Source organism: Pseudoxanthomonas japonensis, from assembly GCF_010093445.1.
Lineage (GTDB): Bacteria > Pseudomonadota > Gammaproteobacteria > Xanthomonadales > Xanthomonadaceae > Pseudoxanthomonas_A > Pseudoxanthomonas_A japonensis.
On record NZ_PDWW01000006.1, the window covers coordinates 1 to 115343 of the forward strand.

A 115343-nucleotide genomic window follows, 5' to 3' on the forward strand; every position below is an offset into this window, starting at 1 on the left:
CACCCCCACAAACCACAATCCCACCCCCGGCTCCGTCGCGATATACCTTGGCGCCGTCGCGTCATCGCCGAGCTTCTGTCGCAGCTTGCCGACGAGGATGCGCAGGTAGTGCGTGTCGTCCTGGTGGCTCGGGCCCCACAGTTCGCGCAGCAGTTGCGGTTGCGTGACCACACGTCCCGGGTGTTGCAGCAGCAGGGCGAGCAGGGCGAATTCCTTGCGGCTCAGCGCGACGGGTTCGCCGTCCAGCGTCACCTCGCGGCGGCCGAGGTCCACGTGCAGGTGGCCATCGTCGAACAGCGGCATGGCCGCGTCACTGGCGGCGATGCGCGTGCGCAGCAGGCCGCGGATGCGCGCCATCAGTTCCTGCACGCCGAACGGCTTGGTGACGTAGTCGTTGGCGCCGCCGTCCAGCGCGGCGACCTTCTCGGTCTCGCCATCGCGCACGGTCAGCATGATCACCGGCACCTGCGACCACTGCCGCAGCTCGCGCAGCACGCCGTGGCCATCCAGGTCCGGCAGGCCGATGTCCAGCACCACCACGTCGGCGCCGTGCGCGGCCAGTTCCGCCAGCCCGGCGCGGCCGCTGTCCGCCAACGCGACGATATAGCCCTGCGCGCGCAGGCTGATGTCGAGGAAGCGTCGGATCTGCGGCTCGTCGTCGATCACCAGGATGCGCGCCGGCGGAGCGGACGCAGTGGGCGGTGGCGCGGTGTAGGTCAAGCGGGAGCCTGCGGGGTGGGCGTGAGCAGCGGCAGGGTAATCCGGATCACCGTGCCGCGCCCGTCCGGCCCGGGCAGCGCCTGCACGCTGCCGCCGTGCGCGCCCACCATGCCCTGGCAGATCGCCAGTCCCAGGCCGGTGCCGTGGCGACCACGGTCGCCGCGCTCCACGCTGTAGAACATGTCGAAGATGCGGCTGCGTTCGTCTTCCGGAATGCCCGGCCCGCGGTCGCGCACGTCGATGCGCAGCGCGCCGTCGACGAGCTTCGCCTCGACCTGTACGGGTTCATCGGGCGGCGAGAACTTGCCCGCGTTCTCCAGCACGTTGAACACCGCCTGCTCGATCAGCGCCGGATGCACCCACACCGGCGGCACGTCGGCCGCCACCGTGGTCTGCACGCGCACCTCCGGCTGGTAGCGCTGCAGGCGGGAGACCGCCGAACCGAGCAGTTCATCCACGCCGATCCAGTCGCGGTTGAGCGTCAGCCCGCTGTGGCCCAGGCGCGTCATGTCGAGCAGGTTCTGGATGTAGCGGTCCAGCCGCTCGCCCTCCTGCTGGATGGTGTCCAGCAGGCTGCGGCGGTCGTCCTCGCCCATCGCGTTCCAGTAACTGGCCAGGCTGCTGGCCGAGCCGATCATCGAGGCCAGCGGCGAACGCAGGTCGTGCGATACCGACGACAGCAGCGCGGAGCGCAGGCGCTCGGTTTCGCCACTGACACGCGCGTCTTCCAGTTCGGCGACCAGGCGCGTGCGCACCACCGCCTGCGCGATGTCTTCGGCCATCGCTTCGGCCAGCCGCCGCTGCTCCGGCAGCAGCCGCGCGGACGCGTCGCCGAAGCGCAGTCCGATCACGCCCAGCGTGCCGCGGTCGCCCTGCAGCGGCAGGAACCAGCGCCCCGCGCCGGCCAGCGTGTCGGTATGGCGCCCGGTCGCCTGCCCGTGCTGTTGTGCCCAATCGGCGGCGGCACGATCGAGGTCGGCAAGCTCGGCATCGGCGGGTTCCTCACGCCCCTGCACGCGCAGCCACGCCTCGGCCGACAGCGCACGCGCCAGCGCCTTGCGGCCGGCGGCCAGCACCTGTCCCAGGTCGGCGGCCACGGCCAGTTCGCGACCCAATGCCTGCAACGCGGTCGCCTGCGTGTTGGCCGCACGCAGCGCCACCACCTGCATCCGCAGGCGCGAGGCCAGCCGTCCCGCCACCAGCGCCGCGATCAGGAACAGGAACACCGTGGTCACGCCCTGGCGCGCGCTGATGTTGAAGGTGAAGCGCGGCTCGATGAAGAAGAAGTTGTAGGCCAGGAAGCTCAACAGCGCGGCCACCACCGCGGCGGTCATGCGCGTGCGTGCGGCCACCAGCACCACCGCTACGATGAACACCATCGACACGTCTTCCAGCCCCATCCACCGCTCGGCCAGCCAGGCCACGCCGATCGACAGCAGCGAGGCGACGGCGGCGAAGGCGAGCTCGTGCCGCCGCAGCCAGGGCCCGATGCCCGCATCGCCACGGCGTGCACGCGCACGCGCCTCCGGCGTGCCGATGATGACCAGCTCGTAGTGCGCGCCGCGCTGCAGGATCTGCTGCGTCAGCGTGCGGTTGAACATGCGCGCCACCGGCCGCTCACGCGTGCGCCCCAGCACCAGCGTCGACGCACCGCTCTGGGTGGCGTGGTCGAGCAGCGCGTCGGCGATGCGTGTGCCGCGCAATACCTCCGTGTCTGCGCCCAGCCGCCGCGCCAGTGCGAAGGCCTGGTCGATCTCGCGCTGGCGCGCCTCGTCCACCGCGTCGGCCTGCACCGTCACCACGCTCCATGGCGCGTCGCGGCGCTCGGCGATGCGGCGCGCGGCGCGCACCAGATATTCGGAAGACCCCAACCCATCGACCGCCACCAGCACGCGCCGCCGCAGTGGCAGGCCGGGCAGGCCACGCGCGGCCTGGTCTTCGCGCAGGTCGCTGTCGACGCGGTCGGCGGCGGTCTGCATCGCCAGCTCGCGCAGCGCGATCAGGTTCGACGGCGAGAAGAACGCCTGCAGCGCCTGTGCCGCCTGCTCGGGCAGGTAGACCTTGCCCTGGTGCAGGCGCTCGATCAGCTCGCGCGGCGGCAGGTCGACCAGCACGATGTCGCGCAGGCGGTCGAACACGGCATCCGGCACGGTCTCGCTGACACGCACGCCGGTGATGCGGTGGACGACGTCGTTGAGGCTTTCCAGGTGCTGGATGTTGATGGTCGTGTGGACATCGATGCCGGCATCGAGCAGTTCGATCACGTCCTGCCAGCGCCGTTCGTGCCGGCTGCCCGGCGCGTTGCGATGGGCCAGTTCGTCGACCAGCGCGATCTGCGGGCGGCGCGCCAGCAGTGCGTCCAGGTCCATCTCGTCCAGCCAGCGGCCCTGGTAGGACACCCGGCGGCGCGGCAGGATCTCCAGCCCCTCGGTTTGCGCCGCGGTCTCGCCGCGGCCGTGCGTCTCGACGATGCCGACCACGACATCCCTGCCCTGCCGGCGCAGCTCGCGGGCGCGCGACAACATGGTGTAGGTCTTGCCCACGCCGGGCGCGGCGCCCAGGAAGATGGTCAGCCGCCCGCCCTGCTCGCGTTGCAGGTGGTCGATCAAGGCATCGGCCTGGCGGTCGCGGGGGTCGGTCATGGGGATATTCTGCCTGTTGTCATGTCACGTCGAGCGGGTGGGATGGCCCGCCATGACGTCGCTACCGCTGCGCAACGGGTGGGGCGCCAAGACGGGAACGGCGTCGGCGAGGAAAATTGCCTCGACGGCATGGCAAAAAGCCTCGTGCGCGAAGCAACCAGCATCGACGGCGACCCTTTCTGGTTCGACCGCAAGGCTTTTTGCCTTGTCGTCTCACCTGAACGCTTCGCTCGCGCACCTTTCTGGTTCGACGTCGAAGCAAAAAGCCTTGTCATCTCAGCTACAGCGTCACATTCGCGAGGCTTTTGGCTTTGTCGTCTCACCTGAAAGGTCTGCGCGCAAAGCTTTTTGCCTTGTCGCCTCACCTTTGAGCCTCGCTCGCGAGGAAATCTGCTTCGACAGCGCACCTTTCTGGTTCGGCATCGAGGCGTTCTGCTCCGCCATCGGTCGCGGTCGTGCCGTGACACTCGATCCACCACGCGATCTCCGAGTCCGCGGCGCCGTCTGCCCCTCACCCGCCTTCGGTACCCTCGCCCCGCACGCGGGGCGAGGGGAACCGCGCTTCGACACTGCATGTTTGATTCCTTCTCCCCGCCTGCGGGGAGAAGGTGCCCGGAGAGCCTGCCCCGTACTTGAGACGGGTGCGGATGAGTGGGCGAGCGGAGCGAGAGTGCTTTCTGGTCATGAGTCGCTTCCACGTATGGACTGATCGCTTGCCAACACTCGACGCATCACGCACTACCGAATCAACACGGCGCCGTCTGCCCCTCACCCGCCTTCGGCACCCTCTCCCCGCACGCGGGGCGAGGGGAACCGCGCTTCGACACTGCATGTTTGATTCCTTCTCCCCGCCTGCGGGGAGAAGGTGCCCGGAGGGCGGATGAGGGGCGAGCGGAGTGAGAGTGCTTTCTGGTCATGAGTCGCTTCCACGCATGGACTGATCGCTTGCCAACACTCGACGCATCACGCACTACCGAATCAACACGGCGCCGTCGCCCCTCACCCGCCTTCGGCACCCTCTCCCCGCACGCGGGGCGAGGGGACGCCACTCTTGCCATCCAGTGCCAGATTCAGTTCCAGCACGTTGACCCGCGGTTCGCCGAACAGGCCGAACTGCTTGCCTTCCGAGTGTTCCGCGACGAGGCGCTCGATCACCGCCGCATCAACGCCGCGCGCACGCGCCACGCGGGCGATCTGGATGCGGATCGCCTCCGGTGACAGATGCGGATCGATACCGCCGCCGGACTGGGTGACCAGATCGCCCGGCACGTCGGCCGGCGCCACGCCCTCGCGTGCGGCGACAGCAGCGCGTGCCTCATCGATGCGCGCACGCAGGTCGGGATTCGTACGCGCCTGGTTGCTGCCGGCCAGCGCCATCACGTCGTAGCCGGCGGCGGACGGTCGCGATTGGAAGTAGCGATCATCGGCAAACGGCTGCGCGACCAGCGATGAGCCGATCACCCGGCCGTCGCGTTCGATCAGGCTGCCTTTCGCCTGCGCGGGGAACAGCAGGCCGCCGATGCCGGTCGCGGCCAGCGAGTACAGCAGGCCGAATCCGAGCAGCGTGACCAGCGCGAGCATCAGCGACGCGCGCCAGACATTGGTGGATGAAGTCAAAACAGCATTCATGGGAACTCCTCAGGCGCCGGTGACGGCGGCCAGCAACAGGTCGATGAGCTTGATGGCGGCGAACGGCAGCAGCACGCCGCCGACGCCGTAGACCAGCATGTTCCGGCGCAGCAGCGCGGTGGCGGCGGCCGGGCGGAAGCGCACGCCGCGCAACGCCAGCGGGATCAGCAGCGGGATGATGACGGCGTTGAAGATCAGCGCCGCGATCACCGCGTTGGTCGGGCTGGACAGCTGCATCACGTTGAGCGCGGCCATGGAAGGAATCGCCGCGGCGAACAATGCCGGCAGGATGGCGAAGTACTTCGACACGTCGTTGGCCAGCGAGAACGTGGTCAGCGCGCCACGCGTGATCAGCTGCTGCTTGCCGATCTCGACCACGTCCAGCAGCTTGGCCGGGTCGGAATCGAGGTCGACCATGTTGCCGGCCTCCTTCGCCGCCTGCGTGCCGGAGTTCATCGCCAGGCCCACGTCGGCCTGCGCCAGTGCGGGCGCGTCGTTGGTGCCGTCGCCGACCATCGCTACGAGGCGACCACCGGCCTGTTCCTGGCGGATGCGCGCCAGCTTGTCCTCGGGACGCGCCTCGGCGATGTAGTCGTCCACGCCAGCTTCGGCGGCGATGGCGGCGGCCGTCAACGGGTTGTCGCCGGTGATCATCACCGTGCGGATGCCCATCGCTCGCATGTGCGCGAACTTCTCCTTGATGCCGTGCTTGACCACGTCGGACAGTTCGACCACGCCGAGCACATGGCTGCCATCGCTGACGACCAGCGGGGTGGCGCCGTTGCGGGCGACCTGTTCGACGCGCGCCGTGAGCTCGGCCGGCGCGCTGCCACCCAGCGTCCTGACGTGCTGCACGATGGCATCGGCCGCGCCCTTGCGGATGCCGCGCATGCTGCCGCGACTGTCGTCGGGCAGGTCGACGCCGGACATGCGCGTCTGCGCGGTGAAGGCGATGAACTGCGCATGCTGCGGTTCCACCAGCACGGCGCCCTGCTCGCGCGCCAGCTTCACGATCGACTTGCCTTCCGGCGTGGGATCGGCCAGCGAGGCGAGCATCGCCGCGTCGCGCAGTTGCTCGCGGTCGATGCCGGCCAGCGGATGGAACAGCGTGGCCTGGCGGTCGCCATGGGTAATCGTGCCGGTCTTGTCGAGCAGCAGCACGTCGACGTCGCCGGCCACTTCCACCGCCTTGCCCGACTTGGCCAGCACGTTGGCGGCCAGCGCGCGGTTCATGCCGGCGATGCCGATGGCCGGCAGCAGGCCGCCGATCGTGGTGGGGATGAGGCAGACCAGCAGCGCGATCAGCAGCAGCGGATCGAGCTTCGCGCCGACGAAGCCGGCGATGAAGGGCAGCGTGACGACCACGATCAGGAACGTCAGCGTCATCGTCAGCAGCAGCAGGCCCAGCGCGATCTCGTTCGGCGTCTTCTGCCGGTTGGCGCCTTCGACCAGCGCGATCATCCGGTCGAGGAAGCTGTGGCCGGGCTCGGCGGTGATCTTCACCACGATCTCGTCCGACAGCACCTGGGTGCCGCCGATCACGCCGCTGCGGTCGGTGCCGGCTTCGCGCAGCACCGGCGCGGATTCGCCGGTGACGGCGGATTCGTTGATCGTCGCCAGGCCCTTGACGATCTCGCCGTCGGCAGGCACCTGTTCGCCCGCCGACACGATGACGTAGTCGCCGGGCCTCAGCTCGGCCGCAGGCAGGCGCCGCTCGCTGCCACCGAGCGGCGTGTCGACGCGGCGCGCGACGAGATCCTTGCGGGCGCGCCGCAGCGACGCCGCCTGGCCACGGCCACGCGCTTCGGCGACGGCCTCGGCGAAGTTGGCGAACAGCACGGTGACGAACAGCAGCGCGGTCACCGACCAGCCGATGCCCGGCGTGGCGGTGCCGGCAAGGGTCAGGCCGGCGGTCAGCAGCGTGCCCAGCCAGACCACGGCCATCACGGGATTCCTGAAGGCGTGGTGCGGAGCGAGTTTGGTGAAGGACGCGAGCACGGCGGCACGGAAGCCGGCGCTGTCGAGCAGCGCGGCCGGGCGGCGGTGGGAAACAAGGGTGGAATCGGTCATGGCGACAGTCCTCAGGACGCGATCAGCGCGAGGTGGTCGGCGACGGGGCCGAGCACCAGCACGGGCATGAACTGCAGCAGGGTCAGGATGACGACCACGGCGATCAGCGTCAGTGCGAAGGTGGGGGTTTCGATCTGCAGCGTGCCGACGCCGTCGGGTGCGACGCGCTTGCGGGCCAGCGACGCGGCGATGGCGAGCGGGATGATCAGCGCGGGATAGCGGCCGAGCAGCAGCATCAGCGTGGCGCTGAGGTTCCACCAGGTCGTGGCGTCGCCGAGGCCTTCGAAGCCGGAGCCGTTGTTGGCGAACGCCGAGGTGTACTCGTAGAACACCTGGCTGATGCCGTGGAAGTCCGGATTCGAATTGCCGGTAATCGATGGAACGGCCAGGGTGATCGCGGTGAACCCCAACAGCGCCAGCGGTTGCAGCAGCACCAGCACGGCGAGCAGCTTCACCTCGTGCGCTTCGATCTTGCGGCCGAACAGTTCCGGTGTGCGGCCGGTCATCAGGCCGGCGAGGAACACGCTGAGCAGCAGGTAGACCAGGAACTGCTGCAGGCCGCAGCCGATGCCGCCCCAGATGCTGTTGACCAGCATGTTGCCGATCGTCACCAGGCCGGTCAGCGGCGCCAGCGAATCATGCATCGCGTTGACCGAGCCGTTCGAGGTCTGCGTGGTCAGTGCGCCCCACAACGCCGACGGCGCGGCACCGAAGCGGACTTCCTTGCCCTCCATCAGCGCGATGTCGTTCGATGTGGCCGAATAGCGCTCCGACCACACGGCCGCGCCAGTCGAGATCGCCGACATGGTCAGCATGGTGCCGAACACGAGCGCGGTGAACTTCCGGCGCCCGGTGAAGCTGCCGACCATGAAGGCGATGCTGACGGGGATCAGGATGATGGCCAGCGTTTCCAGCACGTTGGAGAATGGCGTGGGGTTTTCCAGCGGCACGCTGCTGTTGGGGCCGTACCAGCCGCCGCCGTTGGTGCCGAGCTGCTTGACGGCGACCATCGGCGCGACCGGGCCCAGCGGGATCTTCTGCTCGGCCATCTCTGTGGTCTTGTCGATCGGCGTGGCGACCGGACCACCGTCGAGGGTGGCGGGCACGCCCTGGCTGGTCAGTGCCAGCGACCACACCAGGCACAGCGGCAGCAGGAAGCGCACAGCGGGACGGATGACGTCGGCCCAATAGTTGCCGACATCGGCATCACCGTTGGCGGTTGTCGTTGCGGCGTTCTTCTCACGCCCGCCGAACAGGCCGCGCAAGGTGGCGGCGACCAGGGCCAGGCCCATCATCGGCGTGATCACCTGCAGGCCCACGATCGCACTGGCGTGCGCCAGGTACGACAGCTGCGCCTGGCCGGAGTAATGCTGCTGGTTGGTGTTGGTGAGGAACGACACCATCGTGTGCAGCGCCAGGTCCCAGCGCATGTTGGGGATGTCGTTCGGATTGAGCGGCAGCCAGGCCTGGGTCATCAGGACCACCCACACGATCACGCCCAGCACCAGGTTGCTGAGCAGGAAAGCCTTGGCGTAGCCCTTCCAGCCCATGCCCTGCGCCGGATCGACGCCGAGCAGGCGGTAGACGGGGCGTTCGACCAGGCCGAACAGGCGGTCGCCGCGCATCGGGGCACCACGCATCACCGCAGCCAGGTAGCGGCCCAGTGGCCAGCCAAGCGCGATGGCGAGCGCGAAAACGAACAGGAACTCAGTCATGGAAGTCGTCCATCGGCGCACGTGCGCGCCGCGTGATCAGCAGGAACATCAGGCCGGCGCCGGCGAGCACGCCGGCGAGCGACAACGACAGGTGCAGGAGGCCGGTGAACATGGCGGCGCTCAGAACGAGGCTTGCAGGGCGGCTTCGACGCGCGAACCCGCCAGGCCCGGGAACAGCGCCTTGGCGCTGCTGTCCGTCGCGTGCGCGGTCAAGCGCAGTTCGAACGGTGCCTTGAACGCCCACACGGCGCCCAGTTGCGCATGCGCGTAGCTGTCGTCGTAGGCATCGTCGAGCCAGTAGTAACCGGCGGCGGCTTCCAGACGGACCTGTTCGCTCAACGGCAGCTTCGCGCCGACCTGCGCGTAGGCACCGGCTTCATCGGTCGCCAGCGCATCGTTCGAGTAGCCGAGCTGGGCCCAGTAATTCTGCTTCCAGGTCAGCGTGCCGATGGCCTCGGTCCAGTTGAGGTCGACGGTGGTGGACGGATAGCGGTAGTGGGTCAGGTTGACGTCGAGCGCCCAGTCCTGGGCGAGGTTGCCGCTCCAGCCGACGGCGAAATCCAGCTCGCTGCTGGCCTTGGTCTCGGGCGCGAACTCGACGTTCGAACCCCAGATGGATCCGTACAGGCCGTTCTCAGCCGCGGCCCTGAAGCCGGCCTGCACGGCCGGATCGCCCTGCGTCTGCGTGGTGCCACGCCAGACGTAGTCGGTGGTGAGGGCACCGGACCCGCTGAGCGTCGCAGCGCTGGCGGACGATGCCACCGCCAGCAGCAGGCAGGCAGCCAGGGAGAAAACGACGAACGCAGGCCTGTGCCTGCGCGAAACGGAGGAGATGAAAGACATGAATGCGATCCGAGGCGGAGGAGTTCCGCCGACCGCGAAAGTCTGGTCCCGGGTCGCGTAAAGCCGCTATGCGCTGCGGCAGGCGCGCCGTAAATTCGGCGTAAAACGCGCGGCCGGGTTCAACCCGAGGCGCGCGTCTTCCCGCTGCGGCCGAGCACGTGGTCGGCGTCCTGGTCGAAGGTGGGCGCGGCGAACGGGGCCGGGCCCGGCGTGCGGCCGAAGGCGATCGGGCGCGTCACGCCGCGGTAGCTGCCGACGACGGGATGGGCGATCTCCGCCACCATGTCCTCCGCCAGCACCTGCGGATGTTCGAACATGTCCTCGACGCGACGCGCGGCCGCGCACGGGACTTCGTCACCGAAGTGCGCTTCCCATTCCGCCGCGGTGCGCGCCTGCAGCGCGTCGTGCAGCTGCGGGACGATCTCGGCCGCGTGCGCGGCACGTTTGCGCACGGTGTCGTAGCGCGGATCGTCGGCCAGCGCGTCCAGGCCGGTCAGGCGGCACAGCGCCTTCCAGAAGCGCGCGGTATTGGCGGACAGGTAGAGATAGCCGTCGCGCGCCGGATGGATGCCGGTGACGCCGCCCGAGCGCATGTCCCGACCGATGTCGAGCGCCTCGCCCTCGGCCCAGATCATGCGCGCCGACTGCATGGTCAGCGCACTGCGCAGCAGCGAGACGCCGACGAACTGGCCCAGCCCGCTGCGCTCGCGTTCGTACAGCGCCGACGACACGCCGCCGGCGAGCAGCGCCGCGGCGTAGTAGTCCACCACCGAGCCGTAGATGATTTCAGGCGCGCCACCGCGCTTGCCCTGCAGCGTGCACATGCCGGTCATGGTTTGCAGCACCTGGTCGTAGCCGGCCTTGTCCTTCATCGGCCCGCTCTCGCCGTAGCCGGTCACCGCGCAGTAGATCAGGCGCGGGTTGATCACCGACAGGCTGTCGAAATCGATGCCCAGCCGCTTCGGCACGCTGGGACGGAAGTTGTGCACCAGCACATCGGCCTCGCGCACCAGCCGCAGCAGCGCGGCGTGATCGGCCGCCTGCTTCAGGTCCAGCACGATGCCCTGCTTGCTGCGGTTCACACCGAGGAAGGCGCGGCTTTCCTGCTCCAACGTGGACGGGTACTGGCGCAGGTTGTCGCCATCCGGCGGTTCGACCTTGACCACGTCGGCGCCCTGGTCGGCCAGTAGCGTGCAGCCGTACGGACCGGCGATGTAGGCGCTCAGGTCGAGCACCTTGACGCCGCTGAGCGGCCCGGCCGGGCCATGGCGCCGGGGGGCGCGGAAGGGAGAGGCAGTGTCCATGGGAAGAGGCTCCTTCAACCGCCACCTGCTGGTCGGAAACCAGTCTGGTGCAGGCGGTGCAGCGGATACAGTCGGCCGCCGTAGTTTCTGCGGCCACAAATTCTTGCGAGCGCGCCGGTGGTCATGATGCCGGCGGCAGCGACAGCCAGGTCAGGCGCCAGGCGCCGTCCGCGCGACCGCCGGTGCGGTAGTAGGGCCAGAACAGCAGCGGCGGCCGGTAGCCGAGCTGCAGGGTGATGCCCGGCCCTTCGCCGTCGTCGGCCACCGGCAGCACCTGCAGCCAGTCGTCCTGCGGCCCGTCCGGCAGGCGGATGGTCTCCTCGGTCTTGAAGCCGTCGACCAGCTCGGTGGCGTAGACCAGCGGCCCGCGCGTCATGCCGACGTAGTGCAGGTCCAGTACCTGCTGATGCACGGCGGAGCCGTCCGGCGCGCGCGATTCCTGCACGTTGCGCAGCACCTGCCGGTGCAGCGCGGGCCGCAGCGGGAACAGCAGCTGCACCTGGTCGCCAGCGCGCCAGTGGCGGCGGATCGCCGCGAACGTGCCGGGTATTACCGGCACGCGCACCGCTTCGCCGTTGACCGCGACGGTGGCGCCCTCGGCCCAGGACGGGATGCGCAGGCGCAGGTCGAAGGTCGCTTCGCGTTCGGGCTGCACTTCCAGCGAGATGTCGCCTTCGAACGGGTAGCCGGTGTGCTGGCGCAGTACCAGCGTGCCGGCCGCCGGATGCGAAAGGCGGGCTTCACCCGGACCGTACAGCTGCACGCGGGCGGTGTCGCCATCCAGCGCGTAAGCCAGCGACGGCAGTTCCTCCAGCGCCATCGCGCCGCTGGACTTGCAGCAGCGCCAGTAGGTGGTGTGCACGCGACGCCCGTTCGGGAACGAGTAGTAGCACCAGTCCTCGCCGTCGGGCGCGAATGCGCCGAGCAGGTCGTTGTAGGCGGTGCGCTCGATCTCCTCGGCGTAGCGCGCTTCGCCGGTCAGCCGCAGCAGCTCGCGGTTGAACTGGATCCACGACAGCAGCGAACAGGTTTCGACATAGGCCAGCGGACTGAACGTGCCGCGCGCGTTGAACACCTCGCGCGAGCGGTGCGCCACCCCGCCCCATGGACCGCCGCCGAGCGTCAGGTGGTACTGATGGATGTTCTCCCACATCGCTTCAATCGCGCGGCGCAGCGTGGCGTCGCCGGTCGCGCGGCACAGCTTGACCACGCCGACCAGATTCCACAGCAGTTGGTAGGCCTTGCCGGTGGCGATCTCCGAGGCATCGGCACCGTCCTCGATGGCCGGCAGCAGGCGCAGCGCCGGATGCGCATTGGCCTGGGCGAATACCTGCTGCGCCAAAGCGAGGAAGCGCGGCTCGCCGGCTTCCTCGTACAACTCGAGTGCGGCATCCATCAGCACGGTGGCCGACATCCCGTGGTGGTTGCCGAGCGTGGTGATGTCGATGCCGTCGGCCAACGCGCGCGCGCACAGGTCGGCGATGCGGCCGGCGGCCTGCGTGTAGCGCTCATCGTCGAGCGCGCGTGCCGTCTCGACGAAACCGAGGATCAGGTAGGCATGCACCCACATGTCCCAGGTGCGCAGCGCCGGTGCGCCGTCCCAGCTGGGTGGTTTGGGTGGCTGCGGCTGGGTGAAGCGGCGTTCGGGCGCATAGGTGCCGAGGTAGCCGTCGTCTTCCTGCACGGAGAGCAGGTAGTCGGCGACCTCGCGCAGGTGCGCACCGAGTATCGCATCGCCGCTGCGGGCGTAGGCGCGGGCGGCGGCGGACAGCCACTTGCCGGCATGCTCGCCATACCAGTCGCCCTCGATGTTCTGCGCGCGGTGCGCGGGCGAGAACAGCGCAATGGCCGGGCTGTCGGCGCCGGTGATGAAGTGCGACAGGCGGCCGCGGCGATTCGCGTCCAGCGCGTCGCCGAGCAGGCCTCCCAGGGTGACCTTCATGTCGCTCACGCCGCATCCACCACGCAACGGAAGCCGATGCGGCCGGACCGGTCCTTGCCAGGCGCCATCAGCAGCAGCTTGCCGTGCTGGTCCAGGCGCTTGGCCTGCGGGAAGTACCAGTGCGAGGTGCGCGGCTCGTAATCGCTGCCACCGCGCACGATGGCGGCGCGCGTGTGCTCGTCATGGAATTCGTCCGTCCACTGCCAGACATGGCCGACCAGGTCCATCACGCCGAACGGACTGGCGCCGGCGGGATATGCGCCGACCTCGGCCGGCGGCGGCAGCACGCGGCCGCGGAACACCGGCGGTGCCGCATCGTCGCGCCAGGCATCGCCCCACGGATACAAACGCCCGTCGGTACCCTGCGCGGCGTACTGCCACTCCCACCCGTGCGGCAGGCGCTTGCCGGCCCACGCGGCATAGGCGCGCGCGTCCTCGATCGACACCCAGGTCACCGGACGGTTGTCCCAGCCTGGTTGCGGCGCGCCATTGCGCCAGTCGCGCAGGAAGTGCTGCGCATCCTGCGGGGCGTAGCCGGTGGCGTCGATGAAATCCTTGAACTGCGCGTTCGTCACCAGATGGCGATCGATGTGGAACGACGCGACCTGCATGCGGCGGCGGTGATGGCGACGTGCGGTGGGTTCCCACGGGAACTGCACGTCCACGCCTTCCCACACCTGCCCTTCGATCTCGATGCCCTGCACCGCGAACAGGAATTCGCTGGCGGGGATCGTGACCATGCCGTCCGGCGCATCGGCCTGCGGCGTGGTCGGCGCGATCGGCTGCAGGGTCTGCGGCAGCGCGGTCCACGTGGCAGACAGCGAGGCCAGCGGTGTCGCCGCTTCCTTCGCCATCTGCGCGAGGAAGTCATCCAGCCCCGCTTCCTGCGCACCGTCGCGCAGCGCCAGCAACGCACCGAAGCCGCGGCCTTCCAGCGTGGTCTCGAGGATTGCCTGGCCATCGATGATCCGCGGCTGCAGCGGCGTGCCGTTCCACAGGTCGAGATAGCGCGTGCCATCGACGTGCGGTACGGCGAGCTGCTCACCTTCGATCGGGTATTCGTGACGGTTGACCAGCGTCCACAGCGTGCGGTCGTCGGCCGGGAAGCGGCTGGCGAAGATGCCCGCCTGCAGCGTGCGCTCGTAGGGACGCCAGTCCAGGCTGACCGGCAGCGACGGAAAGCGGCGGTAGATCGCGGCGATGCGGCGCAGCGAGGCGGCGTCGCGCGGGGTCAGCTGGTTCCACAGGCCCCACACGTTCTCCCACGCGTTGTAACCCACGCCGTTGAAGAAGATGTACTGCAGGTCGTGGTTGCGGTCGCGGCCCCAGCGGTTCTCGTAGTTGATCATGTGGCGCGGTTCCAGCCACTTGAACTTGGCCACCGGCGGCACGACCTCGTTCGGCGCCTTCTTGCCCCAGCTCTGCACGTTCCAGATCAGGTGCTCTTCGGCGCTGATCGTGGACTCCGGCTGCACCACCACCGGATGGCCGAGCGCATCGCAGGCGTCGAAGAACGCGCGCGGCACGCCGTTGTAGGTGTCGCCGTTGATGCCGTCGGCGCCGACCGCGACGACGATCTTCGCGATGGCCTGCCAGTCGGGCTCGCCCTCGTCGCGGGTGCCGTTGTCCCAGGGCATGGTGGTGAGGAACACGCGCACGCCGCGGCGATGGAAATCGTCGACCGCGCCGCGCAGCGCGTCCAGCCCGCCCGGCAGGCTGCGGGCGAAGTCGAACTGGTTGCGGTCGTCCACGCCGATGTTGGGGTACACGCACCACAGCAGCACGCTGTCGAGACCGCCGAAACGCGCTTCCAGATCGTCGAGGTAACGGTCGACGGTGTAGCGGCCGGCGACGGGATCGTAGAGATAACGATCCTCCACCATCACCTGCGCATGCACGAAGTTGCGCTGCGCCCACTGCAGCTCCGGACGACGGTAGTTGGCGTCGTCGTAGCCGATGCGGGTGAGGTGTTCGCGGCGCCAGTCCTTCAGCTCCGCCACCCAATCGTCGGCCGAGGCGTTGGCGTCGATCTTCCACTGGCCGATGTCGGCGAACGGCCAGCCCGGCGCCTTGCCCGGCGTGGGCAGGTAACGCTGGGTGGTGACGTGGGAGAACTTGTACTCGGTCTTCACCGGCACGCGGTCGTCGTCGTGCGCGGGATCGGGGACAGTGTCGGGGGAAGTGGGGAGGATCATGGGGACTATCGGATCAGGAACCGGAGAGGCCGCGGTACGCGGCGAGCGCCGCGCGGCGCGGTGTTTCGTCGGCCTGCCCGGCGAGCCAGGCATCGACCTCCGCACGCGTCGGCACGCTGGTCTGCGCACCCAGGCGCGTGCAGGCCAGCGCCGACGCGGCACTGGCGAAGCGTAGCGCGTCCGCCAGCGGGGCATGCTGCGCCAGCCGCGCGGCCAGCGCGCCGCAGAAGGTGTCGCCGGCCGCCGTGGTGTCGACAGCGTCCACCGGAAAGGCCGGCTGCAGGAACAGTTCGCCGCCACGCCGTGCGATGCAGCCGCGCGCACCCAGCGTGACCACCACGCAGGGCACCGGCAGGCGCGCAAGCTGTTCGGCCAGCGTACCGGGGCCGGCGAGCGTGGCGAGTTCGCCTTCGTTGACGACCAGCAGGTCGACGTCGTCCAGCAGGCCGGCCGGCAATGCCGTCGCGGGGGCGGCATTGAGCATGACGCGGACACCGGCCGCGCGCGCGACGTGCGCGAAGCTGGCGACCGTGTCCAGCGGGGTTTCCAGTTGCAGCAGCAGGTGGCTGACGCCGCGCAGCGACGGCAGGTGGTGCGGCCGCAGCGCGGCGTTGGCGCCGGGGGCGACCGTGATGGCGTTCTCGGCGTCATCGGACAGGCAGATGAAGGCCGTACCGCTGGCGACGTCCGCTGCACGGATGACATGCCGCTCGACGCCGGCCTCGGCCAGCGCCTTGTCGAGCACGGCGGCATACGGGTCGTCGCCCAGCGCGAGCAGCATGCGTGTATAGGCGCCGCCCGCCCGCGCGCAGGCGACCGCCTGGTTGGCGCCCTTGCCGCCGGGAAACGTGGCGAAGTCGCGCCCCAGCACGGTTTCGCCGGGCGCAGGGACGTGCGACGCCCGCACGACGAAATCGAGGTTGGCCGAACCGGCCACCAGCACCGTGCCGGCCGCCTTCATGGCAATACCTCCGCATACACCTGGCGGTAGAACGGTCCGGCCAGCTTGGGCAGCGCGGGTGCGCCGTCCACGGGCAGGTGCTGCGACATCAGCACGATGACGAGGTGACGTGCGGGATCGATGGTGAAGTAGGTCGACGCCGCGCCGGACCAGCCGAACTGTCCGACCGAACCGGGGCGCGTGCTCTTCGCCGGATCGGTGACGACGTAGCCGCCCAGCCCGAAGCCTTCGCCCGGTTCCGGTGCGGGCACGGCAGGATCGAATGCCGCGAGCTGGTCGGTCATCATCAGGGCGACGGTGTCCTTCTTCAGAAGACGCGTGCCGTCCAGGTCGCCGCCATTGGCCAGCATGCGAGCGAAGCGCAGGTAATCGTCGGCGGTGGAGTACAGGCCGCCGGCACCGCTGGTGTAGGCGCGCAGTGCGATGCCGGGCGTACGCGCCGACGATGTATCGGCCAGGACGCGACGACCGTCCGCATCGCGCGAGGTCAGCGCGATCACGCGGCCACGCTGCGTGGCCGGCACCTCGAAGCCGGTGTCGCGCATGCCGAGCGGCGAGAAGACACGGGTCTGCAGGAAGTAGTCGAACGATTGGCCACTGGCGACTTCGATGACGCGCGCCAGCACTTCGGTATTGACGCCGTCGTAGCGGAAGCGCGTACCGGGTTCGTCGGCCAGCGGCGCACGGGCGACGCGGTCGGCATAACCGGCGAGATCGGAGGCGTCTTCCGGTGCCTGCCGTTGCAGCAAGGCGGAAGCGACACGGATGTCGTCGCCACCGGTGGCGAAGCCGGCGGTATGCGTGAGCAGGTGCCGGATCGTCAACGGGCGCGTCACGGATGCGAGCTGCGGGTCATCGACGTCGCCGCCGGTCACCCGTCGCAGCGACGCGAAGGCCGGCAGGTAGTGCGCGACCGGATCGTCCAGCCGCAGCCTGCCCTCTTCCACCAGCATCAGCGCCGCCACCGAGGTGATCGGCTTGGTCATGGAGTAGATGCGGAAGATGGCGTCTTCGCGCAGCGGTCGGCGGCCCTGCAGGTCTGCATGACCGGACACACCGCGATAGACCACGGCATCGTGGTCGGCGACCACGGCAACGGCACCGAGATAGCCGTCGGCACCGGTGGCCTGGCCCAGCCAGGCATCGAGCGGTGCAGGCGGCAGCGAAGGAGCGGCCGTCGCGCACGCAGCCAACGAGAGCATCAGGGCCATCCAGAGCCCGCGCCGCCCGGGAGAGGGGGCGACGCGGGCGGATGCAACGTGGGGGGGAGCCGGCATCCGTGGATCGTGGATCAGAACGTGTATTCGTAGGTGAACGAGTACATGCGGCCACGGCCGGCCCAGTAGTTCCGCCAGCCCGGTACCTGCGACCAGGTGAGGATGTACTGCTTGTTGGTCAGGTTCTCGATGCCCAGCGAGAAGCGGCCGACCTTCTCCACCCGGTAGTTCACGCCCAGGTCGAACAGCGTGTAGCCGGTGGTGTGTTCCTCATAGCTGAACTCGCGGTTGTCGTACGGCCGCACGTCGCTACCGGACAGGTCGCGCGACAGCAGCGTGGTCGAGCCCAGCGTGGCGTCGCCGGCTTCCGAGAACTTCCAGCGCACCGACAGCGCGATCTTGTCGGGATTCACGTCCAGCGCACCGATGGGCTTGTTGAGCGGGCCTGCATCCCAACGACCCTCGGGATCCTGGGTCCAGAACGACGTCTTACCGCGGATCCGCGAATAGACACCACTCAGCTTCCAGGCGTCGTTGATGGTCCAGTCGCCGGAGAACTCGAAGCCCTTGATGCGCGTCGGCGCGCGGAACAGCGTGTAGTCCTCGGTGATCGGATCGATCACATAGGAGGACCCGAGCTTGGAGCGCGAGTCGTAGTGCGACGCACTGAACGACGTGCGCTCACCGCGCCAGTTGACGCCGATCTCGCGGTTGTCGACGACGACGGCCTTCAGTTCCTGGAAGGTCGAATCGACGGTAGCCGGCGGATCGCCCGGGCAGCCATCGGGCTTGGTGTCGTTCGGATCGTTCGGGCAGGAGATGTTGCGCAACGGGATGCCGACATTCGGCAGCCCGAAGCCTTCGCCATAGGCACCGAATACCGACCACTGGTCGGTGATGCGCCAGATCGCGCCGAAGTTCACCAGGTTCTCCTGATAGCTCAGCTTGCCGCCCTGCACGAAGCGGCGGTCGCGGTACCAGGTTGTGGTGTAGTCGTTGACGGACAGTTCGCCGTCCTCACGCCGGAAACCACTGCTCAGGGTGACCGGCCCGATGTCGTAGCTGAGCTGCATGTAGGGCGCGACGCTTTCGTACTCCATCGGCGGCACCCACAGACGGTTGGTCAACGCAAGGCGCTGGTCGGCCTTGTCGCGTACCCAGTCGACGCCGGTCCGCAGTTCCAGCCCTTCCACGCCGAACAGCTCACCGCGCGTCCACGATGGACGGAAGCCCACCTTGTCGGAGTTGATTTCCGACTGGTCCCAGATCAGTCCATCGGGACCGTTCGGCGGAATCAACGGGTCCTGGCGATCGCTGCCGTTCTCCGCCGGATAGCGCATGGCCTGGTCCGCCCAGTAGGCATTCAGGCTCAGGGTGCCGCCGAAGAAATCGGCATCGGTATAGATGACGTTGACCTGGGTGAAGTCGTTGAACTCGGCCTTGGTGCCGAACAGGTGGCCACGCTCCGACGTGTTGGGGCTCGGGTTCTCGCACCAGCCTGGCTCGTACCTGCAGCCATCGACCTGGACGTAGTTGCCATTGCCCTCGATCTTGAAATCGCTGTAGCTGACCTGCAGGCGCTTCTCGAGATCCTCGCCGAAGTTGATGCCGCCCTTGACGAACAGGTTGCGCGCCTCCGAATCGCTGACCGAGCCGCTGGTGTTCATGCCCAGGCGCAGTCCGTTGGCGTCATAGCCCATGCCGCGATCGATACGCGACACGCCGACGATCATGTCGTAGTTGTCCTGCTTGCGGGCGAAATTCATGCCGACCTTCCAGCCCGCGCTGTCATCCTTGAACTGCGTCGAATAGCGGGTCAGCAGACGGAACTCGTTGCCTTCCTTGGTCGGAACCGCGGAGATGTAATTGATGATGCCGCCGGATGCGCCGATACCCTCGGATGCCGAAGGGCCGTTGATCACCTCGACGCGCCCGACGATACCCATGTCGGTGAAGGTCGCGTTGCGGCTGCCGTCGCGCAGCGGCGACCCCTGCGGAACGCCGTCGAACAGGCGCAAGGCCACGCGACCGCGCAGTGTTTCGCCACTGTTGCTCATCGCCTGCGATGCCTCGGCATAGCCGGGAACCGTGCGCGCGAGCACCGCGGTCGCGTCGTCCGTCAACAGCAGCGTGTGGGCGATCTCTTCCTTCGTTACCAGCGACACGGCACCCGGGATCTTGTCGACCGATTTCGCCGACCGGACACCGGTGACGATCACCTGGTCCAGATCGACAGCATCCTTCGCGCGCTCCTGTTCGGAGGCCGCATCCTGCGGCAACGGGGTGTTCTGTTGGGCTTGGACGCTGGCGCTGACGGCGGCGGCCAGCAGGAAAACGCCGAACGCGGCGGGTACCTGTTTCATGGTCTGTTCTCGGAATGCTTCGGTGGACGGCGAGCGCGCGTGCGCGTCGGCGCGTGGCTGGTAGGTGTACGAGAAAGGCCGCGATGGCGGCCGGCGTGCCCAGCGTTCCTCCCAGACGCTCGAACCCGACGATGGTCAAAGCGTAGGTCGACGTCCGTCACGGAAGAATCGTCCGCGGATATGTTCACAGGCTAGTTTTTGTAGCGTGCACTGCAACATGGCGACGCTCAGGCGTGGCCGGTGGCGGCACGGCTCTCCTGCAGCAGCACGGTGACCAGGCGGATGCGTACCGACGAACGCGACCACACCATGCCGATCCGGCGCGGTTCGCTGGGCAGCGGCAGCGGGATGCGCACCAGGTCCAGACCTTCCGGCCACGGCCGCGCCCAGTCCGGCACCAGCGACACGCCGAGCCCGCGGTCCACCATCACCGCGATGGCATTGAGGCCGTTCAGTTCGAACCGCTCGCGCGGCACGATGCCGGCGGCACGCAGGTACTCGTCCGCCACGCGCCCGCCCCACTGGTTGCGGTCGTAGCGGATCAGCGGCTCGGTGCGCAACAGGTCATGCGGATCGCGGCCCGCCATTCTCGCCGGCGCGATCATCACCAGCGGCTCCTCGCGCAGCAGCTGCCAGTCGCAGGTCTTGGGCAGGTTGTACGGCGCCTGCAGCACCAGCGCGGCGTCGAGTTCCCCGGCTTCCACCGCGCGATAGAGCTCGGCCGAGTACCCGGGCCGGATGAACACGTTGATCTGCGGGAACTTGTCGACCATCCGCGCCAGGATGTCCGGCAGCATGCCGGCCAGCGCGGTTGGACAGGCGCCGAGGCGGAGTTCGCCCGAGACTTCGCTGTCGTTGGCGATGCTGCGCATGTCGGCGACATCGCGCAGCAGGTCGCGTGCGCGCTGCAGGATGCGCGATCCTTCTTCGGTCAGGCTGACGGTGCGGCCCGCGCGCGCGATCAGCGGCGCACCGAGCTCGCGCTCCAGCGTGCGGATCTGCTGCGCCACCGCGGCCGGCGTGATGTTGAGCACGCGTGCGGCCGCGGCCATCGAGCCGCGGTCGGCCACCACCACGAAGGTATTCAGGAACTGGGTGTCCACGCGCCTCCCCCTTTCCGCGTCAGGCTACACGAGCCCGCACGCGGCAGCGATGGGACCTATGGCGCATGCGCGATCACTCGGCACCCGTCACCGCGTCCTGGCGATGGATGGTCAGGCCGCGCAACGAGCGCGCGGGCGGCGGGAACAGCCAGCTCGCCGCGTAGCCGACGACGATGCAGATCAGGATGGAGATGGCCAGGTAGAAGTACGGGTGCACCAGGTCCATCGACCAGATCAGCAGGGTCAGCACGATGCTGGCGCCGATGCCGATGGCCACGCCCTGCGAATTCGCCCGGCGGGTGAACATGCCCAGCGTGTAGGCACCGGCGAATCCGCCGCCCAGCAGGCCCGCCAGTTCGATGGAGACGTCGAACAGGGAGTGGATGTCGTAGCGCGACAGGACCAGCGCGATGCCGATGCCCACCAGCCCGACGACGACGCCCATCACTTCGGCGAAGAACACGCTCTTCTTCGGCGTGGGGTTCTTCGCCAGCTTCTCGTAGAAGTCGACCGACACCAGGGTCGACACGCTGTTGATGATGCTGGACAGGGTGGACATCGCCGCCGCGAAGATGCCGGCGATGATCAGGCCGGTGACGCCCATCGGCAGTTCGGCCGCGATGAACAGCGGGAACGTGGCATCGATGGGCAACAGCGGATTCATGCGCTCGGGGTGCGACTGGTAGTACACATACAGCGCAGTGCCGATGGCGTAGAAGAAGAAACCGCCGGGGATCATGATCGCAGCGAAGGTCCAGATGGAGCGGCCCGCCTCCTTGTCGGACTTGGTCGACAGGACGCGCTGCATCAGCACCTGGTCCTTGGGGAACGTCAGGACGACGTCGAATACCACCAGGAAGATGAAGCCCCACACCGTCGCCTTGGTCAGATCGAAGCTGAAGTCGAACAGCTGCGTCTTGTTCTCCGCCATGGCGACGTCGAGGAACTCCGGCACGCCGCCGTTGAGGTGGTAGACGATGAAGCCGATGGCGAAGATCGCACCGCCGAACATCACGAAGACCTGCACGAAATCGGTCCAGATGACCGCTTTCATGCCGCCGAGCGTAGTGTAGAGGATGGTGAACACGCCCATGATCAGGATGCTCCACACCACGTCCACGCCGGTGATGGTGGCGATGGCGAGCGCGGGCAGGAACAGGATCACGCTCATGCGGCTGCCGATCTGCATGGCGATGCACAGCGCGCTGGCGAGCATGCGGATGACCGGATGGAAGCGCGTTTCCAGGTACGAGAACACCGACATCAGGTCCAGGCGGCGCAGCAGCGGCACGATCCAGATGGCGACGAAGACGAGCCCCAGCACCGCGATCAGGTTGTTGGTCAGGTACTGCCAGTTGGTCTCGAACGCCTTGGCCGGAATGGCGATGAAGCTGATCGAACTGGTGTTGGTCGCATACAGGCTGACGCCTGCGGCCCAGAACGGAATGCTGCGCCCGCCGACGAAGAAGTCGGCCGTCGAGGCGCGCTTCTCCTGCATGTAGAAGTACAGACCGATGCCGACCATCGCGGCCAGGTAGACCACGATCACCAGCCAGTCGAGCCATTTCAGCAGATACGTGCGTGCGGTCAGCTCGACCGTGCCGAGCGAAGCCTCTTGCGCGTTCCAGCCGGCGAATCCGGTGCCCCAGGCGGTCAAGGTCGTCGGCACGCCCTGTTCGGGACCGGGCAGATCGGCCCACGCACGCGTGATGGTATGGAACGTCGCCAGGCGTGATGCGCCTCCGGCGGATTGCAGCACGTAGAGCACGTGGGCCTGGCCCGTGGCTCGCGCCGCTTCGGCCGCAAGCACCTTGCCCGGCACTGGATCAAGCGCCTGCCAGCCGGCATCCGCGGACCAGCGCCAGAGCGCATCACGCGACGGCGCCGGCGTGGTGACGATCAGTTCGCCGCGTTGCGCCACCAGCGTGCCCGCCGCGGCGGCGCCCGGCCAGGGCGCCATCGGTTCCCAGGCGGACGTGGCCTGCGCCACGGTGCGACGCAGGAGGTGCGGTTGCCCGGCCGCATCGAGGCCCGCCACGTACAGCGTGCCAGCGTGTTCGGCGAGACGGACGCCATGCAGGGTGGCCGGCAACGCCGGCAGCGCGCGCAGCGAAAGGCGTTCGCCGGCCAGGTCGGCGGCTTCCAGCACCTGCGCACCACCGTCCGTCGCGATCGGAAGTCGGTACAGGCGATCGATGGCCGCGTTCTGCCAGCCGTCGCGCGCCGTTGCGCCATCGGGCAACACCACGGTCTGCCAGCGCTTCGCGGTCGGCGACCAGGCCAGGACCGCCGTGTCCGAGAACGCCAGCAGCCGGCCGTTCGCCGTACGCAGCGCCGTCACGGACAACGGCGGCGCCGGCAAGGTCGCCTGCTGCAGGCCCGCCAGGCTCTCCGCCCGCGCCGATGCCGGCAACAGGACGAACAGCAGGGTCAGCAGCGATACGCAGCGAAGAAGCGACGACCATCCAGCGAATGCCGGCACCCTGGACCGCGTACGGGACGTCATGCCTGCTCCTGTCCCGCCACGGCGATCACCGCGCGGGCACGCGCCAGGAACGGGGCATCCACCATGCGGCCACCGACGGCGTAAACGCCGTCGCGGGCGGCGTCGACCACCTGTCGCGCCGCATCGATCTCTTCCCGCGTCGGCGCGAAGGCCGCGTTCGCCCACGCCACCTGGCGCGGATGCACGCAACTCTTGCCGACGAAGCCCAGTGCGCGGGCGGACGCGGCTTCGGCAAGGAAGCCCGCCTCGTCGTCCAGACCGGGGAACGCCCCATCGCAAGCGAACACGCCGGCTTCCGCGGCCGCCATGCGCAACGCGTACTGTGCGGCATGCACGTTGCGAAGATCGGCGCGCCGGATGCCGTGCGACTCGAACAGGTCGCCCAGTCCCAGTTGCAGGCCGCGCACGCGCCGGTGTGCGCCGGCGATCGACAGCGCGTTGCGCAGCGCACGCGGGGTTTCGATGTTGATCAGCAGGCCGGCGCCGCCGCGCACGCCGAGGCGGGCCTCGATGGCTTCGATCTCGGCCACGGCCTGTTTCAGCTGTTCGGCCGACTCGATCTTGGGCAGGTTGACCAGGTCGACATCGAGCGGAAGCACAGCGCGGAGGTCATCTTCCCATGCCGCGGAATGCCAGGCGTTGGTGCGCACGATCGCCTGCTTGCCGGCCTTGCGGTGCGGGGCATCGCGCAGGAAGCCCGCCACCTGTGCGCGCGCCTCCGGCTTCGCGGCGTCGGCGACCGCATCCTCCAGATCGAAGGACACCGCATCGGCCTCGCCCGCCATCGCCTTGGCGAACAGCGCGGGGCGGTCTCCGGGCACGAACAGCTTGCTACGCATGGACGGCGCTCATCATGGCGCGCAGTCTGCGGGATTCGCGTGCACGGCAAAGCCCCGGCCGGCATCTTCAAACGATAGTTTTTGCTGCGTTCCGGTATGTCGCAACGCAACAACCGCCTGTTTCCCGATGCGTGCTCAGCGCTTCACGTCCAGGCTGTTCTCGCCCAGGAATGCCTGCACGTCGGCCACGCCAACCAGATTGAAATCGCCCGGCAACGAATGCTTGAGGCAGGCCGCAGCGACGCCGAAGTGGAGCGCGTCCGCGCTCTCCATGCCGACGAGGCCGCCATGCAGCACGCCCGCCGCGAACGCATCGCCGGTGCCGATGCGGTCGACGATCGGCGAGACCTCATAAGCGGGCGTGGTGTGCACCGAGCCCTCACGGAGCGCGGTGATGCCCGACAGCGCGTGATGGTCGACGCTGCGCTGCACGCGCACCGTCGCCGCCATCTGCTGCAGATGCGGGAAGGCCTTGAACGCGGCCGCCGCACCGGCAGCGAAGCGCTCCTGCGGCGTCGCCTGCGGGAAGTCCAGGCCAAGCACCACCTGCAGGTCGCGGTGGCTGGCGAACAGGAGGTCGGCTTCGGACATCAGTCCCCGCAGGATCGTCGGCGCGTCGCCTCCCCAGGCTTCCCACAGCTTCGGCCGGAAGTTGCCGTCGAAGGACACCTTCACGCCCGCCGCCCGCGCCGCCTTCACCGCCAGCAGCACGCCATCCGCCGCCTGTTGGCCGAGCGCCGGCGTCACCCCGGAGACATGCAGCCAGTCGGCGCCGGCGAGCAGGGCCGGCCAGTCGTGCGTGCCACCCCCGGCGCGCGCGAACGCGGAGTCCGCACGGTCGTAGAGCACTTCGCTGGGTCGCTGGATGGCACCCGGCGTCAGGAAGTAGAGGCCCATGCGCCCCGGCGCCTGCTGCACCGCGCGCGTATCGACGCGATGCCGGCGCAGTTCGCCCATGGCGGCTTCGCCCAATGCGTTGTCCGCGACCAGTCCCACCATGCGCGCGTCATGGCCGAAGCGCGCCAGCGAAACGGCGACGTTGGCTTCCGCACCACCGACATGCACGTCGAGCAGCGGCGATTGCAACAGCATCTGGCGACCGGGCGCGCCGAGGCGCAGCAGCAGCTCACCGAAACAGACGATCTTTCCCATCTCCCCTCTCCTCCCGTGGCATGGATGCAGCGCGCCCCGCGCGTCGTTCCGGCTTGTCCATGGGACAAAGACTAACCGGCTCGACTGACAGTTGTTGTTGCAGCGCACACTCTGTTAGCGTTGTTTTTGACCAGCGGTGTCATTTTATCAGCTGGCAGGATTCGGAAGGGAATAAACAGCAGTTTTTGCCAACAAAACAGTCGCGGTACGCGGCCATGGTCCCTTGAGGAGGGGAGAACATGCCAGTTAGTCATCAGAACCGGAAGACACCGGTTACCTTGCTTGCCGTCTCGATCGGCCTGGCGCTGCAGATGGGGGCAGCGGCGCATGCCCAGGAGGCGACACCAGCCGGGGAAGGGGCCGCGCAGGAAGCCGTGGACACCACCCTCGACACGATCAGCGTGACGGGCTACCGCGCCAGCCTGGAGAAGGCACTGGACATCAAGCGCGGCGAAGCCGGCGTGGTGGACGCCATCGTCGCCGAAGACATCGCCGACTTTCCGGACATGAACCTGGCGGAGTCGCTGCAACGCATCCCCGGCGTGTCGATCACCCGGGACGGCGGCGAAGGCCGCAACATTTCCGTCCGCGGCCTGGGTCCGCAGTTCACGCGCGTGCGCATCAACGGCATCGAGGCGCTGGCGACCGGCGGCGGCACCGATACCGCTGGCGGCGTCAACCGCGGCCGCGGTTTCGACTTCAACACCTTCGCATCGGAACTCTTCAGCCAACTGGTGGTGCGCAAGACCTCGTCGGCGGACGTCGAGGAAGGCTCGCTGGGTGCGACGGTCGACCTGCGCACCGCGCGTCCGTTCGACTATGACGGCTTCACCATGGTGGTCGGTGGCCAGGCCAGCTACAACGACCTGCTGAAGGAAACCGATCCGCGCGGCACGTTCCTGATCAGCAACACCTTCGCGGACAACACCATCGGCGCCCTGCTGTCGGTGGCCTACACCGACCGCAAGGTGATCGAGGAAGGCTCGGACTCCGTCCGCTGGTGGACGGCGCAGAGCGGCACCAACTTCTTCAACCCCAGCTCGCCCTATACCGCGGCGCTCAGCCCCAACGTTTTCCATCCGCGCATTCCGCGCTACAACGTCTACCTGCACGACCAGCAGCGCGTCGGCGTCACCGGGTCGCTGCAGTTCAAGCCGAACGACGCTACCGAGCTCAGCTTCGACGCCCTGTATGCCCGCTTCGACGCCAACCGCTACCAGGACAACATCAACGCCGTGTCGTTCAGCCGCACCAACGCGGCAGGCAAGCAGAACACGATCGTCCGCGACGGCGAGATCGACGCCAACGGCAACCTGGTGTACGGCCTGTTCGACAACGTCGATATCCGCTCCGAGGGCCGTTACGACGAGCAGACCACCGAGTTCAAACAGTGGGGCGCCGAACTGAGGCACCGCTTCAGCGACTCGCTGTCGATGCACGCCCTGCTGGGCGGCGTGAAGTCGACCTACGAGAACCCCATCCAGACCACCGTCATCATGGACAAGTTCGATGTCGACGGTTACTCGTGGGATTACCGCGGCAACAGCCGCCTGCCGGTTTTCAACTACGGCAACATGGACCCGCTGGATCCGAACGGCTGGACGCTGGCGGAAATCCGCCTGCGCCCGCAATCGACCACCAACGAGTACGATGCGCAGCAGATCGACCTGACCTGGATCGCGTCCTCCTACTTCACGCTGAAGGGTGGCGTCCATCACAAGGACTACACCTTCGAATCCAGGGAGTGGCGCCGCAGCAGCGAAACCGTCGTCCCGCCGATGACCAGCGACACCCTGGCCGGCCTGCTACGCCAGTTCGGCACCTACGGCATCGGCGCAGGCGGCGTGAACCGCTGGTTGGTACCGGATGTCAACGCTTTCCAGCAAGCGCTGGGTATCCATGACGGCACCGGCATATACCAGGTCTACGACAACCTGTCCTCGCTGGCAGCCAACAACCGCACCGTCAACGAGAAGAGCCTGGGCTACTACGTGCAGGGCGACTTCAATTTCGACATCGGCGCGGTTCCGGTGCGCGGCAATGTCGGTGTGCGGCGCGTGGATACCGAGCTGACCAGCGATGGGTGGTCGTTCGTCGGGGGCGTGCCCGTTCCGACCCGGGTTGTCCACGAGTACAGCGACACGCTGCCGTCCTTCAACCTGGCAGCGGAGATTACACCCGACTTCGTGGTCCGCCTGTCCGGCGCCGAAGTCATGACGCGCCCGAATCTCGGCTTCCTCAACCCGGGCGCCACCGTCAGTGCATCGGGCGGCGCCTTCACGGTCACCACGGGCAATCCGAAACTCGAGCCCTTCCGCGCCAAGACGCTGGACCTGAACCTCGAATGGTATTTCACCAACGAGGCGCTGCTGTCGCTGGGCGTGTTCTACAAGGACATCGACAGCTACATCCAGAATTCGCGCGAGAGCCGCCCCTACAACACGTCGGGCCTGCCCAACGAACTGCTGAACGGCACGATCGCCACGCCGGAGGACATCTTCACCTTCAACCAGCCGCTGAACACACCCGGCGGAGAGCTGCGCGGCTACGAACTCAGCTACCAGCAGCCCTTCACCTTCCTGCCCGGCTTCTGGCAGGACTTCGGCGTGCAGCTGAACTACACGTACGTCGATTCCGACATCCAGTACCTGAGTTCTGCCGGCGTGCCCACGGTGAAGGGACCGATGGTAGGCCTGTCGAAGAACGCCTGGAACGCGACGCTGTACTACGACAACAGCAAGTTCGCCGCCCGCGTGTCGGCGGCTTACCGCGACGAGTTCGTCAATACCATCCCGGGTCGCGAGGGCAGCGACGTGGAGGCGACATCCGAGTTCACTACAGTCGACGCTTCCCTGTCGTACAACGTCACCGACAAGCTGACCATCTCGCTGGAGGGCCTGAACCTGACCGACGAGTGGACCGACATGTGGATGGATACGGCCGGCGACCGCTCGATCGCCTACACGCATACCGGTCGCCAGTACATGCTGGGTTTCCGTTACAAGTTCTGATCGTTTGACGTTGAGCACCTCCCTGCGAGGTGCACCCGAAGCCCGGCCGCCTCTCCCGGCCGGGCTTTTTTGTGTCCGCTGCGCGTCGCCACGCCGCCATGCGCCATGACGGATGCGGCGTATCCAGCGCGCTGGATGCCCTTCCGCGACGAACGCCTGCAACGCGTACCAGGACAGAACCACCACGACGGGGAAGGCAGACGCCGGGCACGATGTTTCGATGTCGTGCAAATGGGACAGGCACCCCACGCAGACGCTCGAAGGGCTGAACTCGGCGGATGAACTCAACGGGCCTTGCGTGGACTCTGCAGACGGCGACCGGGCGATGTATCACCGCACCGTTCGCCAATGCTGCCTGGGCATGCGGCCCAACTTCCGACCGCCGTGCTGCGTGATGGGCCGGGGACCGGTCGGTCGAACCACGTGCACGTGTTCCGATGAAGGTTCCCGCGGCAGCGGGCACACGGTGCATCCGCCGCGCACGATCGCGACCAACGAAAAGGCCCGCCTGATGGCGGGCCTTTTGCGACAAGCGTTCCGCGCGAACGTGCGCTTCGGTGATCCCTCAGCGCAACGGCTCTCCGCGGGGATAGCTGCCGGAAGCCGGCTCCATCGTATCGAGGTTCCAGTCGGCCTCGACAAACGGCTTGCGCGCCTCCTTGTACTGCGGGTATCCACCGACCTGCTCCTGGCTGTCGATGATCTCGCCGCGGCCTTCGATGACGTCGGCGACGATGCGGCGGTCGATCAGGTCGCGGTTCCAGGGCGTGGCACCCACGGTTTCGATCACCGCATCCTGCACCTTGGCCGACGGCAGCAGCGTCACGCCGAACGGCAGCGCCGGTGCTGTCCTGACGCGATTGAGCGTCACCGGCGCGGTGGTGTAGCTGCCGGTCTCCTGGATGCTCTTGGCGCCCGTACGGTCGACGATCAGGTTGTCCTGCGCGTACAGGTCGAGATCCCCGGAGCCGCCGATCATCATGAAGGCCAGCGGCTCGGTCGACCTGCCTGCGCGCATCACGTTGCCGCGCACCACCATCTCGCCCTTCGAGTACGGGTGGCCCAGCCATTCTTCCGCGATCAGGTTGTAGTGGATCGCACGCTGCCCCGGGTTGTAGATCAGGTTGTTGATCACCTGCCCGCGCGCGCCACCCTTGAACAGCGGGCTGCGCTCGTAGTTGTGCGCGTAGAGATTGCCGACGATCAGGACCTCGTTGACGTGGTCGTGGATCAGCGAGCCCTTGGAATGTTCGCCCTTGGGATGGGTGGAATGAGCCAGCCCTTCGCTGACGATGTTGTTGCTGTAGGTGATCCGGCGCGAGGCATTGGCCATCCACTCGGCTTCGTTCTCGCCATGGAAGCGGGTGCTGGACGCGCTGAGGTTCTCGTCCGTCGCCCAGGTGAGCGAGCAGTGGTCGACGATGACATCGTGCGCGCCGCGTACCGTCGTGATGGCGTCGATGTCGCCGGAGCGCTTCGGCATGCCGCCGTCGCCCGGCCGGATGCGGATATGCCGGATCACCACGTCATGCGTGGCGATGATCAGGCCGCCCTTGATGATCGTGACGCCGGGATGCGGGGCGGTCTGCCCGGCGATGGTCAGGAACGGCTCGGTGATACGCAGCTCCTTCATGCCCAGGTCGATCACACCGCCCACTTCGAATACGACGATGCGGGGACCCGTGCCGGACACAGCTTCCTTGAAGGAACCCGGGCCATCGGCCGCCAGGCTGGTGACGCGGACGATCTTGCCTCCCCGCCCGCCGGGCGTGTGCGCGGCGGCGCCCTGCGCACCGGGAAACGCCAGCGGACGCGTATCGGCGGCCAGCACCGTGGCCGTGGTGAGCGCGATCAGCAGGGCGGCGGTCGCACGGGCGATCCAACGGACCCGCGTCGACGCGGATGAACGGACATGAAGCATTGGCTCCTCCCAGGAGTAGTCGACGCATCGTGGCATCGGGATGGATTTTGCGGCAGTGCACATTGTCAATGACACCGGTTTACCATATACAGGCCATCCACCTGCACTGTCACTCGGCAGTGCAACAAATCGCAGCGGGAGAACCCACTTGAGCAACGACCGCAAAGCCGACGCCGACGCGCCCACGCTGGCCGCCATCGCGGACGGTTTCGTAGGCGCGCGCCGCCAAGGCCGCGCTTTGCCGGGGTTCCCCGGCGACATTCCCGACGACCTCGTTACCGCCTATCGCGTGCAGGACATGGCCATCGCCCGATGGCCGGACCGGGTAGTGGGCTGGAAGGTCGGTTTCATTGCGCCCGAGCGGCGCGATGTGTCCGGCGATGAGCGGCTGCTCGGCCCGATCTTCGCGCGGCAGCTGCAGATGACCACCGGTAGCCAATCCGTCTTCGAAGTCTTCGGTGGTGGCTTTGGCGCCGTGGAGGCCGAGTACGTCCTGCGCGTCGACGAGGACGTCCCGGGCGACAAGACGGAGTGGACGCCGGAAGAGGCGGCCGCCGTGCTGTCGACGCTGTTCGTGGGCATGGAGGTGGCCAGCAGTCCGTTGGCCACGATCAACCAGCTGGGCCCGCGGGTGGTCGTGTCGGACTTCGGCAACAACAACGGGTTGGTGATGGGAGCGGAGATCCCGGCCTGGACCGAACGCAGCGATGCCTCGCTCACGTGCACGACCTGGATCGACGGACGCCAGGTCGGCCAGGGCGGCGCAACGACGCTGCCGGGCGGACTGCGCGCGGCATTCGCGTTCGCGCTGGCGCGCTCGGCACGCCGCGGCAGGCCGCTCAAGGCCGGCGACCTGATCGCCACCGGCAATGCGACCGGCATCCACGACATCCTGCCCGGCCAGCAGGCACGCATCGATTTCGACGGACATGGCAGCATCGAATGCCTGGCCACCGCGGCGGCACCGAAGGACGAGGGAGATTGGCGCGCATGATGAACCGTCGTCGTTTCCTCGGCACCGGCCTGGGCGCCGCGGCCACGCTGCCGCTGCTGGGTAGCCGTGTGCTGGCCGACGAAGGCCGGCACGTGCTCACCGCGACCGACGTGCACGTGAAGGACTACCCGACCGTCGAAGCCGTGAAGTGGATCGGCGACACGCTGATGCGCGAGACCGGTGGCCGGGTAACGCTGCGCCAGTACCACTCCGGCCAGTTGGGACGCGAGTCCGAAGCCATCGACATGGCGCGCTTCGGCGCCATCGACATGACCCGCGTGTATGCCGGCGCACTGAACAATGCGTTTCCGCTGACCCAGGCGCTGTGCCTGCCCTACGTCTTCGATTCCGTGCCGCACATGCGGCGCGCGATGGACGAAGGTGTGGGCAAGACGGTGCTGGAAGGCTTCGCGCGGCGCGGCCTGGTCGGCCTGGCCATCTACGACTCCGGTGCCCGCTGCTTCTACAACACCAAGCACGCGATCCGGGCGCCGGCGGACCTGCATGGACTGAAGATCCGCGTGCCCGTCTCCGACATCTTCATCCGCATGCTGCGCCTGTTCGGCGCCAACGCCACGCCGCTGTCGCTGGGCGAAGTCTTCTCCGGGCTGGAGACGCGCATGATCGACGGCGCCGAGAACAACATCCGCAGCTTCCATTCCAGCCGGCACTTCGAAGCGGCCCATTACTGGTCGCAGACCAACCATTCGTATGCACCCGATGTCCTGCTGGTGTCGCAGCGCACGCTGGACGGGCTGCAGGCGCGCGACCGCGAACTGCTGATCGAAACGGCGCGGCAATCGGTCGGGGTGATGCGGACGCTGTGGGACGCCTCCGAAGCCAAGGCAAGGGAAGCCGTGTTCGACGCGGGGGTGAAACACAACGAGGCGGATCTCGCCGCATTCGCGCACGCCTCGCAGCCGCTGCTGTCCGAGTACCGCAAAGACCCCGCGATCGACGCGCTGTACCGCCGCATCCGCGACCTGGCCTGAGAACCGACGATGTCCGAAGAAACCACACCGTCCCCCGCCACGCCGCTGCAACGCGGCATGGACCTGTTGTCCAACGCCGCCATCGGGATCGCCGTCGTCGCGCTGCTGGGCCTGGTGGCCGTGCAGGGCTGGCAGGTGATCGCCCGCTACGTGATCAACGACTCGCCGAGCTGGACCGAGCCGGTGACCGTGCTGCTGCTGACCACCGCCATGAGCCTGGGCGCGGCGTCCGGCGTGCACACCCACCGGCACTTCGGCTTCTTCCTGCTGGCCGACGCCGCGGGTCCGCGCCTGAAGAGACTGCTGCATGCCCTGTCACCCCTGGTGATCGCCGCCATCGGCGCGGTGATGGCCTATTGGGGCGCGGTGCTGTTGCTGGACGGCCTGGACATCCGCATCGCCGGCGCGCCCATGCCGCAGAGCATCGGCTACCTGCCGCTGTCGATCGGCGGCGTGCTGATGGTGGTGTTCGCCGTGTACCGACTGCTCCTGGTGCTGCGCGCGCCGCTGACCGACGAGGCCCGCTGACCCATGGCGATCACCCTGCTCTTCTCCCTCTTCGCGATCCTGCTGCTGGTCGGCGTGCCCGTCGCGTATGCGCTGGCCGCCGCGTCGCTGGCGACCCTGCTCTACCTCGATCTGCCCAGCATCGTGCTGGTCCAGCAGATCTCGTCGGGTACCGGCTCGGCGTCGCTGATCGCCATCCCGCTCTTCATCTTCGCCGGCGAGATCATGCTGCGCGGCGGCATCTCCGAGCGGCTGATCAGTCTGGCGGCCTCTCTGGTAGGCCGGCTGCGTGGCGGCCTGGGCCAGGTCAGCATCCTGTCGTCGCTGTTTTTCGGCGGCGTGTCGGGCTCTGCCATCGCCGACGTCTCGGCCGTGGGCGGCACGATGATCCCGCAGATGGTCAAGCGGGGCTACGACCGCGATTTCGCCGTCAACGTCAGCATCACCGCGGCGCTGGTGGCGTTGCTGGTGCCGCCTTCCCATAACCTGATCCTGTTCTCGGCAGCGGCCGGCGGCGGCCTGTCCATCGCCGACCTGTTCGCCGCCGGCATCACGCCCGCGTTGTTGATGACGGCCGTCCTGATGGCCACGGGCTGGGCAGTGGCGCGAAAGCGCGGATACGGCACCGAACCATTCCCGGGCATGCGTGCGGTCATGCTGCGCCTGGTGGCCGCGCTGCCGGGGCTGGGCCTGGTCGGCCTGATCTTCTTCGGCATCCGGGCCGGCATCTTTACCGCCGTCGAGAGCGCCGCGATCGCCGTGGTGTACGCGCTGCTGGTGACCAGCGTGCTCTACCGGCAATTGTCGCTGAAGGAATTTTTCGCCACGGTGACGCACGCGGCACGCACGACGGGCGTGATCCTGTTCGTGATCGCCACCGCCGCGGTGTTCGGCTGGCTGCTGGCCTATCTGCAGGTGCCGGCGGCGGCGGTCGATGCGTTGCAGTCCATCGCGCACAGCAAATACACGGTGCTGCTGCTGATCGTGCTGGTGCTGCTGTTGCTGGGCACCTTCATGGACCTGGCACCGATGATCCTGATCTGCACGCCGATCTTCCTGCCGGTGGCGCGCGCCTACGGCATCGACCCGATCCATTTCGGCCTGGTGCTGGTACTGACCGGCGGCCTGGGACTGGTGACGCCGCCGGTGGGCTCGGTGCTGTTCATCGGCACGGCGATCGGCAAGATCACCATCGCCCAGAGCATGCGCACGATCTGGCCGTTCTGGCTGGCAGGCCTGGCGGTGTTGCTGGTGGTGACGCTGTTCCCCGAGTTGTCGCTGTGGCTGCCGAAGGCGCTGAAGGGATGAGGGGCGCCGTAATCGCCGCTACCGCACGCTGGACGCACCCCAGCCGCTAGAATCCCCCCGACAGACGAACGGACCCGCCCTGCCCCATGCCCGCGCGCAAGAAGCCCGAATCCCCCGCTGCCCTGCCCACCGGTGGCAAGGCGGCGACCATCAACGACATCGCACGGCTGTCCGGCGTTTCCAAGAAGACCGTCTCGCGCATCATCAACCACTCGCCGCTGGTCCGGAAGGACACCCGCGAGAAGGTCGAGGCGTTGATGCGCGAGGTCGGTTACTCGCCCGACCCGATGGCGCGCGGCCTGGCGTTCCGCCGCTCGTTCCTGATCGGCATGGTCTACGACAATCCGACCGCCCAGTACATCGTGAACATGCAGTACGGCGCGCTGGACGCGCTGCGCGATTCGGGCTTCGAACTGGTCGTGCATCCGTGCGACAGCCGCAGCCCCGGCTATATCGACGGCGTGCGTCGCTTCGTGCAGCAGCAGAAACTGCATGGCGTGATGCTGGTGCCGCGCGCCTCGGAAGACCAGGCGCTGGCCGACATGCTCGCCGAGATCGGCTGCCGCTACACCCGCATCGCCTCGGTGTCGATGGACACGCCCGCGCGCATGGTCGTCACGCACGACCGCGACGGCGCCGCGGAAGCCGCCGAATACCTGCTGTCGCTCGGCCACACCGATATCGCGCTGATCACCGGCCCGGCCGCGTACCGGTCGTCGATCGAGCGCACCGACGGCTTCGTGCAGGCGCTCGCCAAGCGTGGGCTGGAGCTGCCGAAGTCGCGCATCATCGAAGCCGGCTACACCTTCGAGTCCGGCGTGGTCGCCGCCGAGAAGCTGCTGTCCGGCAAGCACCGGCCCACCGCCATCTTCACCGGCAACGACGAAATGGCCGCCGGCGTCTACAAGGTCGCCATGCGCGCCGGCATCAGCATTCCGCGCCAGCTGTCGGTGGTCGGCTTCGACGACAGCCCGCTCGCCTCACGCCTGTGGCCCTCGCTGACCTCGGTCCGCCGGAATACCCGCGATACCGGCCGCACCGCCGCCGCGATGCTGATCCAGCCGGAAGGCACGCCGATGCTGGCCGCCGCCAGCATCCGTCCGCATCTGGTCATCCGCGACTCCTCGCAGCCCCCCGAGTAAGCCCGCTCCGTCATGTTGCATGGCCGCCCCGCTGCCGCACCGCAAAATGACACCGGTTACCAAAGCTTTTAGACTCCCTTCCCACGACCTTCCCGATGCCCTGTCCAAGGGCGTCCGCACCAAACGGAGCCACGCCCATGTTCTGCAAGACCTACCACGCCACCCATCCGGACATGATGGACGGCGCCAGCAACGACCAACTGCGCGACCGCTACCTGATCGGCAACCTGTTCGTCGACGACACGGTGCAGCTGAACTATTCGCACAACGAGCGCTTCGTGATCGGCGGTGCCGCACCGGTGTCGAAGAAGGTCGACCTGCCGCGCCAGACCGAGCCCGCGTCGGCCGCCGGCAAACCGTTCCTGGAGCGTCGCGAACTGGGCGTGATCAACGTCGGCGGCGGCGCGGGCAAGGTCACCGTCGACGGCACAACCTATGCGCTGGGTCCGAAGGATGGCCTGTACGTGGCGATGGGCAGCGCCGACGTGGTGTTCGAGTCCGACAATGCCGCGAATCCCGCCAAGTTCTACCTGACGTCGACGCCGGCGCATGCGCGCTTCGAGACCAAGCAGCTGTCGATCAAGGACGCCGTGGCCTTGGAGCGCGGCGCGCTGGAAACCAGCAACGAGCGCACGATCTACCAGTTCATCGTGCCGGCCACCTGCCAGTCCTCGCAGCTGCTGCTCGGCCTGACGGTGCTGAAGACCGGCAGCGTGTGGAACACCATGCCGCCGCATCTGCACGACCGCCGCAGCGAGGTCTATTTCTACTTCGACCTGGCCGAGAACGACCGCGTCTACCACTTCATGGGCGAACCGGAAGCGCAGCGCCACATCGTCGTGCAGAACGACGAAGCCGTGGTGTCGCCGCCGTGGTCGATCCACATGGGCTCGGGCACCAGCAACTACGCCTTCATCTGGGCGATGGGCGGCGAGAACCTGGACTACACCGACATGCACGTGCTGGACATCTGCCAGCTGAAGTAAGAGACGTAGCGTAGAGCCGAGCTTGCTCGGCTGAACCACCATCCGAAGCCGATGCATCAAGCGCAGCGGAGCGAGCTCCGCTCCACCAGCAGCGCACCACACCGAGGGAATCCACGATGGCAAGCAATCCGTTCAGTCTTGAAGGCAAGATCGCGCTGGTCACCGGCGCCAACACCGGCCTGGGCCAGGGCATCGCCGTGGCACTGGCCGAAGCAGGTGCCGATATCGCGGCGGCCGGCATCGTGGAAGCCGCCGAGACCGGCGAAAAGGTGCGTGCGCTTGGCCGGCGATTCCTCAACCTGGAAGCGAACCTGATCAGCATCGATCCGGTCGAGCGGCTGGTGAAGGAAACCGTCGACGGCCTGGGCGGGCTGGACATCCTGGTCAACAACGCGGGCCTGATCCGTCGCGCCGACGCGGTGGACTTCAGCGAGAAGGACTGGGACGACGTGATGAACGTCAACATCAAGTCCGCGTTCTTCATGTCGCAGGCGGCTGGCCGCCACTTCATCGCGCAGGGCAGCGGCAAGATCATCAACATCGCGTCGATGCTGTCGTTCCAGGGCGGCATCCGCGTGCCGTCGTACACCGCGTCCAAGAGCGGGATCGCCGGCATCACCCGCCTGCTGGCCAACGAGTGGGGCGCCAAGGGCATCAACATCAACGCCATCGCACCCGGCTACATGGCCACCGACAACACCGCGCAACTGCGCGCGGACGAAGACCGCAACAAGGCGATCCTGGACCGCATCCCGGCCGGGCGCTGGGGCGAGCCGTCGGACCTGGGTGGCACGGCCGTGTTCCTGTCCTCGCGCGCGTCCGACTACGTCAACGGCGCGGTCATTCCGGTCGACGGTGGGTGGCTGGCGCGCTGACGCAACGGAATCCGCTCGGGGAGCTGTGGGAGCGACGTCAGTCGCGAAACAGGCATCCCGGTACGTCATCGCGAATGACATCACTCCCACACACGCCATGGAGAAGATCGCCGATGTTGCGCCTGTTCGCTCTCGTCGCTCTTCTCGGTTGTTGCCTGCCGGCGATCGCCGCACCCCCGAGCCAGGTCTTCATCGCGGGTGATTCCACCGCCAGCCACTACGGCCCGGAACGTGCGCCGCGCGAGGGCTGGGGCCAGCAGCTGCAGGGCTTCCTCGACGAGGATGCCTATGTCGTCCGCAACCATGCGCAGAGCGGGCGGAGCTCTCGAAGCTTCGTCGTCGAGGGCTGGTTCGACGGCATGGCGAAGGCGATGCGCCGCGGCGACGTGCTGCTGATCCAGTTCGGGCACAACGACGAGAAGATCGAAGACCCCACCCGGTACAACGAGCCGCAACGCGCGTTTCCCGAGTGGCTGTTGCGCTATGTATCGCTGGCCCGCGACAAGGGCGCCACGCCGATCCTGGTGACGCCGGTGGCGCGCCGCAAATTCGACCGCGGTCAGCTGCTCGATACGCACGGCCTGTACGCGCAGGCGGTGCGCGACCTTGCGCAGCGCGAGCAGGTGGGGCTGATCGACCTGACCGCCCTGAGCATGGACTGGCTGCGCGCCGCCGGCGACGAGGCGAGCAAGGCGTACTTCATGCATGTCCCGGCACAGGACCAGCAGGACGACACCCATTTCCAGCAACGCGGCGCGGTGATGGCCGCGTGCCTGGTCGTCGCGGGCTGGAAGCGGATCGATCCCTCGCTCGCCGCGCATGTGACGCGCGATACCGACTGCGGCGCGCCGGACACCGCGCTTGCCGATCGAAAGGCACAGGCGAACCCATCGCTCGTCGTGCACGAAGGGGACCTCGCCACCGACCAACCCGGTCCCCATGGCGGCGCAGGCGCTACCACGGCCTACCCGTTCTTCAGGGACGCGCCGGCCCTGGGCTTCGAATTCCGCAAGCGGGTGCTGCACAAGGGCGCCGGTATCGGCCTGCACCAGCACCACAAGGATGAGATCTACTACGTCCTCAGTGGCCGCGGCATCTACGAGCTGGACGGCAAGACGCAGGAGGTGCGAGCCGGCGATGCGATGCTGACCCGCCCCGGCAGTACGCACGCGATCCGGCAGGACGGCGACGACGACCTGGTGCTGCTGATCATGTACGGGAAGAAGCAGGAGTGAGTGGACAGGAGTGAGGAGTGAGTGAGAGCAGGCTTCCGCTCACTCCTCACTCCTCACTCCTCTCCGCTCACTTCTCGGCCACCGGCGCCGGACGATCCCAGCGCCGATAGGTCGCCTCGAGTGCGCTGCGCAGTCGACGGTACTGCGCACTGCCCGGCTCCGCCTGCAGGCGGCCCGCCACGGCCTTCCAGCCACCCTCATGGTCGCGCGACCACTCGCGCACGACGGCGCGACAGGGTTGGCCCACGATCTGCGCCAGCGCGCAGGCCATGAAGATGTCGCCGGCCGTCCAGTCGGGTTGCTGCTGCATCGCTTCCACGTAGGCACGCGGCACGGCGTAGTAGCGCCCCATCTCGTCCGCGAACGCCGCGGGGTAGCGGCTCGCGTACTCGTTGATGTCGGCGAGATGGCGGTCGATCGCGGCATCGCCGCTGGCGGGCACGTACGCATCCGCGTCCTGCGCGGACACAGGCCAGGCCATGGCCAGGCAGCAGCACAGGATCAGGGAAGTAAGGGGCGCGCGCTTCACGGGGGCATTGTGCCCCAGCGGCGCCGCGCGGGTGCGGTCAGGTCGCCGGCATCGCTTCGATGGCCGCCAGCGCATCCGCCACCTGTCCCGCGTTCTCCACCACACGCAGCCGTGGCGCGTCGGCATCGACCCCATGCTCGGTCTCCAGCGCCCAGGTGACGTGGTACGGCATGTGGATGCCCCAGCCACCCAGCGCCAGCACCGGTTCGATGTCCGATCGCAGCGAGTTGCCGACCATCGCGAACTCCGGAGGCGCGACATCCAGCTCGCGCAATACGCGCGCGTAGGTGGCCTCGTCCTTCTCGGACACCACTTCGATGCGATGGAACAGGTCGGTCAGCCCGGACTGCGCGATCTTGGCCTCCTGGTGGAACAGGTCGCCCTTGGTGATCAGCACGATTTCGTGGTCGGCGGCGATCCGTTCGACGGCGTCGCGGATGCCGGGCAACAGGTCGACCGGATGCTGCAGCGTGGCGCGCCCGATCTCGATCACGCGATGCAGGTCGCGGGCGCTGATGCGCTCGCCGGTTACCTGGATGGCGGTCTCCAGCATCGACAGCGTCATGCCCTTCACGCCGTAGCCGAAGATCTTCAGGTTGCGGCGCTCGACCTCCAGCAGGTGCTGGTGCGTGCGCGCATCGGCTAGATCGACGTAGGCGCCGACGATCTGCTCGAAGTCCGCTTCCGCCTGGCGGTAGTAGTCCTCGCTCTTCCACAGCGTATCGTCGCCGTCGAAACCGACCCATCGGATGCGTGCCATGGAATACCCGCCCTTCACTCCGTACGAAGGCCGCGAAGGATAGCAGCCGCCCGTCCGCGCAAAAGAAAGCGGCCGCCCCGGCAGGGACGGCCGCCTGTGGATGACCACGGCAGGCGTTGCCCGCGATCAGCCACCGGAGCTCGGCGGCGATGCGCTGCCTTCAGCCGGCGGCGGCGTGGTCTCCGGCGCGTTCGGGTTGGCCGGCGGCGGCAGGGTCGGATCGGTAGGCGGCACGGCCGGGTCCGTGGGAACCGGGGGCGGCGGCGTCATGTTGTCGGTCGGCGGGGTGGTTTCCATAGGCTCGGACGGACTGGGCGGCGGCGTGTCTTCAGGTTTCGGTCCGCAGGCCGTCATCAGACCCGCGCTCAGCAGCGCCAGACCAAGGCCCATCGTCAGTCGGTGAGTGGAAGGTTTCATTGGGTTCCTCCATGCGTTCGTGCGTGGGAAGCGCGATGGCGTCAGGGCGTACCCTGCGCGTGCACCGCGTACTCTTCGGGGGTCAGACGACCATCGGCGTCCTTGTCGAGCGTGCCGAACACCTGCGCGAGCGGCGGATCGACGGCCGCCTCGTCCTTGCTGATCACGCCGTCCGCGTTCTGATCGAGTTCGTCGAACGGGCGCGGCGCGGTGGTCGGTTTCGTCGTTGTCGTGGCAGGCGTTCCGGCTCGCCGGGCAGCGTCTTCGGCCTGGCTCTGCGCGCCGGCCAACGGCGTCAGGGCAAGCAGCATCGCGGCGACCGCCACGCCCAGCAGCGGTAGCTCCTTCGTTACCGTCTTGGTCTTCATGCGTCCCTCCTGTGACCGCGTACTCCAGGAATGCAAAGGGCGGCGCTGGTGGCCGCCCTTTGCCCGGACGACGCCGGCGCCTCGTCGCGCACGGCGTCGCCCTCGTGACGGCGCTTGCTTACTTCTGCTGGTCGCCGTAGTTCTTGCTCACGAACGCCTTGTACTCGTCGGGCGTCAGCGAACCGTCGGCGTTGGCATCGGCCTGGTCGAACACCTGGCTCAGGCCCGGGTTGGCCGCGGCTTCTTCCTTGCTGATGTTGCCGTCAGCGTTGGTGTCGACATCGGCCCAGCCCTGCTTGGCCTGGGTCGCGCCCGCGTCGCTGCTCTGCGTCGGCGTGGTGGCCGAACCCGTGGCCTGCTCGGCGCTCTGCTCGGTCTGCTGCTGGGCCTGCGCCGCGTCTTCGGTCTTCTCCTGCGCAAACGCCAGCGGCATGGCCAGCGCGGCGCTCAGGGCGACCAGGGCGATCAGCGGCTTGCGGTTGTTATTCGTCATGTCAGTGCTCCGTTCTGTAGGGAGTGCGTCCGATTGCGCACGGCCCCACCTTGCCCCCGGGCATCTGAACGAAATTTGCTTCGCGACATGAACGTGCACGCATGCTTAACCCCGCTGTCGAAGGGATCGACTAGACCGGTGTTAGGCGCTCGTGAGCGCCGCGTCAGCGCCTCGTCGAATGCGTGACGGCGCCCCGGGTTTCCCGTTACGCATCCGTTTTTCCGGTGCCGTCCGGCGCAGGATCGGCCGCGGTTTTTTTGCTGAACCATTGCCAACCCAGCACGACACCGCTCAGCGCACCGGCGATTTCCAGCACCACGCGCGAGCCGAGACCATCGGGATCGTGGATGCCCTGCAGCGCGATGCGCGCGTACAGCGGTGACTCGAGCCGCGCGATGCCCAGGTAGAACATGTTCCACGCGTCCACACCGGCACCGATGACCACGGCGGTGACGCAGGCCCAGCCGATCGCATGCCCAGTCGACCAGCGCATCTTCCCGCTCAGCCAATGCCAGAACAGGAAGCACAGCAGACCGACGAGCAGCGCGATCACTCCCGCTTCCAGCGCGCCCAGCAGGCCGTAGTGGAGCGGCAGGTTCATCGCGGGATGCCCCACAGGCAGAAGGGGATGCAGGGAATGGCGTGGCGGGGCATACGGAATTCCGGGTCATCGGGCCACGCCCGTCGCTGCCGAAGGGTAACCGATGCCGTCCATGGTTCCGGCCGCAGGACTGGCAAGATGACGTACTCCTCCCATCGGACATCGACATGACACGTGTACTGCTGGCCGGTGCCACCGGCCTCGTCGGCGAGGCGGCGCTGCAGCGTGCGCTCGCATCGCCGCGCGTGCAGCAGGTGGTCGCACCGACGCGACGGCCGCTGGCGCCGCATCCCAGGCTGCTCAATCCGGTCGTGGACTTCGATGCCCTGCCTGCCGATGCCGACTGGTGGCGGGTGGACGCCGTGGCGTGCGCGCTGGGCACCACGATCCGCGATGCCGGTTCGCAGGACGCCTTCCGCCGCGTGGACCACGACTATCCGCTGGCGATCGCGCGCCACGCGCACGCACATGGCGCAGCCACGTTCGTCCTCGTATCGGCGATGGGCGCGGATGCGGGTTCGCGCGTGTTCTATTCGCGCACCAAGGGCGACGTGGAGGACGCGCTGGCCGGGATCGGCTTCGCGTCGTTGACCCTGCTGCGTCCCGGCCTTCTGGGTGGAGAACGCCGGCAGCATCGCGGTGGCGAGCGCATCGCGCTACGCGTACTCGGAGCGCTGGACGGCGTGCTGCCGCAGCGCTATCGCATCGTTCCCGCCGATCGTGTCGCCGACGCCTTGCTGCACGCGGCACTGGATGCCAGGCCGGGGCGGCACGTCATTCCCTCCGAGCGCCTGCTGCGCTGACGGCGCGGGTCAGGCGCCCTCGTCGTCGGCCAGCACCTGCACGCCATCGGCGACGATGCGGTACTCCACGTCCGGCACGGCGGCGCCGGACGTCTCCTGTGCCGTGTGCCGCTGCGCCTCCGCGGACAGTTCCACGCGCGACAGCACGCCATGCACCTGCGCGGGACCTCGCACGTCCTTGGGCACGTAGAAGTCATGGTCGCCCAGCAGCACGCGGGCGCCCTGCCCTTCGTCCTCGAGCATCACCCAGCAGCCCTTCTTCTGGCAGACATCGACGACGCGACCGCTGAACACCCTGGCCTGTCCGACATGCGCAGCAGGGTCGGCCAACGCGGTGGCCAATGACACCGCCATGCCGCCTTGCGGCAGGTCCGCGCCGAACTTCTCCCATTGCGGTGAGGCGGCTGCCGAGGCGGCGCCCGTGAAGAACAGCATTCCCGTGATGGCCCAACGACGCATGCCTGCATCCTCTTCCGGAGTCGCCGCGATCATACGTCGCGCGCGCTACTGGAGCAGCCCGTGCGGCAGCACCTGCAAGCGGTGGACGCCTGCGGTGGACAGCACGGCGGCGACAGCCCGTTCCAGCAGTGCGTCATCCGTATCGTCGATCACCAGCAGGACCTCTCCGGCCTCGATCTCGCGCCGGTAATCCCGACGGACTTCGCTGGGCACGGCCGAGCCGGCCAGCGAGGCCGCCCACATGCCGACGCAGCCACCGATCACCACGCAGACGGCCACACCGGCCCAATGGATGCCGACGGCCGGTACCAGCATGGCGAGAAGTCCCAACACCAGGCCCAGTCCGGCACCGCCGACCAGGCCGCGCACGGCGGCGGGCTTGAAATCGGTCGGCGCGGCTTCCTTTTCATCGTCAGGCACCTGCTCGACTTCGATCTCCGAACGCCCGACCAGCGCGGCATGGTCGGGATCGATGCCGGCACCGATGGCCTGGCGCATCGCCACCTCGGCAACGGCAACGGAGGGAGCGCTGAATACTCGACGATGCTTCATGGCGGTCTCCTGCCCGGCTCGGAATGACCGGGCCACCGCGACACGCTAGGCGCGCTGCCGCGCACAGGGGGTGAAGAACGGCGGCGCAACCCAATGCGCCCGCAATCCCGACGCTACAGAGCGGGACGCTCGGGCGCCGCTTTCTTTCCCAGCGCGCGCAGGTAGAGCTCGTACAGCGCGGTGACCTTGGACACGTATTCCTGCGTCTCCGCATAGGGCGGTACGCCACCGTAGCGCGTGACCGTGCCGATGCCGGCGTTGTAGGCGGCCGCGACCAGGGCCAGGTCGCCCTTGTACCGCTTCATCAGCCCGCTCAGATGGCGCGCGCCGGCGTTGATCGATTCGGTGGAGGAGAACGGATCGGCCACCCCGTACTCCTTGGCCACGTCCGGCATCAGCTGCATCACGCCCATCGCGCCCTTGGGCGACACCGCCCTGGCGTCGAAGTCGCTTTCGGCATGCGCCACGGCGCGCAGCCAGGCGTCGTCGACCCCGGTCCGGCGCGCCGCCGCCTTGAACTCCGAGGGATATCGGTCCAGCCGCGGCTTGCCGACACGGCCCAGGCCGGGATGCGCGGGTTCGCCGGGCGGGGTCTGCACGGTGAACTTCAGGTAAGGGACGGAACCCGGCAGGTTGCGGGTGGAATACACCTTCTGCCCCTCCTGCTCGCGCTCGTACAGGGTGCCGCTGAAGACACCCATCGAACCCCACAGATTGGGCGTGCTGACGGCGTTGTCGTCGATTTCCTTGGCCACGCACTTCGAGCCTGGCTCGGGCGCCGTGGCCAGGCTGACCGTCCCGCCCTGCACGCAGCGGTAGACCGTGCGCGCGCCGGCCTCGGTGCTGGCCAGGAGGGCCAGCACCGTCAGCAACAGGCTGGCGGTGGATCGGAGGTGGCGCATGGGCGGCGGATTCTAGGCCCGGGCCGTGGAGTTCAACCTGAACCACGCGGCCGCCGCCGACGGTCGGCCAGTGCGCCGAAGGTCCTGCTGCGCCGCAGCAGCCAACCGCGTAAAATGCCGGCCCTCAATCACCGCACCCCCTCGGAGCATTCAATGGGCCTGGATCTGGTCAGCGCCGGCAAGAACCCGCCGGACGAAATCAACGTCATCATCGAGATCCCCAAGGACGCCGAGCCGGTGAAGTACGAGGTGGACAAGGCCAGCGGCGCGATCTTCGTCGACCGCATCCTCTCCACCCCCATGCGCTACCCCTGCAACTACGGCTATGTCCCGCACACCCTGTGCGGCGACGGCGACCCGGCCGACGTGCTGGTCGTGCTGCCGCTGCCGCTGATTCCCGGTTCGGTCATCCGTTGCCGCCCGGTCGGCGTGCTGCGCATGAGCGACGAGGCCGGCAGCGACGAGAAGCTGCTCGCCGTGCCGGTGGACAAGGTGTTCGCCGGTTACAGCCACATCAGCGACATCGACCAGGTCAGCCCGCACTGGCTGGAGCGCATCGGCCACTTCTTCGAGCACTACAAGGACCTGGAGAAGGGCAAGTGGGTCAAGCTCGACGGCTGGGGCAATGCCGCCGAAGCCAAGGCCGTGCTGGTCGACGCCATCGCCCGCCAGGCCGCGCAGCCGGACGACGAGAAGCACAAGTTCTGAGCCCCGGCGCGGCAACGCGCTCGTGGACGGGAAGGCCGCCTTGGGCGGCCTTCTTTTTTGTAGGACTCAGAGGCCGGCGGCGCGCGCGGCGCGGTCGATGGTGGTACGCCATTGCGCCAGACGCGGTTCGATCACGTCCGCATGCCGGCGCCACTTGTCGGGATCTGGCTGTGACAAGGTGTAGCGCGAAAGCGGCAACTGCGCTCCCAGCTCCCGATCCCACGACCAGCCGGCCCACGTACTGAGACGGCGCGCTTCGCCCTGCGGATCGGCGAGGAATCGACCGTAGTCCACCGATACCCAATCCTCCGCAGGCAATGTCAGTAGGTCGTCGAGCATGATGCGCGTGGTGGTTTCCCACTGCCGCGCGACGATCTCGCCGAGCGGCTTCCCGCTCAGGGCCTGCCAGCCCGGAGTCAACAGGAACGACCAGGTCGGACCCTGCCAGTCAGGCAAGGTATACATCCGGAACCGGCCCGACTCCCAACCATCAATCATGCTGCCCCAGACCTGTCGCGGATCGCGATGGAGATAAATGAATTTCGCGTCGGGGAACACCGCCTTGAGGAAGGGGATGCGAAGCGCATTCTTGGGCGTCTTCTCCAGCATGCGCACAGCCATCTCACCCCCCGGCGTACGCCCTTCCCGATCACGCAGCGCACTACGGAAACGACCCTGCAACTCCTGTACGACCGAGAGGGTGGCGTCGTCCTCACCAAGCTGGTTGGAGTGGTAAGACCGCTGCGCGGGTGCAAGTCCGCTCACGCCCTCGATCAACTGATGGCTTTCATCGCCGATCGTGTAGACGTGCGGCGCTCCCGCGAGCGTTTCGAACAGCAATGTCGAACCCGAGCGCGGCGGGCTGACAATGAAGACAGGCCGCTCCAGTGCTGGCGTATTGCGCGACGTCGCAACCGCGCGCTTCGGCGCCATCAGTGGCTCCGGCACCGCTACGGCGCCCGCGTGGACATCCGGCTGACCATGGACGTCCTTCTGTGCCGGACGGCTCGCATCGGCCAGCGCCATATCGAAGACGTGTGAATTCAGCGCATGCCAGAAACCAACCTCATTGCGCAGGTCGATACGATCGGCGCCCAGGCCGAGCAGTTCCCGCTTGGTCGTGTCCAGCAGCGCCTGGTAACGGGGGCGTCCTGCGGCCTCCTCGCCATGGCACGCCCACAACGCCTGCCATCGGCGCGAGAACCGCAACAGCGCGGCTTGGATGGCACCGAGCCGCGGATCCGCAATGCATTCTCCCAGCAGGAACACCATGTGTTCGCGCACCTCCCATGGCGACATCACCGCCGGCGCATTGATCTGTTCGAAATCGAGCTGCCCCCGTCTGCCCGGCAACGGCGCCTGCAACTGCGGGCGCCAGTCTCTCTGATAAGGCTGGCCAGGCGCACGGCCCTCGGACAGCATGTCCCAGAAGCGCTCGCCGCCGACGGTGTCCGCGACCAGGTGAATACGCTGCACGTTGCCTTCGTTGAGTACGCGATGCCTGCGCCAGGTATCGAAGACCCAGCACTCGCCCGCCCCCATGTTGATCTCGGCATCGCCGCACTGGAAGCGCACGCCTGGCGTAGTGACGATGGGGATATGCACCCGCATGCGCTCCCGCCAGTAGTAGTTGATGTCGACGTGCGCTTTCACCTCGGCCTGGCCATTCAGCCGCATCAGGCGCGCGCGACCCCACGTCGCGCCCACTGCCTCCAGCACCTGGCCGAGATAGGGGCAGCGTTCAAGCCAGGGCGTGGGTTGCATACGACCCGACAGTGCATCGCTGGCGGGGTCACCGTCCGTCGTGATCAACGTCAGCGCACTGTTTCCGTCATCCCGCGTCGTCCGCCCCCGCCAAGCGCTTTCCTCGATCGCCGAAACCTCCGCCAGCATGGCGGCGGCATCGAACAGGATGGGCAGCTGGATGAAGGGCACTTGCAGTTTCATGACGGATTCCAGAATCGGGCAGCGGAGGCGGCCAACGGGATGCCGCGATGATACCGGCAGATGTTCAGTCGCGGTCCGCTGGCGCCGGCTTGATGCGCAGGATGGTCAACCCGATCAGCCGCGACACCACCACGGCGATGTACATCACGCCGGCGAACTGCTCCAGCATCACCAGCGCGCGGGCCTGCGGCAGGATCGGTACCACGTCGCTCAGGCCGACGCCCGACAGCAGGCTGAAGCTCAGGAACAGCAGTTCCATCCAGCTGCGCGGCGATTGCGGATCGACGGCCGCCGTGAAGCTGCCGGGATACCACTGCTGGCAGACCGAGAACGAAAACGCGAAGGCCCACGCCAGCAACGTGAACGTGGCGCCGGCGGCGAACAGTTCGTCGCTGGTCACCGAGTGGTCCTGCAGCATGTAGGCGATCAGGCTGCCGGCCGTGTAGAAGTACAGGCCGCTTTCCAGCAGATGCGCGTAGATCCAGAGCATCGGCACGTCGAAGACCGCCGCGGACACCGACAGCAGCACCGACGGCACCGCCAGCGACCAGGCGATCCAGTTCACCGCGGCGCTGCGGTTGACCACCCACAGGGCCAACGCCAGCACCAGGATGCCGAATGCGCCGAACAACGCGCGCCCCGCCTGCGTGTCTTCCATCACCGGATACAGTAGGATGCCGGCCAGCTGCACGACCAGCAGGAAGGCGCACGGGTGGCGCCGCGCCGTCACCATCCAGCGCAACCGCGTCCAGGTGTTCATGCGGCGGAATTCACCTGGGGTGATGGACCAGGGCGTAGTAGACCACGTAGATCCACGACAGCAGGCCATGGATCACCGCCCACAGCAGCGACTTGTTCGCACTCCACGAGATGGTGATGGCGAGCGCCGTGCCGAAGCCGATACCGGCCCTGGCGATGACGGGACCGTTGCCCTTCACGGTGTGGCCGCCGGCGTTCCGCTGCCCGCGCGATACGGATAGCGCAGGAAGATCTCCGCCACCGCGGCGTCGATCTTCGCACCGCGCTCCTCCGGCTTGGTGCGTCCCACGCGGCCGACCGCCACGCCCGTCCAGACCAGGCGGTTCTGCTTCGCATCCACCAGGTCCACGTTCAAGGTGCCTTCCGTGTACTTGTACACGTCGGTACGGTCACGCCAGGTCGGTACCGACACGTAGCGGCGCGCGCGATAGCTGTAGTAGTAGTCGTAGTCGACCTCGGGCGTGCTCACGACGTCGGTCTTTTCCTGCATGTAGGCATTGAGGTTCACCCACAGGTCGGGCGAGGTCTCGTCGTACACGTAGCCACGGGACTCCATCTGCCTGCGCGCGGCGTCCTTCGTACGGCCGCTGGTCAGCGTGGCGTAGCCCTGTCCTTCGATCGCCAGTGGCGAATAGAAAGCGAAGCTGCGGTACTGGCCGAAGTTGGCGGACGGGTCCACGTCGCTGGTGACGCGCGGGCCGGTGGCGCAGGACGCAAGGAGAAGGACGGCGGCGGCCATCATCCAGCGGCCGGCATTGCGGGCGAAACGGGCCATGATCGTGCTCCTGTCGGGGACGCCGCCATCATGGCGGACGTCCTGTGAACTCTACGGCAGCAGGCCCGGAACGGATGCGACCGCCGCTGCCCGGTCAGCCCTGACGATACACCTGCGCGCCCTGCGCCAGGAACTCCGCCGACTTCTCGGCCATGCCGGCCTCCAGCGCCGCCTGTTCCTCCACGCCGTGCTCGGCCGCGTAGTCGCGCACGTCCTGGGTGATCTTCATCGAACAGAAGTGCGGACCGCACATCGAGCAGAAGTGCGCCAGCTTGTGCGCGTCCTTGGGCAGCGTCTCGTCGTGGAATTCCTTCGCCTTCTCCGGATCCAGGCCCAGGTGGAACTGGTCTTCCCAGCGGAACTCGAAGCGTGCCTTGCTCAGTGCGTTGTCGCGCACCTGGGCGCCGGGATGACCCTTGGCCAGATCGGCGGCATGCGCGGCGATCTTGTACGCCATGATGCCGTCGCGCACGTCCTGGCGGTTCGGCAGGCCCAGGTGCTCCTTTGGCGTCACGTAGCAGAGCATCGCGGTGCCGTACCAGCCGATCATCGCCGCGCCGATCGCGCTGGTGATGTGGTCGTAGCCGGGCGCGATGTCGGTGGTCAGCGGGCCGAGCGTGTAGAACGGCGCCTCGCCGCACTCGCGCAGCTGCTTGTCCATGTTCTCCTTGATCAGTTGCATCGGCACGTGGCCGGGGCCTTCGATCATGCACTGCACATCGTGCTTCCACGCGATCTTGGTCAGCTCGCCCAGCGCTTCCAGCTCGCCGAACTGCGCGGCGTCGTTGGCATCGGCAATACAGCCCGGACGCAGGCCGTCCCCCAGCGAGAAGGCGACGTCGTACGCCTTCATGATCTCGCAGATATCCTCGAAGTGCGTGTAGAGGAAGTTTTCCTTGTGATGCGCCAGGCACCACTTGGCCATGATCGAACCGCCCCGCGAGACGATGCCGGTCACGCGCTTGGCGGTCAGCGGCACATGGCGCAGCAGCACGCCGGCGTGGATGGTGAAATAGTCCACGCCCTGCTCGGCCTGCTCGATCAGCGTGTCGCGGAAGATCTCCCACGTCAGCGCCTCGGCGCGGCCGTCGACCTTTTCCAGCGCCTGATAGATCGGCACCGTGCCGATCGGCACCGGCGAGTTGCGGATGATCCACTCGCGCGTCTCGTGGATGTGCTTGCCGGTGGATAGGTCCATCACGGTGTCACCACCCCAGCGGATCGACCACACCAGCTTCTCGACTTCCTCCGCGATACCCGACGACACCGCGCTGTTGCCGATGTTGGCGTTGATCTTGGTCAGGAAGTTGCGGCCGATGATCATCGGCTCGCTTTCGGGGTGATTGATGTTGTTCGGCAGGATGGCGCGACCGCGGGCGATCTCGTCGCGCACGAATTCCGGCGTGATGAATTTCTGGATGCTGGCGCCGAAGCTTTCGCCCGGATGCTGCTTGAGCAGCATCGCATCGCGCACGGCATCGAGCCGCTGGTTCTCGCGGATAGCGACGTATTCCATCTCCGGCGTGACGATGCCGCGGCGCGCGTAATACATCTGGCTGACGTTGGCGCCGGCCTTGGCGCGGCGTGGCAGCACGCGGCCGGGGAAGCGCACCGCATCGAGCTTCGGATCATGTTCGCGCTTGCGGCCGAAGTCCGAACTCAGGCCGTCGAGCTGCTCGGTATCGCCGCGTTCCTCGATCCACTTCGCACGCAGCGCGGGCAGGCCGGACGCCAGATCGATGCGCGCATCGGGATCGGTGTAGGGACCGGACGTGTCGTACACGGTGACGGCCGGATTGTCCTCACCACCGAAGATGGTCGGCGTCTGCGTCAGCGCGATCTCGCGCATCGGCACCTGCAGATCGGGGCGCGATCCCTGCACGAAGATCTTGCGCGAGCCCGGGATCGGGCGCGTGACGGATTCGGAAAGTTGCCCGGTCTGCTGCAACAGGTCGGCGGCGGGCTTGGGAATGGCATTCATCGGCATCGTCCTTTTTGAATCCCCGCACATGGATGTGCGGGCTCTTGCGAGGGATTCGCATAACGGGACGAAGCGGCGGCGCGGCGGCGGACGGATTGCGGACCCTTGGCGGGCGGAACGGCAACACGGCGCATCCTGCGAAGCTTCCCTACGCCGGTCTCAACCGGATCAGGTTCGAAGGGTCTGTCTCAATCGCCGGCCCAGCCGGCGATACCCCCGCTTCGGGGCGAATTAGACCACAAACGCCGGGGCGGTGAGATCACTCCAGCGTGTAGCCCACGCGGAAGCCGCCCCAGTGCCGGTCGCCGACGAACACCGGCACCGACAGGTCGAACATGATCTGGCCGGTGTCGCGGCGGTAGACCTGCAGGCGGTACGGGTCGGTATGGGCACCCACGCTGCGGCCGACGCGGTCGGCGAACAGGCGCTTGGTGCGGTTGCCCACCAGGTCCTTGGCACGGTCGCCGGTCAGCGGCTGGCTGAAGCGCAGGTTGTGCGTGGGCACGTAGCCGTCCGGGTTGGCGCAGATGGCGAACACGATCCACGGGTGGCGTGCAGCGACCGGTTCCTGCAGCGGCGGCAACAGCTCGTCGCAGAGCGCGTCGAACGCCGTGGTGAACTTGGCCGGCTCGATGCCGGGGATGGGCGCGTAGTCGCGCGAAAAGAGCGCGTCTTCATCGATGCGTCCGTGATCCAGCGCCAGCGCCAGCGCTTCACCGATCCGCACGGCGGCGTCCTGCGCGAGATCGCGGACGCGCGCGTGGCGACGATGCCCGAGGGGATCGGCCGGCAGGCGGAACAGGCCGACGCAGTCCCGCAACGTATCGGTGCCCTGCGCCAGCGCGGTACCGCGCGCGGCGACCTGGTCCGCGTGCTCCAGGTTGCTGCGACTGAGGGCGGCCACCCGATCGACGGCGGCATCGATCGCGATGACTTCCTGATCCTGTGCGGAGACGCGCTCGACCACGGATTCCATCGCCTGGCTGGCGCGCGCCAGCAGGTCGCCGATGCCGACCAGCACCTCGCCGGTCGCTTCGGCCGAGGCCGCGCTCTCGGTCAGCGCACGACCGCTTTCGTCCAGGATCACCCGCACATCGCGCGCCGCCGTGGCCGCCTGTTCGGCCAGCCGTCGGATTTCGGTGGCGACCACGGCGAAACCGCGCCCCGCCGGTCCCGCGCGCGCCGCTTCGATGCTGGCATTGATCGACAGGATGTTGGTCTGGAATGCGACGGCGTCGATGACCTCGATGACGTCACCGGCGCGCGCGGAGCGGCGCTCGACTTCGCGCATCGCATCGCCGAGCTGGCGTGCGGCGGCAACGCCCTGGCGTGCACTGGCGTCGGCGCTGGCGGCGACGGCAATGACCGCCTGCAACTCTTCGCCTGCACCCTTCAGTCCCTGCAGCAGGCGACGGGTGATGTCGAGCACCGTGTCGAGCGCCGTCACCTGCGCCTGCGATTGCGTCAGCAGTTCGTCGTTGTCGCCGACCAGGTGCGGCACCTCGGACGCCACCTGCACCGACAGCGCCACGGCCTGTCGGATCGCCTCGGCCAGGTTACCGAAGCCGGCGGCGATCTGCCGCGACAGCGGATGCGCGGCCTGCGCGTCGGGCAAGGCCAGATCGAGGTCGCAGCCGCCCAGCAGCGCACCGATGCGCTCCAGCAGTGCACGTTCGGCCGTGGCATCGGCCAGGCGTTGCGCGAGGTCGCGCAGCGGCGGGATCACGGCGGGCGGAATCTCGCCGTGCGCCAGGCGTGCGGCATCGCGCAGCAACGCGGCGGTTTCCGGATGCGGCAGCGACAGCAACCAGCCTTCGCCATCGCGGTCGGCCTGGTAGCGGATGCGGCGGGCGGGGTCGTTGCCGGGCGCGCACCAGCTGCCCTCTTCGTCGTCGAGCACGGCAGCCGGCAAGCCCCACAGGGACTCGCAGGGTTGGCCGAGCACCGCGTCGGGCGACACGGCCAGCAGATCCCAGGCCGCGCGGTTGGCGGCCACCACACGGGCGGCTGCGTCCAGGCGCACCAGACCCACGGGCGCGTCCGGCAGAACGCCTTCGCTGGCCACGCTGTCGGCGTGCCTGTCTTCGATCGCTGTCATGTTCCCCTCCTCCGTCTATTGGTAGCGGCCGGAGGAAAAGTGAATTGAGGGGCCTGTTCAGGCAGGAACGACGCTCAGTCCGTGGGTAACGCCGCCTCGGAAAGACGTGCGACGTCGGCAGGAACGAAGACCGTCGCGTCGCCGAACTCGGGCCAACCCACGCGCAGGGCCGCGATCACGGCCGGATCTTCCCGATGCGCATCAAGCAACCAGGCCGCCATGGCCTGGCAAGGCACGTCGGTCGTCGCGCGGCACAGCAACGGCCCCGGTGGGATCGGATCGGAGCGCCACAGTTCGCGTATGCCGTCGGGGCGCGACGCGTCGTAGACATCACCCGCCAACGCCGCCACATCGGCACGCCCCTCGACGACGGCCTGCAAGGCGGCCGCGTGCGAGCCCGCATAGGTCACTGACGCGAATGCCTCCGCCGGATCCAGTGCCTGGCTGCGCAGATACTGCGCCGGCACGAAGCCGCCGGATGCGGAGTCGCGACCGACCAGCGCCAGCCGCATGCTGCCGGCCTTCGCCTTCACCTCGGCGAGCGATGCGACGTCGCGCGCCACCAGCACCGCACGGTAGCGATCCGCCTGCAACGACGGCACCTGCGGTACCGGCAGCGTGGTGACCCGCGCGATGTCGCGCCGTGCCTGCAGGTAGCCATGGAGGTTGGGCACCGCGACATCGACCTGGCCATCATGCATCGCCTGCACCAGCGCCGTCGGCGATGGGAACAGCTTCACCTGCACCGGATGGCGGCCGCGTTTGGCCAGATAGTCCGCGAGCGGCTGGATCGCGGCGAGGCGGTCGCGCTCGGGGTACGCGTAGGTCGCGACCACCCACGGCTTGCGCAGGCCCTCCTTCGCGCAGGCAGGAAGAGCGACAAGTAGGAGGAGCAGCGCAAGGACGGGGTGAAGGCGCATCCGCCTATCAGACGCCATCCAGCAATGCCTTGTCACGCACGGCGCCCTTGTCGGCGCTGGTGGCGAGCAACGCGTACGCTTTCAGCGCGGTACTGACCTTGCGCGGACGCGGCTGCGCCGGCTTCCAACCCTTCGTATCCTGGGCGGCACGGCGTGCGTCGAGTTCTTCGTTGGACACCAGCAAGGCGATGGAGCGCTGCGGGATGTCGATGCGGATGCGGTCGCCGTCGTGCACCAGGCCGATCGCACCGCCCGCCGCCGCTTCCGGCGAGGCATGGCCGATCGACAGGCCGGACGTGCCGCCGGAGAAACGCCCGTCCGTCAGCAACGCGCACTGCTTGCCGAGGCCTTTCGACTTCAGGTAGCTGGTCGGGTACAGCATTTCCTGCATGCCGGGTCCGCCTTTCGGACCTTCGTAGCGGATCACCACGACGTCGCCCGCCTTTACCTCGTCACCCAGGATGCCGGCCACTGCCGCGTCCTGGCTCTCGAATACACGCGCATTGCCTTCGAAGACGTGGATCGACTCGTCGACACCGGCCGTCTTCACCACGCAGCCGTCGACGGCGATGTTGCCGTACAGCACGGCCAGGCCACCTTCCTGCGAGAAAGCATGCTCGACGCTGCGGATGCAGCCCTCGGCGCGGTCGGTGTCCAGCGACGGCCAGCGCGTGGCCTGGCTGAAGGCGACCTGGGTCGGGATGCCGGCCGGGCCCGCCTTGTAGAACGTGTGCACGGCCTCGTCGTCGACCGTGGCGACATCCCACTTCGCGATCGCCTCGCCCAGTGACTTCGCATGTACGGTCGCGACCCCGGTATGCAGCAGGCCACCGCGCGCCAGTTCACCGAGGATCGCCATGATGCCGCCGGCGCGGTGCACGTCCTCGATGTGGTACTTCTGCGTGTTCGGCGCCACCTTGCACAGCTGCGGCACGCGCCGCGACAGGCGGTCGATGTCGCGCATGTCGAACGGCACCTCGCCTTCCTGCGCCGCGGCGAGCAGGTGCAGGATGGTGTTGGTGGACCCACCCATCGCGATGTCCAGCGTCATCGCGTTCTCGAACGCCTCGAACGTGGCGATGCCGCGCGGCAGCGCCGTCGCGTCTTCGCCGCCGTACCAGCGATGGCACAGCTCCACCGCCAGCACGCCGGCGCGCTTGAACAGCTGCTCGCGGTCGGCGTGCGTGGCCACGACCGTACCGTTGCCCGGCAACGACAAGCCCAGCGCTTCGGTCAGGCAGTTCATCGAGTTGGCGGTGAACATGCCGCTGCACGAACCACAGGTCGGACAGGCGCTGCGCTCGACGGCCGCGACCTCTTCGTCGGACACGTTCGGGTCGGCCGCCATCACCATCGCATCGACGAGGTCGAGCTTGTGATCCGCCAGGCGCGTCTTGCCGGCTTCCATCGGGCCGCCCGAGACGAACACCGTGGGGATGTTCAACCGCAACGCGGCCATCAGCATGCCGGGCGTGATCTTGTCGCAGTTGGAGATGCACACCAGCGCGTCGGCGCAATGCGCGTTGACCATGTACTCCACCGAGTCGGCGATGATCTCGCGCGACGGCAGCGAGTACAGCATGCCGTCGTGGCCCATCGCGATGCCGTCGTCGACGGCGATGGTGTCGAACTCCTTCGCCACGCCGCCGACGCGCTCGATCTCTCGCGCGACCAGTTGGCCGAGATCCTTGAGATGCACGTGCCCGGGCACGAACTGGGTGAAGGAGTTGGCGACGGCGACGATGGGCTTGTGGAAGTCCGCGTCCTTCATGCCGGTGGCGCGCCACAGCGCGCGGGCGCCGGCCATGTTGCGGCCGTGGGTGGAGGTCCTGGAGCGGTATTCGGGCATGAAAACAGGCGTGCTGCGACGGCGTGGGGAGGCTGGATTCTGCGGCGTTTTCTCTGTTTCAGTTGCAACCATCTCGACTGAAATCATCCGATCGTCGAAAAGATTCCGAAACCGCTTGACACGATTTGAAGCGGCATGTTTCTCTTGCCGCATGTTGCAGCGCCACACGCCCACGATGAACGACCCGACCGCACCCGTTGCGGCGTCGCTCCTTGTACTCGTCCTTATTACCTCGCCCACAACTGCGGGACGGACCGGCGTGTAAGCAGCAAGCAACGCCAGATTCGCGAAACCCCGCACTGAGAAGTGCGGGGTTTTTTGTTTAAGAGCCTTCGATTCCACCTCAACCCTCAGGAAATCCGCGCCATGACCACCGCCAACGCCCTCCCGCATCCCACGATCGCCGTCATCGGTTACGGCAGCCAGGGCCGCGCGCATGCGCTGAACCTGCGCGACTCCGGTTTCGACGTCGTCGTCGGCCTGCGCCCGGGCGGCCCGACCGAAGTGAAGGCCAAGGCCGACGGTTTCGTGGTCAAGGCGCCGGCCGACGCGGTGAAGGACGCCGACCTGGTCGCCGTGCTGACGCCGGATATGGTGCAGAAGAAGCTCTACGCCGACGTGCTGGCGCCGAACATGAAGCAGGGGGCGGTGCTGCTGTTCGCGCACGGCCTCAATGTCCACTTCGGCATGATCGAGCCGCGCGCCGACCTGGACGTGGTGCTGGTCGCACCGAAAGGCCCGGGCGCGCTGGTCCGCCGCGAGTACGAGATCGGCCGCGGCGTGCCCTGCATCTACGCCGTGCACCAGGACAAGAGCGGCAACGCCGAACAGTTCGCGCTGGCCTACGCCGGCGGCCTGGGCGGCGCGCGCGCCAACATCATCAAGACCACCTTCAAGGAAGAGACCGAGACCGACCTGTTCGGCGAGCAGGCCGTGCTGTGCGGCGGCGCCTCGTCGCTGGTGCAGGCCGGCTTCGAAACGCTGGTGGAAGCCGGCTACCAGCCGGAGATCGCCTACTACGAAGTGCTGCACGAGCTGAAGCTGATCGTCGACCTGTTCTACGAAGGCGGCATCACCCGCATGCTGGAATTCATCTCCGAGACCGCGCAGTACGGCGACTTCGTCAGCGGCCCGCGCGTCATCGACGCCTCGGTCAAGGCGCGCATGAAGGACGTGCTGACCGACATCCAGAACGGCACCTTCACGCGCAACTGGCAGGCCGAGTACGACGCCGGTCTGCCGAACTACAGGAAGTTCCAGCAGGCCGACAAGGACCACCCGATCGAGAAGGTCGGCAAGGAACTGCGCGCGAAGATGGTGTGGCTGCAGGCTAACGCCGCCCAACCCGATACAGACGAGCAGGCCGCCGCATGAACGCCGCCGCGGCCACTGCCCCACGCAATGGCGCCCGCTGGCTGGCCCACGCGCTGGAAGCCGAGGGCGTGGACACGCTGTTCGGCTACCCGGGCGGCACCATCATGCCGTTCTACGACGCGCTGGTGGATTCCAACCTGAAGCACATCCTGGTGCGCCATGAGCAGGGCGCGGCGCTGGCCGCGAACGGCTATGCCCGCGCCAGCGGCAAGGTCGGCGTGTGCGTGGCCACCTCCGGCCCGGGCGCGTCGAACCTGGTGACCGGCATCGCCGATGCGATGCTGGATTCGGTGCCGATGGTCTGCCTGACCGGCCAGGTCGCCACCTCGCTGATGGGCACCGACGCGTTCCAGGAACTGGACGTGTTCGGCCTGACCCTGCCGATCGTGAAGCACAGCTTCGTCGCCCGGCGCGTGGATGACCTGCCGACCATGGTGCGCGAGGCGTTCCGCATCGCGCGCGAGGGCCGCCCCGGGCCGGTGCTGATCGACCTGCCGAAGGACGTGCAGATGTCCGATGCCTCGCACCTGCCCGACCACGTGCCCGCCAGCGTCGATCCGGTGCCCGCGCCGGAAGACGCGAAACTGGCCGAGGCACTGGCCGCGATCGCCGGCGCCGAGAAGCCGGTGATCTACGGCGGTGGCGGCATCGGCATCGCCGATGCGGCGGACGCGTTCCGCCAGTTCGTCGATGCCACGAAGATCCCCACTGTATTGACCCTGCGCGGCCTGGGTGCGCTGCCCGCCCATCATCCGCACTACCTGGGCATGCTGGGCATGCACGGGACGCGTGCGGCCAACATGGCGGTGCAGGAATCCGACCTGCTGATCGTGGTGGGTGCGCGCTTCGACGACCGCGCCACCGGCAAGCTGGCCGAGTTCGCGCCGTTCGCGCGCGTGCTGCACATCGATGCCGATGCGTACGAGATCGGCAAGCTGCGCACCGCCGACATCGCGGTGCCGGGCGATATCGGCGCCAGCCTGCGCGCGCTGGGCGCGGCGCGCAGCACCTGCGACGAGTGGCGCAAGCGCTGCGTGGGCAACCGCGAGCGTTTCGGCTTCCGTTACGACGCGCCCGGTACCGACATCTACGCGCCCGGCCTGCTGAAGCGGCTGAGCGAAGTGGCACCGGCCGACGCGATCATCGCGTGCGACGTGGGCCAGCACCAGATGTGGGTGGCGCAACATTGCAAGTTCACCCACCCGCGCAACCACCTGACCAGCGGCGCACTGGGCACGATGGGCTTCGGCCTGCCGGCCGCGATGGGCGCGCAGTTCGCCTGTCCCGACCGCACCGTCATCCTGGTCAACGGCGATGGCGGCTTCATGATGAACGTGCAGGAGCTGGCGACCATCGCCCGCTGCAAGCTGCCGGTGAAGATCGTGCTGATCGACAACAGCGCGCTGGGCATGGTGCGGCAGTGGCAGGAACTGTTCTTCGCCGAGCGCTACAGCGAGATCGACCTGTCCGACAACCCGGACTTCGCCGCGCTGGCGCGCGTGTTCGGCATTCCCGCGCACCACATCAGCCTGCGCGATGAGGTCGAAGGCGCGTTGGCCGACCTGCTGGCGACGCCGGGCCCTGCCCTGCTGCACGTCACCATCGACATCAAGGCGAACGTCTGGCCGCTGGTGCCGCCGAACCATGCCAACAGCTCGATGCTGGATGCCAATCCCGCGAAACCATCCGCCGAGCCGGCCGTCGCGGCCGACGGCCCGGAGAAGAAGAATGCGTTACCGGCTTGAACTCAAGCTCAAACCTGCCGAGGGCGCCTTGCTGCGCGTGCTGGGCATGATCGAGCGCCGTGGCTTTCCGCCCCACGCGGTGCATGCGACCCACGACAGCGAAGGCTATTGGGCGCTGGCGCTGGTGATCGACAGCACCCGTGCGCCGGAAACCCTGCGCCAGCAGTTGCTGAAGATCTACGACGTCGAGGAGCTGTCCTTCAGCGCCGTGCAGGAACTGAGCCGGGATTGTCGCCCGCAGGACCGCGCTGCATGAAGACCGCACCCGCCGACGCGGACGTTGCGGTACGGAGGCGTCTTCTTCGACATCAGCCGTTCGCGTGCCGCGATGCCTGATGCCGGCCGCGCCCCCGCCAGCACCGAGCCCGACGTAGGCGACGTCGTCGTCACCGTGGCCGACGTGCTGGCGGCGCAGGCGCGTCTGCGCCGGTACCTGCCGCCGACGCCGCTGCACCACGCCGAGCGCTTCGGCGTGATGCTGAAGCTGGAAAACCTGCAGCGCACCGGCTCGTACAAGGTGCGTGGCGCCCTGAACGCCCTGCTGGCCGCGCGCGAGCGCGGCGACCATCGCCCGGTGATCGCCGCCTCCGCCGGCAACCACGCGCAGGGCCTGGCGTGGGCGGCCTACCGGCTGGGCGTGCAGGCCATTACGGTGATGCCGCACGGCGCCCCGGCCACCAAGATCGCCGGCGTCGCCCACTGGGGCGCCACCGTGCGCCAGCATGGTAACAGCTACGACGAAGCGTTCGCCTTCGCGAAGGAACTGGCCGAGCAGAACGGCTACCGCTTCCTGTCCGCGTTCGACGACCCGGACGTGATCGCCGGCCAGGGCACGGTCGGCATCGAGATCGCACCGCATGCGCCGGATGTGGTCATCGTCCCGATCGGCGGCGGCGGCCTGGCCTCCGGCGTCGCGCTGGCATTGAAGTCGCAGGGCGTGCGCGTCGTCGGCGCGCAGGTCGAAGGCGTGGATTCGATGATCCGGGCGATGAAGGGCGACGTCTCGCCCATCGATCCGGTCGCGTCGCTCGCCGATGGCGTGCGGGTCAAGGTGCCCGGCTTCATCACCCGCCGCCTGTGCACGCAGTTGCTCGACGATGTCGTCACCGTGCGCGAAGCCGAACTGCGCGAGACCCTGGTGCGGCTGGCGCTGGAAGAGAACCTGATCGCCGAAGGCGCGGGCGCGCTGGCGCTGGCCGCCGGCCGTCGCGTCGCCGGCAAGCGCAAGTGCGCCGTCGTCTCCGGCGGCAACATCGATGCGATGGTGCTCGCCCAGTTGCTGTCCGACGTGCGCCCACGCGCACCGCGCAAGCCGCGCCGCCGCAACATGGACGGCGAACCTTCGCTTGCCACCGGCCGCGCGCCCGGTCGCGCGGCCGCCAAATCCCCCATCAAGAACGGCGCGCGCCGCATCGCGGTCGCCGCCCTGGAAACAGAAGTACACGAGGAACCCATCTGGTGAACACGACCATTACCACCCCCGCGCAGATCCGAATTTTCGACACCACCCTGCGCGACGGCGAGCAGTCCCCCGGCTGCAGCATGACGCCGCAGCAGAAGGTGGTGATGGCCCGAGGCCTGGCCGACCTGGGCGTGGACATCATCGAAACCGGCTTTCCCGCCAGTTCGCAGTCCGACCGCGAGGCGCATGCCTTGATCGCACGCGACCTACGCGAGACCACGCTGGCCGTGCTGTCGCGCTGCCTGCCCGGCGACATCGAGACCTCGCTGCGCACGCTGTCGGCCTCCGCCAAGCCGCGCCTGCACCTGTTCCTGTCCACCAGCCCGCTGCACCGCGAGCACAAGCTGCGCATGAGCCGCGAGCAGGTCCTGCAATCCATCGACACGCACGTGCGGCTGGCGCGCGGCCATGTCGACGAGATCGAGTTCTCGGCCGAGGACGCGACCCGCACCGAAGAGGACTTCCTGCACGAGGCCATCGCGACCGCCATCGCCGCCGGCGCCTCCACCATCAACCTGCCGGACACGGTCGGCTTCACCACGCCGGAGGAGATCCGCGCCATGTTCGAGCGCGCCATCGCCAAGGTGCCGGGGACGGACAAGGTCGTGTTCAGCGCGCACTGCCACAACGACCTGGGCCTGGCCGTGGCCAACTCGCTGGCCGCCATCGAGGGCGGCGCGCGCCAGGTCGAGGGCTCGATCAACGGCATCGGCGAACGCGCCGGCAACTGCGCCATCGAGGAACTCGTGATGGCACTGAAGGTGCGCAATGCGTTCTACAACCTGGATACGCGCATCGACACCCGCCGCATCGTGCCCACCTCGCAGCTGCTGTCGCGGCTGGTCGGCATGCCGGTCCAGCGCAACAAGGCCATCGTCGGCGCCAACGCCTTCGCCCACGAGTCCGGTATCCACCAGCACGGCATGCTGCGCCACCGCGGCACCTACGAGATCATGCAGCCGCAGGACGTCGGCTGGCCGTCGTCGCAGATGGTGCTGGGCCGCCACAGCGGGCGTGCCGCCGTCGAGCAGCGGCTGCGTGCGCTGGGCTACTGGCTGGAAGAGGACGAACTGAAGCTGGTGTTCGAGCAGTTCAAGGCCCTGTGCGAAAAGCAGCGCGTGGTCGGCGATGCCGACCTGCAGGCGCTGATGCAAGATGCGGCAGTGAGCGACGGTTATCGGCTGTCCTCGATGACGATCAGCGATGTCGGCAGCCGCGCGAACGCACTGGTCGAGCTGTCTGACCCGGACGGCAACCGCATTTCCGAAACCGCCCAGGGCAATGGTCCTGTGGATGCGCTGTTCAGTGCGCTCGCCGCGGCCACCGGCGTGCAGCTGCAGCTGGAGAGCTACCAGGTGCACAGCGTCGGCATCGGCGCCGACGCACGCGGCGAAGCCAGCCTGTCGGTCCGCTGCGACGGCGAGGAATACGAGGGCACCGGTACCAGCAAGGACATCATCGAGGCCAGCGCGCTCGCCTGGCTGGACGTGGCCAACCGGCTGCTGCGCCAGCGCCGTGTCGAGCAGCAGGAAGCGGCGGCGGCCTGACATCGTGACCCGTCATTCCGGCGGAAGCCGGAATCCATTGCGCTTCTGCTTTGCCTGTTCGTCGAGGCCGGGAAGAGCAACGGCAACATGGATCCCGGCTTTCGCCGGGATGACGAAGAGAGACCGGATGGACCGACTGATCGAACTACCATGAAACGTATCGCTGGAAACCCCGCATGACCGCACCCCGCACCCTGTTCGACAAACTGTGGGACGCCCACGTCGTCGTCCCCGAGACCGACGCGGCTCCCGCCGTGCTGTACATCGACCTGCACCTGATCCATGAGGTCACATCGCCGCAGGCCTTCTCCGAGCTGGCGTCGCGCGGCCTGTCGCCACGCCGGCCGGACCGCACCAAAGCGACGATGGACCACTCCACGCCGACCCTGCCCGCCGGGCCGGACGGCAAGCTGCCGTACTACACACAGGCCGCCGAAACGCAGGTCGAGACGCTGGCGCGCAACTGCGCCGAGTACGGCATCGAACTGTTCGACATGGCCTCGCCGAACCGCGGCATCGTCCACGTCATCGCGCCGGAGCAGGGCTTCACCCTGCCCGGCATGACCATCGTCTGCGGCGACAGCCACACCAGCACGCACGGCGCGTTCGGTTCGCTGGCGTTCGGCATCGGCACCAGCGAAGTCGGCCACGTGCTGGCCACGCAATGCCTGCTGCAGCGCAAGCCAAAGACCATGGCGATCACCGTCGACGGCGCGCTGGCGCCGGGCGTGGGCGCGAAGGACATCGTGCTGCACGTGATCGGCGTGATCGGCGTCAATGGCGGCACCGGCCATGTGATCGAGTTCCGCGGCAGTGCCATCGAGGCGCTGGACATGGAGCAGCGCATGACCCTGTGCAACATGTCGATCGAAGCCGGCGCGCGCGCCGGCATGGTCGCGCCCGACCGGACCACGTTCGATTGGGTCGCGCGCACGCCGCGCGGACCGAAGGGCGTGGCGTTCGACGACGCCGTCGCGTACTGGACAACGCTGCGCAGCGATGAAGGTGCGACCTTCGACGCTGAGGTGCGCATCGACGCCGCCGACATCCGTCCGACCCTGACCTGGGGCACGCACCCCGGCACGGCGATCGCGGTGGATGTACCGATTCCCGCGCCCGCCGATGCCGCCGACCAGAAGGGCCTGGACTACATGCACCTGCGCGCCGGCCACGCGCTGGAAGGCACGCCGGTCGACGTGGTCTTCGTCGGTTCGTGCACCAACGGCCGCCTGCGCGACATGCGCGAGGTCGCACAGGTCTTGCGTGGCCGCAAGGTCGCCGCTGGCGTGCGCATGCTGGTGGTGCCCGGCTCGGAGATCGTCAAGCGCGAGGCCGAGGCAGAAGGCATCGATGCCGTCGTGCGTGAAGCCGGCGCCGAATGGCGCGAGCCGGGATGCTCCATGTGCATCGCGATGAACGGCGACCTGGTTGCGCCAGGCCAACTGGCCGTCAGCACCAGCAACCGCAATTTCGAAGGCCGCCAGGGACCCGGCGCACGCACGCTGCTGGCGTCGCCATTGACGGCGGCGTGGGCCGCCGTCAATGGCCGCGTCAGCGATCCGCGCGATCTGTTTAACGCACACAAGGCGGTGGCGTGATGGCCGGCTTCAACGAGGTGCGCTCGCAGAGCGTGGTGCTGGCGCAGACCAACATCGATACCGACCAGATCATCCCCGCGCGCTTCCTGTCGACGACCGAACGCGCCGGACTGGGCAAGCACGCCTTCAACGACTGGCGCTGGCAGGCCGACGGTTCGCCGAACCCGACCTTCCCGTTCAACCAGCCGGAGAACGCGGACCGCAGGATCCTGCTGGCTGGCCGCAATTTCGGCTGCGGTTCCTCGCGCGAGCACGCGCCCTGGGCACTGACCGACCTCGGCCTGCGCGCGATCGTCAGCAGCGAGATCGCCGACATCTTCCGCAACAACAGCCTGAAGAACGGGCTGGTGCCGGTGGTGCTGCCGGAAGCGACCGTGCAGGCGCTGATGCAGCGGCCGGACGACGAACTGGTCGTCGACGTCGCGGCGAAGGAATTGCGCACGCCGGACGGTTCCGCCTTCTCCTTCCCGCTGGACGCCTTTGCGCAGACCTGCCTGCTGCAGGGCGTCGACGAACTGGGCTACCTGCTGGCCCGCCACACCGACATCGAACGCTACGAGGCCACCCGCCATGCACGCTGACATCGCCCTCCTGCCCGGGGACGGCATCGGTCCCGAGGTCACCGCCGCCGCCGTCACCGTGCTGCGCACACTGGCGCGACGCCACGGCCATACCTTCGACTTCCACGAGTACGATATCGGCGGCATCGCCATCGACAAGCACGGCGGGCCGCTGCCGCAGGCCACGCTGCAGGGGTGCCAGCAGGCCAACGCCGTGCTGCTCGGCGCCGTGGGTGGTCCGAAGTGGTCGGATCCCAATGCAAAGGTGCGTCCGGAGCAGGGCTTGCTGGCACTGCGCAAGGGCCTGGGCCTGTTCGCCAACCTGCGCCCGGTGCGTCCGCATCCGGCCGCGCTGAACGCCTCGCCGATCAAGCCGCACCTGCTGACCGGCGTGGACATCGTGGTGGTGCGCGAACTGACCGGCGGCATCTACTTCGGCGAGAAGACGCGCGATGCGCGCGGCGCCAGCGACCTGTGCAGCTACAGCGTCACCGAGATCGAGCGCGTGGTGCGCAGCGCGTTCAAGCTGGCACGCCAGCGCCGCAGCCAGCTGGTGTCGGTGGACAAGGCCAACGTACTGGAAACCTCACGCCTGTGGCGCGACGTGGCCACGCGCATCGGCCGCGAGGAATTCCCGGACGTGACGCTGGAACACCAGCTGGTCGACTCGATGGCGATGCACCTGCTGTCCAAGCCGCGCGAGTACGACGTGATCGTCACCGAGAACATGTTCGGCGACATCCTGACCGACGAAGCTTCGATGCTGGCCGGCTCGCTGGGCCTGCTGCCATCGGCGTCGCTGGGCGACGGCAAGGTCGGCCTGTACGAGCCGATCCATGGCTCGGCGCCGGACATCGCCGGCAAGGGCGTCGCCAATCCCTACGCCACCATCCTTAGCTGCGCGCTGCTGCTGCGCCATTCGCTGGGTCTGCACGAGGAGGCCGACTGCATCGAACGCGCGGTCGACGGCGCGCTCAACGCACAGGTATTCACCAACGATCTGGCGACCGGCGGACGCGGCGTGTCCACGCAGGTGGCGACGCAGGCCGTGCTGGAGCAGATGCAGGCGCGTTGCTACGTGGCGGAGTTGCGGGACTGAGGCACGTGACCTGATCGCGGCATCCCCTGCGTTGTCCATAGGGCAGGGGATGCACGCACAGGAATGGCACGATGCCCACGACACAGATCGAGAAGTACCACGTCATCTATTCGGCCAACACGTTCCGCCGCCGCATCGGCCTGATGGCCGGCGGCGCCTACATCGGCCAGCTGGTGTTCCATGCCAACGGCGCGGCCCTGCCCGCCGACGGCCTCAACGGCACGCAGCCGCAGTTGAACTACCACCTGGACGACTTCCAGAACTGCATCGACCTGCTGCGCAACGAGAAGCCGGTCTACCTGCTCTACAACGGCAGCGGCGGCGGTTTCGAGAACGCGCTGACGACCGATCCGGAAACCGTGGGCGAAGGTGAGGCCGGCGGACTCCGCTTCGTCGGCCGCTGACCGCGTTACCACGCCTCGGATGCGTCAGCTGGAGACCAGGCGGTTCCGCCCCTGCTGCTTGGCCTTGTACAGGCGCTCGTCCGCCACGCGCAGCAGGTCGCGCAGGTCCTGGCCGGCCTCCAGCTCCGCCACGCCGATGCTGACCGTGCAGCGCAGGGTATCGCCATCCGGCGTCTCGATGCCCGCACGGGCGATCCCCTCGCGCAGTGCCTCCAGGCGCGCGCGCGACGCGGACCTGGGCAACTGCTGGCACACCAGGAACTCCTCGCCGCCGTAGCGCGAGATCAGCACGCCCTCCACGCCGCCCGCCAGGTGTTCCGCCAGCGCGGCGATCTGCGACAGTACGTCGTCGCCGAACGCGTGGCCGTAGCGGTCGTTGACGGCCTTGAAATGGTCGATGTCGATCAGCGCGACGGACAACGGACGCCCTTCGCGACGGCTGACCTCCAGCGCTTCAGCGAGGAAGGCATCGCCGGCGCGCCGGTTGGCGAGCCGGGTCAGCGGATCGTGGCGCGCCTGGTGGGCCAGTTGCTCCAGCAGCCGCGCGTTCGCCTCGCCCGCCTGCTCCAGCTGCGCGTTCTTGTCGCTCAGTTCCGACGTGCGCGCGTCCACCAGCGCTTCCAGCCGTCGCTGGCGATGACGTTGGCGACGCAACGCGAACAACAGCACGGCCCACCCCACCAGGCCCAGCAGCACGGCGTACAGGGCCAGCGCCCACGCCCGCAACCACCACGGCGAGGCCTTCTCGAACTCGACCGTCCGCGTCACCAGGTTTTCCGGCTTGCTCCAGTCCGCCGGCGCGTTCATCACCTGCACCTCGAAGCGCATCTTGCCCGGCGGCAGGTTGGTGTAGACCGCATCGTGGGCGATGCCATTGTCGGTCTCGATCCAGCCACGATCGAATCCGACCATGCGGTAGCGGTAGCGCAGGCGCTCGGGCGCACGCTGGTTGAGGCCGGTGAAGCGGATCACCACGCGCCGCGTGTCCGCCGGCAGCACGTGGCGATCCTGCGGCGGCAGGAAACGCCCGTCCGCCTCTACCGACTCCACCACCAGCGTGATGCCCTGCGCGCGTTGTCGACGGGCATCGTCCGGATCGATCACGCCGATGCCGTTGGCCGTGGCGAACCACAGCTTGCCATCGCGCATCGGCCATCCCGCCGGCGAGGTGGCGCCGTTGGCCTGGCTGCTCGGCAGGCCATCGGCATGGGTGAAGGCCTCCACCGGCAAGCGGGCGAGGTGCCCGTTCTCCACCGCCGTCAGCGCCGCACGCGAGATCCGGAACACGCCGCGGTTGCTCGAGACCCAGAAGTCGCCGTTGTCGTCCTCCAGCAGCCGGAACAGCCGGTTGTTCGGCAGGCCCTGCCGGTGGTCGAACTGGACGAAGCGGCCGTCGTGCCAGTGCAGCAGGCCGCGATCGGTGGCGATCCACAGGCTGCCGTCGGGGTCGGCCAGGAAATCGAACGCGGCCACCGCGGGAAACCCGGACATCGGCGACCACGCACGCAGCGTTCCGTCGCGACGCATCATTCCCATGCCGTTGCTGGTGCCGATCCAGAGCTCGCCCTGCGCGGTTTCGTGCAGCACATAGACGTTGCCGCTGGGCAATCCGTCCGCGGTCGTGTACGTCCGCAGGATGCGGCCGTCCCGGTACACGCTGACGCCTTCGTTGCTGCCGATCCACAACGAACCGTCCGACCGCTCCAGCAGCGCGCGGACGTGGTTCGACGGCAACCCCCCGGCCTCGTCGATGCGCCGCGGGCGTGCCTGCGGGCCTTCGCCAGCCGCGGGCAACCGGATGACGCCCTGGTCGTAGGTGCCGATCCAGAGACTGCCGTCGCGCGCGTTGGCCAGCGACAGCACAGAGGGATCGCCCTTGCCGTCGAACGCGAGCGGTATCGCGCGGGCCTGGCCACCCTGCCATGCGTCCACCCCCATCGGATGGCCGATCCACACGCCCTGTCCCGGCCGCTCGATGATGGCGCGGACATAGATGTCGCGCAGGCCGCTGCTGCGCGCCAGTCCGAACACCGGCCCGTCGGAGATGCGGTACAGGCCATTGGTGGTGCCCACCCACAGCAGCCCGTCGCGATCCTCGAACAGCGCCGGCGCCAGTCGCCCCATCAGGCCGTTGCGTTCGCCCAGCGTTTCGTACCGCCCCTGTGCGTAGCGTCGCAGGCCGTCGAGCGTGGAGATCCACAGGCTTCCGTGGCGGTCCTCCAGCATGGCTTCGACGCGCTCACCGGTGATCTGCAGGGCGCGGCCCTGGTCGAGCCGCCAGGCGCCCGCGCCGCCACCGATCAGGATGCCGCCCCAGCGCGATGGCTGGATCGCCAGCACGGAGGTCTCGGGCAGTCCCGTCTCGCGACCCCACTCGCTGGCGCGGTCGTCGCGGATGCGGAACAAGCCATGCCGGTTGCCGACCAGCGCCTGTCCATCCGCCAGCGGCAGGACCGCCAGCACGCGCTCGTTCGCCAACCTCGGGTGCGTGCCGCCGATGTCACGCAGCCGTCCATCGCCGGCCATCCGGTAGAGGCTGTGGTCGGTCCCGATCCACAAGGCACCGTCCGGACCGAAACGCAGCACCGACACATCCGCCAGCGTGCCCGCCTCGCCCGGCAGTCGCTGCCAGCGCCCCTGGTGGAAGTGCAGCAGGCCCGGCCCCACGCGCCCCAGGCTGATCACCATGCCGCCCTTCGGGTCCCGCGCGATGGCACGCACGCCCTCGATTTCCAGCCCCTCGACCGTGCCAGCATCGAAAGCCGTGAAGCGGCGACCGTCGAAACGCGCCGCGCCTTCCCATGTGCCGATCCAGACATAGCCCTCGGCGTCCTGGCCGATCGTATGCACCAGGTTGTGCGGCAGCCCGTCCTCCATCGTCCAGCGCGCGATGGTGTACTCGTCCACCTTGCGCGCAGGGTCCAGCGCCCACGCGGGCGCGCCGACGAGCAGGACCAGCAGACACAGGCCGTTGAGGAACAGGCGCCGCATGGCGGGCATGGCGTCCGGAGGGCTTCGACCCTCCCAGTATCGGCTGCGGCAGGGGGGTTCTTGAACCCCCCGCCGCACGGCGAACTATGACGCGGTGCGCTCTTCGGGCCTGACCTTGAACCATGCCGCGTACAGCGCCGGCAGGAAGAACAGCGTCAGCACGGTGGCGACCGTCAGCCCCCCCATGATGGCCACCGCCATCGGCCCGAAGAAGGCGCTGCGCGACAGCGGGATCATCGCCAGCACCGCCGCCAGCGCGGTCAGCACGATGGGACGGAAGCGACGCACGGTCGCGTCGATGATCGCGTGCCAGCGGTCGTGGCCCGCGCGGATGTCCTGGTCGATCTGGTCCACCAGGATCACCGAATTGCGCATGATCATGCCCGCCAGCGCGATGGTGCCGAGCATGGCGACGAAGCCGAACGGCACGCGGAACACCAGCAGCGCGAGCGTCACGCCGATCAGGCCGAGCGGCGCGGTCAGCAGCACCAGCGCCATCCGCGAGAAGCTGCGCAGCTGCAGCATCAGCAGGGTGGTCACCGCGAGCAGGAACAGCGGCATGCCGGCGGCGATCGACTTCTGCCCGCGCGCCGAGTCCTCGACCGTGCCCCCGGTTTCCAGCAGGTAGCCCTGTGGCAGCGTGTCGCGGATGCCGTCCAGCGTCGGCGAGATCTGCGCGACCACGGTCGGCGCGGTCACGGCGTCGGTGTTCAGGTCGGCGCGCACCGTCACCGTCGGCAGACGGTCGCGATGCCAGATGATGCCGTCCTCGAAGGCGTACTCCAGATTGGCGATCTGCGACAGCGGCACGCTGCCGCCATTGCTGGTCGGCACCGCCAGGCTGCCCAGCAGGTCCAGCCGCGTGCGCTCCTCTTCCGGCCCGCGCAACAGGATCTCCACCAGTTCGTTGCCTTCGCGGTAGGTGCTGACGCTCAGGCCCGACAGCGATCCGGACAGGAAGTGCGAGACCTGCGAGGTGCTGACGCCAAGCGCGCGAGCGCGGTCCTGGTCGATCTGCAGCCGCACGATCTTGCTCGGTTCGCTCCAGTCCAGGTTGACGTTGGTGACGTGCGGATTGGCGCGCACTTTCTCCGCCATCTGCCGCGCGATGGCCTGCACGCGGTCGATGTGTTCGCCCGAGACGCGGAACTGGATCGGATAGCCGACCGGTGGGCCGTTCTCGAGGCGCGTCACGCGGAACTGCAGTTCGGGGAACTGCGGCGCCACCTCGTCGATCAGCCAGCGGCGGGTGGATTCGCGCGAGGCGGTGTCGGCGGTCAGCACCACGAACTGCGAGAAGTTCGCCTGCGGCAACTGCTGGTCGAGCGGCAGGTAGAACCGCGGCGAACCGGTGCCGATGTAGGCCACGTAATTGAGGATGCCCTCGCGCCCGGCCAGCAGCTTCTCCAGCTTGCGCGCCTGCGCATCGGTGGATTTCAGCGAACTGCCCTCCGCCAGTTCCAGGTCCACCATCAGCTCGGGACGCACGGAATCCGGGAAGAACTGCTGCGGCACGAAACGGAACAGCGCGATGGACGCGACGAACGCCGCCACGGTCACGCCGATCACCAGCCAGCGGTGACGCAGGCAGAACGCCAGCCAGGCACGGAAGCGCGCATAGAACGGCGTGTGGTACGGATTGTGGTCGTGCGCATCGTGCGCCTTCGGTGCCAGGACGCGGGCGAACTGCGGCCAGCGATCCGCCAGTCCCGCGCGGAACGCCTGCCAGCGCGCGGCCAGCGATCCCGGCTTCGGCGGCTGCGGGTTGCCGAGGTCGGGCAGCATCTTGTCGCCCAGGTACGGAATGAACAGCACCGCGGCGATCCACGACACCACCAGCGCGATGGTCACCACCTGGAACAGCGAACGCGTGTACTCGCCGGTGCTGGACGCGGCGGTCGCGATCGGCAGGAATCCGGCCGCCGTCACCAGCGTGCCGGTGAGCATCGGGAACGCCGTCGACTCGTAGGCGAAGCTCGCCGCCTTCAACCGGTCGAAGCCCTGCTCCATCTTGATGGCCATCATTTCGACCGCGATGATCGCGTCGTCCACCAGCAGGCCCAGCGCCAGCACCAGCGCGCCCAGCGAGATCTTGTGCAGGCCGATGCCGAAGTAGTGCATCACCGCGAACGTCATCGCCAGCACCAGCGGGATCGACACCGCGACCACCAGCCCGGTGCGCATGCCCAGCGAGAAGAAGCTCACCAGCAGCACGATGATGACGGCCTCGGCCAGCACGCGGACGAATTCGCCCACCGACGCATCGACCGCCGCCGGCTGGTCGGACACCTTGCGCAATTCCATGCCCAGCGGCAGCGTCTTCTGCAGCCGGTGGAACTCGGCCTCCAGCGTCGAACCCAGCTTCAGGATGTCGCCGCCGTCCTTCATCGCCACCGCGATGCCGATGCCGGGCTGGCCCATGAAGCGCATCCGCGGCGCGGCGGGATCGGCGAAGCCGCGCTTGATCTCGGCGATGTCGCCCAGCTTGACGGTACGGCCGCCAGCGCGGATCGGGAACTCGCGGATCTCGTCGACCGAACCGAATTCGCCGCTCACGCGCAGTTGCACGCGATCGCTCGGGGTCTCGAAGAACCCGGCCGGCGTCACCGCGTTCTGCTCCTCCAGGGCCTGCTGCACCGCGCCCAGCGGGATGCCCAGCGTGGCCAGCTTGGTATTGGACAGCTCGATCCAGATCTTCTCGTCCTGCAGGCCGACCAGCTCGACCTTGCCGACGTCGTCGACGCGCTGCAGTTCCAGCTGGATGCGGTCGGCGTAGTCCTTCATGACCGCGTAGTCGAACCCCTCGCCGGTCAGCGCATAGATGTTGCCGAAGGTGTCGCCGAACTCGTCGTTGAAGAACGGGCCGATCACACCGCTCGGCAGCGTGGCGCGGATGTCGCCGACCTTCTTGCGCACCTGGTACCAGAGCTGCGGCATGTCGCGCGACTTCAAACTGTCGCGCGCAGCGAAGATCACCTGCGATTCGCCCGGCCGCGAATACGAACGGATGTATTCGTAGTTGCCGGTGGTCATCAGCGCCTTTTCGATGCGTTCGGTGACCTGCTGCGAGACCTCTTCGGCGGTCGCGCCCGGCCACACCGTGCGCACCACCATCGCCTTGAAGGTGAACGGCGGATCCTCGGACTGGCCCAGGTGCTTGTAGGACCACGCGCCGATGATGCCCAGCAGGATCATCAGGAACAGCACGAGGCTGCGGTTGGTCAGCGCCCACTCGGAAAGGTTGAAGCGGCGCATGCGGTTACTCCGAGCGCGAGGCGACGTTGGCGGTACCACCGGCCGCGCTCGGCTTCAGCGGACGGTTGCTGCGGTCCACCGGCGCGACGACCTGCCCGTCGCGCAACAGATGGCCACCGGCCGCCACCACCCAGTCGCCGGCCTTCACGCCGCTCTGCACGGGGACCGACGCTTCGCCATAGGGACCGAGCTGCACGGCCTGCGCGCGCACCTTGCCGCTCGCGGGATCGACCACCCACACCGTCGTCTTGCCATCGTCGCCACGCTGGATGGCCGACAGCGGAAGCTTCAGCGATGCCTTGCTGCCGTTCTCCTGCACATAGACGCGGGCACTCTGGCCCAGCTCGACCTGCTGCTGCGCCTCGCCCACCAGGCTGACGCGCGCAGCGTAGGTGCGCGTCTGCGCATCCGCCGCCGGCGCGATCTCGCGGATGGTGCCGGGCAGTCGCTGGCCGGGCGCATTCCACAACTCGATCACCACCGGCTGGCCGACGCTGAATTGGCGGATGCGGTTCTCCGGCAGGCCGATCGCGACCTCGCGACCTCCATCGGCGGCCAGCGTGAAGACGGTCTGCCCCGCGGCGACCACCTGGCCCGCTTCGGCCTGCCGGCTGGCGATGACGCCATCACGCGGTGCGCGCAACTGCGAATAGCCTTCCTGGTTGCGCATCACGTCCATCTGCGCGCGTGCCGCGCGCGCCTGTCCTTCGGCCGCCTTGTAGGCTGCGACCTGCGCGTCGTACGCGGACTGGCTGATCAGCTTGTCGCCAACCAGCTTCGCGTAGCGGTCGCGGTCGCCGCGCGCGCGGACCAGATCGGCTTCGGCGGCGGCCAGCTGCGCCTGCGCGGCCTGTGCCTGCAAGGCGAAGTCGCCGGCGTCGAGCAACGCCAGCACTTCGCCCTTCTGCACGCGTGCGCCGGCATCCACGTTGCGACGGACCAGGTTGCCGCCGACGCGGAACGACAGCGGGCTTTCTTCGCGGGCGCGCACCTCGCCGGCATAGGCCGACAGCGCCGCGTCGGCACCACCGCCGGGCTGCACCACCAGGGCCGGCCGCGGCGTTTCCGCGGGCTGCTCCGCGCTGCAGGCGGCCAGGCCGACCAGCACCATTCCGAACACTCCGTTCCAGCGCGTCTGGCGCATTGACCGCTCCGTTTCGATTTCAATTAGTAGACTTGGCGGTATAGTATAAATATCGAACCGAGTAGTCTAGTATTGCGTCATGGTCAGCCCACGCTCTTCCGCCAGCCGCTCCAAAGCCCCCTCCAAGCCCGCCGCCAGCGGTCCCGGCCGCCCCAAGGACCTGGGCAAGCGCGCCGCCATCCTCGACGCCGCCAAGCACCTGTTCGCGCGCGAGGGGTTCAACGGCGTCAGCATGGACCAGATCGCCGCCGAAGCCGGTGTGTCGAAGCTGACGGTGTACAGCCACTTCGGCGACAAGGACGCCCTGTTCGCCGCGGCCGTGCAGGCCAAGTGCGAGGAAATGCTGCCGGACACGCTGTTCGAGCTCGAACTGACCGGCGGCCTGCGCGACCAGCTGAAGGCGATCGCGCAGGCGTTCTTCGCGCTGGTCACCAGCGAAGAGGCCATCAGCACGCACCGCATGATGATGGTCCCCGGCAACATCGACGACAAACTCAAGCAGACCTTCTGGGAAGCCGGCCCGCAGCGCACGCACGACGCCTTCGCGGCGATGCTGCAGGCGCTGGTAAGCAAGGGCGAGCTGGACATCCCCGACGTGGCGACGGCGTCCGCGCAGTTCTTCACCCTGATCAAGGGCGAGGTGCACGCGCGCATGACCTGCGGCCTGTGCAGCCGGCCCGGTCCGGTCGATGCCCGCCAGCACGTCGATGCCACGGTGGACATGTTCCTGAGGGCGTATGGCCGCCGCTGAAACTGAAGCGCAGCCCCGGGCGACGGAGGTTGCGGTGACTTCCGGCACTGCGCCGGCTGGCGCAGGTACCCCGATCCTTGCCCAGCGCGGACGGGGCCAGCCCGGTAAAATGCCCGGCCCAGCCCTCCGCGTCGGATGACCACCCCCATGACGATCAACTACACCCAGGCCCGCGAAAACATGGTCGAGCAGCAGGTACGTCCCTGGGACGTGCTGGATGCGCGCGTGCTGGAAACGCTGGCCACGCTGCCGCGCGAGGCCTTCGTCGCCGAATCGCACCGCGCGCTGGCGTACGCGGACCTGGAGCTGCCGCTGGGCCATGGCCAGTCGATGGCCAAGCCCGTTATCGAAGGCCGCACCCTGCAGGCGCTGAAGCCGCAGGCGGACGAGGACGTGCTGGAGATCGGTACCGGCAGCGGCTACCTGACCGCCTGCCTGGCACACCTGGCGCGTGAAGTGGTCAGTCTGGAGATCCACCCCGGACTCGCCGACGCCGCGCGCGCGCGCCTCGATGCGGCCGGCCTGGGCAGCAACGTGCGCATCGACGCCGTGGACGCACTCTCGTGGGAAACAGACCGTCGCTTCGACGTGATCTGTGTGACCGGCGCCGTCGCTACCCTGCCGCCGCGCTTCCTGCAGTGGCTGCGCCCGGGTGGCCGCCTGTTCGTCGTGCAGGGCGTGTCGCCGGTGATGGAAGCCGTACTGCACGTGGCCGATGTCAACGGCACCCGCATCGAATCGTTGTTCGAAACCGACCTCCCCTATCTGGTCGGCGCCGCACCGGCGCCCCAGTTCGTCTTCTGAAGAAATACAAAAAGGAATCCGCATGAGCCGTCGCCCCCTCGTACTCGCGCTCGCCCTGGCCCTGCCGTTCGCGGCCAACGCCACCGACCTGATGCAGACCTATGAGCTGGCGCGCACCGGCGACCCGACCCTGTCGATCGCGGAATCGACCCGCCTGATCGACAAGGAAGGCGCCGTGCAGGCGCGCGCGGCCCTGCTGCCGCAGATCACCGGCAGCGCGGGCTACGAACTGACCCACAGCAGCCGTCCGGGCGATCCGACCGGCGACGGCAAGAGCCGCACCTACGGCGCCCAGGTCAACCAGACGATCTTCGACTGGAGCCGCATCGCCAACCTGCGGGGCCAGCGCGCCATCAGCCAGGCGGCCGACTACGATCTGGCCTCGGCGAACAACCTGCTGATCACGCGCACCTCCGCCGCGTACTTCAACGTGCTGATCGGCATCGAGTCACTGGCTGCCGCTGAGACCAACGAGGCCGCATCGAAGAAGCAGTTCGATTACGCGCAGAAGCGCCTGGACGTGGGCCTGGCCCCGATCACCGACGTGCACGAAGCACGCGCCCAGTACGACAGTGCGCGTGCGAATACGATCCTGGCCCGCAACGCGTTGGACGACAGCTATCGCGCCCTCGCCGAGATCACCGGCCAGCCGATCAGCGGCCTGAAGGGCCTGCCGGACGACTTCCGTCCGGAACTGCCGCCGGAACAGAACGCGCAGTCGTGGGTCGACCGTGCGCTGGAGCAGAATCCAGACCTGAAGTCCGCCGAGTACGTGCTGGAGTCGGCGCAGCATGGCGTGTCGAGCGCGCGTGCCGGCCACTACCCCACGCTCAATTTCCGCGGCGGCTATTCCAATGGCACCGACTGGGACAGCGTGCCCGGCACGCTCTCGCGTGATGGCGAGGGCTACAACTGGGGCGTGACGTTGACCGTGCCGATCTTCTCCGGCGGCGCCACCCAGTCCGGCGTGCGCCAGGCGCTGGCCCAGCGCGACCGCGCCGCCGATGGCCTCGAGCAGACCCGTCGTGCCCTTGTGCGCAACACCAGCAACGCCTACCAGGCGCTGGTCGCAGGTGTGACCGAAGTGGAAGCACGTCGCCTGGCGGTCGTGTCCGCGCAGAGCGCGCTGGATGCCTCGCAGGTCGGCCTGGAAGTCGGTACCCGCACCGTGCTGGACGTGCTGCAGAACCAGCGCACGCTGTTCCAGGCGCAGGTCGAGTACGCACAGGCGCGCTACAACTTCCTGCAGAACCGGCTGTTGCTGGAACAGGCCGCCGGTACGCTGGACGGGGCCGACGTGCAGGACGTCAACCGCCTGCTGACCGCCGACGCCGAGGCGCGCCTCTCGTCGCAGCCCGTTTCGCAGTAACCCCTCGCGTTCTTCGCGCTCACGACGGCGGGCTTCGGCCCGCCGTTGTCGTTTCAGGGCCCGGGATTTCCTGTAGGAGCGACGTCAGTCGCGACCGCACGCTTCGATGGCCCAGAAGCATCGATGCGGGCGGAAAATTCCCGGTCGCGACTTACGTCGCTCCTACAACGGCCACTCAGATCGCGCCATGTGCACGCAGCGCCGCGATCTCCGCATCGTCGTAGCCCGCCTCGCGCAACACCTCGTCGGTATGCTGTCCGAGCAGCGGCGGCGCATGCCGCACATCGACCGGTGTCGCCGACAGCTTCAGCGGGCTCGCGACCAGTGGCACTGCACCGGCATGCGGGTGTTCGACGTGCGCGACCATGCCGCGTGCCAGCACCTGCGGATCGGCGAACACATCGGCGATGTCGTTGACCGGCCCGCAGGGAATGCCCGCCGCTTCCAGCGACGCCAGCCACGTTTGCCGGTCATGCGACCGGAAGGCCGACTGCAACATCGGCACCAGCACATCGCGATGGCGCACGCGTCCCGCATTCGTCGCGAAACGCACGTCGCCGGCCAGCGCTGGGTCGCCCAGCAGTTCGCACAGGCGCGTGAACTGCCGATCATTGCCGACCGCCACGATGAGGTGGCCGTCGGCCACGGCGAAGACCTGGTACGGCACGATGTTGGCGTGCGCATTGCCCTGTCGCGGCGGCACGTCGCCGCCGACCAGGTAGTGGCTACCCAGGTTGGCCAGCATCGCAACCTGCGCATCGAGCAGGGCCATGTCGATCACCTGTCCTTCGCCGGTCGCATCGCGGTGACGCAGCGCCGCGAGAATCGCCACCGTCGCGTACATGCCAGTGAACAAGTCCGCCACCGCGACACCGACCTTCTGCGGCTCGCCATCGGCCGCACCGGTGACGCTCATCAGGCCACCGAGTCCCTGGATGGCGAAGTCGTAGCCGGCGCGCTGCGCGTAAGGACCCTGTTGGCCGAAGCCGGTGATCGAGCAGTACACCAGTCGTGGATTGGACGCACGTAGTACCTCGGCATCCAGGCCGTGGCGCGCCATGTCGCCGACCTTGAAGTTCTCCACCAGCACGTCGCTCTGCAACGCGAGCCGGCGGATGACGGCCTGTCCCTCTTCGGTGGCGATGTCGACCGTCAGCGAGCGCTTGTTGCGGTTCGCGCACAGGTAGTACGCAGACTCCGTGGTCTCGTTTCCTTCTGCATCCCGCAGGAACGGCGGCCCCCAGCCGCGGGTGTCGTCGCCGCTGCCGGGACGTTCCACCTTGATGACCTCGGCACCCAGGTCGGCCAGCGTCTGCGTGCACCATGGACCGGCAAGCACGCGTGTCAGGTCCAGCACGCGCACGCCGGCCAGCGCACGCGTTGCCACCGCGTTCATGCCACGGGCGCCGGCAGGTGCGGCGCGATCATCACCAGCGTGCGCGCCAGCGCGCCGCGTCCGTGTTCGACCAGCGCCCGCCCCCGCTCCGCCATGCCGCGCCGGCGGGCGTCGTCGGCGAGCAGGGCGTCGATCGCCTCCGCCACGCCCGCTGCGTCGGGCACGATCACCAGCGCGTCGGCCTCATTGAGGCGGCGCGAAATCTCGCTGAAGTTGTGCAGGTGCGGCCCGGTGACGGCCGGCGTTCCCACCGCCGCGGGCTCCAGCATGTTGTGGCCGCCGATGGCCTGCAGGCTGCCACCGATGAAGGCCACGTCCGCGCACGCGTAGAACGCCATCAGTTCGCCCAGCGTGTCCAGCACGAAGACATCGTCGCCGGCGGACGGCCAGCGGTCCTCGCGCCGTGTGCCGACCTTCCAGCCGGCCTCGCTTGCCGCCTCCGCCACGCGCGGAAAGCGTTCCGGATGCCGCGGCGCCCACAGCAGCAGCAGGTCCGGCCAGCGCTGGCGCAGGCGCGCGTGGATGGCGAGGACGGGGGCCTCTTCGTCCTCGTGCGTGCTGGCGGCGATCCAGACCGGCCGGCCGCTCGACAGATGCTGCCGGAAGCCGGCGACCACCTCGCCCACGTTGGCCGGCACGGGAATGTCGAACTTGAGGTTGCCGACATCGCGCACCTGTCCGGGCAATGCGCCCAGCTGCACGAAGCGCGCGGCGTCGTCGCCGGATTGCGCCGCCACCTTGCGCACCGTGCGCAGCGTGCGCGCGATCAGCGGCCGCAATACGCTGTAGCCCCGCAGCGAGCGCGCGGACAGCCGTGCGTTGAGGATGTACAGCGGCACCTTGCGATCGTGGCAACCGAACAGCAGGCTGGGCCAGAGTTCGGTTTCCATGATCAGCGCCAGGCGTGGCGGAAAATGCCGCAGGAAGCGCGATACCGCGCCCGGCAGGTCGTAGGGGGAGTACACGTGCAGCACGCGCCCGCCCCACAGCGTCTGCACGCGCTGCGACCCGGTCGGCGTGATGGTGGTGATGAGCAGGCGCAGCCCGCGATGCCGCTTCAACAGCGCGTCGACCACCGGCGCGGCGGCGTTGACCTCGCCCACCGACACCGCATGCAGCCACACGTCGACCGCCCCGCCCGGAGCATCGTAGTTGCCGTAGCGCTCGTTCCAGCGCTGGAAATACTCCGGATAGCGGAAGCCGCGCCAGATCAGGTGGTAGAGGGTGACCGGCGTCAGCACGTACAGCACCGCCGAGTACAGGGCGCGCAGCAGGCGTTCGGCGGTACGGTTCGACATGGGCGACAAGGATACCCGGGCGCGCCGCTACAATGGGTCATGGCCGAATCCGAGAAGCGATCCTCCGACGCCGGCGAGCGTCCTCCGATGGGCCCACGGCAGTGGCCGTCCTGGCTGGGCATCGGACTGGCATGGTTGGCCGCCCGCGTGCCGTGGATCCTGCAGCGCCCGATCGGCCGCGCCGTCGGTGCGCTGCTGTACCGCGTGCTGCGCGATCGCCGGCATGTGGCCCGGCGCAATATCGCGCTGTGCTTTCCCGAGCTGGATGCGCAACGGCAGGAGGCGCTGGCGCGCGCCAGCTTCGGCGAGCTCGGCATCGGCCTGTTCGAATTCGCGCGCGCGTGGTGGGGCAGCGTCGACCCGATGCGGAAGGGCCTGCAGGTCGAAGGGCTCGAACACCTGACCGCGGCGCGCGCAGGCGGACGTGGCGTGATCGTGGTATCGGGCCACTTCACCACGCTGGAGATCTCGGCGCGCCTGATGTGCGACTACGCACCATTGGCCGGCATGTACCGCCCGCACAACCAGGGCGCGATGGAATGGGCGGTCAAGCGCGGACGGCTCCGCTACGCCACCGCGATGTTCACGCGCGAGGAACTGCGCCCCGCGCTGAAGCACCTCAAGCAGGGCGGCCTGCTGTGGTTCGCGCCCGACCAGGACACGCGCCGCGGCGACAGCGTGTTCGTCCCGTTCTTCGGCCACCCCGCCTACAGCCTGACCTCGACGCACCAGTTGGCGCGACTGTCCGGTGCGGCGGTGATCGCCTTCGCGCACGTCCGCCGCGAAGACGGCGGGCACACGCTGACACTGTCGCCCGCGTTCGAGGACTTCCCCTCGACCGATGCCACCGCCGATACCGCGCGCGTGATTGCCGCGATCGAGGGGATGGTGCGGCAGGCGCCCACCCAGTACCTGTGGATCCACCGGCGCTTCAAACGCCAGCCAGACGGCCGTGGCGAACTCTACCGGTAGAGCTCCGGCTCGCCCGGCGGGCGCGTCTTGAATCGCCGGTGCACCCACAGATACTGCTCGGGATGCTGGCGGACGACGGTTTCCAACTCCGCCATGTAACGCGCCGCATCCTGCGCCGGATCGCCGCTCGGCCATCCGCTCCACGTCGGCTCCACGCGTAGCTGGTAGCGTCCGTCGGCATCGCGATGGAACCAGAACGGCAGCACCACCGCGTTGCCGCGGCGCGCCAGGTCGGGCGTGGCGGTCAGGGTGGCCGCCGGCACGCCGAAGAACGGCACGAAGGCGTTCTGGTAGTTGAAATCCTGGTCGGCCGAGTACGCCACGATGCCGCCGCGCGAGAGCGTGCGCAGCAGGCCGCGGACATCCTTCTTGGCGATGACGTCGGCGAACACGCGCCGGCGTGCGCTATCCATCCATCGCTCGATGCAGGGGTCGTTGTTGCGCCGCGCGACGATGCTCACGCGTTCGCCCAGCGCCTCGCCCAGCAGGCGGGCGCACAGCTCCGAATGCGGGATGTGCCCGCCGAACAGCAGGATGCCGCGCCCTTGCGCCTGCGCGGCACGGACGTGCTCGAGCCCCTGCACGTCGGCGAGCCCGCGCAGGACGCGCGCAGGCGCGTACCAGCCGCGGATCAGTTCGAACACGCCGGTCACCGTCGCACGCACGGTGTCGCGCAGCAGGCGCATGCGGGCGCGTTCGTCCAGTGCCGGAAAACACAGTGAAAGGTTGGTCGCCGCGTGGCGCCGGCGCTTGGCGAGCAGCGGCCACAGCAACCACGTCGCCACGCTGCCGAGGCTCAGCAACCAGGGTTGCGGCAGTCGCGCGATACCGGAAGCCAACAGATTGGCGGGCGCCACGAACCAGCAGCGCCTGCCACGCGCGCGCTCACTCGTCATCGCGCGCCAGCAGGCTGCCCGCATACAGCGCCGCCAGCATCAGCGTGAGCCCGCCCCAGAAGGTGGAATAGAACGCGAGGTGCGTGTTCAACGGAAACACCGTCACCGCCAGCGCCAGCATCGCCGGGCGGGCGCGCTCCTTCGCCTGCGGCGTGGCGTAGCGCCATGCGCGTATCGCCAGCGCCGCGCCGGCCAGCCACAGCAGCAGGCCGATCGCGCCGGTTTCGCTGAGGATCTCGAGGACGATCTGGTGCGCGTGCAGCGCGGGACCTTCACCCCATGCAGGGCGCTGCTGCGGCGTCGCATCGCAGTCCGGATAGGCTTCGCGGAAGCCGCGAGCGCCCACGCCGTTGACCGGATGCTCCCACACCATGCAGGTCGCGGCGGACCAGATCTGCGCGCGGCCCGAGAGCGCGGTGTCGACCCCGGAGCCGTCGGCGGTCAGCGCTTGCGTGGTACGCACCACGCGTTCGCGCACCTGCGGCGATACGACTGCCAGCAGCGTCAGCAGCAGCGCGCCGAACCCAAACACCGCAAGCAGCCGCTTCCAGCCCAGCAGGCGCCAGCCCGAGAACACCAGCACCAGCGCGTAGGTAATCCACGCGGCGCGCGCGCCCGCCAGCAGCACCACGATGCCGACCAGCGTCGCCGCCAGCAGCCATCCCGCGACCTCCATGCGGCGTGCCGCCACGAACAGGAGGAATGGTGACAGGCTGGCCATGACCATGCCGAGCTTGAGATTGCAGGGCCCCAGGAAACCGCTCAGGCGATCCACGGCCATGACGGCGTCCTTGGTGCACATCGGCCGCCCGCTTATCAGGTGCTTCAGCTGGTCCAGTCCCCAGAACAGGGGGCTGCCGCCGAACACCACCTGCGCCAGCGCATCCAGCGTCCAGATCGCCATGATGATGGCGAGACCGTTGAAGGTCGTGCGTCTGGCGTGCGCATTCGCCACCGCCGCCGCCGCCAGCCACAGGAACGGCAGATAGCGCAGGTCCACCGCCGCCTCGCGCAGCGCGCGCGGCATGTCGACGGCGTCGATCGCCGAGATCACCTGCGGCAGCCAATACGCGGCGAACAGCGCACTCGTCAGCGCCCACGCGCCACCGCTCAACAGGCGCGTGCCGCCGCGGAAGCGGTCGAGCAGCAGGCGGACGATGGCCGCCAGCGCACCCAGCACCATGACGCCTTCGGCGTACCCAGGTGCCGGCCACAGCGCGACGAACGTCAGCACCCATGCGGGCGCCCAGCGCCAGCCGTGCGTGTCGCGTGGACGCGGCGTATCAGGAATCGATGGCGAGTCGGCGGTCATCGGCAAGATCGTGGTAGAGGGCGAGCGTGGCGTCCTGCATCGCGCGCAGGGTGTAGGCCGCCATCGTAGCCAATGGCGGCGGTGGATGGGCGAGGACGTCCTGCACCGTGTCGAGCAGCACGCCCTCGTCGAACGCCGGCACGGCGCCGCGCGGCTGCAGTCCGGCCAGCAGTTCGCCGACGCCGCCGTGCGCCCAGCCCACGACCGGACGTCCCACCGAGAACGCCTCGATCACCGTGCGACCGAAGGCTTCGGGCTTGCGCGACAGCTGCAGCACCAGGTCGCTGGCGGCATAGGCACGGGCGATTTCCGTCGTCGGCGGCGTGATGGCGAGCGCATCGGCGAACCGGCCGAGCTGCGCTTCCGTTTCCAGCTCGACCATGTACTGCTCGCGCCCGCGCTCACGCGCGCCGGGCATCCACAGGCGGGCATCCACGCCGCGGTCGCGCAGGTTGCCCAACAACGCGAGCGCCTCACGGTGCCCCTTCAGGCGCGTGCCACGTCCCGGCAACACCAACAGCGGACCATCGCCCGCCAGCGCGGGATGCTGCGCTGCTGCCCATGCACGTGCCTCGGCATCCGGGTGCGCGGCGCGCGGGAATTGCGACGGATCGATGCCGCGCGGAATCACCACCAGCTTGCCGGGATCCGTTCGCGGATAGTGCTGGAGCAGGTAACGGCGCACCGTGTCGGAGACGCAGATCACGCGTTCGCCGTAGGTCATCACCGCGCTGTAGCGGCCCGGCGAATTCAACCCGTGCATGGTGGTGACGAAGCGCGGCCGCGATGGCGACGGCATGCTGCGCACCGCCCATAGACCGATCCAGGCCGGCAGGCGTGAACGCGCGTGCACGATATCGGCGCCGACCTCGGCAAACAGGTGTCGCAACGCGCCGGCATGGCGCAACGTCAGCAGCGACTTGCGGCCGATGTCCAGGGTGACATGTTCCGCGCCCGTGGCGCGTAGCGCAGGCTCCAACCGGCCCCCCGCGGACACGACCACGGCGCGATGGCCGGCGCGCACCAGTGCATCGGCGATCTCCAGCGTGGAGCGTTCGACGCCGCCGGACTCCAGCGCCGGCAGCAGCTGGACGACGGTCAGCCGGCGCATGGTCGAAGGGCGATGCGGCGCGACCGCATCAGGCGGTCAGTCGGCCAGGACGAAGTGCGAGCCGCAATACGGGCACTGCACTTCACCGCCTGCCGCGTCTTCAATGGCCAGGTACACGCGCGGATGCGAGTTCCACAACGCCATCGACGGCAGCGGGCAGCTCAGCGGCAGGTCGGCGCGCGACACGGTGTAGCGCTTCTCGGCGTTGGCGGGCGCGGTGGCGGTCTGGCTCATGGCGTGCAGGCGGTCGTGGAACGAGGCGGCCAGTCTACCAGTCGGCGCCACGGCCGCCCATGGAACCGCTCCCCGAAAAGGAAAACGCCGCCCGGCGTGGGCGGGGCGGCGAGTCCTTGCTGGCGGTACCGGGCGGGGGAGGAGCGCCGGATCGCAGCGGGTTTACTTCTTCGCGTCGGCCGTGGCTTCGGTGGTGATCTTCAGCGCGACTTCGTCGCTGACCATCGGGGCATACGCGCCCACGTCGAAATCGCTGCGCTTGACGGTAGCCGTGGCGTCGAAGCCGATCGCCGGCACCTTCTTCATCGGGTGCTCGCCCGCCTTGTTCAGCGTCACGTCCAGCACCACCGGCTTGGTGATGCCCTTGATGGTGAGGTCGCCGGTAACCTTCAGCTTGCCTTCGCCCGCGGCTTCGACCTTGGTGCTCTTGAAGGTGGCGGACGGATACTTGGCGGCATCGAACCACTTGTCGCTGGTCAGGTGGTCGTAGAACTGGTCGGCCAGCGCGCTCAGGCCGGTCAGCGGCAGCGTGACCTGCACGCTGGACTTGGACACGTCGGCGGCGTCGTACACCAGCGTGCCGTCGGCCTGGCCGAAGTTGGCGCTGGGGTTGGAGAAGCCGAAATGGTTCCAGCTGGCCAGCACGTTGGTGTGGCTGGGATCGATCTTGTAGGTCACCGGCGCCGCGAAGGCGGAACCGGCGAACGCGAACAGGGCGGCAACGAGCAGGGTCTTGCGCATGGGGATGTCTCCGGGTGGTGGGGTGTCAGAGGATGCGCGCGGCTTCGTCGAAGCCCAGGCGCGGGGAACGCGGGAAGATGCTGGCCGGGTCGCCATGGCCCAGGTTGACCAGGATGTCGGACTTGATGGCAGTGCCGGCGAAGAACGCCTCGTCCACCTTGTCCGCATCGAAGCCGGTCATCGGGCCGGCATCCAGGCCCAGCGCGCGCGCGGCGATGATCAGGTAGGCCGCCTGCAGGCTCATGTTGCGCAGCGAGGGCTTGCTGCGGTTCTCGCGCGGACCGTCGAACCACGCCTTGGCGTCGGTGTGCGGGAAGAGGAACGGCAGCTTCTCGTGGAAGTCCTCGTCGCGGCCGATGATGACGGTGACCGGGGCCTCCATCGTCTTCTTGTAGTTGCCTTCGGACAGCGCCGGGCCCAGCTTGGCCTTGGCCTCGGCGGACTTCACGAACACGAAGCGCGCCGGCGTGGTGTTGGCCTGGGTGGGACCGAACTTCAGCAGGTCGTACAGCTGGCGCAGGGTGTCGTCGCTGACCTCGCCGGTGAAGGCGTTGTAGGTGCGGGCGGTGCGGAACAGCTGGTCGAGCGAGGCGGCATCGAGGGCGTGGGACATGGGTTACCTGTCGCAAGGAAGGGAAGCGCGTCGCGGCGGCACGGGCCGGCGCATCGGACGGGCAGTGTAGAGTGTCCTGACCATGGCAATATCCAATCGACCCGGAACGGATTGTTTTAACCGGTGGAACAAACACGCCCCCTCCAGGCCGAATCCCGCGGTCTCTGCACCCTGACCGACGGCCACGCCGGCAACGTACGCCAGGCGCAGTCGTTGGCGCGTGCACTCGGTGGGCGCGCGTGGGACGTGACGCTGGAACCGCGTGCACCCTGGCGCTGGATCGCGCCCCACGCGCTACCCGCGGCGGAACACGCATTCGGTACGGCCTTCCACGCCTCATGGATGCATGCGCCCGCAGTTGCGATCGGCTGTGGTCGCCAGGCCGCGCTGGCGACGCGGCTGCTGCGCAGACGCGGCAGCCGCGTCGTGCAGATCCTCGATCCGCGTATCGAGCCGTCGCATTGGGACCTGGTCATCGCACCGGAACACGATGGGCTCACCGGTCCAAACGTGCTGACCCCGCTCGGCAGCCTGAACCCGGTCGACGATGCCTGGCTGGCCGATGCGCGCGCCGCGTTTCCCACACTCGCCGCCCTGCCCTCACCGCGCACGTCCGTCCTGCTCGGCGGCGACAGCGCGCACTACCGGTTCGATGCCGCTGCGTTCGCACGGCTCGCGATCCTGCTCGATGACACGGCGGTGGATGGCAGCCTGCTGGTCACCACCTCACGACGCACGCCACCCGCCGTGATCGACGCCGTGCGCCGGCGCTGGGCGCACCGGCCGCATACGCTCGTGTGGTGCGATCCGTCCGACGGCCCGAATCCGTATGCCGGCCTGCTCGCCTGGGCCGACCGCATCGTCTGCACACCGGAGTCGGTCAACATGCTGTCGGAAGCCTGCGGCACGCGTGTACCGGTGCAGGTATTCGAACCCGGTCGCGTCGGCGGACGTCCTCGCCGCTTCCTCGACGCCTTGCGCCAGCGCGGACGCATCCACGATCTCGCCGACGGATCGACAACGTTCGAGGGCGAGCCGCTGCGCGAGACCGAGCGCATCGCCGCCGAGGTGCGCACCCGACTGGGCCTCCTGCTCCCGTAGCTACGTTTCGGATCCTGCTGCCCCCTGATCGTGTGTAGGAGCGGGCCATGCCCGCGATGCTCTTGCCTTGATGTCGAATCAGACGCATCGCGGGCATGGCCCGCTCCTACAGCGGATCGAAGGCGAGTCCGTGTGCCGTCGTCGTCCGCATCACCACGGCGCGTGCCGTCGCCAGTCCTGCGTTCTCGACGACCAGCCTTGGACGTCTATCCAGCGTGCAGGCCAACCCCTCGGCGACGAAGGTCGCGTGCACCGCTTCCAGCGCATCGGCTTCTTGCGAAGACAGTGCGCCCGCGGTCGCCAGCGACCCGATGAGCCCCGGTGTATCGCGTGGCAGCAGCAAGGCGGGCTGCACCGTGGCATCGCGCAGCACGAGGTACTGGAGCAGGAACTCCAGGTCGACCAGGCCACCGGCACCCTGCTTCAGGTCGAAGCGGGCGGCGTCACTGCGGTCCAGCTCGCTGCGCATGCGCGCACGCATCCTGATCACCTCGCCACGCAGGACGTCGTCGTCGCGCGAGCGCGCCAGCGTCGTGGTGCGGACGTCCTCGAACGCCTGCAACAGCATGGCATCGCCGGCGACGCCACGCGCGCGCACCAGCGCCTGATGTTCCCAGGTCCAGGCACGCTCGCGCTGGTACTCGGTGAAGCTCGTGAGCGACGACACCAGCAGCCCCTTCGCCCCGTCAGGGCGCAGGCGCACGTCGACATCGTAGAGCCGGCCGGCGGCGGTCACCGCGCCGAGCAGCGCGACGATCTTCTGCGCGAGTCGCGCATACCAGCGGCCGGCCTCCATCGGACGCGCGCCATCGGATTCCGTGTCGGCCGGCGCATCGAACAGGAACACCAGGTCGAGATCCGAACCGAAGCCGAGTTCTTCGCCCCCCAGGCTGCCATAGCCGACCACCGCGAACCGGCCGTCCGCGACGATCCCGTGCGACGCAGCGACATCGCGCGTGGCGACCTGCACCACGACGCGGACCACCTCGTCCGCCAGCCACGCCAGCTGACGCACGCTGTCGCGCGCGGACTGGCGGCCATCCAGCGCGGCCAACGCGACGCGGAAGCTCAGCGCCAGGCGCCGCTCGTTCAATACGCGCAGGCAGGTTTCCGGATCGTCCTCGACCAGTGCGGCCTCGCACTCGGTCCGCAGTTCGTCGCGATCCGGCATCGGTCCGGAGACGCGGGTATCGAGCAGTTCGTCCAGCAGCAACGGATACTGCGCCAGCCGCTCGGACAGCAGCGCACTGCGTGCCAGCACGTCCACCAGCCGACCGAGCGCACTGGGCTGCTCGTCGAGCAGCGCCAGATAGCTGGCGCGGCGCAAGATGGCCTGCAACAGCGACAGTACGCGACGCAGCGCGGCATCCGGCTGGGACGAGCGCGCGCAGGCGTCGAGCAGCGCCGGCACCACGCGATCCAGTCGCGCGCGCGCACTGTCGGACAACGCACGCACGCCGCTGAACTGCGCGAACTCGCGCAATGCGCCATCGGCGCTGCCGGCATCGGCGAAACCGGAAGCCGCCAGCGTGTCCGCCTCGCCACCGTCGGGCAGCGCACGCCAGTAAAGCGCCAGGGCATCCGGCGCCGCATCGCGCTGCCGGGGCGCCAGCAGTTCGGCGAATTCGGCGGCTACGCGTGCGCGTTGCACGTCCAGGGCGGCGCGCAGGCCGTCCCAGTCCGGATAGTCGAGTCCACGCGCAATGCGATGCCGGTCCAGGGGATCTTCCGGCAGGGCATGCGTCTGCGCGTCGCGCAGCATCTGCAGGCGGTTCTCCAGCAGGCGCAGGAAGCGATAGGCCTGCATCAGCGCATCGCCTTCCTCGACCGAAACCTGCCGCGCGGCGACCAGTGCCGGCAGCGCGACGCGCAAACGCCGTTCGCGCAGTGACGGTTCGCGACCGCCGCGGATCAACTGCAATGCCTGCGCCAGGAATTCGATTTCGCGGATGCCGCCCGGCCCGCGCTTGATGTCGTCGGCCAGCTCGCGGCGCGCGACTTCCGCGGCGATCGCCGCCTTCATCTCGCGCAGACCGTCGAGCGCGGTGTAGTCCAGGTAGCGGCGGTAGACGAATGGGCGCAGCGATTCCAGCCAGCGCTCGCCGGCCTCGATATCGCCCGCCACCGCGCGCGCCTTCAGCCACGCGTAGCGTTCCCAGTCGCGGCCTTCGCGCTGGAAGTACTGGTCCATGCCGGCGAAGGACAGCGCGACGCGCCCGGCATTGCCGAACGGACGCAGACGCAGGTCGACGCGATGGCAGAAGCCGTCGACGGTCGGTTCGTCCAGCAGTTTCGCCAGCCGCTGGCCCAGCCGCATGAAGTAGTCCTCGGCCGCAAGCGATCGCGCGCCGTCGGACTCACCGCCCTGCGGATAGGCGTAGACCAGGTCGATGTCGGACGAGAAGTTCAGCTCGCCGCCACCCAGCTTGCCCAGGCCGAACACGACCAGGCGCTGCGCGCTGCCATCGGGCGAACGCACCACGCCATGGCGCTGCGCAAATTCCGCTTCGAGGGCTTCGAGTGCGGTCTGCAGGCAGATTTCCGCCAGCCGCGTGGTGCCGACCAGCGTGTCGTCGACGGTGTCCAGGCCGTGCACGTCGCGCCAGACCAGGCGCGTCGATTCCGCCGCGCGGTAGCGGCGCAACAGCTCCGGCCAGTGCGTGGTGTTGTCCGGCGCCAACGCGGGCACCGGCCATGGCGCCGCGCCATCGTCGTGCAGCAATGCCGCCAACAGGTCGGGCTGACGGCGCAGCGTCTCGAGCGCAAAGTCGCTGGTCGCGATGACACGCGATACGCGATCGATGTGATGCGTGTCGGCCAGGAGGGCATCGACATCCGTCGATACGGCGCGCAATCGCACCAGGCCGCGTTCGATCAGGGCACTGCGTTCGGCATCGAGGGACGGGGTCGCATCATTCATGGCGACCGATTGTGGCATGGGGTGGTGCGACACATGCGATCAACATCGATGTGGGAGCGACGTGAGTCGCGATACGACCAAGTGCGAGGGCAGCCATGCGTGATGAGTCCTGGAATACGCCAGGCCTGGATGACCTACGGCGGCAAGATTCCCTGGAAAGCCATCGCGACTGACGTCGCTCCCACAATTACATAACCAGTCCGCGCTAAGCGGCTTCGGAAAGATCCGGCAACGCGGTCTCGTGTTGCAGCGCGAGCCCGAACTGCTCCGCCATGTGCTTCAGCAGCACCGGCTTCACCTGGTCCATGCTGCCCGGGCCGCCGAGATCGGCCAGCGAGACGACCTGCAGGCCCTGGTAGCCGCAGGGATTGATGCGGTGGAACGGCTCCAGGTCCATCGCGATATTGAACGCGAGGCCATGGAACGTATAGCCGCGACGCACGCGGATGCCGAGCGCGCCGATCTTGGCGTCGGCCACGTACACGCCGGGCGCGCCGTCCTTGCGCTCGGCGTGGATGTTCCAGTCGGCCAGCGTATCGATCATCGCCTGCTCGATCTTGCAGACGTAGTCGCGCACGCCGACCTTGAGGCGCTTCAGGTCGAACAACGGATACGCGACGATCTGACCAGGGCCGTGGTACGTCACCTGTCCACCACGGTCGACGTTGATCACCGGAATATCGCCCGCCGCGAGCACATGCTCGGGCTTGCCGGCCTGGCCGAGGGTGAACACCGGATCGTGTTCGACCAGCCAGAGTTCGTCGGCGGTCGCCTCGGTGCGGGCATCCGTAAAGCGTTGCATCGCGCGCCAGACCGGCTCGTACGGCTGGCGGCCGAGCTCGCGGACGATGCAGGTCGCGGTCACAGCGTCCACTTCACTTCGGGATGGTCGCGCAACGCCTCATGGGCAGCGTCGTACTGGGCGCGGTCGTTGGCCTGGAAGCGGATGCGCACGGAGACGTACTTGCCGTTGGCCGAATGCTTCCAGCTGATGTCTTCATGCAGGACTTCCACGCCCTTCGATTCCAGCAGGCGCGGCAGTTCGGTTTCCAGGCCGGTGCCGGCCGTGCCCATCGCGCTGAGCTCGAAGGTGCCGGGGAACTGGAAGCCGTGTTCGGGGTTGTCGGATTTGATTTCCATGCCCGGATTATTGGGACGCCGGCAGCGAAAGCCAAGCCGCACGCCTCCGGAACGACGAAGGGCCGCTTGCGCGGCCCTCCGTCACTGCAGCGCGGCGGTTCAGCGCGCCAGCTGCACCAGGCTGGACGAGACCCAGCCCTTGTTGCCGAGTTCGTCCTCGACTTCCCACATCACCCCGTCCTTGTTGCCGGTGGGGTACAGCATCATGCCCGGATCCAGATCGCGCACGGCCTTGCCGGTGCCCTTGGGATTGGCGAACAACCGGCCCGGCTTGGTCATCTCGACCGCCTGGTGGGCATTAGAGGCCGACGCATTGCCGGACAGGCCGCCCAGTTCGCTGACCAGGTTGGTGTAGGCCTGCAGGTAGGCCAGCGTGATGACCTGCCCGATCTCGGTGTTGGCGTAACCGCTGGCACCGCCGCCGCCCCAGTGGCTGCCGGTGAACAGGCTGCCGCCCGCGCCCCAGCCGATGTCGGTCTTCTTGGCGCTGCCTTCGGCCATGGCGACCTGTTCGGACGAACGCACGTCGGTGACCGTCAGCACCACGTCGGCGGTCTTCTTCTTGAAGTCGAGGCCACCAACCATGCGGCCGACGTTGCCGCCCATCAGCCCGCCCAGCAGGCCGCTGATGGCATTGCCGCCGGCGTTGCTGTTCTGCGAGATCAGGTCCGGCACCAGCACGTAGTCGGCCGCACGGATCTGGCCCTTGCCGATGTTCGAGCGATTGCGCAGTTCGCCACTGGCCGCGAGGTCACGCTCGGCCATCGCCGCGCCCATGCCGACGCCACGGTCCACCAGCGTGAAGCAGCGCGACTTGTTGACGAACACCTTGATCAGCTTAGACGGCGCCGGCAGCTGTTGGCCGCTCCACCAGTTCACGCCGTCCTCGGGCTCGATCACCGAGATGCTGCCCAGCGGCTTGGTGCAGGTCGGGATCTCCGCGGTCTGCTGCTTGCGCTGGTCCTGCGCACTCTGGCGTTGCGCCCAGGCGGGCGTTGTCGCAGCGGCCGCCATCAGCAGGCAGGCCGTCATCGTCATCTTCTTGCAGGTTCCCCTGTTCACGCGTGCTTCTCCTTGAGAATGATGGTGCCCGCACCCCGCGGACCTTCCGTTGCGGGCGTGGCCTGCCTTCGCGTGCCGGGTCGCCCGAACGCGATGATAGGCGAAGAATGCGGTTTCGCTGGATGAAAACGAAAAGAGTGACACCCAAAGGCCATCGGACGTGGCTCAGGGGGCGATGCGGCGATAATGCCGGCCCCATCCGTGAGGTCCGCCGTGCCCTACCTGCTCTCCAGCGTCGTCTGCAGCGTGCTGGTCTCGGTACTGCTGAAACTCATGCAGCGGCGCGGCATCGACACCGCGCAGGGCATCGCCTGGAACTATCTGGCGGCCTCGCTGCTGTGCTTCGCCCTGCTGGACCCGCCGCTGGCGTCGCTTGCCGCGCCGCACGCACCCTGGCCTGCCCTCGCCCTGCTGGCGGTGCTGCTGCCCGGCATCTTCCTGGCGTTGTCGGCCTCCGTTCGCGCGGCCGGTATCGTGCGCACCGACATCGCCCAGCGCATGTCGCTGGTGCTGTCGCTGTTGGCCGCGTTCCTGTGGTTCGGCGAACGGGCCGATGCGCTGCGCCTGACCGGTCTCGCACTGGGTCTGCTGGCGATCGTGCTGCTCGTGCTGCGCCCGCGCGCCGCGTCCGCGGAAGCCGAAGGCGGCTGGACCGGCTGGGCGTTGCCGCTGCTGGTGCTGGTCGGCTATGCCAGCGTGGACGTGCTGCTGAAGCACATCGCCGCGGCCGGCACGCCGTTCGCCGCGTCGCTGCAGGTCGCCTTCATCGCCGCGTTCGTGGTGATGCTTGGCGTGCAACGGGTACGCAGCGCGCGTGGCGGTCCCGCCCTTGCGTTGCCGGCGCTTGGGTATGGCCTGCTGCTCGGCGCACTGAACTTCGGCAACATCCTGTTCTACGTGAAGGCGCACCGTGCGCTGCCGGACAACCCGGCCGTGGTGTTCTCCACGATGAACATCGGCGTGGTCGTGCTGGGCACACTGGCCGGCACGCTGCTGTTCCGCGAGCGACTCAGCCGCATGAACCTGCTGGCGATTCCGCTGGCGATCATCGCCATCGCACTGATCGCCACCGGCCTGTAACCACCGGTAACAAAAAGGCCGGCATGCGCCGACCTTTTTGCTCAAGAGCGCGCGCGTCGGATCACTCCGACTCCCACCACATCCAGAATGCATCCCACAGGCGCTTGAAGAAGCCGGCCTCTTCGATCGGCGTGATCGCCACCAGCGGCGATTCCGCGACGACCTTGCCGTCGAGCGTGACCTTCACCGTGCCGATGGCCTGACCTGCCGCGATCGGAGCGACCAGCGTCTTGGGCACGTCCATCGTCGGCTTCAGCTGCTCGTAGCGGCCACGCGGCACGCTGACCAGCATCGGCTGCGCGACGCCCAGTTGCACTTCCTTGGCCTGGCCCTTCCACACGCGCTGCGTGGCGATGGCCTTGCCCGGCTCGTACAGGCGGTGCGTTTCGTAGAAGCGGAAGCCCCAGTTCAACAGCGCCAGGCTGTCGTCGGCGCGCTGCTTCTCGGAGGTCGAGCCCATCACCACCGCGACCAGGCGCTGGTCGCCACGCTTGGCCGAGCTCATCAGGCAGTAGCCAGCACCCGAGTGGTGGCCGGTCTTGATGCCGTCAACGCTGGCATCGCGCCACAGCAGCAGGTTGCGGTTCGGCTGGGTGATGGTGCCGACAGTGAATTCCTTGATCTTGTTGAAGGCGTACTGCTCGGGATAGTCGCGGATGAAGGCGCGGCCCAGCAGCGCCAGGTCGTACGCCGTCGAGTAGTGCTCCGGCGCGGACAGGCCGTGCGCATTGACGAAGTGCGAGCCCTTCATGCCGATCTGCGCGGCGTAGTTGTTCATCAGCGACGCGAAGGCTTCCTGGCTGCCGGCGGCGTGCTCGGCCAGCGCGATCGCGGCGTCGTTGCCCGACTGCACGGCCATGCCCTTTTCCATGTCCAGCAGCGGCGCGGTCTTGTTGACGGCGAATCCACTGTAGCTGCCGTCGGTGCCAGCGCCACCTTCGCGCCAGGCGCGCTCGCTCATCATCACCTGGTCGTCGGGCTTGATCTTGCCGTTCTTCTGCTCGGCCGCCAGCACGTACGAGGTCATGACCTTGGTGATGCTGGCCGGCTCGACGCGCTCGTTGTAGTTCTCGCCTGCCAGGACCTGGCCGGTGATGTAGTCGACCAGCACCCAGGCCGTGCCCACGGGCTTGGGCGGCGGCGGGATTTCCACGGCGGCGGCAGCCGGAGCGGCGGGTGCCGGGGTCGGCGCGGGGGTCTGGGCGATGGCCAGGCCCATGGCGGTGGTCGCGAGCGCGGCGAGGGCGAAACGGAACTTCATCGGCGGAAAACTCCTGGCAAGGCCGTGGGCCTGACGATTCAAGGCGAATATTGTAGGGAGACCAGCCGCGACGTGGGTTGGAAAGACGTAAAAAAGCCCCGGACGGAGGCAGGCCTTATTCGCGGACGATCTGCGGGCGTCCGAATCCCAGGCTCGCGATCCTGCCCGCCAGCGCTTCGGCCGAGGCGGCATCCGCCGCCCCCACGCGCAGCCGCCACAGCGGACGGTCCGCCCCCGGCACATCGCTGAGCCGCGCATCGGCGATGCCGGCGGCGGTCAGGCGCGCCAGCGCGCGGTCGGCGTTGTCGCGGCTGGAGAAGCTGGCGACCTGCAGTTGCACGGCAGCCGGCAATGCAGCGACCGGCGCTGCACCCGTGGGCACTGCCGGGGTGGGCATGGCGGTGCTGGCGACCACGGCAGGCGCAGTGGGCGCGCCCGGCTTGCCGGACGCCACGCGCACGCCGTTGGCCTTCATCCATGCCTCGAAACCGGCCGCGCTCGGGGTATCGCCCGCTTTCGCCGGCACGTGGTAACGCGCCGCGTCTTTCGGCAACTGCCCGACCAGCTGGTCCATCGCCGACGACGAAGGCACAGGGGCAGGCGCGGTGGCCAGCGTGCTGCCATCCGGCGTCAGCGCACGCACTTCCACGCGCCCGGTACCCCGCTGGGTGATGCCCAGCTTGACCGCGGCGGCGTAGCTCAGGTCGATCACGCGGCCTTCGTGGAAGGGGCCGCGGTCGTTCACCCGCACCACCACCGATTGCCCGTTGTCCAGGTTGGTCACACGCGCGAAGCTCGGCAGCGGCAGCGACTTGTGCGCGGCGCTGTACGCGTACATGTCGTACACCTCCTGGTTGGAGGTGCGGCGGCCATGGAACTTGTTGCCGTAGTACGACGCGGTGCCCTGTTCGACGTACCCGTCCACCTTGTCCAGCACACGGTACTGCTTGCCCAGCACGCTGTAAGGCGACTTGTTGCCGATCGGCGAACGCGCTTCGGCGGTCACCGCGGGTTCGCGGATGCAGTCCAGGTCGGGCACGTGATCCGGCGTGGTATCCAACACGCCCGGCTTGTAGAGACCACCGGCGGTGTAGTCGCCGCGCGTGGACAGGTCTTCCTGCGCCGGTGCGTAGCGCGAGCAGTCCTTGCCGGCGATGCCGGGCGAAGGCTTCGCCGGCGACGGGCGGGTGATGCCGCCGGTCGATGGCGACGGGGACTTCTTCGGCGCCGTGCTGCACGCGGCCAGGGCTACCGCCAGCAGCGGCAGGGCCAGCCACTTCATGCCGGCGGGATCTCGCGGCCGGCGATCGCCTGCGACAACTGGTACACCGCCATCGCGTACATCTTGGAGTTGTTGTAGCGGGTGATCGCGTAGTAGTTCTGGAAGCCCAGCCAGTACTGCTTGCCGTCGGCGCCATCCAGTTGCACCAGCGTCGCCGTGGCGTCCGGCGCCACCGGTTCGATCGGGCGATAGCCCTTCTCGGCCAGCTGCGCCAGCGTGTAGTCGGGCGTCCACGTCTCCGGATTGAACTCGGCGAACCCGTCCTGCAACTGCGCGCGCGCGACCACCGCACCGCCCGGCACCCAGCCACCGCGCTCACCGCCCTTCTTGCGGAAGTAGTTGGCGATCGAGGCGAAGATGTCCGGATACGTGGTGAACAGGTCGCGGCGACCGTCGCCGTTGCCGTCCACCGCGAATTCGCGGTAGCTGGACGGCATGAACTGGCCCAGTCCCATTGCGCCGGCATAGCTGCCGGTCAGCGACGCGATGTCGAGCTTCTCCTCGCGGCCCAGCGCGAACAGCTGCGCCAGTTCATCACGGAAGAACTGCTCGCGGCGATGCTCGTACGCGGCACGCGCCGGATCGCCGGTCCGCGGATAACGGAACGCCAGCGTATACAGCGCATCCAGCACCTTGTGGCGGCCGGTGAAGCCGCCGTAGTTGGTTTCCACGCCGATGATCGAGACGATCACCTCGGCGGGCACGCCGTACTGCTGCTCGACGCGGGTCAATTCGTCACGATGCGCGGCGATGAATTTGCGACCGCCGTCGATGCGCGCCTGCGTAAGGAAACCGACGCGGTACTCGCTCCACGGCTTCACCCGCTCGGCGGGACGCGACATGGCCGCGACCACGCTGTCGAGGAACTGCGCCTTGGCCAGCGTGGCTTCGATCTCGCCCGGCGCGATGCCGTACTTCGCCGCCGTGTCCTTGACGAACTGCGCACGCGCGGTAGGGAAATCGACCGGCTTCAGCGCTTCCGGCGGCACCTCGGCAACACGCTCGACCGAGGTTTCGGCCGGGGTCGTGGAAGCGGGAGCGGGAGGCGTCGCCGACGCGGCCGGCGGCGGGGGTTGCGGCGTGGCGCAGGACGCAAGGCCCAGCACCAGCAGACAGGAAAGTGCGTTTCGCATCATCGGCGCGAGGGTAGCACGCAGGGTGCGGAAAATCGTGAACAGCCCGTGGAGCAGGAGCGAGTGGAGAGGCGTGAGAAGTGAGTAACAGCAGAGCCCGCTTCTACTCACTTCTCACGCCTCTCCACTCACTCCTCAATACCCGTGCACGGGCCGGTGCGCGCGCACCGCCATCACCAGCCCCAGCCCCGCGAGCAGCGAGACCGCCGACGTGCCGCCGTAGCTCAGCAGCGGCATCGGCACACCGACCACCGGCAGCAGGCCCGACACCATGCCGCCGTTGACGATGACATAGACGAACAGCGCCATCCCCAGCGTGCCGGCGAGCAGGCGTGAATAGGTGTCGCGCGCATCCATCGCGATCCACAGGCAGCGACCGACGACGAACAGGTACAGCGACAATGCCACCGCCACGCCGGCCCAGCCGAACTCCTCCGACAGCACGGAGAAGATGAAGTCGGTGGTGTGTTCGGGCAGGTAGTCGAGATGCGACTGCGAGCCCTGCCCCCAGCCCTTGCCGGTCCAGCCGCCACCGCCGATGGCGATCTTCGACTGCAGGATGTTCCAGCCCGCGCCGAGCGGATCGTTCTCCGGATCGCGGAAGGTCAGGATGCGGTTCTGCTGGTATTCGCGCAGGAACGAGAACCACGAGATCGGCGCGAACATCACTAGGCCCACCGCCGTGCCGCCGAACACGCCCGCCGTGATGAACCACCACCACGACAGCCCGGCCAGGTACAGGCCGAACACGCCGCTGGCCGCGACCAGCATGGCGGTACCGAAGTCCGGCTGCAGCAGGATCAATCCGGTCGGCAGGCCGATCAGCAGCGCGGAGACGATCGTCGTGCGCCAGCCCGGCGGCAGCGGTTCGCGGTGCAGATACCACGCCAGCATCATCGGCAGCGCGATCTTCAGCAGTTCCGACGGCTGCAGGTAGAAGAACTTCAGGTCGATCCAGTGCGCGCCGTGCTTGCCGGTGCCGATGAACAGCACCAGCACCAGCGGCACCAGCGCCACCGCGAACACGCCCGGCGTCCACGCCCGCAAGCGCACCGGCGTCACGCGGGAGAGCGCCCACATCGCCACCAGCCCCACGCCGAAACGCACGCCCTGCGCCAGCACCAGCCGCGAGCCCAAGGCCTCGCCGCCGGCGCTATACAGCACTGCCAGGCCGATGGCCATCAACGCCAGCAAGGCGCCGAGCAGCAGCCAGTCCACCGTGCGCAGCAGATGCCGCAGCAGGTCGAAACCCCAGCGCAGGAGATCGGTCATGTCGAAGCCCTCCGCGCGGACGCCGCTTCAAGCCCCTCTCCCCCCGGGAGAGGGGTTGGGGTGAGGGTCGGGACAAGCGCGACGGTGAACTTCTCATGCGAATGCAGTGCGAGCGCGGCGACGTTATCGCCAACGTTCGGCATCCTGTCTTCGCCGACCCTCACCCCAGCCCCTCTCCCGGGGGGAGAGGGGCTCGGAGCCCGGCTCGGTTTCGGATTTGAGTTCGTCGGCTGCGCCGGTGCCGATGCCGGCGGTGTCGCGGGCGCCATGCCTGCAGGACCCCCTTCCTCGCCCTCCTTCTCCGGCATCTTCCCCAGCAGATACGCATCGAAGATCTTCCGCGCCATCGGGCCGGCCGTGCTGCCGCCGTAACCGCCGCCTTCCACGGCGATGGCGATGGCGATCGTCGGGTTGTCGGCCGGCGCGAAGCCGACGAACAGCGAGCGGTGGCGCAGGTGCATCGGCAGGCTGCGCGGGTCGACCGCGGCGGTGCCGCGACGGCTGATCACCTGCGCGGTGCCGGTCTTGCCGGCCATCAGATAGGGCGCACCCAGCGCCGTGCGCCAGCCCGTGCCGCCGGGCTGCATGGTGTCCTGCATGCCCAGCCGCACCACCTCCACGTTCGCGGGATTCGGACTGATCGCGATGGGCGCCGGCTGTGGCAACGGCTCCCATGGCCGGTCGAAGCCGTGCCGCATCTCGCTGACCAGATGCGGGCGCCGCATCTGCCCGTTGGCGATGCCGGCGGTGGCGCGCACCAGTTGCAACGGCGTGACTTTCCAGTCGCCCTGGCCGATGGCGACGTTGACGGTGTCGCCCGGATACCAGCGCTCCTTGCGCGATTTCAGCTTGGCCGCCGGCGACGGCAGGATGCCGCCGATCTCGCCACGCAGGTCCACGCCGGTCGGTTGCCCGAACCCGTAGTGCTCCATGTAGTCGTCGAACTGCGCGATGCCCAGGTCCAGCGCCAGACGGTAGTAATACGTATTGACCGACTGCGAGATCGACTTGCGCAGGTTGGTCACGCCGTGGCCGCGCCGGCTGGCGTCGCCCCAGCCGCGGCTGGTGCCCGGCAGGTAGAACATGCCGGTGGAGACCACCGTGTCCTCCGGCTTGCGCTTGCCGCTGTCCAGGCCGGCCAGCGCGATCAGCGGCTTCAGCGTGGAACCCGGCGCCACGCCACCCAGCACCAGGCGGTTGAACTGCGGGCGCGAGGGATTGTCGTTGAGCTGTTTGAAGTCCTTGCTGGAAATGCCGTTGACGAACAGGTTGGGGTCGTAGCTGGGCAGGCTGACCATCGCCAGGATTTCGCCGGTGCGCGGATCGACGGCGATCGCCGAGCCTTCCAGTTCGCCGAACGAATCGACGATGGCCTGCTGCAGCTTGGCATCCACGCTCAGTCGCAGGTCGGTACCCGCCTGTGCCGGCACGCGCCCGACCACGCGCAGCGCGCGGCCTTCCACATTGGTTTCGACCTTCTCGTAACCGATCTTCCCGCGGAGCTGCTCGTCGTAGTAACGCTCCAGGCCGGTCTTGCCGATGTGGGTCAGGGCCGAATTGATCTCGCCCAGGGTTTCCAGGTCCTTCTCGTCGACGCGACCGACGTAGCCGACGATGTGCGCGAACAGCTCGCCATACGGATAACGCCGCGTGAGGTACGGCACCAGTTCCACGCCGGGATAGCGCCAGCGGTCCACCGCGAAGCGCGCCATCTCCTCCTCGCTCACGCGCAGCTTCAGCGTGATCGGGCGGAAGCCGCGCGTCGCCTTGCGCGTGGCCTCGAAGCGTTCGATGTCCTCGGGCGACAGCGCGATGATCTTCGCCAGGTCGGCGACCAGCTTCGCCGGCTCCTTGACCTTGTCCGGCGTCACATCGAGGCGGAATGCCGGCACGTTCTCCGCCAGCAGCAGGCCGTTGCGGTCGTAGATGGTGCCGCGCCCGGGCACGACCGGCCGCGGCCGGATGCGGTTCGCTTCCGAGCGCGTGGCGTACTCGTCGTGATCGACCACCTGCAGCTTGAAATACCACGCACCCAGGCCGAGCAGGCACAGCGCCACCACGATGAAACCGGTCACCGCACGGCGACGGAACTGGTCGGCTTCGGCGTGCGGATTCTTGCCGCGCCGGCGGGCCCCGAGCATCGCTCAACCCCGCCTGCGGCGACCCAGCCGCAGCGCGTCCATCAGCACGAACAGCGGCGGCCAGAACAGCATGCCCAGCAGCGGCGCCCACCAGTACTGCCAGGGCAGCGTGGGCTCGCCCAGCGCGAGGTGCACGACCGTGGTGACGATGCGGTCGTTCAACAACAGGCCACCGATCGCCAGCGCCTGCTGCGACATCGGAAAGAAGCGCAGCCGGGCGCGGAAGCGCTGCAGGATGAAGGCCATGATCAGCAGGCGCAGCGCCTGTTCGCCGAGCAGCGTGCCGAACATCAGGTCGGCGACCAGGCCGACGATGACGGCAAAGCCCAGACCGGCACTGTCCGGCGCCTCGATCACCCAGTACGCCACCACCAGCGCCAGCCAGTACGGGCGCAGCGGCTGCAGCGTGTCGGGCAGCGGCAGCAGACCCAGCAGCAGCGCGACGATGATGCTCAAGGGCATCAGCCAGCCGGTACGGGCGCGGCTCATCGCTGCGGCTCCTGCGGCGGTGCTTCAGTGCTTCGCGGGCGCGGATGCGGTGTCGGTCGCACCCGCATTACGGCCTTCGTTGCCCCTCACCCCAACCCCTCTCCCGGCGGGAGAGGGACTTTGGGTCGCGGACGCGGCCGGTCCCGTTTCCGCCGTGCCGGCTGCGCCTGCCGCTGGTGCAGCCGCCTCAGGCAGAAACCGCGACGGATCCGCCGGCGGCATCGGCTGCGGTGGCGCCGACTTCAGCAGCAGCACGTCGCGACCGCGATCCAGCCGGGCGGCCGGGGTGACGTCGCCGACCAGGAAGGCGTGGCTGTCGTCCGGACGCAGCGCGGCGATCGTGCCGACCGGGAAGCCCGCCGGGAAACGGCCGCCCAGGCCGGAGGTCACCAGCACGTCGCCCACTTCCACGCCACTGTTGAGCGGTACGTCGGCCAGCTCCAGCAGGTCGCTGCGGCCGCGGCCGTAGACGATCAGGCGCACGCCGTTGCGCGCGACCACCACCGGTACGGCATGGTCGGGGTCGGTCAGCAGCAGCACGGTGGCGTGGGCGGGCGTGGTCTCGATGATCTGGCCCATCAGGCCGCCGGCATCGATGACCGACTGGCCGACCAGCGCACCGGCACGGCTGCCGGCGTCCAGCACCAGCCGCTGGCGACCGGGAGCCAGGTCGATGTCGAGGACCGGTGCGAGCTGCACGTCCAGGCCACGCGAGGTCTTCACGCCCAGCAGCGCGCGCAGCTGCGCGTTGTCGGCCGCCGCGGTCTGCAGGCGGGCCAGCCGGGCGTTGGCGACCAGCATGTCGTTGCGCAGCCGCTGGTTCTCTTCGATCAGGCCGGTGCGGGTGGCCGCGTCGTCCTGCACGCGGGTGGTCACGCGACCGGGCAGGCCTGCCATCCACCACAGCGGCTGGGTCACCACATTGGCCTGCGCGCGCACCTGCGACAGCCAGCCGCCACGGTGATCGAGGATAACCAGCGCGATGGTCAGCGCCAGATAGCCGAGCAGGCGCAGCGTGCTGGCGACTTCACCGCGGGTGGCGACAGGGGGACCGGCGTAGGAGGGCATCAGGGCCGGGAATGGAGAATGGAGACTGGGGGATGGCGGAACGCACGTGGAGGGCGTTCCGGATCGTGCGCCTGCGATACGGGGCGTGAAAGCGGTTGTGGGAGGAACGAATCAGACGCACGGAAAGGCGAAACGCCGATTCCCCACTCCCGATTCCCCATTCCCTGCCTCATTCCGGCGCGAAGAACTCGTTGCCGTGCATGTCGACCAGTTCAAGCGCCCGACCGCCGCCGCGGGCCACGCAGGTCAGCGGATCGTCCGCCACCTGCACGTGCAGGCCGGTCTCCTCGCTGATCAGGCGGTCCAGGTCGCGCAGCAGGGCGCCGCCACCGGTCAGCACGATGCCGCGCTCGGCGACGTCGGCGCACAGTTCCGGCGGGGTCTGCTCCAGCGCCAGCTTGACCGCGCTGACGATGCCGGACAGCGGCTCGTGCAGGGCCTCCAGCACTTCGTTGGAGTTGATCTTGATCATCTTCGGCACGCCCTCGGCGAGGTTGCGGCCGGAGATCTCCATCTCCTGCACCTCGGCCTGCGGGTAGGCGCAGCCGATCTCCAGCTTGATGCGCTCGGCGGTGGCCTCGCCGATCAGCATGCCGTGGTTGCGGCGCACGTAGTTGGTGATGAACTCGTCGAAGCGGTCGCCGCCGATGCGGACCGACTGCGAGTAGACGATGCCGTTCAGCGAGATCACCGCCACCTCGGTGGTGCCGCCGCCGATGTCGATGACCATCGAGCCGCGCGCCTCGGTCACCGGCATGCCGGCGCCGATCGCGGCCGCCATCGGCTCCTCGATCAGGTAGACGTCGCGGGCACCGGCTTCTTCGGCCGATTCCTTGATCGCGCGGCGCTCCACCTGGGTGCTGCCGGCCGGCACGCAGACCAGCACGCGCGGGCTGGGACGCAGGAAGCGCGACTTGTGCACCTTCTTGATGAAGTACTTCAGCATCGCCTCGGTATAGGTGAAGTCGGCGATCACGCCGTCCTTCATCGGGCGGATGGTGGTGATGTGGCCCGGGGTGCGGCCCAGCATCTGCTTGGCCTCCGCGCCGACCGCCGCGACCGAGCGCGAGCCGCCGATGGCGCGATCCTGGCGCACCGCCACGACCGACGGCTCGTTCAGCACGATGCCCTGCCCGCGCACGTAGATCAGGGTATTGGCCGTGCCCAGGTCGATGGACAGGTCGTTGGAGAACATGCCGCGGAGCTTCTTGAACATCGGGGGACGGGTTCCTGCTGGGGGCTGGAAAATCGCGCGGGGCTGGCGATTTTTTGGGCAAAAACGAAGTCGGTTAGCCTAACAATCAGACCGACCAGCGGCAAGGAAAAATCTCGTGAATCCACGGGGAAAAACGCGGTTCGCGAGGCGCCCGCTCCACGCCGGGCGTCGCCGCGCCGCGGCACGGCGGCACCGGTCAAGACTGGCCGCCGACCGGCCCACCCGGTAACCTTCGCAGCGGCGCGCCGGGAATGGGGCGCACGTCCCGCTTTCCTGCGGCCACGCGGCCGCTCCCGCCTCCAGCCGAGTCTGCCGATGTCCGCACTGATCTGTGGTTCCCTTGCCTACGACACCATCATGGTGTTCCCGGACCAGTTCAAGAACCACATCCTGCCGGACAAGGTGCACATCCTGAACGTGTCGTTCCTGGTGCCGCGCATGCGCCGCGAGTTCGGTGGCTGCGCCGGCAACATCGCCTACAACCTCAAGCTGCTGGGCGGCGACCCGGTGCCGATGGCGACGGTGGGCCAGGACTTCGGCCCGTACCGCGAGCATTTCGTCGAGCAGGGCATCACGCTGGACCAGGTGAAGGTGATCGACGAGCTGTTCACCCCGCAGGCCTTCATCACCACCGACCACGACAACAACCAGATCACCGCGTTCCACCCGGGCGCGATGATGCGCAGCTACGAGAACCACGTGAAGGACGTGGCCGGCGTGACGTTCGGCATCGTCAGCCCGGACGGTCGCGAGGGCATGATCCAGAACGCCGCCGAGTTCGCCGAGGCCGGCATTCCCTTCATCTTCGATCCCGGCCAGGCCATGCCGCTGTTCAACGGTGAGGAACTGCGCCACTTCATCGAACTGGCCGACTACGTGACCGTCAACGACTACGAGTCCAACCTGCTGCAGGAGCGCACCGGCTGGAGCGAGGCCGACATCGTCAAGCGGGTGAAGGCCTACATCACCACCCGCGGCCCGCATGGCTCGCAGATCCACACGCCCGAGAAGACCTACGACATCCCGCCGGCGCACGAGCGCCGCGTGACCGACCCGACCGGCTGCGGCGACGCCTTCCGCGCCGGCCTGATCTTCGGCATCGAGAAGGGCTACGACTGGCTGACCATCGGCCGCATGGGCAACCTGATGGGCGCCCTGAAGGTCGAGCACCCGGGCACGCAGAACCAGCGCTTCGACTTCGACGAGTTCAACGAACAGTTCAAGCAGCAGTTCGGCTACGCGCTGTAAGGAAAACGCCGGCCGGCGGCGGCACGAAGCCGGCGCGCACGCGCCATGGGTCGTCACCGTCCCTCCCATTTGTGAAGTAAGGTAAGGCCGGGGAACGGCCGGACCGGTCGCGCTCCGCGCAGTCGGCAACGGGCAGGGGCAGCATGGTCGCGCAGCATCGGCAACCTCCTCCGCAGGACGTCAGCATTCCTGCTTCGTCCGCCGTTGCCTTCCGCCAGCTCGCGATGCGGGCGTCCGGCGTCGCCGCCCTGGTCTTCCTCGCCAGCGGGCTCGGCATCCTGACCCGGCCAGACCACCAGCTGGCGACGTTCTGGCCGACCAATGCGCTGCTGCTGGGCCTGTTCGCCCGGCGCCCTGCCCTGGCATCGCCGGCCGGCTGGGCCGCCGCCGCCCTGGGTTACGTGGCAGCGGACCTGCTGACCGGCACCTCGCTCCCCACGACCTTGCGCCTGACGCTCGCCAACCTGGCCGGCGTGGCTGCGGGGTTCCTGCTGTTCCGCCACGTCCGCCAGGAAGACCGCCACCTGCAGCATCCCCTGTCGATGCTGGGGATACTGGCGGTGTCGGCGGTGGCCGCACTCGGCGCCAGCGTGGTGGGCGCGCTGACCTCGCACACGCTGGTCCGCATGGACATGCTGAAGGCCAGCGGCTTCTGGTTCTCGGCCGAATTGGTCAGCTACGTGGCGATCCTGCCGGTCGTGCTGCTGGCGCCCTCACCGACCGGCGCGGTCGCGCGCCTGGCGGAGACATGGACACGCCTGCGGCGTCGGCCGGCCCGGCTGCTGCCATTGGCGGCGCTGGCGCTGGCGGTGGTGCTGGGCGTGGTGATCGGCGGTCCCGGCGCCATCGCCTTCCCGGTACCGGCGCTGCTGTGGTGCGCGCTGGCCTACCGACTGTTCACCACCGCGCTGGTCACCCTGCTGCTGTGCATGTGGACGCTGATCGCCATCGCGCATGGTGTGATCGACCTGCAGGTGCAGGCCGAAGGCCCGTTGCCGGTGATCTCGCTGCGCATGGGCATGGCGCTGCTGGCCGTGGCGCCGCTGACCGTGGCCAGCGTCAATGCGGCGCGCAACCGCCTGCTGGCCACGCTCAACCACGCCGCCGACCACGACGCACTGACCGGTGCGCTGAACCGCAGCGCCTTCCTGCGACGCGGCCGCACGATGGCCGACCAGGCGCAGGCGAGCGGTACGCCCTTCGTCGCGATGATGCTGGACATCGACCACTTCAAGTCGGTCAACGACCGCCATGGCCACGCCGCGGGCGATGCGGTGCTGACGGCGTTCGCCACGCGCATGCGCGAGCACCTGCGCGACGACGGCCTGTTCGGGCGGTTCGGCGGCGAGGAGTTCGCGGCACTGCTGCCGGGCCTGGGGACGGGCGACGCACACCAGGTCGCCGAGCGCCTGCGCGCAGCGGCCAGCGAACCGATCGGCCTGGACGACGGCCGCGTGCTCGACATCACCGTGAGCGTGGGCCTGGCGTCGCCGTCGGCGTCGATGCCGCGGGATACGCTGGAGCAGCTGCTCAGCCGCGCCGACGCCGCGCTGTACCGGGCCAAGGCGATGGGCCGGAACCGGGTAGTCGCCTGACGCATTCCGCCGCCTCGACGCCGCGCTTTCGCTCCGGACGGCTCAGGCGTGCGCGTCTTCGCCGAGCGTGGCCAGGATCGCCGCACAGTCCGCCAGCCGCCACGTGGCGTCCACCGGCAGCTCCTCCTCGCGGACATTCACCAGCACGGTATGCGTGCCCGCGGCGCGGCCACACTCGATATCGAAGCGGTAGTCGCCGACCATCACCATCTGCGCCGGCGACACGTTCCAGCGGTTCGCGAAGTACAGCAGGCCATCGGGCGCCGGCTTGGGCGTGGCGTCGTCGCGGCCGATGATGTCGGCGTCGTCGAACGCGTCGCCCAGCCCGATCACCGCCAGCGTGACGCCGGCCAGCGCCCGCGCGTTGCGGGTGAGGATGCCCAGGCGGCAGCCGCGCGCGTGCAGCGCGCGCACCAGCGCGACGGCGCCCGCCGCTGCCGTCGCCGCTTCGGCCAGTGCCTGTTCGTGCCGCATCAGCCAGTCGTGCCTGGCGCGCGCCTCGTCCGGGGGCAGCATGGCCAGGTGGGCCAGGATGTCGGCGTCAGGCGGGATGTCCAGCTCACGGCGTATCAGCGCGAAGTCGTGTACCGCTTCCGTCAGCGTGCCGTCCAGGTCGAACACCCAGTGGCGCAGGCTCGCCAGCGCCGGCACGGCGGCCGGCATCGGCGTCAGTCCCACCCCGGCATCTGGCTGCCGTCCAGGCCGCCGGTCTCGAACACGGCCTTGCGCAGGCTGCCGTCCTTCACCAGGAACTCGACCTCCAGCTCTTTCGTCTTGCGCACGAGGCGCCACAGGGCCTTGTCGTCGTCGATGAACATCGCGGTGGCCTCGTCGGTATCCGGCCGGTGGGACGCCATGCGCTTCGGTGCGGCGCCGTCCGCGACCACGTTCACCTGGCACCGGCGGTAACAGGCCTTGGCGAAATCGCCGGCCTGCAGCACCAGGTAGCTGCTGCGTTTCCACTCGGGATGATCGCGGAACACCAGCTGCACCGGCTTGGCGCCGCTGCCGTCCACGTCCACCGGCTCCTTGCTGTAGATCATCGCCGAGCGCTGCGTGCCCTTGCCGGCCGGCACCTGCGCGTAGGCCCACAGCGCCTCCATGCGGCGCTGGTCGCGCACGCCCTCGGCCTTCTTCTTCACCTCGTCGAGCGACGGCCCGATGCGTGCGGCTGCCGTGCTCTGGGGGTACTGGTCGAGCAGCGCGATGCCGTGGATGCGCGCCATGTCCCAGTCGCCGGAGGCCGCGGCGCTGTCGTACTTCTTCGCCAGCTCATCGGCCTGCTGTTCCGTGGCGGCCGCCTGGGCCGCGGCAGCGGCGGCGCGTTCGGCCTCGCGGTCGCCGCAGGCGGACAGCGCCACGCCGCACGCCAGCGCCAGTCCCAGGAAATAGGTCGCGTTCTTCATCGTCATCGGGGGTTTCCTTGCTGGATCAGCCGGGCGACCGCGGCCGCCACGTCATCGGGTTTTTCCATGATGGACATGTGCCCGCAACCGTCCAGTGAAACCTGGAGCGCCTGCGGGATCTTCTCCGCGTACAGCGCCATCGCGCTGGGATCGATCACGCGGTCCTGCCGGCACCACAGCAGCAGCGTCGGCTGGCGGATCGAGGCGGCCATCTCGCCGGGCAGGAAACGTTCGTTGCTGCGACCGATGCGGTCCAGCACCTGCTGCTCGAACGGTGCCTGCGCGATGCGCCAGTCGATGACGGCCTTCGACGCGGGCCAGGGAATCGCGGGCTGCGCGGCACGGTCGTGGAAGACGGTATCGAGGTAGCGCTGCAGCGAGGCCGCGTCGTACACCGCGAACGGATTGCGCCCGGCCAGCACTTCCAAGCCGAAGGCGTTGTCGGCGAACCGCACACCCGCCGCGTCGATCAGCGCGACGCGCGCAACCAGGTCGGGTTGCTCCGCCGCGGTGATGGCCACGATGCCGCCGCCCATCGAATGCCCGACCAGCACGATGGGGCTGCCGTCGCGGCGGATCGCACGCAGGAACGCCGCCAGCCGCGCCGCCTGCGCCTTGAAGCCGTAGTCGGCGCCGTCGATGCGCTGGCTTTCGCCCCAGCCGGGCAGGTCCGGGATCACCAGCCGGTAACGGTCATGCAGGCGCGTCGCCAGCGGGTACCAGTTCTCCTTGCCACCGGTGAAGCCATGCACCAGTACCACGGTCGGCGCGGCGGGATCGTCGGCCTCGCGCGTGTCGTAGACCCAGCGATGGTCGCCCACCACCACCTGCCGCGCCGACAGGTCGATCCACCAGCCCTGCAGCGCCAGCCCGTTGCGCAGCGGCGCCATCGGATCGCGCCAGATCCACACGGCCACCGCGCAAACAAGAACGGCCGCCACCAGGGCGACCGTCCGTGTGCGGGTCAGGCGCAACGCCATGCCTTACTGGCCTGCCGACGCCTTCGCCAGCAGCGCCTCGACCGACCCGGTCGTGATCGGGTGGTACCCCGGCCTGGCGCGCGCGAAGCTTTCCTTCGCCAGCGCGAGGCCTTCCGGCGTCTTCACCAGCTCTTCGTAGACCGGCATGATCAGCTTGCGGCGACCGACGCGCTCGATGAACCTGGCGATCTCCGGGCGCGCCTCCACGTAACCGCTGCGGATGGTCAGCGGATACCAGCGCATCGCGATCTCGCCGTTGGCCGTGCCGGTGAAGTGGTAGGCGTCATCCAGCTGCTTGAGCTGTTCGACCGTCAGCGTCTCGCCCATGCCTTCGAGGAAATGCACCCACTGCTGGGTCACCCAGGCGTCGGTCAACTGCTTGTTCGGCAGCTGGCCGCTGCCCTGCCAGGCGATGCGCGCGGTGTCGGTATTGGAGAACCCGCGCGACTGCACCTGCGGCGCGGTGGCCGGAATGCCCGTGCCGTACACCCAGGTCTGGATCTCCGCGTCGGAGACCAGGTTGGGATGCTTGTCGAACAGATTCTTCTTTGCGTAGTCGAGGAACTGCTCGGTGGTGATGCTCTGGAACGCGAAGTGGTCGAAGTAACCGCGCAGGAAGGCGTCGAACTCCTGGCGGCCGAAACGCTCTTCCAGGAACTGCAGGAACCACGCGCCCTTGTCGTACGACACCGCGCTGAGCGCGTCGTCGGCGTCCAGCTGCGTGCCCGGCTTGACTGCCAGCGACTGGGTCGCTTCGGGCATCGTGCCGATCTCCTTCTTCAGCGCATTGCGGGCGATGGCGTACTCCATGCTCGCGGTTTCCTTGCCGTACAGCGCCTCGACGATGCGGTTCTCGACGTAGCTGGTGAAACCTTCATTGAGCCAGCCGTGCTTGGCGCTGGAGAACGTCACCAGGTTGCCCGACCAGCTGTGCGCCAGCTCGTGCGCGATCAGCGAGACCAGCGTCTTGTCGCCGACGATGACGGTCGGCGTGATGAAGCTCAGGCGCGGGTTCTCCATGCCGCCGTACGGGAACGACGGCGGCAGCACCAGCATGTCGTAGCGGTCCCAGCGGTAGGGGCCGTACAGCTGCTCGGTGGCGGCGATCATCTTCTCGGTGTCTTCGAATTCCTTCGTGGCCCTGTCGACCATCGCCGGCTCGGCCCACACGCCGCTGCGCGCGGAGATCGGCTTGAACACCAGGTCGCCGGCGGCGATCGCCATCAGGTACGACGGGATCTTCTGCGGCATCTTGAACGTGTAATCGCCGTCGCGCACGGCGGCTGGATCGTTGTCGGCGCTCATCAGTACCATGACGTCCGGGCGCGAGGTCACGTGCGCGCTGTAGGTGTAACGCACCTGAGGCGTGTCCTGCAGCGGCACCCAGCTGCGCGCGTGGATCTGCTGCGACTGGCTGAACATGAAGGGCAGCTGCTTGCCTTCGGTCATCTCCGGCGTCAGCCACTGCAGGCCCGAGGCCTCGGGCGAACTGGTGTAGGTGACCCGGACCTTGGCGTTGCGGGCCGGCGTCTCGATGGTCAGCTTGCTGCCCAGCACCGGATCCTTGGCGGCCAGCGCGTACTGCAGCGGCGCCCAAGCATTGCCGGCCTCGCCTTCGACCTTCTCGATCGTCAGGTCGCGCGTGTCCAGCACCAGCTGGGTGGCGGTCTTGTCCTTCCAGTCCAGCGTGTAGGTGGCGGTACCGCCGATGGTCTTCGCGTCGAAGTCGACGGCGATGTCCAGCGCCAGATCGTCGATGGCGACCTTGCGCGGTTCGGCGTAGGAATGCTCGTCACGATCGACGGGCGTCTCGACGGCGGGCTTGGGCGTGGCGGCCACGGGAGCGGATTCGGGTTCCTTGGAACAACCGGCCGCCAGCACGGCGGCGCAGGACAACAGCAAAGCCAGAGAACGCATCAGGGGACTTCCAGTGATACGGGGGAAGTGCCCAGTTTACCGCGCCGGGCGGGGCCTGCCTTGTCCGGCTCCCCTCCTGTGCCCGTTCATTGGCCCCTTGTAGGAGCGGGCCATGCCCGCGATGCTCTCAAGCGGGGTGATGGAAAAGCATCGCGCCCATGGGGCGCTTCTACAGGGCGCTCGGCGCCCTGGTCAGACCTTGTAGCCGGTGTGGATGGCCACGATGCCGGCGGACAGGTTCTTGTAGCTGGTCCGGGCGAATCCGGCCGCGTCCATCATGCCCTGCAGCTCGGCCTGCGGCGGGTGCTTGCGGATGCTTTCGGCCAGGTACTGGTAGCTGCCGGCGTCCTGGGCGAACAGCTGGCCCAGCTTCGGCAACACCTTGAACGAGTGGAAGTCGTACATCGGCTTGAACCAGTCGACCGTGACCTCGGAGAACTCCAGCACGCGCGCCTGCCCGCCGACCTTCAGCACGCGGTGCATGTCGCGCAGCGCGGCTTCCTTGTCGGTGACGTTGCGCAGGCCGAAGGCAATGGTGACCAGGCCGAAGCTGGCGTCCGGGAACGGCAGCTTCTCGGCGTTGCACTGCACGTACTCCAGGCCCTGCACCACGCCGCGGTCGGTCATGCGGTCGCGGCCGACCGACAACATGCCGGCGTTGATGTCGCCCAGCACGATCTGGCCGGTATCGCCCACCCGATCCTTCAACAGCGCGGCGATGTCGCCGGTGCCGCCGGCCAGGTCCAGCACGCGGTCGCCGCGCTTCACCTGGCAGGTGCCGACGAAGTAGCGCTTCCAGACCCGATGGATGCCCAGGCTCATCAGGTCGTTCATCAGGTCGTACTTGCCGGCCACCGAGGTGAAGACCTCGCCGACCAGCTTCTGCTTGTCCTTGGCGGCGACGTCGCGGAAGCCGAAATGGGTGGTGCCGCGTTCGTAGGGGGATTCGCTCATGGCCGGATTATCGCATTACCCACCGGCCGGGGTCCGCTCAGCGCTCGAACGGCGCACAGGCTGGCGATGCCTGCCATCGCCGCGCCGGCAGGCCGCAGACAGGCGCCCTACGCGGTGGGCCGCCGGGTAGCGCACCGGCGTCCGTCCGCCCCGTGTGCAGCGGGTGCGCGGACGACGTGGGCAGGCTGCGTTCCAGCATGGGGGCAGGCGTGCTCATCACGCGCGGGCGGGGTCCGATCCGCACCCGGAAGCCCGTGGGCGTCGAGGCGACGACCGACACCCAGTGCCGGCCATCCGGCGTGTTCCAGTGCTCGCCCACCTTCAGCATGGAGCCTTCGTTTCCCGACAGGTCGGCCGGCGGCGTGTCGGTGTCCACGCTGTAGGCGGCGCCGTTCCCGGCCACCCGGTGGATGATCACCGCATCGCCCGCCAGGGCGGACTCGTAGGCGCCACTGCGACGGCGGGCCTCCAGCGTGTAGGACACGGTGCGGTAGGGATCGGGCTGCGCTTCGCCGCCCAGCACCACCAGTTGCACCTGGTCGGATCCCGCCACACTGCCCGCGTCGAGCACGATCTCGTGAATCGCCTCGTTGTCGAACGGCACGAGCCGCTTGCGCGCCGGCGGCAGCCAGCCCAGGCGGTCGCGCTGGTGCATGCTCAGGTGCTTGGGCAGCAGCCCCAGCACGGGATCGGTGGTGGCGTGGCGCCAGGCGTCGCTCATCAGGTCCCACGGGTTGTCGTGGGTATCGGCGTCGCCGTCGGAATTGTCCGAATGCGGCAATCCGTAACCGTGCCCCATCTCGTGCGCCAAGCTGGCGACATTGTCCGAGGCCCACGGCGGACTCCACGTCGCACGCGTGCAGGCATCCACGCCCTCCAGCAGGCCACAGGCACCGCCTCCCCACGCACGGCCGTCCAGTTCGCCGTTGAACACCAGGTTGATGCCCTGCACGCTGCGGAAATCGACGTCCGCCTCCGCCTGGGCGACGCAGTCGTTGAACAGCCGCGACAGGTCCGCGCGCGGCTTCCCGGCGATGCTCGGGACGTAGTCCGCCCTCGCCGCCGGCAGCGTGTACCAGCCATACGCCGCACTGCCGGCCAGATGGATCGCGCCGTAGGACACCTCGGACCAGTAGTGGCCCAGCTGGCCCGGCGCATCGCCGTACTGCGCCTGGAAGAACGCGCGCGACTTGGGCTCCACCGCGATGTCGGCGAACTTGCACATCAGCGTCACCCAGCGGGTGCCGCCCGTCACGGGCGCCGCCATCGCGATGCGCCCCCCCGCCTCGCGCACGGTCGCGCGCTGCGGCAGGCGTCCCACCGGCACGATGGCCTCGATGACCGGGTCGGAGGAGACGCTCTTGCGCGGTACGTACGACACCGCCACGCGCCGGTTCGACAGGGCGGCGAGATCGCCCGCGGCACGCAGGGCCTCGACCTCGTCCAGCCGGTAGCGCAGGCCCGGGCCGAGATTCAGCCACGCCTCAAACACGGGCGGCGTCGCCGGATGGCCGGGCGGTGCGGCCCGCGCATCGCCCCAGCGAAGCTGCAGTGTGCCCTGCACGATGTCGCTGCCCTCCAGGGCGTGCGCCGGCGCACAGCAAACGCCCACCAGCGCCACGACGCCTGCCAGCGCCCGACGGGTGGTCATTCCTGCGGTTCGTCGCATCCATCCCACGGTGGCCTCCATGTCGTGACATCACGTTCACGACTAAGGCTTTATCGCGATCCGGCGCCGAAGGCGGAAACCGGGAGCGGGATCGATGTCGTTCCGTGTCCGGTTCCACGCAGCAGCGCACGTTCCGGACGCCACCTACCACCGCTGACGGCCTCCAGGCGGTCAGCGGACCAGCAGCGCGCACACCATCGGCAGCCTGAGCACGCGCGGCACGGCTTCACAGCCGCGCGATCGCCGCACCGGAGGCGGTGCGCTGCGCGCGACGACCGGCGGCGGTGGCGCCCCGACCGCCACGCCCGCGCGCTGCGCCGTGCCGCCCTGCAGCAGGGCGGGCGTCGGCGCACTCATCGCGCGCGTGCGAGGACCGACCCGCACCACGAAGCCGCGTGCCGTTTCCGACACCACCTGGACCCAGTGGCGCTCGTCAGGCGTGCTCCACTGTTCGCCCACCTTCAGCATGGAGCCTTCATTGCCGGAGAAATCCGCTGCGGGCGTGTCCGTGTCGACACTGCGGGCGATGCCGTAGTCCTCGATCCGGTGGATGATCACCGCATCGCCCGCCAGCGCGGACTCGTAGACCCCTTGCCTGCGGCGCGCCTCCAGCGTGTAGACCACCGTCCTGTACGGATCGGGTTGCGTGGGCATCGCCAGCACCAGCATCTGCGTGCCGCCGGCGTCGCCCGGGCCGGCCGCGTCGAGCACGATCTCGTGCGTGTCGCGATTGTCCGCGGCGACGGTGCGCTTCTGGCCGGGCGCCAGCCATCCAAGGCGATCCCGCTGGTACATGTTCAGGTACTTGGGCAGCAGCCCGTAGGTGGCGTCGGTGGCGGCCCTGCGCCAGGCGTCGCTCATCAGGTCCCAGGGATTGTCGTAGGTGTCGGCATCGCCGTCGGAATTGTCCGAATGCGGCAGGCCGTAGCCGTGTCCCATCTCGTGCGCAAGCGGCGCCAGGTTGTTGAACGACCACGGTGGATTCCATGTCGCACGCGTGCATGCGTAGGCACCGTCCAGCGTGGCGCAGGCACCGCCACCCCATGCGCTGCCATCCAGCTCGGCGTTGAACATCAGGTTGACGCCCTGCACGCCACTGAAGTCGACCGCGGCGTCGGCCAGCGCGGTGCAATCGGCGAACAGCAGCGACAGGTCCGCGCGCGGCCGGCCGTTGACGGTCGCGACATAGGCGGACCGCGGCTTCGGCAACGTGTACCAGCCATGCGCGCTGCTGCCGTCCAGGTCGATGGCCCCCTGCGAGACTTCGGACCAGTAGTGGCCCAGCTGTCCCGGCGCGTTGCCGTACTGGGACTGGAAATACGCGCGCGGCTTCTGCTCGGCGCCCATGTCGGCGAACTTGCACATCAGCGTGACCCAGCGCGTGCTGCCCACCATCGGCGCCGCGGCCATCACGCGTCCGTCCTGCCCCGCCGCCAACGCGCGCTGCGGCACGCGATCCGCGGGGACGATGGCGCTGATCACCGGTTCGGCCGGGGCTGCCGACATCACCTTGCCCGCCGACGCGATGTTCGCCCGCATGCCGTAGGACACCGCGACGCGCCGGTTCGCCAGCGCGTACAGGTCGCCGGCCGCACGCTTGGCCTGCGCCACGTCCAGCCGATGGCGGCGACCGGGGCCGGCATCCAGCCACGCTTCGAACTGCGCGGGCGGTGACGCGCCACTTTTCGTCGCATGCGGCGCATCGCCCCACCGCAGCTGGAGCACGCCCTGCACGATCTCGTCCGCACGCGCCTCCACCGCCGCCACGCAAGCGAACAGGCAAGCCGCCAGCGCGACCGCGCGTGGCGCGGCCTTCTTGTCCAAGCCCATGATGTGCTCCGAGTGCGCGCAGTGCCGCGCGACTACTCGGGACATCGCCAAGACGCGCCGAATGCGGCAAGCGGATCGGCATTTCCGGCGACGACATTCCGTTTCTGGAATGGAGGTCGATCTTCGCCTGCGCCGCCTTGCGCATTCCTTCGCGGCGAATACGAATGCAGTCGTGTCCGCTCAAGCACCGTGTTGTCACTCGTGAATGCGATTACATCGACACTCCACGCACGCCCACATCAATGCATCGCGGCCGCCACGGTCACCGTTCGAGCCATACGCACACCGGCGCCAGCCTCAGCAACGAAGGCAGGGCGTCGCAACCGCGACGGCGCACGGAGGACTGCGGACGGGCGGCGGGTGTGGGCGCCGAGGGACGCGGCGTGGCGGGCGACGACGAGGCCACCTGCGTCGGACGCTCGAGCACCGGTGCCGGCGAACTCATCGACCGCTGCCGGGGACCGACGCGCACCACGAATCCCTGTGCGGTGGCGGACACCACTTCCACCCAGTGCAGTTCGTCCGGCGTGTTCCAGCGCCCCCCGACCTTCAGCATCGAGCCTTCGTTGCTCGAGAAATTCGCCGCCGGCGTATCGCGGTCGACGCTGTACGCGATGCCGTAGTCCTCGAGCCTGTGGATGATCACCGCGTCGCCGGCCAGGTTCGCTTCGTACGTACCGGTGCGCCGGCGCGCTTCCAGCGTGTAGATCACGGTCTTGTACGGATCGGGCTGCGCCGGCAGGGCGAGCACCACCAGCTGCGTGTTGGCCGTCTTCAGCACGCTGCCCGCATCGAGCACGAACTCCTGCGTCTCGCGGTTGTCCGCCGCCACGACGCGCTTGCGCGACGCCGGCAGCCAGCCCAGGCGCTCGCGCTGGTACATGTTCGGATGTTTCGGCAGCAGACCGTAGGTGGCATCGGTGGTCGCGTTGCGCCACGCGTCGCTCATCACGTCCCACGGGTTGTCGTAGGTATCGCTGTCGCCGTCGGAGTTGTTGGAGTGCGGCAGTCCGTAGCCGTGCCCCATCTCGTGCGCCAGCGGCGCGAGGTTGGCGAACGACCAGGGCGGGCTCCAGGTCACGCGCGTGCACGTGTAGGTGCCATCCAGCGTGGTGCAGGCGCCGCCGCCCCACGCGCTTCCGTCGAGCTCGCCGTTGAACATCAGGTTGACGCCCTGGATGCCGGCGAAGTCCACGTCGGCATCGGCCGCTGCCGCACAGTCCGAGAACAGCTCCGACAGCTGCGCCTTCTGCCTGCCGTTGACATCCGCCAGGTAGGCCGCGCGTGGCTTCGGCAACGTGTACCAGCCGTGCGCGGAACTGCCCGCCAGGTTGATCTGCCCGTAGGAGACCTCGGACCAGTAGTGGCCCAGCTGCCCCGGTGCGTTGCCGTACTGGTCCTGGAAGAAACTGCGCGGCTTCTGCTCGGTCGCGATGTCGGCGAACTTGCACATCAGCGTGACCCAGCGCGTGGCGCCGAGCACCGGCGCGGACGCCATCACGCGTCCGTCCGCTCCCATCGCGAGTGCGCGTTGCGGCAGCCGGTCCGTCGGCACGATGGCGCTGATCACCGGCAACGCGCCCGATGCGGCCATGACCTTCGACGACGCAGCCAGGGTCGCGCGCGTGTCGTACGACACCGCAACGCGGCGGTTGGCGAGGGCATACAGGTCGCCTGCCGCGCGCTGCGCCTGCGCCACGTCCAGCGCCACGCGACGACCGGGCCCCATGTCGAGCCAGGCGTCCAGATGCGGCTGCGCCTGCGTGCGCCCGGGCTGCGCGCGCGGAGGATCCGCCCACTGCAGCTGCAATGTTCCCTGCACCACCGTTTCCGCCTTCGCATGAAGGCCTGGAAGGATGCATGCCCATACCGACATTCCAACGACGAAGAGCGCCCGAACGCTCCTGCGTCGCGTGTCGGCTGATCCGTGTCTGACCACGCGCGACCCCGTTTGCAACCGGCGGGTCGAGATGACGCCGCCATGGCCGGGGTGTCGGCAGGACGCGGACGCTCTTGAGGGCCTTCAGGCGCGAATCGCACCGGATGTTCCGAACTGCGATGCAGGTCAGGAATCGACAGCGAACATCATCGTTTTACGCCCCGACAACGCGCACTTGCACGATGTCGGGGCACGTAGGGACATCCCCTACATTCAGCGCTCGCGGATCGCGCAGGCGATGGCAGGCGAACGCATGCCACCAGCGACGCAGCGCGTGACCGCCGGCGTACGTTCGCGCGCACCGCCAGAGGCGGGTTGCGCAGCCGGCAATGCGAGGGAAGACGGCGCCACCGCGTCCGGTTTCAGGCGTGGCGGCAAGGGTGTGCTCATCACGCGCGCCGGCCCGACCGTCAGCACGAACCCGGTCGCCGTCTGCGCCTTGACGGTCACCAGGTGCGAGGCTTCGGGCGTCATCCAGCGCTCGCCCACCTTGAACATCGATCCTTCGTTGTTCGAACGGTTCGCGGGCGGCACGTCGGCATCGATGCTGTAGGCGGTCCCGGACCGTTCGACCTTGTGGATGATCACCGCATTGCCGGCCAGGTTGCCTTCGTACGTACCCTCGCGCTTCCGTGCCTCCAGCGTGTACACCACGGTGGCGTAGGGATCGGCCTGCGGCGACATCGAGAGCACCAGCATCTGCACGTTCGTCGAGCCCGCCAGGTGCGCGTAGTCCAGCGTGATGTCGCGCGTCGTCCTGTCGGCGAGCGCCACGATCTGCTGCCGCGGCGCATCCACCCAGCTCAGGCGGTGGCGCTGGAAGATGTTGATGTGCTTTGGACGCGTGCCGTACGTGGTGTCGCCGACCGCG

The 115343-nt window shown here is 68.4% G+C and carries 94 protein-coding genes, 1 pseudogene and 1 riboswitch (1 of these 96 running past the window's edge); of the genes and pseudogenes, 29 read left to right on the forward strand and 66 right to left on the reverse strand.

The window, feature by feature from the left end; genetic code table 11:
* Both CSC78_RS06400 and CSC78_RS06405 read right to left on the reverse strand, forming a co-directional pair.
* Window positions 1-720 (reverse strand): response regulator (locus CSC78_RS06400; protein WP_162337080.1); only part of this gene is annotated, 720 nt, incomplete at its 3' end.
* Entirely contained in the window at window positions 717-3362 is a 2646-nt protein-coding gene (locus CSC78_RS06405) for a sensor histidine kinase (RefSeq protein WP_162337081.1), read from the reverse strand. The genes CSC78_RS06400 and CSC78_RS06405, both read right to left, overlap by 4 nt.
* A 42-nt stretch (window positions 3363-3404) precedes the next feature.
* Between CSC78_RS06405 and CSC78_RS06410 the strand changes: the two genes are divergently transcribed.
* Window positions 3405-3689, forward strand: coding sequence for a hypothetical protein (locus CSC78_RS06410; protein ID WP_162337082.1), 285 nt, complete (start codon window positions 3405-3407; stop codon window positions 3687-3689).
* A gap of 672 nt (window positions 3690-4361) precedes the next feature.
* Here the strand turns inward: CSC78_RS06410 and kdpC are convergent.
* The 14 genes from kdpC to CSC78_RS06480 form a co-directional block, all read right to left on the reverse strand.
* Window positions 4362-4991: a potassium-transporting ATPase subunit KdpC gene (gene kdpC / locus CSC78_RS06415; RefSeq protein ID WP_162337083.1), complete on the reverse strand. Its 630-nt coding sequence runs from the start codon at window positions 4989-4991 to the stop codon at window positions 4362-4364.
* Window positions 4992-5000: 9 nt separating this feature from the next.
* Window positions 5001-7061, reverse strand: coding sequence for a potassium-transporting ATPase subunit KdpB (kdpB, locus tag CSC78_RS06420; protein WP_162337084.1), 2061 nt, complete (start codon window positions 7059-7061; stop codon window positions 5001-5003).
* A gap of 11 nt (window positions 7062-7072) precedes the next feature.
* Entirely contained in the window at window positions 7073-8776 is a 1704-nt protein-coding gene (gene kdpA / locus CSC78_RS06425; protein WP_162337085.1) for a potassium-transporting ATPase subunit KdpA, read from the reverse strand.
* 120 nt (window positions 8777-8896) lie between these two features.
* Window positions 8897-9619, reverse strand: a complete 723-nt coding sequence (locus CSC78_RS06430; protein ID WP_162337086.1) for a TorF family putative porin — start codon at window positions 9617-9619, stop codon at window positions 8897-8899.
* 119 nt (window positions 9620-9738) lie between these two features.
* The gene (locus CSC78_RS06435; RefSeq protein WP_162337087.1) at window positions 9739-10923 is read right to left on the reverse strand and encodes a CaiB/BaiF CoA transferase family protein; all 1185 of its coding nucleotides are present in this window, start codon (window positions 10921-10923) and stop codon (window positions 9739-9741) included.
* A gap of 121 nt (window positions 10924-11044) precedes the next feature.
* Window positions 11045-12865 carry a glycoside hydrolase family 127 protein gene (locus CSC78_RS06440; RefSeq protein WP_162337211.1) on the reverse strand — a complete coding sequence of 607 codons (1821 nt, stop codon included), beginning with the start codon at window positions 12863-12865 and terminating at the stop codon, window positions 11045-11047.
* A gap of 5 nt (window positions 12866-12870) precedes the next feature.
* A complete protein-coding gene (locus CSC78_RS06445; RefSeq protein ID WP_162337088.1) occupies window positions 12871-15060 on the reverse strand; it encodes an SUMF1/EgtB/PvdO family nonheme iron enzyme in 2190 nt (729 codons plus the stop codon).
* Window positions 15061-15073: 13 nt separating this feature from the next.
* Window positions 15074-16021, reverse strand: a complete 948-nt coding sequence (locus tag CSC78_RS06450; protein ID WP_162337089.1) for a ribokinase — start codon at window positions 16019-16021, stop codon at window positions 15074-15076.
* The gene (locus tag CSC78_RS06455) at window positions 16018-17223 is read right to left on the reverse strand and encodes a serine hydrolase domain-containing protein (RefSeq protein WP_162337090.1); all 1206 of its coding nucleotides are present in this window, start codon (window positions 17221-17223) and stop codon (window positions 16018-16020) included. The genes CSC78_RS06450 and CSC78_RS06455 overlap by 4 nt, the downstream gene beginning before the upstream one ends.
* 89 nt (window positions 17224-17312) lie before the next feature.
* The gene (locus CSC78_RS06460) at window positions 17313-19601 is read right to left on the reverse strand and encodes a TonB-dependent receptor (RefSeq protein WP_162337091.1); all 2289 of its coding nucleotides are present in this window, start codon (window positions 19599-19601) and stop codon (window positions 17313-17315) included.
* Between the two features lie 227 nt (window positions 19602-19828).
* A complete protein-coding gene (locus tag CSC78_RS06465; RefSeq protein WP_162337092.1) occupies window positions 19829-20704 on the reverse strand; it encodes a LysR substrate-binding domain-containing protein in 876 nt (291 codons plus the stop codon).
* Between the two features lie 73 nt (window positions 20705-20777).
* Window positions 20778-23210 (reverse strand): sodium:solute symporter, encoded by a 2433-nt coding sequence (locus CSC78_RS06470; protein WP_162337093.1) that lies wholly within the window; start codon window positions 23208-23210, stop codon window positions 20778-20780.
* Window positions 23207-24049 (reverse strand): HpcH/HpaI aldolase/citrate lyase family protein, encoded by an 843-nt coding sequence (locus tag CSC78_RS06475; RefSeq protein WP_162337094.1) that lies wholly within the window; start codon window positions 24047-24049, stop codon window positions 23207-23209. Before CSC78_RS06475 ends, CSC78_RS06470 begins: the two co-directional genes overlap by 4 nt.
* Before the next feature lie 135 nt (window positions 24050-24184).
* Entirely contained in the window at window positions 24185-25201 is a 1017-nt protein-coding gene (locus CSC78_RS06480) for a sugar kinase (protein ID WP_162337095.1), read from the reverse strand.
* Window positions 25202-25440: 239 nt separating this feature from the next.
* Between CSC78_RS06480 and CSC78_RS06485 the strand changes: the two genes are divergently transcribed.
* Window positions 25441-28212 carry a TonB-dependent receptor gene (locus CSC78_RS06485; protein WP_162337096.1) on the forward strand — a complete coding sequence of 924 codons (2772 nt, stop codon included), beginning with the start codon at window positions 25441-25443 and terminating at the stop codon, window positions 28210-28212.
* Window positions 28213-28777: 565 nt separating this feature from the next.
* Here the strand turns inward: CSC78_RS06485 and CSC78_RS06490 are convergent.
* Window positions 28778-30133 carry a pectate lyase family protein gene (locus CSC78_RS06490; RefSeq protein WP_162337097.1) on the reverse strand — a complete coding sequence of 452 codons (1356 nt, stop codon included), beginning with the start codon at window positions 30131-30133 and terminating at the stop codon, window positions 28778-28780.
* Window positions 30134-30281: 148 nt separating this feature from the next.
* Here CSC78_RS06490 and CSC78_RS06495 point away from each other — a divergent pair, with 148 nt between their 5' ends.
* From CSC78_RS06495 to CSC78_RS06530, 8 genes are all read left to right on the forward strand, one after another.
* The gene (locus CSC78_RS06495; RefSeq protein ID WP_202924133.1) at window positions 30282-31127 is read left to right on the forward strand and encodes a 2-keto-4-pentenoate hydratase; all 846 of its coding nucleotides are present in this window, start codon (window positions 30282-30284) and stop codon (window positions 31125-31127) included.
* Window positions 31124-32119, forward strand: coding sequence for a TRAP transporter substrate-binding protein (locus tag CSC78_RS06500; protein ID WP_162337098.1), 996 nt, complete (start codon window positions 31124-31126; stop codon window positions 32117-32119). The genes CSC78_RS06495 and CSC78_RS06500 overlap by 4 nt, the downstream gene beginning before the upstream one ends.
* Window positions 32120-32128: 9 nt before the next feature.
* Window positions 32129-32647, forward strand: coding sequence for a TRAP transporter small permease (locus CSC78_RS06505; RefSeq protein ID WP_162337099.1), 519 nt, complete (start codon window positions 32129-32131; stop codon window positions 32645-32647).
* A 3-nt stretch (window positions 32648-32650) separates the two neighbouring features.
* A complete protein-coding gene (locus tag CSC78_RS06510; protein WP_162337100.1) occupies window positions 32651-33934 on the forward strand; it encodes a TRAP transporter large permease in 1284 nt (427 codons plus the stop codon).
* Between the two features lie 86 nt (window positions 33935-34020).
* The gene (locus CSC78_RS06515) at window positions 34021-35076 is read left to right on the forward strand and encodes a LacI family DNA-binding transcriptional regulator (protein WP_162337101.1); all 1056 of its coding nucleotides are present in this window, start codon (window positions 34021-34023) and stop codon (window positions 35074-35076) included.
* A gap of 137 nt (window positions 35077-35213) precedes the next feature.
* Complete coding sequence (gene kduI / locus CSC78_RS06520) at window positions 35214-36062, forward strand: 5-dehydro-4-deoxy-D-glucuronate isomerase (RefSeq protein WP_162337102.1); 849 nt, start codon at window positions 35214-35216, stop codon at window positions 36060-36062.
* A 116-nt stretch (window positions 36063-36178) separates the two neighbouring features.
* Window positions 36179-36937 carry a 2-dehydro-3-deoxy-D-gluconate 5-dehydrogenase KduD gene (gene kduD, locus CSC78_RS06525; protein WP_162337103.1) on the forward strand — a complete coding sequence of 253 codons (759 nt, stop codon included), beginning with the start codon at window positions 36179-36181 and terminating at the stop codon, window positions 36935-36937.
* A gap of 113 nt (window positions 36938-37050) precedes the next feature.
* On the forward strand, window positions 37051-38172 hold the full coding sequence (locus tag CSC78_RS06530; protein ID WP_162337104.1) for a cupin domain-containing protein: 1122 nt from the start codon (window positions 37051-37053) through the stop codon (window positions 38170-38172).
* Window positions 38173-38239: 67 nt separating this feature from the next.
* Here CSC78_RS06530 and CSC78_RS06535 read toward each other — a convergent pair whose 3' ends face one another.
* The 6 genes from CSC78_RS06535 to CSC78_RS06560 all read right to left on the reverse strand — a co-directional run bounded on the left by CSC78_RS06535 (window position 38240) and on the right by CSC78_RS06560 (window position 41340).
* Window positions 38240-38701: a hypothetical protein gene (locus CSC78_RS06535; protein ID WP_162337105.1), complete on the reverse strand. Its 462-nt coding sequence runs from the start codon at window positions 38699-38701 to the stop codon at window positions 38240-38242.
* A gap of 37 nt (window positions 38702-38738) precedes the next feature.
* Window positions 38739-39461: an HAD family hydrolase gene (locus CSC78_RS06540; protein WP_162337106.1), complete on the reverse strand. Its 723-nt coding sequence runs from the start codon at window positions 39459-39461 to the stop codon at window positions 38739-38741.
* 126 nt (window positions 39462-39587) lie between these two features.
* On the reverse strand, window positions 39588-39878 hold the full coding sequence (locus CSC78_RS06545; protein ID WP_162337079.1) for a hypothetical protein: 291 nt from the start codon (window positions 39876-39878) through the stop codon (window positions 39588-39590).
* A gap of 41 nt (window positions 39879-39919) precedes the next feature.
* Window positions 39920-40246: an EF-hand domain-containing protein gene (locus tag CSC78_RS06550; RefSeq protein WP_162337213.1), complete on the reverse strand. Its 327-nt coding sequence runs from the start codon at window positions 40244-40246 to the stop codon at window positions 39920-39922.
* Window positions 40247-40364: 118 nt separating this feature from the next.
* Window positions 40365-40739 (reverse strand): EF-hand domain-containing protein, encoded by a 375-nt coding sequence (locus CSC78_RS06555; RefSeq protein WP_162337107.1) that lies wholly within the window; start codon window positions 40737-40739, stop codon window positions 40365-40367.
* 205 nt (window positions 40740-40944) lie between these two features.
* Complete coding sequence (locus CSC78_RS06560) at window positions 40945-41340, reverse strand: hypothetical protein (protein WP_162337108.1); 396 nt, start codon at window positions 41338-41340, stop codon at window positions 40945-40947.
* Between the two features lie 167 nt (window positions 41341-41507).
* Here CSC78_RS06560 and CSC78_RS06565 point away from each other — a divergent pair, with 167 nt between their 5' ends.
* Window positions 41508-42143 carry a Rossmann-fold NAD(P)-binding domain-containing protein gene (locus tag CSC78_RS06565; protein ID WP_162337109.1) on the forward strand — a complete coding sequence of 212 codons (636 nt, stop codon included), beginning with the start codon at window positions 41508-41510 and terminating at the stop codon, window positions 42141-42143.
* A gap of 9 nt (window positions 42144-42152) precedes the next feature.
* Here the strand turns inward: CSC78_RS06565 and CSC78_RS06570 are convergent, their stop codons facing one another.
* From CSC78_RS06570 to CSC78_RS06580, 3 genes are all read right to left on the reverse strand, one after another.
* Window positions 42153-42602, reverse strand: a complete 450-nt coding sequence (locus CSC78_RS06570) for a DUF4920 domain-containing protein (RefSeq protein WP_162337110.1) — start codon at window positions 42600-42602, stop codon at window positions 42153-42155.
* Window positions 42603-42647: 45 nt separating this feature from the next.
* Window positions 42648-43154, reverse strand: coding sequence for a hypothetical protein (locus tag CSC78_RS06575; protein WP_162337111.1), 507 nt, complete (start codon window positions 43152-43154; stop codon window positions 42648-42650).
* Window positions 43155-43267: 113 nt separating this feature from the next.
* On the reverse strand, window positions 43268-44056 hold the full coding sequence (locus tag CSC78_RS06580) for a lytic transglycosylase domain-containing protein (protein ID WP_162337112.1): 789 nt from the start codon (window positions 44054-44056) through the stop codon (window positions 43268-43270).
* A 153-nt stretch (window positions 44057-44209) separates the two neighbouring features.
* Between CSC78_RS06580 and ppa the strand changes: the two genes are divergently transcribed.
* The gene (gene ppa, locus CSC78_RS06585; RefSeq protein WP_162337113.1) at window positions 44210-44764 is read left to right on the forward strand and encodes an inorganic diphosphatase; all 555 of its coding nucleotides are present in this window, start codon (window positions 44210-44212) and stop codon (window positions 44762-44764) included.
* A 66-nt stretch (window positions 44765-44830) separates the two neighbouring features.
* Here the strand turns inward: ppa and CSC78_RS06590 are convergent, their stop codons facing one another.
* From CSC78_RS06590 to ilvD, 8 genes are all read right to left on the reverse strand, one after another.
* Window positions 44831-46711 (reverse strand): sulfotransferase, encoded by a 1881-nt coding sequence (locus CSC78_RS06590; protein WP_162337114.1) that lies wholly within the window; start codon window positions 46709-46711, stop codon window positions 44831-44833.
* A 64-nt stretch (window positions 46712-46775) separates the two neighbouring features.
* Window positions 46776-47471, reverse strand: coding sequence for an ion channel (locus CSC78_RS06595; RefSeq protein ID WP_162337115.1), 696 nt, complete (start codon window positions 47469-47471; stop codon window positions 46776-46778).
* A gap of 10 nt (window positions 47472-47481) precedes the next feature.
* Window positions 47482-47649: a hypothetical protein gene (locus CSC78_RS18855; RefSeq protein WP_202924137.1), complete on the reverse strand. Its 168-nt coding sequence runs from the start codon at window positions 47647-47649 to the stop codon at window positions 47482-47484.
* Complete coding sequence (locus tag CSC78_RS06600; protein ID WP_162337116.1) at window positions 47646-48245, reverse strand: DUF4136 domain-containing protein; 600 nt, start codon at window positions 48243-48245, stop codon at window positions 47646-47648. Before CSC78_RS06600 ends, CSC78_RS18855 begins: the two co-directional genes overlap by 4 nt.
* 94 nt (window positions 48246-48339) lie before the next feature.
* Complete coding sequence (thiC, locus tag CSC78_RS06605) at window positions 48340-50226, reverse strand: phosphomethylpyrimidine synthase ThiC (RefSeq protein WP_162337117.1); 1887 nt, start codon at window positions 50224-50226, stop codon at window positions 48340-48342.
* Window positions 50227-50353: 127 nt separating this feature from the next.
* Window positions 50354-50454, reverse strand: a riboswitch (TPP riboswitch).
* A 31-nt stretch (window positions 50455-50485) separates the two neighbouring features.
* Window positions 50486-52324 (reverse strand): methyl-accepting chemotaxis protein, encoded by a 1839-nt coding sequence (locus CSC78_RS06610; RefSeq protein ID WP_162337118.1) that lies wholly within the window; start codon window positions 52322-52324, stop codon window positions 50486-50488.
* A gap of 74 nt (window positions 52325-52398) precedes the next feature.
* Window positions 52399-53244, reverse strand: a complete 846-nt coding sequence (locus tag CSC78_RS06615; RefSeq protein WP_162337119.1) for a phosphate/phosphite/phosphonate ABC transporter substrate-binding protein — start codon at window positions 53242-53244, stop codon at window positions 52399-52401.
* Window positions 53245-53251: 7 nt separating this feature from the next.
* Window positions 53252-55093, reverse strand: coding sequence for a dihydroxy-acid dehydratase (ilvD, locus tag CSC78_RS06620; protein ID WP_162337120.1), 1842 nt, complete (start codon window positions 55091-55093; stop codon window positions 53252-53254).
* Between the two features lie 366 nt (window positions 55094-55459).
* On the opposite strand from ilvD, the gene ilvC reads away from it, so the two are divergent.
* The 9 genes from ilvC to CSC78_RS06665 all read left to right on the forward strand — a co-directional run bounded on the left by ilvC (window position 55460) and on the right by CSC78_RS06665 (window position 64882).
* Entirely contained in the window at window positions 55460-56467 is a 1008-nt protein-coding gene (ilvC, locus tag CSC78_RS06625) for a ketol-acid reductoisomerase (protein ID WP_162337121.1), read from the forward strand.
* Window positions 56464-58212 (forward strand): acetolactate synthase 2 catalytic subunit, encoded by a 1749-nt coding sequence (ilvG, locus tag CSC78_RS06630; RefSeq protein ID WP_162337122.1) that lies wholly within the window; start codon window positions 56464-56466, stop codon window positions 58210-58212. Before ilvC ends, ilvG begins: the two co-directional genes overlap by 4 nt.
* The gene (locus CSC78_RS06635; protein ID WP_162337123.1) at window positions 58196-58468 is read left to right on the forward strand and encodes an ACT domain-containing protein; all 273 of its coding nucleotides are present in this window, start codon (window positions 58196-58198) and stop codon (window positions 58466-58468) included. Before ilvG ends, CSC78_RS06635 begins: the two co-directional genes overlap by 17 nt.
* Window positions 58469-58540: 72 nt before the next feature.
* Window positions 58541-59674 (forward strand): threonine dehydratase, encoded by a 1134-nt coding sequence (locus CSC78_RS06640; RefSeq protein WP_162337214.1) that lies wholly within the window; start codon window positions 58541-58543, stop codon window positions 59672-59674.
* Window positions 59671-61221 (forward strand): 2-isopropylmalate synthase, encoded by a 1551-nt coding sequence (locus CSC78_RS06645; protein WP_162337124.1) that lies wholly within the window; start codon window positions 59671-59673, stop codon window positions 61219-61221. The genes CSC78_RS06640 and CSC78_RS06645 overlap by 4 nt, the downstream gene beginning before the upstream one ends.
* Window positions 61222-61397: 176 nt before the next feature.
* Window positions 61398-62819: a 3-isopropylmalate dehydratase large subunit gene (gene leuC, locus CSC78_RS06650; protein WP_162337125.1), complete on the forward strand. Its 1422-nt coding sequence runs from the start codon at window positions 61398-61400 to the stop codon at window positions 62817-62819.
* Complete coding sequence (leuD, locus tag CSC78_RS06655; protein WP_162337126.1) at window positions 62819-63400, forward strand: 3-isopropylmalate dehydratase small subunit; 582 nt, start codon at window positions 62819-62821, stop codon at window positions 63398-63400. The genes leuC and leuD overlap by 1 nt, the downstream gene beginning before the upstream one ends.
* A complete protein-coding gene (leuB, locus tag CSC78_RS06660; RefSeq protein WP_162337127.1) occupies window positions 63390-64478 on the forward strand; it encodes a 3-isopropylmalate dehydrogenase in 1089 nt (362 codons plus the stop codon). Before leuD ends, leuB begins: the two co-directional genes overlap by 11 nt.
* Window positions 64479-64549: 71 nt before the next feature.
* Complete coding sequence (locus tag CSC78_RS06665; RefSeq protein WP_162337128.1) at window positions 64550-64882, forward strand: hypothetical protein; 333 nt, start codon at window positions 64550-64552, stop codon at window positions 64880-64882.
* Between the two features lie 24 nt (window positions 64883-64906).
* On the opposite strand, the gene CSC78_RS06670 is transcribed toward CSC78_RS06665, so the two are convergent.
* The 3 genes from CSC78_RS06670 to CSC78_RS06680 all read right to left on the reverse strand — a co-directional run bounded on the left by CSC78_RS06670 (window position 64907) and on the right by CSC78_RS06680 (window position 72272).
* Window positions 64907-67882 (reverse strand): ligand-binding sensor domain-containing protein, encoded by a 2976-nt coding sequence (locus CSC78_RS06670; protein ID WP_162337129.1) that lies wholly within the window; start codon window positions 67880-67882, stop codon window positions 64907-64909.
* Window positions 67883-67957: 75 nt separating this feature from the next.
* Window positions 67958-71128 carry an efflux RND transporter permease subunit gene (locus CSC78_RS06675; RefSeq protein ID WP_162337130.1) on the reverse strand — a complete coding sequence of 1057 codons (3171 nt, stop codon included), beginning with the start codon at window positions 71126-71128 and terminating at the stop codon, window positions 67958-67960.
* Between the two features lie 4 nt (window positions 71129-71132).
* Complete coding sequence (locus CSC78_RS06680; protein ID WP_162337131.1) at window positions 71133-72272, reverse strand: efflux RND transporter periplasmic adaptor subunit; 1140 nt, start codon at window positions 72270-72272, stop codon at window positions 71133-71135.
* Window positions 72273-72351: 79 nt separating this feature from the next.
* Between CSC78_RS06680 and CSC78_RS06685 the strand changes: the two genes are divergently transcribed.
* The 3 genes from CSC78_RS06685 (at window position 72352) to CSC78_RS06695 (ending at window position 75196) form a co-directional block, all read left to right on the forward strand.
* On the forward strand, window positions 72352-73023 hold the full coding sequence (locus CSC78_RS06685; RefSeq protein ID WP_162337132.1) for a TetR/AcrR family transcriptional regulator: 672 nt from the start codon (window positions 72352-72354) through the stop codon (window positions 73021-73023).
* Between the two features lie 147 nt (window positions 73024-73170).
* Entirely contained in the window at window positions 73171-73827 is a 657-nt protein-coding gene (locus CSC78_RS06690; protein WP_162337133.1) for a protein-L-isoaspartate O-methyltransferase family protein, read from the forward strand.
* A gap of 22 nt (window positions 73828-73849) precedes the next feature.
* A complete protein-coding gene (locus CSC78_RS06695) occupies window positions 73850-75196 on the forward strand; it encodes a TolC family outer membrane protein (RefSeq protein WP_162337134.1) in 1347 nt (448 codons plus the stop codon).
* A gap of 175 nt (window positions 75197-75371) precedes the next feature.
* On the opposite strand, the gene CSC78_RS06700 is transcribed toward CSC78_RS06695, so the two are convergent.
* Entirely contained in the window at window positions 75372-76592 is a 1221-nt protein-coding gene (locus tag CSC78_RS06700) for a CaiB/BaiF CoA transferase family protein (RefSeq protein WP_162337135.1), read from the reverse strand.
* Window positions 76589-77890, reverse strand: coding sequence for a lipid IV(A) 3-deoxy-D-manno-octulosonic acid transferase (gene waaA, locus CSC78_RS06705; RefSeq protein ID WP_162337136.1), 1302 nt, complete (start codon window positions 77888-77890; stop codon window positions 76589-76591). Before waaA ends, CSC78_RS06700 begins: the two co-directional genes overlap by 4 nt.
* 39 nt (window positions 77891-77929) lie before the next feature.
* On the opposite strand from waaA, the gene lpxL reads away from it, so the two are divergent.
* A complete protein-coding gene (lpxL, locus tag CSC78_RS06710) occupies window positions 77930-78862 on the forward strand; it encodes an LpxL/LpxP family Kdo(2)-lipid IV(A) lauroyl/palmitoleoyl acyltransferase (RefSeq protein WP_162337137.1) in 933 nt (310 codons plus the stop codon).
* Here lpxL and CSC78_RS06715 read toward each other — a convergent pair.
* The 6 genes from CSC78_RS06715 to CSC78_RS06740 all read right to left on the reverse strand — a co-directional run bounded on the left by CSC78_RS06715 (window position 78853) and on the right by CSC78_RS06740 (window position 83769).
* Window positions 78853-79719 (reverse strand): lysophospholipid acyltransferase family protein, encoded by an 867-nt coding sequence (locus tag CSC78_RS06715; protein WP_162337138.1) that lies wholly within the window; start codon window positions 79717-79719, stop codon window positions 78853-78855. The two genes, lpxL and CSC78_RS06715, sit on opposite strands and share 10 nt — an antisense overlap.
* 28 nt (window positions 79720-79747) lie before the next feature.
* A complete protein-coding gene (locus CSC78_RS06720; protein WP_162337139.1) occupies window positions 79748-81070 on the reverse strand; it encodes an O-antigen ligase family protein in 1323 nt (440 codons plus the stop codon).
* On the reverse strand, window positions 81042-82181 hold the full coding sequence (locus tag CSC78_RS06725) for a glycosyltransferase (RefSeq protein ID WP_162337140.1): 1140 nt from the start codon (window positions 82179-82181) through the stop codon (window positions 81042-81044). The genes CSC78_RS06720 and CSC78_RS06725 overlap by 29 nt, the downstream gene beginning before the upstream one ends.
* A gap of 36 nt (window positions 82182-82217) precedes the next feature.
* Window positions 82218-82415: a zinc-finger domain-containing protein gene (locus CSC78_RS06730; RefSeq protein ID WP_062357310.1), complete on the reverse strand. Its 198-nt coding sequence runs from the start codon at window positions 82413-82415 to the stop codon at window positions 82218-82220.
* A 162-nt stretch (window positions 82416-82577) separates the two neighbouring features.
* Window positions 82578-83156, reverse strand: a complete 579-nt coding sequence (locus tag CSC78_RS06735) for a YceI family protein (RefSeq protein ID WP_162337141.1) — start codon at window positions 83154-83156, stop codon at window positions 82578-82580.
* A gap of 25 nt (window positions 83157-83181) precedes the next feature.
* On the reverse strand, window positions 83182-83769 hold the full coding sequence (locus CSC78_RS06740; RefSeq protein WP_162337142.1) for a malonic semialdehyde reductase: 588 nt from the start codon (window positions 83767-83769) through the stop codon (window positions 83182-83184).
* A 123-nt stretch (window positions 83770-83892) separates the two neighbouring features.
* Here CSC78_RS06740 and CSC78_RS06745 point away from each other — a divergent pair, with 123 nt between their 5' ends.
* Window positions 83893-84870 (forward strand): mitochondrial fission ELM1 family protein, encoded by a 978-nt coding sequence (locus CSC78_RS06745; protein WP_162337143.1) that lies wholly within the window; start codon window positions 83893-83895, stop codon window positions 84868-84870.
* A gap of 106 nt (window positions 84871-84976) precedes the next feature.
* Here CSC78_RS06745 and glnE read toward each other — a convergent pair whose 3' ends face one another.
* The 4 genes from glnE to CSC78_RS06765 form a co-directional block, all read right to left on the reverse strand.
* Window positions 84977-87790 carry a bifunctional [glutamate--ammonia ligase]-adenylyl-L-tyrosine phosphorylase/[glutamate--ammonia-ligase] adenylyltransferase gene (gene glnE / locus CSC78_RS06750; protein WP_238391182.1) on the reverse strand — a complete coding sequence of 938 codons (2814 nt, stop codon included), beginning with the start codon at window positions 87788-87790 and terminating at the stop codon, window positions 84977-84979.
* 205 nt (window positions 87791-87995) lie between these two features.
* A complete protein-coding gene (gene lipB, locus CSC78_RS06755; protein WP_162337145.1) occupies window positions 87996-88664 on the reverse strand; it encodes a lipoyl(octanoyl) transferase LipB in 669 nt (222 codons plus the stop codon).
* Window positions 88652-88930, reverse strand: a complete 279-nt coding sequence (locus CSC78_RS06760) for a DUF493 family protein (protein WP_162337146.1) — start codon at window positions 88928-88930, stop codon at window positions 88652-88654. The genes lipB and CSC78_RS06760 overlap by 13 nt, the downstream gene beginning before the upstream one ends.
* A gap of 99 nt (window positions 88931-89029) precedes the next feature.
* Entirely contained in the window at window positions 89030-89944 is a 915-nt protein-coding gene (locus CSC78_RS06765) for a CsgG/HfaB family protein (RefSeq protein WP_379608865.1), read from the reverse strand.
* Window positions 89945-90205: 261 nt separating this feature from the next.
* Here CSC78_RS06765 and CSC78_RS06770 point away from each other — a divergent pair, with 261 nt between their 5' ends.
* Window positions 90206-91072 carry an EamA family transporter gene (locus tag CSC78_RS06770; protein ID WP_162337216.1) on the forward strand — a complete coding sequence of 289 codons (867 nt, stop codon included), beginning with the start codon at window positions 90206-90208 and terminating at the stop codon, window positions 91070-91072.
* A gap of 61 nt (window positions 91073-91133) precedes the next feature.
* Here the strand turns inward: CSC78_RS06770 and CSC78_RS06775 are convergent, their stop codons facing one another.
* From CSC78_RS06775 to CSC78_RS06810, 8 genes and pseudogenes are all read right to left on the reverse strand, one after another.
* Window positions 91134-92333, reverse strand: coding sequence for a D-alanyl-D-alanine carboxypeptidase family protein (locus tag CSC78_RS06775; RefSeq protein ID WP_162337147.1), 1200 nt, complete (start codon window positions 92331-92333; stop codon window positions 91134-91136).
* Window positions 92334-92448: 115 nt separating this feature from the next.
* Window positions 92449-93615, reverse strand: coding sequence for a septal ring lytic transglycosylase RlpA family protein (locus CSC78_RS06780; protein ID WP_162337148.1), 1167 nt, complete (start codon window positions 93613-93615; stop codon window positions 92449-92451).
* Window positions 93612-94751 (reverse strand): lytic murein transglycosylase B, encoded by a 1140-nt coding sequence (gene mltB / locus CSC78_RS06785; RefSeq protein WP_162337149.1) that lies wholly within the window; start codon window positions 94749-94751, stop codon window positions 93612-93614. The genes CSC78_RS06780 and mltB overlap by 4 nt, the downstream gene beginning before the upstream one ends.
* A 132-nt stretch (window positions 94752-94883) precedes the next feature.
* Window positions 94884-96020 carry a rod shape-determining protein RodA gene (rodA, locus tag CSC78_RS06790; RefSeq protein WP_162337150.1) on the reverse strand — a complete coding sequence of 379 codons (1137 nt, stop codon included), beginning with the start codon at window positions 96018-96020 and terminating at the stop codon, window positions 94884-94886.
* The gene (gene mrdA / locus CSC78_RS06795) at window positions 96017-98161 is read right to left on the reverse strand and encodes a penicillin-binding protein 2 (protein WP_162337151.1); all 2145 of its coding nucleotides are present in this window, start codon (window positions 98159-98161) and stop codon (window positions 96017-96019) included. Before mrdA ends, rodA begins: the two co-directional genes overlap by 4 nt.
* A gap of 3 nt (window positions 98162-98164) precedes the next feature.
* On the reverse strand, window positions 98165-98650 hold the full coding sequence (mreD, locus tag CSC78_RS06800; protein ID WP_162337152.1) for a rod shape-determining protein MreD: 486 nt from the start codon (window positions 98648-98650) through the stop codon (window positions 98165-98167).
* Window positions 98651-98886: 236 nt separating this feature from the next.
* Window positions 98887-99718 (reverse strand): annotated as a pseudogene (gene mreC, locus CSC78_RS06805) (rod shape-determining protein MreC); the annotation flags it as partial.
* A gap of 169 nt (window positions 99719-99887) precedes the next feature.
* Window positions 99888-100934, reverse strand: coding sequence for a rod shape-determining protein (locus tag CSC78_RS06810; RefSeq protein ID WP_055937350.1), 1047 nt, complete (start codon window positions 100932-100934; stop codon window positions 99888-99890).
* Window positions 100935-101249: 315 nt separating this feature from the next.
* On the opposite strand from CSC78_RS06810, the gene CSC78_RS06815 reads away from it, so the two are divergent.
* Window positions 101250-102182 (forward strand): carbohydrate kinase family protein, encoded by a 933-nt coding sequence (locus CSC78_RS06815; RefSeq protein WP_162337154.1) that lies wholly within the window; start codon window positions 101250-101252, stop codon window positions 102180-102182.
* Window positions 102183-102325: 143 nt separating this feature from the next.
* Entirely contained in the window at window positions 102326-103777 is a 1452-nt protein-coding gene (locus CSC78_RS06820) for a GGDEF domain-containing protein (RefSeq protein ID WP_162337155.1), read from the forward strand.
* 42 nt (window positions 103778-103819) lie between these two features.
* On the opposite strand, the gene CSC78_RS06825 is transcribed toward CSC78_RS06820, so the two are convergent.
* The 9 genes from CSC78_RS06825 to CSC78_RS06865 form a co-directional block, all read right to left on the reverse strand.
* Complete coding sequence (locus CSC78_RS06825) at window positions 103820-104440, reverse strand: HAD family hydrolase (RefSeq protein ID WP_162337156.1); 621 nt, start codon at window positions 104438-104440, stop codon at window positions 103820-103822.
* 5 nt (window positions 104441-104445) lie between these two features.
* Window positions 104446-105183: a hypothetical protein gene (locus tag CSC78_RS06830; protein ID WP_162337217.1), complete on the reverse strand. Its 738-nt coding sequence runs from the start codon at window positions 105181-105183 to the stop codon at window positions 104446-104448.
* A 2-nt stretch (window positions 105184-105185) separates the two neighbouring features.
* Window positions 105186-106163, reverse strand: a complete 978-nt coding sequence (locus CSC78_RS06835) for an alpha/beta fold hydrolase (RefSeq protein WP_162337157.1) — start codon at window positions 106161-106163, stop codon at window positions 105186-105188.
* Between the two features lie 3 nt (window positions 106164-106166).
* Entirely contained in the window at window positions 106167-108080 is a 1914-nt protein-coding gene (locus CSC78_RS06840; RefSeq protein WP_162337158.1) for a M1 family metallopeptidase, read from the reverse strand.
* A 192-nt stretch (window positions 108081-108272) separates the two neighbouring features.
* Window positions 108273-109034 (reverse strand): bifunctional demethylmenaquinone methyltransferase/2-methoxy-6-polyprenyl-1,4-benzoquinol methylase UbiE, encoded by a 762-nt coding sequence (ubiE, locus tag CSC78_RS06845; protein WP_162337159.1) that lies wholly within the window; start codon window positions 109032-109034, stop codon window positions 108273-108275.
* A gap of 37 nt (window positions 109035-109071) precedes the next feature.
* Window positions 109072-110685 carry a metallopeptidase domain-containing protein gene (locus CSC78_RS06850; RefSeq protein WP_162337160.1) on the reverse strand — a complete coding sequence of 538 codons (1614 nt, stop codon included), beginning with the start codon at window positions 110683-110685 and terminating at the stop codon, window positions 109072-109074.
* Between the two features lie 189 nt (window positions 110686-110874).
* Entirely contained in the window at window positions 110875-112533 is a 1659-nt protein-coding gene (locus tag CSC78_RS06855) for a metallopeptidase domain-containing protein (protein WP_162337161.1), read from the reverse strand.
* Between the two features lie 262 nt (window positions 112534-112795).
* Window positions 112796-114355, reverse strand: coding sequence for a metallopeptidase domain-containing protein (locus CSC78_RS06860; protein ID WP_162337162.1), 1560 nt, complete (start codon window positions 114353-114355; stop codon window positions 112796-112798).
* Between the two features lie 330 nt (window positions 114356-114685).
* Window positions 114686-115343: the 3' end of a metallopeptidase domain-containing protein gene (locus CSC78_RS06865; RefSeq protein WP_162337163.1), read on the reverse strand. 968 nt of this gene lie beyond the right edge of the window; only the last 658 of its 1626 coding nucleotides appear in the window; the start codon falls outside the window, past its right edge; its stop codon occupies window positions 114686-114688.

Excerpts from the sequence above, each read along its gene's own strand:
- kduI (WP_162337102.1), top strand. The coding sequence starts at position 35,214 with ATGTTCTGCAAGACCTACCACGCCACCCATCCGGACATGATGGACGGC.
- CSC78_RS06405 (WP_162337081.1), bottom strand. The coding sequence starts at position 3,362 with ATGACCGACCCCCGCGACCGCCAGGCCGATGCCTTGATCGACCACCTG.
- CSC78_RS06570 (WP_162337110.1), bottom strand. The coding sequence starts at position 42,602 with ATGCGTCGTTGGGCCATCACGGGAATGCTGTTCTTCACGGGCGCCGCC.
- CSC78_RS06475 (WP_162337094.1), bottom strand. The coding sequence starts at position 24,049 with ATGCGTAGCAAGCTGTTCGTGCCCGGAGACCGCCCCGCGCTGTTCGCC.
- CSC78_RS06810 (WP_055937350.1), bottom strand. The coding sequence starts at position 100,934 with ATGTTCAAGAAGCTCCGCGGCATGTTCTCCAACGACCTGTCCATCGAC.
- CSC78_RS06740 (WP_162337142.1), bottom strand. The coding sequence starts at position 83,769 with ATGTCCCACGCCCTCGATGCCGCCTCGCTCGACCAGCTGTTCCGCACC.
- CSC78_RS06700 (WP_162337135.1), bottom strand. The coding sequence starts at position 76,592 with ATGAACGCGGTGGCAACGCGTGCGCTGGCCGGCGTGCGCGTGCTGGAC.
- CSC78_RS06815 (WP_162337154.1), top strand. The coding sequence starts at position 101,250 with ATGTCCGCACTGATCTGTGGTTCCCTTGCCTACGACACCATCATGGTG.
- CSC78_RS06695 (WP_162337134.1), top strand. The coding sequence starts at position 73,850 with ATGAGCCGTCGCCCCCTCGTACTCGCGCTCGCCCTGGCCCTGCCGTTC.
- thiC (WP_162337117.1), bottom strand. The coding sequence starts at position 50,226 with ATGAATGCCATTCCCAAGCCCGCCGCCGACCTGTTGCAGCAGACCGGG.
- kdpA (WP_162337085.1), bottom strand. The coding sequence starts at position 8,776 with ATGACTGAGTTCCTGTTCGTTTTCGCGCTCGCCATCGCGCTTGGCTGG.
- CSC78_RS06825 (WP_162337156.1), bottom strand. The coding sequence starts at position 104,440 with ATGCCGGCCGCCGTGCCGGCGCTGGCGAGCCTGCGCCACTGGGTGTTC.
- glnE (WP_238391182.1), bottom strand. The coding sequence starts at position 87,790 with ATGAATGATGCGACCCCGTCCCTCGATGCCGAACGCAGTGCCCTGATC.
- leuB (WP_162337127.1), top strand. The coding sequence starts at position 63,390 with ATGCACGCTGACATCGCCCTCCTGCCCGGGGACGGCATCGGTCCCGAG.
- mltB (WP_162337149.1), bottom strand. The coding sequence starts at position 94,751 with ATGATGCGAAACGCACTTTCCTGTCTGCTGGTGCTGGGCCTTGCGTCC.
- CSC78_RS06575 (WP_162337111.1), bottom strand. The coding sequence starts at position 43,154 with ATGAAGCATCGTCGAGTATTCAGCGCTCCCTCCGTTGCCGTTGCCGAG.
- CSC78_RS06615 (WP_162337119.1), bottom strand. The coding sequence starts at position 53,244 with ATGCGCCTTCACCCCGTCCTTGCGCTGCTCCTCCTACTTGTCGCTCTT.
- CSC78_RS06675 (WP_162337130.1), bottom strand. The coding sequence starts at position 71,128 with ATGCGCCGCTTCAACCTTTCCGAGTGGGCGCTGACCAACCGCAGCCTC.
- CSC78_RS06545 (WP_162337079.1), bottom strand. The coding sequence starts at position 39,878 with ATGAAACCTTCCACTCACCGACTGACGATGGGCCTTGGTCTGGCGCTG.
- CSC78_RS06505 (WP_162337099.1), top strand. The coding sequence starts at position 32,129 with ATGTCCGAAGAAACCACACCGTCCCCCGCCACGCCGCTGCAACGCGGC.
- CSC78_RS06430 (WP_162337086.1), bottom strand. The coding sequence starts at position 9,619 with ATGTCTTTCATCTCCTCCGTTTCGCGCAGGCACAGGCCTGCGTTCGTC.
- CSC78_RS06830 (WP_162337217.1), bottom strand. The coding sequence starts at position 105,183 with ATGAAGAACGCGACCTATTTCCTGGGACTGGCGCTGGCGTGCGGCGTG.
- CSC78_RS06840 (WP_162337158.1), bottom strand. The coding sequence starts at position 108,080 with ATGCGTTCTCTGGCTTTGCTGTTGTCCTGCGCCGCCGTGCTGGCGGCC.
- CSC78_RS06485 (WP_162337096.1), top strand. The coding sequence starts at position 25,441 with ATGCCAGTTAGTCATCAGAACCGGAAGACACCGGTTACCTTGCTTGCC.
- CSC78_RS06490 (WP_162337097.1), bottom strand. The coding sequence starts at position 30,133 with ATGCTTCATGTCCGTTCATCCGCGTCGACGCGGGTCCGTTGGATCGCC.
- CSC78_RS06580 (WP_162337112.1), bottom strand. The coding sequence starts at position 44,056 with ATGCGCCACCTCCGATCCACCGCCAGCCTGTTGCTGACGGTGCTGGCC.
- mreD (WP_162337152.1), bottom strand. The coding sequence starts at position 98,650 with ATGAGCCGCGCCCGTACCGGCTGGCTGATGCCCTTGAGCATCATCGTC.
- CSC78_RS06595 (WP_162337115.1), bottom strand. The coding sequence starts at position 47,471 with ATGAACACCTGGACGCGGTTGCGCTGGATGGTGACGGCGCGGCGCCAC.
- CSC78_RS06600 (WP_162337116.1), bottom strand. The coding sequence starts at position 48,245 with ATGGCCCGTTTCGCCCGCAATGCCGGCCGCTGGATGATGGCCGCCGCC.
- CSC78_RS06560 (WP_162337108.1), bottom strand. The coding sequence starts at position 41,340 with ATGAACCTGCCGCTCCACTACGGCCTGCTGGGCGCGCTGGAAGCGGGA.
- CSC78_RS06855 (WP_162337161.1), bottom strand. The coding sequence starts at position 112,533 with ATGGGCTTGGACAAGAAGGCCGCGCCACGCGCGGTCGCGCTGGCGGCT.
- CSC78_RS06640 (WP_162337214.1), top strand. The coding sequence starts at position 58,541 with ATGCCTGATGCCGGCCGCGCCCCCGCCAGCACCGAGCCCGACGTAGGC.
- CSC78_RS06725 (WP_162337140.1), bottom strand. The coding sequence starts at position 82,181 with ATGCGCCGGCTGACCGTCGTCCAGCTGCTGCCGGCGCTGGAGTCCGGC.
- CSC78_RS06665 (WP_162337128.1), top strand. The coding sequence starts at position 64,550 with ATGCCCACGACACAGATCGAGAAGTACCACGTCATCTATTCGGCCAAC.
- CSC78_RS06835 (WP_162337157.1), bottom strand. The coding sequence starts at position 106,163 with ATGGCGTTGCGCCTGACCCGCACACGGACGGTCGCCCTGGTGGCGGCC.
- ppa (WP_162337113.1), top strand. The coding sequence starts at position 44,210 with ATGGGCCTGGATCTGGTCAGCGCCGGCAAGAACCCGCCGGACGAAATC.
- CSC78_RS06440 (WP_162337211.1), bottom strand. The coding sequence starts at position 12,865 with ATGAAGGTCACCCTGGGAGGCCTGCTCGGCGACGCGCTGGACGCGAAT.
- CSC78_RS06530 (WP_162337104.1), top strand. The coding sequence starts at position 37,051 with ATGTTGCGCCTGTTCGCTCTCGTCGCTCTTCTCGGTTGTTGCCTGCCG.
- CSC78_RS06445 (WP_162337088.1), bottom strand. The coding sequence starts at position 15,060 with ATGATCCTCCCCACTTCCCCCGACACTGTCCCCGATCCCGCGCACGAC.
- CSC78_RS06735 (WP_162337141.1), bottom strand. The coding sequence starts at position 83,156 with ATGCGCAAGACCCTGCTCGTTGCCGCCCTGTTCGCGTTCGCCGGTTCC.
- leuC (WP_162337125.1), top strand. The coding sequence starts at position 61,398 with ATGACCGCACCCCGCACCCTGTTCGACAAACTGTGGGACGCCCACGTC.
- CSC78_RS06760 (WP_162337146.1), bottom strand. The coding sequence starts at position 88,930 with ATGGAAATCAAATCCGACAACCCCGAACACGGCTTCCAGTTCCCCGGC.
- CSC78_RS06635 (WP_162337123.1), top strand. The coding sequence starts at position 58,196 with ATGCGTTACCGGCTTGAACTCAAGCTCAAACCTGCCGAGGGCGCCTTG.
- CSC78_RS06690 (WP_162337133.1), top strand. The coding sequence starts at position 73,171 with ATGACGATCAACTACACCCAGGCCCGCGAAAACATGGTCGAGCAGCAG.
- CSC78_RS06510 (WP_162337100.1), top strand. The coding sequence starts at position 32,651 with ATGGCGATCACCCTGCTCTTCTCCCTCTTCGCGATCCTGCTGCTGGTC.
- kduD (WP_162337103.1), top strand. The coding sequence starts at position 36,179 with ATGGCAAGCAATCCGTTCAGTCTTGAAGGCAAGATCGCGCTGGTCACC.
- CSC78_RS06720 (WP_162337139.1), bottom strand. The coding sequence starts at position 81,070 with ATGACCGCCGACTCGCCATCGATTCCTGATACGCCGCGTCCACGCGAC.
- CSC78_RS06550 (WP_162337213.1), bottom strand. The coding sequence starts at position 40,246 with ATGAAGACCAAGACGGTAACGAAGGAGCTACCGCTGCTGGGCGTGGCG.
- rodA (WP_162337150.1), bottom strand. The coding sequence starts at position 96,020 with ATGACCGATCTCCTGCGCTGGGGTTTCGACCTGCTGCGGCATCTGCTG.
- CSC78_RS06480 (WP_162337095.1), bottom strand. The coding sequence starts at position 25,201 with ATGGGAAAGATCGTCTGTTTCGGTGAGCTGCTGCTGCGCCTCGGCGCG.
- lpxL (WP_162337137.1), top strand. The coding sequence starts at position 77,930 with ATGGCCGAATCCGAGAAGCGATCCTCCGACGCCGGCGAGCGTCCTCCG.
- mrdA (WP_162337151.1), bottom strand. The coding sequence starts at position 98,161 with ATGCTCGGGGCCCGCCGGCGCGGCAAGAATCCGCACGCCGAAGCCGAC.
- kdpC (WP_162337083.1), bottom strand. The coding sequence starts at position 4,991 with ATGAATGCTGTTTTGACTTCATCCACCAATGTCTGGCGCGCGTCGCTG.
- CSC78_RS06450 (WP_162337089.1), bottom strand. The coding sequence starts at position 16,021 with ATGAAGGCGGCCGGCACGGTGCTGGTGGCCGGTTCGGCCAACCTCGAT.
- CSC78_RS06775 (WP_162337147.1), bottom strand. The coding sequence starts at position 92,333 with ATGAAGTTCCGTTTCGCCCTCGCCGCGCTCGCGACCACCGCCATGGGC.
- CSC78_RS06765 (WP_379608865.1), bottom strand. The coding sequence starts at position 89,944 with ATGGCGGCCGCTGCGACAACGCCCGCCTGGGCGCAACGCCAGAGTGCG.
- CSC78_RS06730 (WP_062357310.1), bottom strand. The coding sequence starts at position 82,415 with ATGAGCCAGACCGCCACCGCGCCCGCCAACGCCGAGAAGCGCTACACC.
- CSC78_RS06460 (WP_162337091.1), bottom strand. The coding sequence starts at position 19,601 with ATGAAACAGGTACCCGCCGCGTTCGGCGTTTTCCTGCTGGCCGCCGCC.
- waaA (WP_162337136.1), bottom strand. The coding sequence starts at position 77,890 with ATGTCGAACCGTACCGCCGAACGCCTGCTGCGCGCCCTGTACTCGGCG.
- CSC78_RS06850 (WP_162337160.1), bottom strand. The coding sequence starts at position 110,685 with ATGACCACCCGTCGGGCGCTGGCAGGCGTCGTGGCGCTGGTGGGCGTT.
- ubiE (WP_162337159.1), bottom strand. The coding sequence starts at position 109,034 with ATGAGCGAATCCCCCTACGAACGCGGCACCACCCATTTCGGCTTCCGC.
- CSC78_RS06670 (WP_162337129.1), bottom strand. The coding sequence starts at position 67,882 with ATGCCCGCCATGCGGCGCCTGTTCCTCAACGGCCTGTGTCTGCTGGTC.
- CSC78_RS06540 (WP_162337106.1), bottom strand. The coding sequence starts at position 39,461 with ATGGCACGCATCCGATGGGTCGGTTTCGACGGCGACGATACGCTGTGG.
- CSC78_RS06610 (WP_162337118.1), bottom strand. The coding sequence starts at position 52,324 with ATGACAGCGATCGAAGACAGGCACGCCGACAGCGTGGCCAGCGAAGGC.
- kdpB (WP_162337084.1), bottom strand. The coding sequence starts at position 7,061 with ATGACCGATTCCACCCTTGTTTCCCACCGCCGCCCGGCCGCGCTGCTC.
- CSC78_RS06820 (WP_162337155.1), top strand. The coding sequence starts at position 102,326 with ATGGTCGCGCAGCATCGGCAACCTCCTCCGCAGGACGTCAGCATTCCT.
- leuD (WP_162337126.1), top strand. The coding sequence starts at position 62,819 with ATGGCCGGCTTCAACGAGGTGCGCTCGCAGAGCGTGGTGCTGGCGCAG.
- CSC78_RS06435 (WP_162337087.1), bottom strand. The coding sequence starts at position 10,923 with ATGGACACTGCCTCTCCCTTCCGCGCCCCCCGGCGCCATGGCCCGGCC.
- CSC78_RS06455 (WP_162337090.1), bottom strand. The coding sequence starts at position 17,223 with ATGCTCTCGTTGGCTGCGTGCGCGACGGCCGCTCCTTCGCTGCCGCCT.
- CSC78_RS06470 (WP_162337093.1), bottom strand. The coding sequence starts at position 23,210 with ATGACGTCCCGTACGCGGTCCAGGGTGCCGGCATTCGCTGGATGGTCG.
- ilvC (WP_162337121.1), top strand. The coding sequence starts at position 55,460 with ATGACCACCGCCAACGCCCTCCCGCATCCCACGATCGCCGTCATCGGT.
- CSC78_RS06565 (WP_162337109.1), top strand. The coding sequence starts at position 41,508 with ATGACACGTGTACTGCTGGCCGGTGCCACCGGCCTCGTCGGCGAGGCG.
- ilvD (WP_162337120.1), bottom strand. The coding sequence starts at position 55,093 with ATGCCCGAATACCGCTCCAGGACCTCCACCCACGGCCGCAACATGGCC.
- CSC78_RS06780 (WP_162337148.1), bottom strand. The coding sequence starts at position 93,615 with ATGAAGTGGCTGGCCCTGCCGCTGCTGGCGGTAGCCCTGGCCGCGTGC.
- CSC78_RS06500 (WP_162337098.1), top strand. The coding sequence starts at position 31,124 with ATGATGAACCGTCGTCGTTTCCTCGGCACCGGCCTGGGCGCCGCGGCC.
- CSC78_RS06555 (WP_162337107.1), bottom strand. The coding sequence starts at position 40,739 with ATGACGAATAACAACCGCAAGCCGCTGATCGCCCTGGTCGCCCTGAGC.
- CSC78_RS06590 (WP_162337114.1), bottom strand. The coding sequence starts at position 46,711 with ATGAAACTGCAAGTGCCCTTCATCCAGCTGCCCATCCTGTTCGATGCC.
- CSC78_RS06410 (WP_162337082.1), top strand. The coding sequence starts at position 3,405 with ATGGCCCGCCATGACGTCGCTACCGCTGCGCAACGGGTGGGGCGCCAA.
- CSC78_RS06685 (WP_162337132.1), top strand. The coding sequence starts at position 72,352 with ATGGTCAGCCCACGCTCTTCCGCCAGCCGCTCCAAAGCCCCCTCCAAG.
- ilvG (WP_162337122.1), top strand. The coding sequence starts at position 56,464 with ATGAACGCCGCCGCGGCCACTGCCCCACGCAATGGCGCCCGCTGGCTG.
- CSC78_RS06680 (WP_162337131.1), bottom strand. The coding sequence starts at position 72,272 with ATGCGCCAGACGCGCTGGAACGGAGTGTTCGGAATGGTGCTGGTCGGC.
- CSC78_RS06515 (WP_162337101.1), top strand. The coding sequence starts at position 34,021 with ATGCCCGCGCGCAAGAAGCCCGAATCCCCCGCTGCCCTGCCCACCGGT.